General features: G+C 43.7%; 61 protein-coding genes and 1 pseudogene (2 of these 62 running past the window's edge). 14 read left to right on the forward strand and 48 right to left on the reverse strand.

Annotation, left to right across the window (positions count from 1 at the left end; genetic code table 11):
- The 6 genes and pseudogenes from LU361_RS20445 to LU361_RS15635 all read right to left on the reverse strand — a co-directional run.
- Nucleotides 1-35 (reverse strand): annotated as a pseudogene (locus LU361_RS20445) (alpha-amylase family glycosyl hydrolase); its annotated part reaches 186 nt to the left of the window's first position; the annotation flags it as partial.
- Between the two features lie 147 nt (nt 36-182).
- Nucleotides 183-1,391 (reverse strand): IS256 family transposase, encoded by a 1,209-nt coding sequence (locus LU361_RS15615; RefSeq protein WP_233089818.1) that lies wholly within the window; start codon nt 1,389-1,391, stop codon nt 183-185.
- A 67-nt stretch (nt 1,392-1,458) separates the two neighbouring features.
- The gene (locus tag LU361_RS15620; protein WP_233089819.1) at nt 1,459-1,617 is read right to left on the reverse strand and encodes a hypothetical protein; all 159 of its coding nucleotides are present in this window, start codon (nt 1,615-1,617) and stop codon (nt 1,459-1,461) included.
- 83 nt (nt 1,618-1,700) lie between these two features.
- The gene (locus tag LU361_RS15625; RefSeq protein WP_233089820.1) at nt 1,701-2,135 is read right to left on the reverse strand and encodes an SMI1/KNR4 family protein; all 435 of its coding nucleotides are present in this window, start codon (nt 2,133-2,135) and stop codon (nt 1,701-1,703) included.
- Nucleotides 2,136-2,137: 2 nt separating this feature from the next.
- Nucleotides 2,138-7,129 carry an RHS repeat-associated core domain-containing protein gene (locus tag LU361_RS15630; protein ID WP_233089821.1) on the reverse strand — a complete coding sequence of 1,664 codons (4,992 nt, stop codon included), beginning with the start codon at nt 7,127-7,129 and terminating at the stop codon, nt 2,138-2,140.
- Nucleotides 7,130-7,381: 252 nt separating this feature from the next.
- Nucleotides 7,382-8,557, reverse strand: a complete 1,176-nt coding sequence (locus LU361_RS15635; RefSeq protein ID WP_233089822.1) for an MFS transporter — start codon at nt 8,555-8,557, stop codon at nt 7,382-7,384.
- Between the two features lie 64 nt (nt 8,558-8,621).
- On the opposite strand from LU361_RS15635, the gene LU361_RS15640 reads away from it, so the two are divergent.
- Both LU361_RS15640 and LU361_RS15645 read left to right on the forward strand, forming a co-directional pair.
- Entirely contained in the window at nt 8,622-9,638 is a 1,017-nt protein-coding gene (locus LU361_RS15640; RefSeq protein ID WP_233089823.1) for a LysR family transcriptional regulator, read from the forward strand.
- Nucleotides 9,639-9,692: 54 nt separating this feature from the next.
- Nucleotides 9,693-10,148, forward strand: coding sequence for a hypothetical protein (locus LU361_RS15645; protein WP_233089824.1), 456 nt, complete (start codon nt 9,693-9,695; stop codon nt 10,146-10,148).
- An 82-nt stretch (nt 10,149-10,230) separates the two neighbouring features.
- Here the strand turns inward: LU361_RS15645 and LU361_RS15650 are convergent, their stop codons facing one another.
- The 6 genes from LU361_RS15650 to LU361_RS15675 all read right to left on the reverse strand — a co-directional run bounded on the left by LU361_RS15650 (nt 10,231) and on the right by LU361_RS15675 (nt 17,247).
- On the reverse strand, nt 10,231-11,181 hold the full coding sequence (locus LU361_RS15650; protein ID WP_233089825.1) for a carbohydrate kinase family protein: 951 nt from the start codon (nt 11,179-11,181) through the stop codon (nt 10,231-10,233).
- A complete protein-coding gene (locus LU361_RS15655) occupies nt 11,178-12,698 on the reverse strand; it encodes a mannitol dehydrogenase family protein (protein ID WP_233089826.1) in 1,521 nt (506 codons plus the stop codon). The genes LU361_RS15650 and LU361_RS15655 overlap by 4 nt, the downstream gene beginning before the upstream one ends.
- Before the next feature lie 184 nt (nt 12,699-12,882).
- Nucleotides 12,883-13,986: an ABC transporter ATP-binding protein gene (locus LU361_RS15660; RefSeq protein WP_233089827.1), complete on the reverse strand. Its 1,104-nt coding sequence runs from the start codon at nt 13,984-13,986 to the stop codon at nt 12,883-12,885.
- 15 nt (nt 13,987-14,001) lie between these two features.
- Nucleotides 14,002-14,835: a carbohydrate ABC transporter permease gene (locus LU361_RS15665; RefSeq protein ID WP_233089828.1), complete on the reverse strand. Its 834-nt coding sequence runs from the start codon at nt 14,833-14,835 to the stop codon at nt 14,002-14,004.
- A gap of 13 nt (nt 14,836-14,848) precedes the next feature.
- Nucleotides 14,849-15,793: a carbohydrate ABC transporter permease gene (locus tag LU361_RS15670; protein ID WP_233089829.1), complete on the reverse strand. Its 945-nt coding sequence runs from the start codon at nt 15,791-15,793 to the stop codon at nt 14,849-14,851.
- A 140-nt stretch (nt 15,794-15,933) separates the two neighbouring features.
- The gene (locus tag LU361_RS15675; protein ID WP_233089830.1) at nt 15,934-17,247 is read right to left on the reverse strand and encodes an ABC transporter substrate-binding protein; all 1,314 of its coding nucleotides are present in this window, start codon (nt 17,245-17,247) and stop codon (nt 15,934-15,936) included.
- Nucleotides 17,248-17,693: 446 nt separating this feature from the next.
- On the opposite strand from LU361_RS15675, the gene LU361_RS15680 reads away from it, so the two are divergent.
- Complete coding sequence (locus LU361_RS15680; RefSeq protein ID WP_233089831.1) at nt 17,694-18,635, forward strand: AraC family transcriptional regulator; 942 nt, start codon at nt 17,694-17,696, stop codon at nt 18,633-18,635.
- Nucleotides 18,636-18,657: 22 nt separating this feature from the next.
- Here LU361_RS15680 and LU361_RS15685 read toward each other — a convergent pair whose 3' ends face one another.
- Entirely contained in the window at nt 18,658-19,986 is a 1,329-nt protein-coding gene (locus tag LU361_RS15685) for a carbohydrate porin (RefSeq protein WP_233089832.1), read from the reverse strand.
- 268 nt (nt 19,987-20,254) lie between these two features.
- Between LU361_RS15685 and LU361_RS15690 the strand changes: the two genes are divergently transcribed.
- Nucleotides 20,255-20,419 carry a hypothetical protein gene (locus LU361_RS15690; RefSeq protein ID WP_233089833.1) on the forward strand — a complete coding sequence of 55 codons (165 nt, stop codon included), beginning with the start codon at nt 20,255-20,257 and terminating at the stop codon, nt 20,417-20,419.
- 271 nt (nt 20,420-20,690) lie between these two features.
- Here the strand turns inward: LU361_RS15690 and pgi are convergent, their stop codons facing one another.
- From pgi to zwf, 8 genes are all read right to left on the reverse strand, one after another.
- Nucleotides 20,691-22,325 carry a glucose-6-phosphate isomerase gene (gene pgi / locus LU361_RS15695; protein ID WP_233089834.1) on the reverse strand — a complete coding sequence of 545 codons (1,635 nt, stop codon included), beginning with the start codon at nt 22,323-22,325 and terminating at the stop codon, nt 20,691-20,693.
- A 128-nt stretch (nt 22,326-22,453) separates the two neighbouring features.
- Nucleotides 22,454-23,887: a pyruvate kinase gene (pyk, locus tag LU361_RS15700; RefSeq protein ID WP_233089835.1), complete on the reverse strand. Its 1,434-nt coding sequence runs from the start codon at nt 23,885-23,887 to the stop codon at nt 22,454-22,456.
- Between the two features lie 36 nt (nt 23,888-23,923).
- Nucleotides 23,924-24,931, reverse strand: coding sequence for a type I glyceraldehyde-3-phosphate dehydrogenase (gene gap / locus LU361_RS15705; protein WP_233089836.1), 1,008 nt, complete (start codon nt 24,929-24,931; stop codon nt 23,924-23,926).
- 55 nt (nt 24,932-24,986) lie between these two features.
- Nucleotides 24,987-25,616 (reverse strand): bifunctional 4-hydroxy-2-oxoglutarate aldolase/2-dehydro-3-deoxy-phosphogluconate aldolase, encoded by a 630-nt coding sequence (locus LU361_RS15710; protein WP_286206506.1) that lies wholly within the window; start codon nt 25,614-25,616, stop codon nt 24,987-24,989.
- A gap of 13 nt (nt 25,617-25,629) precedes the next feature.
- The gene (gene glk / locus LU361_RS15715) at nt 25,630-26,634 is read right to left on the reverse strand and encodes a glucokinase (RefSeq protein ID WP_233089837.1); all 1,005 of its coding nucleotides are present in this window, start codon (nt 26,632-26,634) and stop codon (nt 25,630-25,632) included.
- A gap of 2 nt (nt 26,635-26,636) precedes the next feature.
- Nucleotides 26,637-28,460: a phosphogluconate dehydratase gene (edd, locus tag LU361_RS15720; protein WP_233089838.1), complete on the reverse strand. Its 1,824-nt coding sequence runs from the start codon at nt 28,458-28,460 to the stop codon at nt 26,637-26,639.
- Between the two features lie 16 nt (nt 28,461-28,476).
- The gene (gene pgl, locus LU361_RS15725; RefSeq protein ID WP_233089839.1) at nt 28,477-29,193 is read right to left on the reverse strand and encodes a 6-phosphogluconolactonase; all 717 of its coding nucleotides are present in this window, start codon (nt 29,191-29,193) and stop codon (nt 28,477-28,479) included.
- 17 nt (nt 29,194-29,210) lie between these two features.
- Entirely contained in the window at nt 29,211-30,644 is a 1,434-nt protein-coding gene (gene zwf, locus LU361_RS15730; protein ID WP_233089840.1) for a glucose-6-phosphate dehydrogenase, read from the reverse strand.
- A gap of 151 nt (nt 30,645-30,795) precedes the next feature.
- Here zwf and LU361_RS15735 point away from each other — a divergent pair, with 151 nt between their 5' ends.
- A complete protein-coding gene (locus tag LU361_RS15735) occupies nt 30,796-31,833 on the forward strand; it encodes a LacI family DNA-binding transcriptional regulator (protein ID WP_233089841.1) in 1,038 nt (345 codons plus the stop codon).
- A 15-nt stretch (nt 31,834-31,848) separates the two neighbouring features.
- A complete protein-coding gene (locus LU361_RS15740; RefSeq protein WP_233089842.1) occupies nt 31,849-32,220 on the forward strand; it encodes a methylglyoxal synthase in 372 nt (123 codons plus the stop codon).
- A 209-nt stretch (nt 32,221-32,429) separates the two neighbouring features.
- Here the strand turns inward: LU361_RS15740 and LU361_RS15745 are convergent, their stop codons facing one another.
- The 5 genes from LU361_RS15745 to LU361_RS15765 all read right to left on the reverse strand — a co-directional run bounded on the left by LU361_RS15745 (nt 32,430) and on the right by LU361_RS15765 (nt 42,261).
- The gene (locus LU361_RS15745) at nt 32,430-34,610 is read right to left on the reverse strand and encodes a TIM-barrel domain-containing protein (RefSeq protein WP_233089843.1); all 2,181 of its coding nucleotides are present in this window, start codon (nt 34,608-34,610) and stop codon (nt 32,430-32,432) included.
- Nucleotides 34,611-34,722: 112 nt separating this feature from the next.
- Nucleotides 34,723-36,180, reverse strand: coding sequence for a sugar porter family MFS transporter (locus tag LU361_RS15750; protein WP_233089844.1), 1,458 nt, complete (start codon nt 36,178-36,180; stop codon nt 34,723-34,725).
- A gap of 119 nt (nt 36,181-36,299) precedes the next feature.
- Nucleotides 36,300-37,832, reverse strand: coding sequence for a tryptophan halogenase family protein (locus LU361_RS15755; RefSeq protein WP_233089845.1), 1,533 nt, complete (start codon nt 37,830-37,832; stop codon nt 36,300-36,302).
- Nucleotides 37,829-39,334, reverse strand: coding sequence for a tryptophan halogenase family protein (locus LU361_RS15760; RefSeq protein ID WP_233089846.1), 1,506 nt, complete (start codon nt 39,332-39,334; stop codon nt 37,829-37,831). The genes LU361_RS15755 and LU361_RS15760 overlap by 4 nt, the downstream gene beginning before the upstream one ends.
- Before the next feature lie 98 nt (nt 39,335-39,432).
- Nucleotides 39,433-42,261: a TonB-dependent receptor gene (locus LU361_RS15765; protein ID WP_233089847.1), complete on the reverse strand. Its 2,829-nt coding sequence runs from the start codon at nt 42,259-42,261 to the stop codon at nt 39,433-39,435.
- Between the two features lie 786 nt (nt 42,262-43,047).
- On the opposite strand from LU361_RS15765, the gene gloA2 reads away from it, so the two are divergent.
- Entirely contained in the window at nt 43,048-43,431 is a 384-nt protein-coding gene (gene gloA2 / locus LU361_RS15770; protein WP_233089848.1) for an SMU1112c/YaeR family gloxylase I-like metalloprotein, read from the forward strand.
- Between the two features lie 139 nt (nt 43,432-43,570).
- Here the strand turns inward: gloA2 and LU361_RS15775 are convergent, their stop codons facing one another.
- Entirely contained in the window at nt 43,571-45,970 is a 2,400-nt protein-coding gene (locus LU361_RS15775; protein ID WP_233089849.1) for a penicillin acylase family protein, read from the reverse strand.
- Between the two features lie 949 nt (nt 45,971-46,919).
- On the opposite strand from LU361_RS15775, the gene LU361_RS15780 reads away from it, so the two are divergent.
- Nucleotides 46,920-48,266, forward strand: a complete 1,347-nt coding sequence (locus LU361_RS15780) for a choice-of-anchor Q domain-containing protein (RefSeq protein ID WP_233089850.1) — start codon at nt 46,920-46,922, stop codon at nt 48,264-48,266.
- Nucleotides 48,267-48,372: 106 nt separating this feature from the next.
- On the opposite strand, the gene LU361_RS15785 is transcribed toward LU361_RS15780, so the two are convergent.
- Nucleotides 48,373-48,765: a ribbon-helix-helix domain-containing protein gene (locus LU361_RS15785; protein ID WP_233089851.1), complete on the reverse strand. Its 393-nt coding sequence runs from the start codon at nt 48,763-48,765 to the stop codon at nt 48,373-48,375.
- 28 nt (nt 48,766-48,793) lie between these two features.
- Nucleotides 48,794-49,357, reverse strand: coding sequence for a DJ-1/PfpI family protein (locus LU361_RS15790; protein ID WP_233089852.1), 564 nt, complete (start codon nt 49,355-49,357; stop codon nt 48,794-48,796).
- Nucleotides 49,358-49,723: 366 nt separating this feature from the next.
- On the opposite strand from LU361_RS15790, the gene LU361_RS15795 reads away from it, so the two are divergent.
- Nucleotides 49,724-50,062 carry a hypothetical protein gene (locus tag LU361_RS15795; protein WP_233089853.1) on the forward strand — a complete coding sequence of 113 codons (339 nt, stop codon included), beginning with the start codon at nt 49,724-49,726 and terminating at the stop codon, nt 50,060-50,062.
- Between the two features lie 132 nt (nt 50,063-50,194).
- Here the strand turns inward: LU361_RS15795 and LU361_RS15800 are convergent, their stop codons facing one another.
- From LU361_RS15800 to LU361_RS15810, 3 genes are read right to left on the reverse strand one after another with little or no spacing between them, the layout of a single operon-like run.
- Complete coding sequence (locus LU361_RS15800) at nt 50,195-50,461, reverse strand: DUF3325 domain-containing protein (RefSeq protein WP_233089854.1); 267 nt, start codon at nt 50,459-50,461, stop codon at nt 50,195-50,197.
- A 2-nt stretch (nt 50,462-50,463) separates the two neighbouring features.
- Nucleotides 50,464-52,068, reverse strand: a complete 1,605-nt coding sequence (locus tag LU361_RS15805; protein ID WP_233089855.1) for a PepSY-associated TM helix domain-containing protein — start codon at nt 52,066-52,068, stop codon at nt 50,464-50,466.
- A complete protein-coding gene (locus tag LU361_RS15810) occupies nt 52,065-52,343 on the reverse strand; it encodes a DUF3649 domain-containing protein (protein WP_233089856.1) in 279 nt (92 codons plus the stop codon). Before LU361_RS15810 ends, LU361_RS15805 begins: the two co-directional genes overlap by 4 nt.
- Nucleotides 52,344-52,690: 347 nt before the next feature.
- Here LU361_RS15810 and LU361_RS15815 point away from each other — a divergent pair, with 347 nt between their 5' ends.
- Nucleotides 52,691-54,997, forward strand: a complete 2,307-nt coding sequence (locus LU361_RS15815) for a TonB-dependent siderophore receptor (RefSeq protein ID WP_233089857.1) — start codon at nt 52,691-52,693, stop codon at nt 54,995-54,997.
- 318 nt (nt 54,998-55,315) lie between these two features.
- Here LU361_RS15815 and LU361_RS15820 read toward each other — a convergent pair whose 3' ends face one another.
- From LU361_RS15820 to LU361_RS15860, 9 genes are all read right to left on the reverse strand, one after another.
- Nucleotides 55,316-56,980, reverse strand: a complete 1,665-nt coding sequence (locus LU361_RS15820; protein WP_233089858.1) for a cyclic peptide export ABC transporter — start codon at nt 56,978-56,980, stop codon at nt 55,316-55,318.
- A 142-nt stretch (nt 56,981-57,122) separates the two neighbouring features.
- On the reverse strand, nt 57,123-66,542 hold the full coding sequence (locus tag LU361_RS15825; RefSeq protein WP_233089859.1) for a non-ribosomal peptide synthetase: 9,420 nt from the start codon (nt 66,540-66,542) through the stop codon (nt 57,123-57,125).
- A gap of 84 nt (nt 66,543-66,626) precedes the next feature.
- The gene (locus tag LU361_RS15830; protein ID WP_233089860.1) at nt 66,627-75,272 is read right to left on the reverse strand and encodes a non-ribosomal peptide synthetase; all 8,646 of its coding nucleotides are present in this window, start codon (nt 75,270-75,272) and stop codon (nt 66,627-66,629) included.
- A gap of 63 nt (nt 75,273-75,335) precedes the next feature.
- A complete protein-coding gene (locus LU361_RS15835; RefSeq protein ID WP_233089861.1) occupies nt 75,336-82,331 on the reverse strand; it encodes a non-ribosomal peptide synthetase in 6,996 nt (2,331 codons plus the stop codon).
- Nucleotides 82,328-90,601, reverse strand: a complete 8,274-nt coding sequence (locus LU361_RS15840; protein WP_233089862.1) for a non-ribosomal peptide synthetase — start codon at nt 90,599-90,601, stop codon at nt 82,328-82,330. The genes LU361_RS15835 and LU361_RS15840 overlap by 4 nt, the downstream gene beginning before the upstream one ends.
- Nucleotides 90,602-90,608: 7 nt before the next feature.
- Complete coding sequence (locus LU361_RS15845; RefSeq protein WP_233089863.1) at nt 90,609-97,193, reverse strand: non-ribosomal peptide synthetase; 6,585 nt, start codon at nt 97,191-97,193, stop codon at nt 90,609-90,611.
- Nucleotides 97,193-101,014 (reverse strand): AMP-binding protein, encoded by a 3,822-nt coding sequence (locus LU361_RS15850; protein ID WP_233089864.1) that lies wholly within the window; start codon nt 101,012-101,014, stop codon nt 97,193-97,195. Before LU361_RS15850 ends, LU361_RS15845 begins: the two co-directional genes overlap by 1 nt.
- Before the next feature lie 259 nt (nt 101,015-101,273).
- Nucleotides 101,274-102,278 (reverse strand): TauD/TfdA family dioxygenase, encoded by a 1,005-nt coding sequence (locus tag LU361_RS15855; RefSeq protein ID WP_233089865.1) that lies wholly within the window; start codon nt 102,276-102,278, stop codon nt 101,274-101,276.
- 448 nt (nt 102,279-102,726) lie between these two features.
- Entirely contained in the window at nt 102,727-103,479 is a 753-nt protein-coding gene (locus LU361_RS15860) for a thioesterase II family protein (protein WP_233089866.1), read from the reverse strand.
- A 509-nt stretch (nt 103,480-103,988) separates the two neighbouring features.
- On the opposite strand from LU361_RS15860, the gene LU361_RS15865 reads away from it, so the two are divergent.
- Nucleotides 103,989-105,437: a diaminobutyrate--2-oxoglutarate transaminase family protein gene (locus LU361_RS15865; protein WP_233089867.1), complete on the forward strand. Its 1,449-nt coding sequence runs from the start codon at nt 103,989-103,991 to the stop codon at nt 105,435-105,437.
- A 97-nt stretch (nt 105,438-105,534) separates the two neighbouring features.
- Here the strand turns inward: LU361_RS15865 and LU361_RS15870 are convergent, their stop codons facing one another.
- A complete protein-coding gene (locus LU361_RS15870; RefSeq protein ID WP_233089868.1) occupies nt 105,535-105,987 on the reverse strand; it encodes a BLUF domain-containing protein in 453 nt (150 codons plus the stop codon).
- Nucleotides 105,988-106,251: 264 nt separating this feature from the next.
- Nucleotides 106,252-107,196 (reverse strand): helix-turn-helix domain-containing protein, encoded by a 945-nt coding sequence (locus LU361_RS15875; protein ID WP_233089869.1) that lies wholly within the window; start codon nt 107,194-107,196, stop codon nt 106,252-106,254.
- 58 nt (nt 107,197-107,254) lie between these two features.
- On the opposite strand from LU361_RS15875, the gene LU361_RS15880 reads away from it, so the two are divergent.
- Entirely contained in the window at nt 107,255-107,716 is a 462-nt protein-coding gene (locus LU361_RS15880) for a rhodanese-like domain-containing protein (protein WP_233089870.1), read from the forward strand.
- Nucleotides 107,717-107,728: 12 nt separating this feature from the next.
- Here LU361_RS15880 and LU361_RS15885 read toward each other — a convergent pair whose 3' ends face one another.
- A complete protein-coding gene (locus LU361_RS15885) occupies nt 107,729-108,199 on the reverse strand; it encodes an SPFH domain-containing protein (RefSeq protein WP_233089871.1) in 471 nt (156 codons plus the stop codon).
- A gap of 89 nt (nt 108,200-108,288) precedes the next feature.
- A complete protein-coding gene (locus LU361_RS15890) occupies nt 108,289-109,362 on the reverse strand; it encodes an acyltransferase family protein (protein WP_233089872.1) in 1,074 nt (357 codons plus the stop codon).
- 487 nt (nt 109,363-109,849) lie between these two features.
- Here LU361_RS15890 and LU361_RS15895 point away from each other — a divergent pair, with 487 nt between their 5' ends.
- The gene (locus LU361_RS15895; RefSeq protein ID WP_233089873.1) at nt 109,850-110,515 is read left to right on the forward strand and encodes a tetratricopeptide repeat protein; all 666 of its coding nucleotides are present in this window, start codon (nt 109,850-109,852) and stop codon (nt 110,513-110,515) included.
- Nucleotides 110,516-110,546: 31 nt separating this feature from the next.
- Complete coding sequence (locus LU361_RS15900; protein WP_233089874.1) at nt 110,547-112,337, forward strand: caspase family protein; 1,791 nt, start codon at nt 110,547-110,549, stop codon at nt 112,335-112,337.
- A gap of 60 nt (nt 112,338-112,397) precedes the next feature.
- On the opposite strand, the gene LU361_RS15905 is transcribed toward LU361_RS15900, so the two are convergent.
- From LU361_RS15905 to LU361_RS15915, 3 genes are all read right to left on the reverse strand, one after another.
- Nucleotides 112,398-113,699, reverse strand: a complete 1,302-nt coding sequence (locus LU361_RS15905; protein WP_233089875.1) for an amidohydrolase — start codon at nt 113,697-113,699, stop codon at nt 112,398-112,400.
- Between the two features lie 228 nt (nt 113,700-113,927).
- Nucleotides 113,928-114,227, reverse strand: a complete 300-nt coding sequence (locus LU361_RS15910; protein WP_233089876.1) for a hypothetical protein — start codon at nt 114,225-114,227, stop codon at nt 113,928-113,930.
- Nucleotides 114,224-115,343 carry the end of an FdhF/YdeP family oxidoreductase gene (locus LU361_RS15915; protein WP_233089877.1) on the reverse strand. Its footprint extends 1,175 nt past the window's final position, so the window shows 1,120 of its 2,295 coding nt (coding positions 1,176-2,295); the start codon falls outside the window, past its right edge; it ends in the stop codon at nt 114,224-114,226. The genes LU361_RS15910 and LU361_RS15915 overlap by 4 nt, the downstream gene beginning before the upstream one ends.

Here is a 115,343-nt window from a genome sequence, read left to right on the forward strand (position 1 = left end):
ACCACACAAAAAGTACGGCGCGCGCAGTGAACCATGCAGTGGTAAGACGGCATATCGTTGATGGAGACTTATTCGGAGCGAGGTTTAGTCATGGTTTGGGACTATGGGGTAGATTTGAAGTAAAGTCAATTTTATGGATGTCCTATTAATTGAGACTGTAACCAATCCTGTGTAACCACCCCCTAAATATAGTCGTCCAATCGACCGTCAAATTCAATCATAAAATGATTTAAGGCTGCTTTCCAATTTCTAATCGGCATCGTCCATTTCTTCGAAGCATCTCGGATAGCCAGATAAATTACCTTCCTGGCAGCATCATCGGTCGGGAACAGTTTTCGCTTTTTAATGGCTTTTCTAATAACGCTATTGAGCGATTCAATCGCGTTGGTGATGTAGATCGCTTTGCGGATTTCCGGCGGATAATTAAATAACGTATTTAAATTATCCCAGTGAGATCGCCACGACCGGCTGATTTGCGGGTATTTGCTGTCCCAGATTTCAGAAAATTGCTCCAGCGCTAAGAACGCTTCTTCTTCCGTAGTTGATTGGTAAATACGTTTTAAATCAGCGGTCACCGCTTTATAATCTTTCCAAGGTACATAACGCACAGAGTTGCGAACCATGTGCACAATGCAGAGCTGAATTTGTGTGTTTGGATAAGCACTTCTAATCGCATCAGGAAACCCTTTTAAACCGTCAACGCAGGCAATTAAAATATCGTTTACGCCTCGATTTTGAAGTTCAGTAAGGACGCTTAACCAGAACTTAGCGCCTTCATTTTCCGATAACCACAGGCCCAGTAATTCCTTTTGCCCCTCCATGGTCACGCCTAATGCAAGATAAACGGATTTGTTAATGACCTGTTTATCTTGTCGAATTTTAACCACAATACAGTCGAGATAAACAATGGGATAGACAGAATCCAGTGGTCTTGACTGCCACTCAATCACTTGCTCAATAACCGCATCCGTCACTTTAGAAATTAAACTGGCAGAGACATCGGCACCGTACATTTCTTTAAACGTCGAGACAATCTCGCGAGTACTCATTCCCTTGGCATATAGGCTTAAAATCTTGTCATCCATTGAGGTAAAGCGGGTTTGATGTTTTTTGACGAGTTTGGGATCGAAAGAGCCTTCTCGATCACGCGGTGTGTTCAGCTCGAAGGAACCGTCTTCAGTGCGTAGGGTTTTGGATGTGGAGCCATTGCGACTGTTAGAGTTGTTTGACTGTGTGTTTTTCTCGTATCCCAAATGATCTTCCAGCTCAGCATTTAAGGCGGCCTCTACCGTTACCTTGGTGAATATCTGACGGATATCATTGAGATCGTCTTCGGTTTTAATATGCTTTGTGGCTTGACGGGCAAAGGCTTCCAGCTCTTTTTTGTTCAAAACTACTTATCCTCGTTTAGAGTTTAATGATAAGTAGTTACACAGAATGTTGTACAGTCTCTATTAATTAAAATGTCCTATTAATTACTATTTGACTGCCAGGACCATCAGCTTTTGCGGGGTTCTTCGCTTCGACGATTTCGTTGGTGGTATGATCGGCTAGGCTGTCTGAGTTGGATTTTCCGGCGTTTTCTTCGAGGATTTGTCGGCGTCGTTTTAAGATCAAATTTATGGATGTCCTATTAATTTCTGTAAAAGAGTATCCAATATTAAAGACTTGAACTTATATCCTTTGCTCCCTGACATTTATCAAACATCAAGGAATTCTGGTAGTTGCTTCAGCCAATCGCTAAAATTATCCGCATATTTTTCGGTCTTTTGCTTATCATGGTAATAATAATGCACGGCTAAGTCGTCACAACTAAAACAGAAGTAATCACCATTACCTATGTCTATGAATGGGATCAGTGTACTTGGCCACAAGCTGTTGTTTTGCTGCTCATAGTCATAAGCTACCTTAACAGTGTCATCACCCGTAGAATTATCACTATCGATAATATTAAGAACCATTAGAGGGATTTCATACTTCCCTAGAAGGCTTATGAATAACTTATATTCTTCTGAATACTGAATTTTTAAATTATTTTCCAATGAAGCCCAGTCTTGAGCGCTAGGCGTATCATAAGACTCCGAGTCACTTTCACATATCTGCTGTAAGATTTTTTCTATTTCATCTCTATTCATAATCAGTCTTCAAACAATGAATCCCACTCGTCATCACTAGGAATATTATATTCGCTCCCCCGATCTTTATAATGCTGCCTAATCTCTTTGGAACGTTGCTTCTCAGATAGCTCAGAATCTACTTTGTGTCTAGTGTGATTACCATCCAAGCGATGCACTCTAGCTTCCAATTCATCCATAACACCGTCATTATACTCTATTGATTTTTGCTGTCGGTGGTGCGCCTCAATATTTGCAGTACCATGCTCTTTTTTCGTTCTCGGACCTTTTCCTTTTCTCATCCGTTCGATTTCAACTATTGATTCAGGCGTATACCTGACCGGTGGAACGTCCATATCCGGGTCAGGATTAGGATAATTTGAAGGTGTATAGGGTGAATTATTCGGCCTATTATCGATCGCAACATTCGTGCTTGCTTTTACCTTTCCTGGATATGCCCTTTCAATAACTTGGGCTTGCCCTTGAGTAAGTACTGAAAACTCACCTTCATTCAGACGCTTTAATTTGGCATACGTGTCAATTTGAGAAATCTTTCCTGCCTCTTGAGCGGAAAGCCCTTCCGCACGTAACGCCTTATAGCGCTCGTACCGCTCTTTACACACCAACCCCAGCGGATCAATCCACCCAACCGGATTCGGCGCATACTGATAATTATTCAATCCCCCCAATAACCCAATGGGGTCTTGTTGGGTAAACTGACCAGTATTGGGATTGTAATACCGATGGCGATTGTAGTGTAACCCAGTTTCTTGGTCGAAGTATTGGCCTTGAAATCTTAGATTATTTTCTACTTCATCGACGTCTTTTAGCGCTAGATTACCGTAGGTTTTGTATCTGGCACTCCAAACAATACTGCCGTCATTTGCCGTCAGTTCTTTCGGGGTGCCTAGGTGATCAAGGTGGTAGTGGTAAATGTTGCTGTTTTGGATCTGAGCCAGCGGTTTAAAGCTGTATGGCTCAAAGACGTAGATTTTTGATTGATCGTTGTTTTGAGTTTCACTGAGTAATACGTCGTCATTCCACAGAAATTGGGTTTCTTGTTCTGCACTGATCTTTTTGGTTCTGCGGCCTAGAGCGTCGTATTGGTATTGGATTTTGTTACCACAGCTTTCCACTTCCACCAGTTGGTTTTGAGCGTTGTAACGGAATTCGGTGATGAGCTTGCCGTTTTTACCTCTCGCTTCTTTGATTAAATTACCGCGTTGGTCGTAGGTAAAGTGTCTGTCACCTTGGAAGGCCAAACGGTTGCCTTGGGCTTGTTTTTGTTCGCGGGCTTTGTCGAGTGATACGACGTTGCTGTCTGCAAATTCTTGAGTATTTTCTGTCGTGTTATTTGGCTCAGCGCTTTGCTGAATCAGATTATTGGCTGGGTCAAAGTCGAATTGTTCGTTTACAAAGCTTTCGACTTCTTTGAGGCGATCAATAGCGTCATAAAAATAACGAGTACTGCCTTTGTTGAGGTCGTCGATGCCTTCGAGGTTACCGGATTTGGTGTAGTGGTAGTTACGCTGGATGACGGCGTGTTTTTGGCTTTGGCTGAGTACGCGATGTTCCGATAAACGGCCCATGGCGTCGTAGTCGTATTCGGTTTTAAGCTGACCTTGTTGACGTTCACTGATCAACCCCAGTGGGTTATGTTTTAGCTCGGTGATTAGGTGTTCATTGCCGGTGATGTCGGTGTAGCACGCGGCTTGTAACTGGCCAATGGCGTTAAAGGCGTAATTGAGCGCTTCGCCAGATGGCAGTTGGGTTTGGGTGCGCAAACCTTGGCTGTTGTATTGGTGGCGAAGGGTTTGGTTGCCTTGTTGTTCTTCGATTAATCGCCCGAGAGAATCGTAATGAAAGCTGAGTGTTTGGCTCTGATTGTTGGCTTGGGTTAATCGGCCTGCGTTGTCGTAGGCGAAGGTGCTGATGTCGCCGTCGGGGCTGTGTTTTTCGTTGAGCCTTCCGAGTACATCACGGGTAAAACGGGTGGTGACTTGCTCTGCTTGATGAGAATTACTTGGGCTGCCGTCGATATGGGCAACCAGGAAACCAGCCTTGTCGTATTGGTAGCGTTGTTCGCGCCCATCAAATCCGATTTCTCGTACCAAACGTTCGTTGAGGTCGTATTCCAGTGTGTAGCGTTCACCGTTTTCGTTGATTAACCCGGTGAGGTTGCGTTCTTGGTCGTATTCATAGTGGACGGCTTGGCCGTTGGGTAACACTTTTTTCGTGACTTGAGCCAAACCTTCGTAGAAGTATTCGGTGGTGCGGCCGCCAACGTCGGTGTAACGCACCAGTTGGTCGTTTGCGTTATAGGTAAATCGGGTAACACCACCAGTGGGGTCTATGGCGAGGGTCACATTGCCATTGCCGTCGTAGCGGTATTGGTTGATACCTAGCGGCGTCGAAACTTCGGTGATGTTACCAAAATTGTCGTAGCGATATTGAGTGGATTGGCCATCGGGTTTGATTTCTTCAATGAGTTGACCGCGCTCGTCCCAGGTCAGCATTTGGCTGACATTAACGCCATCACTGCCCGCTCGCGTAATTTGAATTGGCAAACCTTGAGCATTGTATTGATACTCAATGGTGTTGCCTTCGGGATCGGTTTGGCGTTTTAACAGGCCAGCTTCGGTGTATTCCTGTTGCCATTGATTGCCCGAGGCATCGGTGATTTGGCTGAGTTGTTGGTGTTCGTTGTAGGTAAAGTTTTGGGTTTGATTCAGCGCGTTGGCAACTTGAATTAAATCGCCGTCATCGTTGTAGCGGTATTGAGTGACTTCGCCATTGGGATTACGCGTACTGAGCAGTCGGCCGTAGTCATCGTAGTTGTTAAGAGTTTCGCCGCCTTCGGCATCGGTCTCGCGGATGATTTGGCCGCGATTATTGTATTGGTAATTTAAAACCCCGCCGTTACTGTCGATGGCTTTCGAGCGTTTGTTTTTATCGTCCCACTCGAAGCGGTAATCGTATTGGTGTTTATCGCCCCATTGGCGAGTGCACTTAGCGTCTGGGGTAAATTTGTCCCATTCGAAGTAAAAACTGAAGCCGGTTTTTAGGGTACGCTTGGTAAAAATGTGGTTGGTGTATTCGAAGTTTTCGCTGTTGCCGTTAGTGTCGGTAATAGTGATTAAATCGCCGTGTTCATCGTAGCCGTATTTAACCAGAGTACGGGTTTCAGGCTGTGTAGTTTCCCTTTTTTCTGAATCAGTATGCTCGGTGTGCTCTGAGACCAATTCAATGGCAGCAATAAGACCTTGGCCATTGTAGCTAAACGCTAAGCCTTGGCCCCAGCTTGAGGTAATGCTGTCTAATCGACGCAAAAGATCATTGTCGTAATTAAACGCTAAAGCATTGCCGACGGAATCAACCCAATGGGTGATTTTTTTTCGGGCGCCGTAACCGCGGAAATATTTATCAGGCAAGCCTTTTTGCTGAAGAATATAACCGTCGTTGGCGGCCGTGAGTCGTAAACCTTCGGCTTTATTGTTGGTGGTTTCACCCAGTTTCGGCTGAGGAATTATGATGTAACGACCTTCAGCCGTAGTGAAACGAACCCGATCGTCATCGAGTACAAACAGGTTCTCACACGCAGGATGGCCCCAGCCGAAGCCCAGCGTACGATTGCGTGGGTTGGTGGTGCGATAGGTGCGCTTCCAAACCAATGGTAACGGGCCTTTGAAAATAAAGTCCTGCTGTTCTAGCAGTTCTTCACCCGTGACCATGCTGATGGGTTCACCGTTAGTGCAAGTTTTTTTGGTAGGAGGACATTTCTTACCTGTTTCTGTACCACCACCATTGTTGTCTTTTGTATTCGACTCTTTCGGATTCTGGTTACTGGTCCTACTATGCGAATCTCTAACAGGATCAACGTTGGTGACAACTACAGGCTCTCCAGTGACCCAATCTTCGACGCCAGCTTTGTTCGATTTGCCACTGTTTTCTTCTAGCAGCTTATTACGGCGTTTAAGAACTTTGACGTACTCAACCACCAGCTCGCCAACTTCAGCAAAGATCTTCGCGTATCGAGCTTTGGAAGCCGTTACGGCAACGGCGCCAACACCACCGGTAACGGCCGCTAAAATAACCGCTAGAATAATTTCAAAAGCAGCGCCACCGGCAAACTCCACAAGTTCTGTACTGTGTTGGGCTCGCACATAATCTTTGGCAAACTTTACAAAAACAGGTCGAATATCATTATCGCTGTATATAAGCTCAGTAAACTCAAATGCAGTAGCGAGTTGCCCCTCAGTAACCTTAGTTGGATCAAAACCTAAAACGTCGACCAACTCTTTTTTAGCCCCAGTAATAAATTCCTGGTTTGTTTTTTCAAGTTCTTCTGATGATAACCTACCCGACTCGATGGCGTTTCTGGTTGCAAGATAGGCATATCGAACCGGACTAGAATAAATCGCAGCTTCGCCAACATCTTTAACCCACACAGCCAATCCTTTGGCAAATTTGTATGAACCCATAAAGAAACCGCCAATCTGGACAATTGCTTTATCAAGGCGATCTAATTTTTGATATTCAGCATCAAAACGAGCCGCTTCCTGCTTCTCTTTGATGAGGATTTTATTCAGCGCGTGCCCGATTTTATTTTTTAGGTCACCACTCAGTTCTTCATTTTCGTAATTACTCAGTGGTGCAGGATCAACAACAATACGCTTACTGATAAAAGCTAAAAATAGAGGTTTACCAATGCCATCATCAAATTGATAGCGAATAGTGTAGAGATTAATGTCATCGTGTTTTGCAATGGGAGAAGCAGGCTCGCGAGAAACCCCATTGCCTTGAGGAAATTCTTTTTGTTCGACAAAAGGATCAATCGGACGACCAATACCGAAAAAATGACGATAGATTATGTGTTGAGTTTCGCGGTCAAATGAGTGCAGTAAACGTATAGCCTCAGCAGCGCTGGGTCCGCCAGAGGTTGGTGTGGAAGTACCGAATCCTGGTCTGAGCAGGTAACGCTCGCCATCTTTACCTTTTGCGTGCAGGTCAAACATACTGTCCTTAGTCTCTTGTGCGGGCCTAACTCCGAACCACCGATGAAAAGGAACCTCTGATTAACTCTTCCCGAATCCCGTTCAAACTACCTAACTCAAACGAACTGGTGTTGACGAGTTTATAACGCACAATCACTATTTTTCTGTAACTCTTTCACAGAATTTTTAGACGTAAGTAAGTTTTAGCCCCATAAATGATTTAAATTAATGACAAATATTTCCATTATTTCTCTTGGCTATTAAGCAAGGTATTTAATAAGCAACAAAATCAGCAGTAGCCGTGGTTTGCTCTTGTTTTCGCACTGGATTCAATAAAAACAAAAAGCTCAGTACAAAAATAATCGCGCACGCATAAAGCATATTTGAAAAATTATCGTCGTTTAAAAGGAATGACGCTAATAAAGGTCCGGTAGCAAATCCTAATGACGCGACAACAGACGCAATAGTTGATAAGCGGCCGCTGGTATCGAGTTCTGCGGTTACGGCTAATAAATACGATTGGACAGCAGTCCAAGAAAAGAACAGTAACGACATAGCCGTTATGTACAAGGTGACAATATGAGAGAAGTTCAACAGTACGGCCGATGCAGTTGATAACACCATGCCAGCGACAACCCAAAATAAGCGCCCCGCTCTGTTACCGTTGATGATGGGTAACATGGCGCCAGCGATACCGAGAAGTCCGGTTGCACCAATATATAAGTTAACATTTTCATTGCTGATTTCAGCTCGCAAGCCAATTAATCCAACGTAAGCCCAAATTGCGTTGGCAGCGATTTGATAAAAAGCGATGGCTAGAAGTAATAACAGGCTTCGTCCAAAGATATTTTTATTGGCTGCTACAGTGGGTGTTGCTGGTGCGATGTCGGTCGGTAATTTCGGTAAGCAAAACATAAAAATCAAGCTTAAAAAGACAAGCCCGGCCATGACAAAAAATACGGAATAACCACCGAGCACAGATTCTAAGCTCGGCAGCACAAACATAACCATCGGGCCGATGCTGAACTGAATAAACAGCAATAAACCAAAGGCACGATCAGGATCATCTTGTCGCGCTAAAATAGAAAAAGCGAAACCCACACACAAACCACCCAACACGCCAGACAGAAATCGCCAACCCAGCATTACGGAATAATCTGAAATCCACACAGTGCACACATCAACCGCCACCAACACCGCCATCGTGATCATCATGATGGTTTTCCACGGGAATCGGCGTACTAAGAATATGGCAATTGAGCTGCCTAATATGCCGCCGTAACCATTAAATGCCACGATCTGGCCCGCTTCTGAGTCGTTAAAACCAATGCTGCCTGCCAGCGCATTGACAACACCTGGCATAAAGTTAATGTACGACAACCCGGCCATTGCAATAAACGCGAGCAAAATATAGGTGAGTAGACTGTTCGAATCGGTCTTGTCAGGCATGGGTGCTTACACTCGTTTGAAACAACTGGAATATTAGTTTCGGATTCTACGGCGCAAACGCACTTTGAAAAACCGCACGTTATCCCAAAGAGTCGTGAAAATTGTTCATGAATATTCTTGTTATACTCGCCGCATGGATAAGCTCAGAACCCTAGAGATTTTTATCGCCACCTGCGATGGCGGTACCTTCGCGGCCGCGGCAAAACTGTGCTGCAGTGACCCTTCGACTGTAAGTAAAGCCATCAGTCGGTTGGAAGCCCAGCTCGGATTTACTTTGTTTCATCGTTCAACTCGGCAACTGCGCGTGACCAAAGCCGGTCGGCATTACGCCCGTGCCGTAAGGAAGATGATTCAAGATCTTTCGTCGTGCGAAAACGAGTTAAAGCACGTTAACGATACCTGCCAAGGCACGCTGCGTATTAATTGCGCCGTGTGTTACGGCCATCTTTATCTGCGCCCATTGCTAAAAGAATTTTGCCAGCAGTATCCAGAAATAAAATTAGAACTTGAAATTAACGATCTTCACGTTGATATCATTGAATCGGAAATAGATGTTGCCATACGTACCGGTTATATCGAAGACAGCCGCCTGGTTGCCAGACGTCTCAGCCCGATGGATTTTTTAATTTGTGCCGCACCGGATTATTTGGCTCAAAATGGCGTACCTAAAAATCGTGAAGATTTTCATCAGCATTCTTGGATTGGTTTTCGTATAAAAGAATCTCTGCAATTACAGCCCATTTTTTTACCCGATGAATACGGCGAATATTTACCGTACGAATTAGAACGTCATCATATTACCGATGATGGCGAAGCCATGGCGCATTTATGTATGGATGGTTTTGGCTTTGCTCAGTTACCACATTTTTTAGCAAAACACGGGTTAGATACCGGCGAGTTAATTTCTCCCTACCCGTATTTTAGGCCACCACAACCCGACAACGGCGTTTTTGCTATTTATCCAAAACGCGATTATTTACCCGCTAGAGTCCGTATTTTTGTCGAATTTATGACAAACGCCTTGGCAATCCGAGGTGAAAATGCAAATAATACTTGGGCAAGTGAATTAAAAGTAAGTTAAACGCGTGTATGTTAAATAAATAACAAGTACGCATGTTTTATTGAAAGAATGATTATGAAGAAAAATTGGAATTTTATTGCCAGTGCGTTTTTTACGTTTTTAGTCGCGGTTTATCACGTCGCTGTTGTTATTGGCGGAGCCGATTGGTACCGCGCTTCCGGTGCCGGTGAAGAACTAGCGGCTATGGCCGAAGCCGGATCTTTATACCCTCCTATTTTAGGTTCAATACTGGTATTAATCTTTTTAAGCTGGTCTTTTTATGCGCTATCTGGAGCGGGCATTATTTTAAGACTGCCATTTTTAAAGTTTGTATTAATTGCTATATCAACAGTATTTATCATAAGAGGCGTATACGGCTTTTTTGTCCCGGTTATTGTTCAAACGGAATACGTTGCCAGTATGGGAACTTCGTTTTGGGTGGGAACGTCGTTAATGTCACTTACCATCGGTTTAAGTTACTTAACCGGGCTTAGAAAGAATTGGGCCTATATTGCGAAAAAAAGTTGCTAAAAGCAGTTAATAAAGCGCTAAAAAAAGCCCGAATCATAGGAGTTAAACTATGTTCGGGCAAAAGGATACACCTAATTGCTAGTTAAGGGGAAACAGTATTTAAGAAGGTTATTAACTCTTCTTTTGTCGGTGGATTGCATCCCTGGCGCATAACGTTTAAGGCAGAGCACGCACAACCTTGGTGAAGTGCCTCTGCAATTTTAGATTCAGGTAGTGCTTGCAGAGCCGTCGGATTTAAACAGCCGCTTTCATAAAAAGACGTTAATATTCCAGCTTGAAAACAATCGCCTGCGCCAACAGTGTCGGTAACTTGATCAAGTTTAAATCCTGGGTGGCGTACAAACTCTGAACCATTAAAGGCAATAGCGCCTTCAGATCCCAAGGTAACAGCTGAAACCCCACCTTTCATTGCCGACATCAGTTGTTCACATAATTGTTCTGGGGATCCTTTGAGCCCGAGAAACTCAAGATCTTCATCGCTGGCTTTTATAATGTCACACAACGGAATAATGGATTTAACGGCGTTGATATAATTTTGAGTATTGTCAACCACACCTGGGCGTGTATTAATATCAACACTAACTGTAATTCCACGCTCACGAGCGTTTAAAAGAATTTGACGAATTTTTTCAATGTCGGCCGGAACGATAGCCAAAGAGCCAGTGTGAATTACTGTTAAATCATGCGGCATTTTAGCTAAAATAGCTTCTACCGAAAAATCTCGATCAGCAACGCCTTCGCGGTACAGGCTATACGCGGGTTGACCAGCTTTATTTTTGCTAACTACGGCCAATGATGTGGGCTTGGATGAGCGTGTAGACGAACTGATTTGAACATTGTCATTCGCGAGTGTTTCGCACAGTAAATCTCCGAACCTATCTTTCGATAACGGAGCAAGATAAACGCTAGGGCTTTGCAAACGGCCGACAGCTCGCGCCACATTAAAGGGAGAACCTCCCACTAACGGCTGCAATGTGCCGTTATCCAAAGGTATCATATCGATTAATGATTCGCCGATTATACCGATACTCACTCGAAAACCTCGTTTTTAGTTTGTTTTTCAAAAGTACTGAGTTGGCTCTTACGATGATAGGCATCCAACGTTTTGGCAACGCCCTCAGAACCCAATTGAATGTAATAACTGTTAAACAATTGAACAAAGCGATCGCTTTTTATTATTTCACGACCAAAAATATCGTTTAACTCTAAAAACTTATCGATCGATTGATTATCGTTTTTGATAATATTTTGTAATTTTATACTTGCAGGGTCAGATTCAATTTTTTCACATTTATTGTCATTTAGTAGGTAGCGTGCCCAACTGGCGACAATTAATGCGGTTCGATCTAACGATAAATTAGTTGAAATCAAGTCATTAATTATCGGAATTAAAAATTTCGGTATTTTGTTCTGTCCATCTAAGCATAATCGCTCTATTTGATCGCCAATTTTTTGATTCGAAAAACGAGATATCAATAAGCGTTTGTAATCTTCAATGTTTATTTCTTTTAGATCGCCCAGCGTTGGCGTCACATCTTGGTCCATAAAGTCTCGGATAAATCTTAATAAACTGTTATCTGCCATAACTTCATGAACAAATTGGTAACCTGATAAATACCCCAAATACGCCATTGCTGTATGGCTTGCATTCAACAAACGTATTTTAGCCAATTCGTAAGGTCTAACATCCGATGTAAACTGAACACCGACGCGTTCCCATTCTGGTCGCTCATTGCAAAAATTGTCTTCAATAACCCACTGGCTGAAAGGCTCACACACAACCGGCCAATAATCATCGAGTTGATAAGCGTTGCTCAACCACCGCTTATGCGTTTCACTGGTGGTTGGCGTTATTCTATCTACCATGCTATTTGGAAAAGTTACGTTGTCGGCAATCCAACGTTTTAGTGTCAAATCATACAATTCAACAAAGCTTAATAACGCTTTTTTAATAACATCGCCGTTGTGCGGAAGATTATCGCAAGAAACCACGGTAAAGGGCTTAATGCCAAGCTTTCTTCTACGATTTAATGCCATTGATAAGTAGCCAAAAACGGTTTTAGGTGTTCTTGGATTCAGTAAATCATAAGCAACGTCAGGGTGATGGGTATTAAATTGTCCGGTGCTATCGTCAATGTTATAGCCCCCTTCTGTTATCGTGAGTGATACTATTTTAATGGTTGGATCGCTCAGTTTTTCTAACACAGCTTCGGGGTTTTCTGGTGCAAATAAAAATTCATTAATCGCACCAATAATAGAAACATTGTTATCTTGGTTGTGACTTAGTTCTACCACCGAATAAAGATAATCCTGATTTTTTAATGCTTGCTGCATTTTTTTATCGGAATCTCTTAACCCTACACCACAAATTCCCCAAGTAGAATCGCACCCAGGCTGCATTAACAAATTGTTGGTATACACTGCTTGGTGGGCACGATGAAATCCACCCACCCCGATATGGACAATTCCTTGTGTTAAGGTAGTTTTATCGTAATTAGGTATTTTCAACTGACTGTCCAGCTGGTACAGAGTCGAATGCTGTAATTTCATAAGCTTCCTCGAAATTGAAAGTCAGCAGAAAATGGCAATATATAAGCGTGCTTGGAATGTACTCTGATCGTTTAAATAAATTTGCTACATGTTGTAGATCAGAGATTTAGAGCACAATCGTACCGGCCAATCCATTCTAAAATTGCTTTAGAACGGATGAATTGGCCGGAGTACTTGAAATTAATTAAGCAGCCGATCGATTTAATTTATACAGAGATTGGCCGTCGTTGTTAAAGACATGGCAATGGCGTAGATCCACTTGTAATCCAACAGTGTCTCCATACTTGCCCTGATAATAACCTGGGGTGCGTACCGTCAACTGTTCATTGGCATCGGTATTTACGTAACAATACGTATCGCTGCCTAGATGTTCGGAAACGTCTAAACGCCCGGTAAAATTACTGTTGTTCTTGTCGGTTATCTGAATATGTTCCGGGCGAATACCAACTGTGACTGTGCTGCCTTTTGCAATTCCATCACTAGATACCGGAATGCACATGTCGACGCCGGACGATAATTCTACGGTTAAACCCAATGAATTTGCCGATATTACTTTGGCTTGTAAAAAACTCATTTTCGGCATACCGAGAAAACCCGCTACAAAAATATTTGTCGGATTGTGGTAAAGCTCCATGGGTGAACCCACTTGCTCAATACGACCTTTATTAAGCACTACTACTTTGTCGGCTAAGGTCATCGCTTCCACTTGATCATGAGTTACATAAATCATGGTGGCTTTTAAATCATGGTGCAAACGTGCAAGCTCTATACGCATTTGAACTCTTAATGCGGCGTCTAGGTTCGATAACGGTTCGTCAAACAAAAATACTTTGGGGTGGCGAACAATGGACCGGCCTATAGCAACACGTTGACGTTGACCGCCGGAAAGTTCTTTCGGTTTCCGATCTAACAAGGCATCGAGTTCTAATATCTTTGCCGCGTCCATTATTTTTTTATCGATAATATGTTTGGGTTGTTTCGCAAGTTTAAGAGCAAACGCCATATTTTCTCGCACTGACATGTGCGGATACAAGGCGTAGCTCTGAAAAACCATCGCTAAATCGCGTTTTGCTGGAGCCGCATCGGTAATGTCTTTATCATCGATAAAAATATTACCGCCGCTCACTTCTTCTAATCCCGCAATGGAACGCAATAAGGTTGATTTACCACAACCTGATGGTCCCACAAACACAACAAATTCATTGTCGTATATATTGAGGTTGATGCCTTTTAGAATCTCAACATCGCCGTAAGACTTTTTTAGATCTTTTATTGTTAATTTAGCCATAGTCAGATACCTCTATTATTTAACCGCGCCAAATGAAAGGCCACGTACTAACTGTTTTTGGCTGATCCAACCGAATATTAATATAGGCGCACAGGCCAAGGTCGAAACTGCGGATAATTTTGCCCAGAACAATCCTTCAGGGCTTGAATACGATGCAATTAATGCGGTTAACGGGGCCGCTTGAGACGCGGTAAGGTTCAACGACCAAAACGCTTCATTCCAACTCAAAATAAGAGACAGTAACACCGTTGAAGCTAATCCCCCTTTACTCATGGGTAACAACACCTGCCAAATTTCTTGGAATAAGGTTGCGCCATCCATACGGGCAGCTTCGAGAACATCTTTAGGGATTTCTTTAAAATAGGTGTAAACCATCCAAATCATAATCGGTAAATTAATCAACGTATAAATAATGATTAATCCGGTGCGCGTATCGAGTAAACTCAGGTTTTTAAACAACAGATAAATGGGTACTAGCACGCCGACAGACGGCAACATTTTTGTTGATAGCATCCAAAGTAAAATAGATTTGGTGCGCTTGGTTTCGTAAAACACCATTGAATAAGCCGCAGGAATAGCCAACAGCATGCCAATAGCTGTAGAGCCAAATGACACCACGACAGAATTCCATGCAAATCGCAGATAATCACTACGTTCGTTTACCAATGTATAATTTTCTAAGGTTGGTGTGAAAAACAGTTGCGGTGGAGTTGCAAAGGCATCAATTTCTGTTTTAAAGCTGGTTAAAATCATCCAAAAAATAGGAAAGAAAATAACAAGCGCTACACCCCAAGCAAGTAGGCCGATTAAAACTGTATTAAGCTGTTTGCCCTGTTTGATACTAAGCATATCGCCCTCTCCTTTAATTCTTTTCAGTTAAACTTTTGCCGACTAATCTGACTAAGAAAAAAGCGGCTATATTGGCGAGTATTACGGCGATTAATCCGCCAGCAGATGCAAGACCGACATCAAATTGCAGCAAGGCTTGGCTGTAAATCAAATACGCTAAATTTGTTGTCTCGTATCCTGGGCCGCCGCTGGTGGTGGTAAAGATTTCAGCAAAAATCGATAACAAGAAAATTGTCTCGATCATGACCACCACCGAAATGGGCCGTGCCAAATGTGGTAACGTTAAATGAAAGAATATGTCAACCGGGCCTGCGCCATCGAGCCGGGCCGCTTCTTGCTGTTCTTGATCTAACGATTGTAACGCCGTCATTAATAGCAGTATGGCAAATGGCAGCCACTGCCAAGAAACAATCATAATGATGGAAAACAGCGGGTATTCGGTGAACCAGTCAACGGGTTCGGCGCCAAAAAATGTCCACATGGCTGCAAACACACCCGAGACAGGATGTAACAATAAGTTTTTCCACACCAATGCATTCACTGTCGGCATAATAAAAAATGGGGATATCAGCATCACCCGAACAATGCCTCGTCCCCAAAAAGCCTGATTAACGACAACGGATATTAATACACCCAATACGACGGTAATCAGTAATACCGAGCCGACTAACAACAGTGTGTTGCTCATTCCCGCAGCAAAGCTCTCGTCAGTGACGAAAAACTCAAAATTTTCTAACCCAACAAATTCGTTTTCTCCGGGATACAAAAGATTGAATCGAATCAACGAAAAATAGATGGTCATCGACAGTGGTATCAGCATCCAAGCCAATAACAATAAAACAGAGGGTGACACTAAGTAGCGGCTGATTTTTGCGTTTTGTTTTGCAATTCCCATGACACCACTCTCGCCTTTCTTGCCCGATTTAATATCACTCACTTTTAGGGTAGTTGTATTCATAGTACTTCTCATTGAACCGGTGCAATGTAATTAAATAAAAGAATCAATTTTTACAGAGAGTTGCTTTGGAGGAATGCAATTCCATCGACTAGAATTGCATTCCTTTCTTTAAATAGATATTTCCAGAGTGTGTTTAAAAACTAGCGGTAATAACGAGCCCGTTTCATTTCACGAGTGGTGATTTTTTGAGAACTTTTTAACGCCTGCTCCACAGTCATTGATCCTGCCAAGGCACCCGACATTAACTTACCAACCTGCGTAGCAATGGCTTGAAATTCTGGAATTGCCGCAAACTGAACGCCAATGTAAGGCTTTGGCTTTAGCGTTGAATTATTAGGATCCGCAAGGCTCATGGCCTCTAGAGTTTTTGCTGCAAACGGAGCCGCTTGCATGTATTGTTGATTCGCGTATGTCGATTGACGTGAGCCCGGAGGAATCGCAGCGATGCCATTGCGCTGTGCAATTAATTCACTGTACTCTTTTGACGTTGCCCAATAAATGAAGGTTTTGGCAGCCTCTTTTGCGTTCGAGCTGTCCGGTATGGCTAACGCCCAAGACCACAACCAACCCGCACCTTTGTCGGTGACTTGAGTCGGAGCTAACGCAAATCCTACTTTATCGGTCACTTCACTTTGCGTGGCGTCGGTGACAAACGATCCGGCAACCGTAGAGTCCATCCACATAGCGCATTTGCCACTGCTGAATAACGCTAGGTTTTCGTTAAATCCATTTGAAGAGGCACCCGGCGGGCCATAGTTACTGAGCAAGTCTACGTAAAAATTAACGGCAGAAGTCCACTCTTTTCCGGTAAATTCAGGTTTCCAGTTTTCATCAAACCAACGTCCGCCAAATGTGTTAACCATTGTGGTGAGAAACGCCATGTTCTCTCCCCACCCTGCCTTACCACGCAAACAAATACCGTATTGCCCCTGCTCGGGTTCGTGCAACACTTTTGCGAACGATCTAATTTGCGTCCAGGTCGGTTGTTCTGGCATCTCCAGCCCGGCCTGCTCAAATAAATCAGTACGGTAATAAGTCATTGAGCTTTCGGCATAAAACGGCAACGCGTAAAGAGTACCGTCTACAGACAATCCGTTGCGCACGGAGGGAAAAATATCGTCGACATCGTAACTTTCTGGGACCGAACTCATGGGTTCTAACCAGCCTTTCTCACCCCAGATGGGTGCTTCGTACATTCCTATTGTCATTACATCGAACTGACCGCCTTTGGTGGCAATATCGGTGGTTAAGCGCTGGCGCAGCACGTTCTCTTCTAGAACGACCCATTCTAGGTCGATGTCTGGATACGCTTTTTCAAACTCTTTGGTTAACCCTTGCATACGCACCATGTCACCGTTATTGACCGTGCCGATAGTTACCTTGGTGGCCGCGTGGGTTAAGGGAATGGATGCAGCAAGACCTGCTGCAATTACTGCAGAAATAATACGATTCATACTGTTGTTTGCCTCTAATTATTATTATTGATTCTTAAATTATTATTAGCTGATAAAAACGATCTTTAATACTGATATTTCCATCATCAGTTGTTCACTTAACAGTTCAACTTTTGACAGATCATGTAATGACTAGAGCAACCATTACAACGTTATTCGTCAAAACAAACAAATACCCTTCGAATTTATTTTATGTACTATTTTGCCTCCTTTACCACATCAAGAATGAACATTTTTTACACACATAACGGTAAGGCATTGATTTATCTATAAATAATTATCTGTAGTAAAAGTCGATAAAGTATCTATAATAATGCTCTTGTTGGTTAATTAAGACTTAAAACAAAAGCCCTAAACTGACGTTCGCACTTTTAAATAAAGATAATAACGACTTAGTTAAACCATAAAAATTCTGGCCAATCTTACGATGACTCAGGCACACGGCTATGCTGTTACAAGAACTCGATAAAAAAATAATGCACAGCGAAAACTTACGAATTAAACCTGAATTTGAAGTTGTTACTCAGCAAGATGACGAGTCAATTCGTTATTTAAAACACGGTGCTCCCAGTCCTCTAATTCGCTGGCATTATCATAAAGAATACGAGCTACACCTGGTTAAAGCGACTTCTGGAAAAATGTTTGTTGGTGATTACATTGGTAATTTTAGCCCAGGAAATTTAGTCTTAGCCGGCCCAGAATTACCTCATAATTGGATTAGCCATTTAGAAGATGGTGAATCTGTTCAAACGCGTGATCTAGTCATTCAATTTAGTCCTGCGTTTATAAAGTCCTGCCAACAAGTCATTCCGGAATTTAGTATTGTTGAATCTCTGTTGGAAAAATCCAAACTGGGCGTTGAATTTTTGGACCCAAGTACGGTGGATCGTGCGGCCCAGCTGTTTGAACGCATTGCCGATACCAATGGCATGAAACGAATCGTTGTCTTTTTTCAGCTGCTTGAACTCTTAGCAACTAGCAGTGATATTCGAATATTGTCGAGTAATGATCACAAGCCGTTAATAGATGACAAAAACATCGCCTGGGTTGATCACGCGGTAAAATTTATCGTAGAGAACTTTGATAAGAATCTAACGCTTGAAGAAACGGCCCAACACATGGGCATGGCGGAAACTCATTTTTCTAAATACTTTAAAAAAGCATCCGGCCACCGATTTATTGACTTTGTTAATCATCTGCGAATTCACAAAGCCTGCGAATTACTGACCCATACCGACACGCCAATTACCGATATTTGCTTCTCTGTGGGATTTAATAATATCTCTAATTTTAATCGACGTTTTTTTAAACTAAAATTAATGTCCCCGAGAGAGTACCGAAAATCGTCCCAAGCCGGGCTTTATCATCATAAAAAAGAGCCCGATTAAACAATCAGGCTCCGCAGTTAGTCTAGAAATTAAGACTAAATTGCAAACCAAGAATGACAGCGTCCTCTTCGTCATTAACCCCATTTGGGCTAACAATGTACTGAATGCTTGGCATAACTTCTATCGCCGGAGTAATAACAAAATTGTAATTCAGCTCAATGGGATATTCATCGCTTTGCACGTCGATAGATTCTACGCCTTCAAGGGCGTTAAACCGTTCCTGAGCATTAGTAATGCGGCTGCTAACGCTGTTGCGCCCCACCGCAAGGCCAACTCGGTCGTTCGGTCTCGATTTAAAAGGTCCAACGTAGAAGCCACCCAACGCAGCAACACTGCCAATTTGACTGACCTGATCGTCCGGGTTAATCAAACTTGCGAACATCCGTAAGCCACCACCCCAGGCGTTACGAGTGATTTGTTGCTCAAAATTTAAGAACCACGCGTTGTCGGTGTCTTCAATTTCTGTGATATCGCTGGTTAAACCCGACGGTAAACCAGCCGAATTGATGACATTGTTTTTATCGATACTGCTACGGGCAATACCAATGCGGTAATTACCGTCGAGGCCGTTAGCAAATTTTGCCTGGTACTCTACTTCGCTAACCAACAATGTTCCACTTTCACCGCCCGATGTTGATAATCTCAACCCTTGGCTGGTATCGGCATTTTGTGGGTTTGCGTCGTATGCGCCAACCTTAAAGTGCCAGCGCTTATCAGGCGTAAATGTTACCTGACCACCTAGCGCGCTGAGCGGATCGCCATACCAGTTACTGCTGATAAAATTCGAAGAACCGCCGCTACAGAAGGTTAAATGTTGAAAAGCACAACTTTGAGCGAAGAAATCGGAACTTGGGAAAATGCGCCCTACTTTAAACCGTAAATGATCTTTAAACAGGCGTTGGTTTAACGAAAACTGCGTTAATCGGGTAACATTACCACGGCCAAATATCTGTTGAGATTGTAATAAAAAAGGCAATTCTGCTTTATTATTAATTAATTCACCATTTCTGTTGGTGATTTCAACGATGAAGTCAGCACCCGGCCAACCCACTAATTTTTCCAAATCAAAATATGCACCTAGGAATATTTGTGCCGCATTGGCCGTCGTATTATTCTCTCCACCAGAAAAATTATGCGCCGTTTGACTGAAATAACCGACCTTATAATTAAAACCACCATTCGATAAATGTGCTCTTGGCCCACCCCAATCACCACCAATATGATTTGCTGGGCTAAAATCGTTACCGTGTGCAGAACCCGCGACAAATAGCGCAGACATTCCCAAAGAACACGTCGATAAAAACATTTTTCTTAATTTTGTTGGAAGGTATTGCTGGCATTGAACATTCATAAATATATCTCTGTTATAGTTATTTTGGTTTTTTGAATAAAGATGAAATAGAGAAAATTTCACGGCGATTAACTTTTTTTATAGTTTTTACGAAGCTTTAAAAGCCTGAATAAATACATACACCAAAGCAGTAAAGCTCAGAATCAAATCAGTCATCCATGGAATAATTGGCGCGAGATTAGATTGGCTCGGTATTTATTTTTAGTATAAGAACCCTCTTCTTGAATGCTATACAACACAAAGAGCACAACTATATGCGGGTAAAGCAATGGAAAAGTTATTAGAGTTGGGTTATTACACGTCGAATCGCGTATTGGAACAAATACTGAACGTTTTCGGTTTATGTACTTTTTTGCCAATTTTTGGAGTTAATCAGAAGTTACTTAAAGCCAGAGAGATATACGGGCAGGAATCAGTGGGTGTGATAGGTTGAAAAGTGAAAAGACGCTTTGCGTTTAAGAATAAAAAAAGCCATGACTATCGTAAATTACCCCCTCAATAGTCATGGCTAAAGGCACAGAAATGCTCGTTTTAAGGTTCCTTGTAAAAGGAAACTAGGTTTAAAATTGGCTCACCGTCTATTATCGTAATCCCGCCGAAAACAGATAATAGACGGCTGCCAAAACCTATTGCTTTTTATCTCTTGATTTTAAAAGTTTAAAAAGCACCTAATATTAAAAATAGTACGCCGTTTTTAATGTAAATTATAAATCGTCAAGCTTAAGCGAATTTTGATAACGCTTTATTAAGCTTTGTGTAGAGGCATCAAAGGTACTGCCATCAATTTCATTGTTAATAACACCAGAAATTAATGTACTGATTTTTTTGCCCAGTTCTACGCCCCACTGGTCGAATGGGTTAATATCCCAAATAACACTTTGAACAAATACTTTATGTTCATACAAGGCAATTAATGCACCCAGATTTTTTGGTGTTAGCTGGTCCATTAAAATCGTGTTGGTTGGTCGATTTCCTTCCATCACTTTATGGTGTGCAAGCTGTTCGGATTCTTCGTCACTGTAACCAATGTCTATAAATTCCTGTTTGGCTTGCTCCAAGGTTTTTCCAACCATTAAGGCATAACTTTGGCTCAAACAATTGGCAAACAAATGCGTTTGATGGTCACTGTGTTCGTGGTGCGATTTTAACGGCGCAATAAAATCCACGGGTACCAAACGCGTGCCTTGGTGCAACAATTGGTGGAAGCTGTGTTGACCATTGGTGCCTGCTTCACCCCAAATAATTGGGCCAGTTGCTTGTTTGACTTGGCCTTTGTGTGCAGCGGATTTACCGTTGCTTTCCATATCTAATTGCTGAAGATACTTTGGAAATAACCGCAAATCGTGCGCGTAAGGAATAATCGCGTGGGTATCTGCTCCCCAATAATTGGTGTACCACACACCCAATAAAGCCAAAATTACGGGCATGTTTTTCTCAAGCGGTTGCTCGGAAAAATGGCTGTCCATTTCGGCGGCACCGGCCAGTAATGCTTTGAAATTTTCCATGCCTAATCCCAAAGCGATGGGTAAACCGATGGACGACCACAGTGAATAACGTCCTCCCACCCAATCCCACATGGGAAATACATTGCGCGCATCAATACCGAATTTTACGGCGTTTTCAACGTTAGATGTTGTAGCAACAAAATGTTTTGAGACATCAACATCAGCACCCAATGCTCGGGTTAACCAATCTCTTGCGGTGGTTGCGTTGGTTAATGTTTCTAACGTCGTGAATGTTTTTGAAGCCACAACAAACAGTGTAGATTCAGGGTTCGCATATGCTAGCTTGGCTAACAAATCTGCGGCATCAACATTAGACACAAAATGACAACGGATGTTCTTTTGCTGATAAGGCTTTAATGCCTCTGTCACCATTAACGGCCCGAGGTCAGAACCCCCAATACCAATGTTAACAATATCGGTAATGGTTTTTCCGGTGGAACCGCGCCAACGACAGCTATGAATTGAATCAACAAACTCGGCCATTTTTACGTGTACGTCGTCGACTAATGCTTTTTTATCTGCCGGAGTGTTCGGCGCACCTCGTAACGCGGTGTGTAATGCTGGGCGTTTTTCGGTGTAGTTAATGGCTACACCACCGAGTAACGCTTGAATTTTTTGTTCTAAGTTTTTTTCGCGTGCGGCGTTAAATAACAAGGCCATTGCACGACTATTTACTCGATTCTTTGAGTAATCTAAATAAAGTCCAGACGCTTCGCAGGAATAATCCTCGGTACGATTAGCGTCTTCTACAAACAAACTGATTAACGACTGCGATGCTAAAACATTTTGTAATGCGAGCAGCTCGTCGTTATGGCTTAACGAGGGAATAGACATAGTTTTAGCCCGAATGAATAACCGACACAAATAGTTTTCGATACTGTTCGTAGAAATTATTATTTTTAGAAATTATCGCAGTAATCACGGTAACTGCTGAGATACACCCCCAACAGTTACCGTTGACGTTACGATACCGACAATATTTTCAAAGTATTGGTACCGCCTTGAACGTGGGCTTTATCGCCCTGAGATACCAACACATAATCACCGGTCGAAACAATTCCCCTGGCTTTTAGCAATGCAACTACAGATTCACCCGTGGTTTGCTGGCCGTCAGCGTCGTCGTACGACATGCTGTAAACACCGCGATACAACGCGACTCGACTCAACGTATCCGCTTGATTAGAGCACGCAAAAATAGGTAAGCCCGAGCTGATTCTGGACATTAACAACGGCGTGTTGCCAGATTCAGTTAAACACACAATCGCTTTCACGTTTTTCAAGTGGTTTGCTGTGTACATTGCCGCCATCGCGATGGATTCACCGGCGTGGGAAAATTCCTGATGAATTCGGTGCGCGGATTTTTGAATGCTTCGCTCACGCTCTGCACCTAAAATCACCCGCGACATTGCTTCAACCGTTTTCACCGGGTATTTACCCGCGGCAGTTTCGGCGGAACACATAACTGCGTCGGTGCCGTCGAGAACCGCATTGGCTACGTCCATAACTTCTGCACGCGTTGGCAGTGGATTGGTAATCATCGACTCCATCATTTGTGTTGCCGTAATTACCGCGCGGTTGAGCTTGCGTGAACGGCTGATAATGCGCTTTTGCACACCAACAAGCGCCGCATCGCCAATTTCAACACCCAAATCACCACGCGCTACCATGACCGCGTTCGATGCCAAAATAATACCGTCTAAGGTTTCGGCATCGGCGACGGCTTCTGCGCGCTCAATTTTAGCGACCAAATGCGCACTGGAACCGGCAGCTTCCAACAGACGACGTGCTTCATTCATGTCGTCGGCACTGCGCGGGAATGAGACAGCAACATAGTCGGCTTTAATTTCGGCCGCTAATTTGATGTCTGATTTATCTTTCTCGGTCAGTGCTGGAGCCGTCAGCCCACCGCCTTGGCGGTTGATGCCTTTGTTGTTAGACAAAGGACCACCGTTGACGACGATGCACTCCAAACGCGTTCCGGCAATGCTCTCCACTCGTAAGACAACGCGACCATCATCAAGCAGCAGAAGATCATCGACGCTACAGTCGTTGGGCAGTTCGGCGTAATCAATACCCACTTGGGTCGAATCGCCCTCTTCACGGCCTAAAGAAGCATCTAAGGCAAAAGCATCGCCTTCAGAAAGCTCAATAGGTCCGTCACTGAATCGAGCGATACGAATTTTGGGTCCTTGTAAATCACCCAAGATCGCTACCGAACGATTGCATTCGGCGGCAAGCTTGCGCACTAACTCAGCGCGCTTTTGGTGATCTTCTGGATTGCCGTGGGAGAAGTTTAATCGTACGGTATCGGCGCCCGCTTGAATCAGCTCGCGCAGAACCTCTTCAGAATCGGTTGCTGGCCCAAGCGTCGTTACGATTTTTGTTCTACGTATCATTGTGAAATTCACCTATGTTGAAACCGAAAGTCGATATCAAAAAGTACTGGCAAGTGCCAATGTGTTATCGAGCATTCGGTTGGCGAATCCCCATTCGTTGTCGTACCACGCTAAAACTTTTACAAGGTTACCTTGTACGCGAGTGTGGCTGGCATCGAAGTTACAGGACGCTAAGCTGTGGTTGTAATCAACCGAGACAAGCGGCTCTTCGCTGTAATTTAATACGCAGCCTAATTCACCGTTGGCAGCCTCTGCCATCAGGCTATTGACTTCTTCAACGGTGGTATCGCGAGACGCATCAAAACTAAAATCGACAAGACTCACGTTAATGGTGGGTACACGCACGGCCAAACCGTCTAAGCGACCCGCCAATTCCGGCAACACCAAACCAATGGCTTGGGCAGCACCGGTTTTGGTCGGAATCATTGAATGGGTCGCACTGCGTGCGCGATACAAATCTGAGTGATACACATCGCTAAGTTTTTGATCGTTGGTGTACGCGTGGATGGTGGTCATTAAACCGCGTTCGATACCAATAGACTGATTAAGAACAGACGCCAAAGGCGCTAAACAGTTGGTGGTACACGATGCGTTTGAAATGATTTGGTGTTCACCGGTCAACTCTTTGTGGTTGATACCGTGTACTACCGTTGCATCCATGTTTTTACCGGGTGCAGAAACAATGACTTTTTTTGCACCGGCTTCAATGTGGCCAATGGCCTTTGCCCGGTCGGTAAATAAACCGGTACATTCGAGTACAACGTCAATTTGTAATTCTTTCCAAGGGAGATCCGCTGGAGAGCGTTCTTGCACACATTTAATTCGATCACCGTTAACAATCAAATGATCTTCTTCTACCGAAACTTCGCCGGCAAAACGGCCGTGAACGGTATCGTACTGGGTTAGATGTGCGTTGATTTTGGCATCACCGAGATCGTTGATGGCAACGATCTCGATTTTGTCTTTGTAACTACCTTCGTAACAGGCCCGTAAAACATTTCTACCGATTCGGCCGAAGCCGTTAATCGCAACACGTATGGACATTGTTCACCTCAATGGATTAGGTTTCTTTATTATTCTTATTATTTTCGTTGGTTGGTTATGTTGTAATTTCTGCGGCCTCCTTGGCCAACTTAGTAATAGCGTCCCAGTCACCTGCATTAACTAAGTTTTTAGGTACCATCCATGAACCACCCACACACGCTACGTTCGGTAATTTTAAGTATTCTGGAGCGAGTGCAGGAGTAATCCCGCCGGTTGGGCAAAAGATTAAATCGGACAAAGGCCCTGCCAATGATTTCAACATTGGCGCGCCACCTGCGGCTTCGGCAGGGAAAAATTTCAGACGCGTGATACCGCGTTCTCTTAATCGCATGGCTTCACTTGCAGTGGCGACACCCGGTAAAATTTCGATGGGTGATGCCAGAGCAGCGTCGATCAATGCGTCGGTTGAACCCGGGCTCACCATAAATTGAGCGCCGGCATTCACCACATCGCTAACCTGCTGCGGTGTGGTTACGGTTCCCGCACCAACAATGGCATCGGGAATGTTTTTCGCGATTAATTCCATCGCTTCAAGTGCGCAATCAGTGCGCAGAGTGACTTCTAATACTTTTAAACCACCAGCAACAAGAGCTTCGGCTAAAGGGCACGCCTGTGAGATATCGTCGATCACAATGACGGGAATTACGGGTGATGTGGACATGATTTGATCAATAGAAGCTTTCAATGTGTGTCTCCCATTAGCAATAAGAATGTGTATTAAGACCGAGTCGGTCGATTAACAGATGAGCGGCTCCGGCCAGTGCCGGTGTGGGACCAGTAACCAAATAAACAGGGTTATCGGCCAGTAAGGACTGCATGGGTCCTTTATCTTCGAATGTACTTACCAAATCGCTGCTATCAATTAAGGCATCGATTTTGGGAAGAATGCCGCCGGTTAAATAAACTCCACCAAAAGCGCCTAGGGTCAACGCAGCATTACCTGCGGCTGATCCTAAAACGCTGAGAAATACGTTTACGGCTTCTGCCGCAACAGGATTATTTTTTTCGAGCGCAGAAGACGTAATTTCTGCGGCTTTAAGCGGTGCAACCTCTTCGCCTCGAACTTGGCCAATGGCGGTATAAAGCCGCTCTAAGCCGGAACCAGACACTAAGTTTTCCACCGAAATGTAATTGTTATCTGTGGTTAGCACGCGCAAAATTTCACGCTGTAACGCGTTTACCGGAGAAAAGTTGGCGTGGCCGCCCTCTCCCGGCTGTGGCATCCAGCTTTTGCCAAACGGCGTTAAGGTTGCAACGCCTAAACCGGTGCCAGGGCCTAACACCAAGCGCGGTGTTTCAGGTACGGGTGTGCCGGGTCGTAAACAGCGCAGATGTTCAGACGGTAAATACAAGGTGGCGTATGCCTGGGTGACAAAATCGTTGATTAAAAACAGCTCACTGAAATCAAAGGTGTTTTTCAGATTTTTGAAATCCACCTGCCAATCCAAATTCGTGAACCTAACCTGATCACCCAGCACCGGACCGGCTACGGCGATACAAGCTAATCTGGGCCATTCGCCCAGCACTTGTTCGCGGTAGGCGTGGATTGCCGCTTCCAACGATGGATAATCGGCGCAGGGAAAACTGCGTGATTCGTAAATGTTGACTTCACCAGAGCCCGGATGCGTAGACGCAATTCCGAATTTGGCATTGGTTCCACCAATATCTGCCACCAACAAAGGTTCTATAGCATCGATCGCCACGTTTAATACTCACCCAATTGAAGAACACTTGCGCCCTGATCTGCATCAGTGGCGTTGGCTCGAAAGAGCCCAAAGAGTTCACGACCGGTGCCGGTTTGACGTGAACTTAAATCTGGTACAACTGGAATTCGATTCGCCAATACGGCTTCATCAACCAGTAATTCGAGCGTGCATTTTTCGGCGTCTAAACGAATTAAATCGCCGTTGTGCACCTTCGCCAGTGGACCACCGGCAACGCATTCAGGCGTGACCTGAATTGCCGCCGGAACTTTGCCGGACGCGCCGGACATACGGCCGTCGGTAACTAACGCCACTTTAAAACCGCGCGATTGCAACGAACCCAACACCGGCGTGAGCTTATGCAGCTCCGGCATACCGTTAGCGCGCGGGCCTTGGAAGCGAATTACCGCCACAAAATCTTTTTCTAATTCACCGCGTTTAAACGCGCTTTCGAGATCATTTTGATCGTCGAACACCACCGCTGGCGCTTCAACAATAAAGTGCTCTGGTTTTACCGCCGAGGTTTTAATAATTGCTCGACCGACATTACCGGTAAGCAATTTAAGGCCGCCATCGTCTGAAAACGGTTCGCTGGCGGGGCGAATAACGTCGGTATCCAAAGATTTCTTTGGACCTTCTCGCCACTCGACTTTATCGCCGACCAAGAACGGTTCGGTGCGGTAACTTTCAAGACCTGGGGTTTTATCTACACCCAAAATATCTGTGTGCAATAAGCCCGCGTCCATCAAGCTCGCCATTAAAAAGCCCATGCCACCGGCTGCTTGGAAGTGATTAATATCCGCCGAGCCGTTTGGATAAACCCGCGTCATTAACGGAATGACTTTCGATAAATCCGAGAAATCATCCCACTCCAACTGAATACCAGCGGCTTTGGCGATGGCAACCAAGTGCATGGTGTGGTTGGTCGAACCACCGGTTGCCAACAAACCAATAACGCCGTTGATAATTGCGCGCTCGTCAATGGCTTTACCGATTGGGCGATAATCGTCGCCTAAGGCAGTCAGGTTTAAAACCTGTTGTGCCGCGGCAATTGTTAACGCCTCGCGCAACGGTGTGTTCGGATTAACGAACGAAGAACCCGGTAAATGCAGACCCATAATTTCCACCAACATTTGGTTGGAATTGGCCGTACCGTAAAACGTACAAGTGCCAGGTCCGTGATAGGATTTCGATTCCATTTTCAGAAGTTCTTCGCGCCCTACTTTACCTTCGGCGTAGAGTTGACGAACTTGGTGTTTCTCTTCGTTAGAAGCACCGGTTGTCATTGGCCCGCTGGGAATAAAAATACACGGCAGGTGGCCAAACGACAGCGCACCCATCAATAACCCCGGCACAATCTTGTCGCAAATACCCAAACAAACCATGGCATCGAACATATCGTGCGATAAAGACACCGCAGTCGACATTGCGATCACATCGCGGCTAAACAGCGATAATTCCATGCCGCTTTGACCTTGGGTAACTCCGTCGCACATGGCGGGAACACCACCGGCAACTTGAGCAACACCACCGGCGTCGCGAACTGCTTTGCGAATTAATTTGGGGGTGTCTTCATAAGGTTGGTGCGCTGACAACATATCGTTGTATGACGTCACAATGGCGACGTTGGGTTTTTGCTCGCCGGTTAAACCGTCTTTGTCGGTTTCAGAGCAAGCCGCAAAACCGTGCGCTAAATTACCGCATGAGAGACGTTTACGGCTCGGACCTGATCCCGCCGCTTTTTCGATTCTTTCTAAGTAACGAGCGCGCGTTGGTTGACTGCGTTCTCGTAATTTTTCAGTGATTTCTGTGATTACATTATGCATTGTTAGGATTCCTACATCAGGGCGCCCAATAGACAGACACGGTTAAGTCTTCGTCTCTAAGCAAAGCACTTACCGGGCAATCAGCAACATTGCTTTTATCTTCTTTAGCGGCGTTATAAACCGCTAATTTTTCAGCCCCGGTAATGATTAAGATCAATTCGTGTGATTGCCGAAGTGCCGACAGCGTTAAACTCATACGCTCGGTGTAATCCCCTGTCACTTCAGACTTTGTCGCCTGTATTGCGCAACACACGTTGGGGTTATCAATAGCCAACCCCTGCTCCAGTCCTTCGGCGCGTGGAAATAACGACGCCGTATGCCCGTCTGGCCCCATTCCCAAGATGACCAAATCAGCCGGCCAACTCAGTTTTGATTGATACAACGCCGATACTCTATCAACCGCCGTTTTTGCGCACACATCCGGTTGTTTCATAGGGTACAAGGTTGCTGAAATTGCTTGATTGCGCAACAGTGTCTCGCGCACCAAGCGTTCGTTGCTGGCTTTCATATCAGGGTCGACCCAGCGATCATCGACCAAACCGACACCCACCGACGACCAATCAAGCTCGCTGTTGGATAACGCCTCATACAACGGTGCCGGTGTTGAGCCACCTGAAACAAAAAACGAAGCGTTGCCGCGTTGACTGATTGCGCGCATTAATTGCATTTCACAACGCGACGCCAACGCTTGAAACAGTTGCGCGTGGTTTTCAAAAAAATGTTCTTCTACCATCGCTTTACCCCTCGCTCTTAGTGGTGACCAAACCAATCAACGCTTTTTTCCGGCCCCCAACTGCCCGCGGCGTATTCCACTGGATCGTATTTTTCACTTTTCCAAGCCGCAATAATGGGATCGATCCAAGCCCACGCTTGATCCACTTCGTCGCGGTGCGTAAATAAAGCAGGGTCGCCGCGTACTGCATCTAAAATCAAACGTTGGTAAGCATCACTTTTGGTGTATTTAAAGGTATCGGCAAAATTTAAATTTAACGTTGCGGGTTTTAAACGAATGCCTTGTCGATTTAATTCTTTCGACATTAACGTTAATTGAATTCGCTCGTCTGGCTGTAAGCGAATCACTAATCGATTCGGTTGCAAAGGCCCGGCGTCTTCATCAAAAACACAGTGAGTAACCGGCTTATAATTAATGACGATTTCAGCAAAACGTTCGGCCAATCGCTTACCGGTGCGCAAATAAAATGGCACCCCAGCCCAGCGCCAATTATCAATGTGGGCACGAATAGCAACGAATGTTTCAGTGCAACTGCTGCCGCCTAATTCTTCTTGATAACCCGGAACCACCTTACCGCCAACAACGCCTGCTCCGTACTGACCGCGAACGGTATCGTCGGCAATATTAGAAGCATCAATACGACGCAATGATTTCAAAACTTTTAATTTTTCTGCGCGAATATTATCGGCATTTAATTTTGTTGGTGGCTCCATGGTTAATAAACACATCATTTGCAATAAATGATTTTGCACCATGTCTCGCAACGCGCCTGCGCGATCGTAAAAAGAAATTCGACCTTCCAGACCTACCGTTTCTGCAATGGTAATTTGAACGTTGTCGATGCGTTTGCAATCCCACAGCGGTTCAAATAAAACATTACCAAAACGCAGCGCCATTAAGTTTTGAACGGTTTCTTTACCGAGGTAATGATCGATGCGATAAATAGATTCTTCTGGTAAATATTCTGCAATGCGTGAATTAATGGAGTCGGCTGATTCGCGGTCGTAACCTAATGGCTTTTCAACGACTACGCGTGTGTTTTTGTTCAGTAATTCAGTATTAGAAAGATTCTCACAGGTATCGCCGTACAAACCTGGTGGAATCGCAAAGTAAAAAACGCGGGTGCGACTTTCGTCATCACTGACAAGCTCTTTGAGCATATTCCAGCGTTCGTCACAGGTGGCCAAATCGAGATAACAATAATGCAGCCGATTTGAAAATGCGCTCCAGTGACCGGGTTCCAATTCGTCGGTGTGCAAGTGCGAGCGAAGCGCTTTTTCAGCGCGTTGCAAACACTGCTTTTGGCTTATGTCTTCACGGGAAACTAGGATGATTCGGCTCGTTGGCGAAAGTTGATTCTCTACAACGCTGCGGTATAGAGACGGAATCAACTTGCGTAACGATAAATCCCCCAGACCTCCGAATACGACGATATCGGCTTCACTACTCATAATTTTTTCCGCTTGATTATGCAAGTTATGGTTATTTTTGTTATTACCCAAACTGCAACTATTGACAACGCTGTCATGCTATTTCAAATTGACAACGCTGTCAATAGAAAGTAATTTGTCTCGCAAGTCACTAGTGAAAGTCGAAAATTAAATGGATAACGAATCGAAAAAAATCACAATAAACGATGTTGCCCGCTTGGCTGAAGTTTCAATCAAAACTGTATCACGCGTTATTAATAATGAGCCCAATGTCCGTGCTTCTACGGTCAAAAAAGTACTCGCCGCTGTTGATTCATTGAATTATCAACCCAGCAGTTTTGCCCGCAGTCTCGCAGGCACCATGACCTTTAACATCGCATTGGTGTATTCAAACGCAACGCCGAGCTACATCTATGAAGTTCAATCAGGCGCGTTAGAAGCCTGCAAAAAATGGGGCTACGAATTAATTATTCACCCCTGCGATCACACCCGCCCTGACCTGCCCACTGAGTTTGTCTCAATGTACGATACTCGCAAGGTAGACGGTATTTTATTAACGCCGCCGATGTGTGATTCCCTAGAGCTTACTCAGGCGTTAGAAAACCAGGGCTTACAATTTGCCCGCCTACAACCCGGTGATCCAACGGCGTCAAATTCTCCGTTTACCGGCATTGACGAGCGCGCTGCAGCACGTGAATTAGTCCGGCATTTGATTGATTTCGGCCACGAGAATATCGCCATTATCAACGGTGATCCCGCTCACGGCGCGGCATTTTTGCGGATGCAAGGCTACATCGATGCGATGGATGAAGCCGGTTTACCGCGCCCGGACGAATACGTTCAGCAAGGCATGTTTGATTTTGAATCGGGCCGAAAATGCAGTGAAACCCTGTTAACCCTGGATAAACCACCAACGGCCATATTTGCCTGTAACGACGCAATGGCTGCGGGCACCATGCAGTATGCGTTGAAAAAAGGGCTAAAATTACCGCAAGATTTATCCATTGTTGGGTTCGATGATAGCCCCACCGCTGAGCGACTTTGGCCGGCATTAACCACGGTAAGATTGCCCGCACAAGAATTAGCAAAACATTGTACGGATTCATTAATTGCGGGCATCCGCAAACAAAAACCGGAAAAACTGATGGGTTCGTGCAGCTACGAAATTATTCTTCGAGATTCTGTGGCACAAAACGCTCAACACGTATAAACCGGGAATAACACTATGACCATTAAGACCATCGGATTTGTGGCTCACGACGAGAAAAAGTCTGAGCTAGTAGGCTGGGTAGAAAAAAATCAGGCGAAATTAGAGCAATTATCGATTCTTTCAACGGGCACAACTGGTGGTCTTATTCTGGAAAAATGCCCACAGTTATCCATTCAACGTTTAAAAAGTGGGCCACTCGGCGGCGATCAGCAATTAGGGGCAGCAATCTGTGAAGACAGATTAGATGCAATGGTCTTTTTTATTGATCCACTGTCGCCCCACCCTCACGACGTTGATGTTAAAGCATTATTGCGCTTGGCAATTCTTTATAACGTACCTTTTGCGTGTAATCTCGCCAGTGCAGACGCTTTATTGAATTTGTTGTAGTCATTACTACTGCGCACTAAAAGCCAATCTTATCGGGTTGGCTCTTATAAATACTTTTCTCACTTACGCCCTACTCCTGCTCGTTTTCCCCTTCTTTTTTCCGTTAATATTTTTTAAAAAACAGTACTTGTACGTAATCCGAATGACCAACAAAAAAAGCCACCTTTCTCATAAGAAAAAGGTGGCCAAAAAGTTACCTATTTAACAAATTACAACTTAATACGAATCGCTTTTTTAGCGGAACCGGTTGCGGTTTTAACACCGTCTTCGGTCATCAATTTTACTTCTACTGTTTTAATGCCCAATGGGTAATTACCTTCGGTGTCAGCAATTTTCACTGTTACGGTTTTGCCTTTTTTCTTCGCAGTGAAGTTTGCAAAGACAAATTCACCGTTTTGATAACCGTAGCCGTCGCCAGCATCGTGGTACAGTTTACCGCTCGCCTTGCCTTTTTCGTCCAGCGATACAAACAAGGTGAGTTTTTCAAGTGAGTAATCTTCAGTACTTTGAATTACTTCACCTGCTGGAACAATAGCGCCATCACGAATTTTTACTTGCGGTTGATATTCGTCGTCTGCGGTTTCGCCCACTAACGAAATAGTATGCCAGTTACCTTTTGGTAGCGTTGGCTTATCTGCCCACTGAGGAACAATCAACAAATCTGGACCAAACAAGAAGGTTTGCTCTTCACTGCGTAAGTTGCCATCTGTTGGATCGGCGAAAAATGTCGGTTGCATGACAGGCATTCCGTTAACCGATGCCGCTTGGAATTGCGTGTACAAGTACGGCATTAATCGATAGCGACGCTCCAGCGCAGTACGGCTTACATCTTCAATGGATTTACCAAATTCCCACGGCTCTTGGTCATCACTCTTAACCGTTGTGTGTGCGCGCGCGAATGGATAGAACGCACCCAAAGCCATCCAGTGTCCGAACAATTCAGGGGTGGCATTACCTTCAAAGCCACCGATGTCTGGACCGTTAAACGGCTGACCGGAAAGACCCAAATTCAAGCTCATAGGAATAGACGCACGCAAATGTTCCCACGTGGAATCGTTATCGCCAGTCCAGGTGGCTGCGTAACGATGGCCGCCTAAGAAATTTGAGCGAGTAAGAATAAACGGTCTTTTCTCTGGGTTTGCGTTTTTAATGCCATCGAGTGACGCTTTTACCATCAACATGCCGTACACGTTGTGATAGCGTTTGTGAGAATCCGCCGGTAACGCTTTACCGTTTTCTTCAAACTTAATACCACCGGCATGCACGTTATCTTCTGGCATGGTCCAATCCGGGCGACTGAAATCCGCCGGCTCGTTCATGTCATTCCAAACACCGTCGATGCCCATTGCCATAAAGTCGGTGTATAAATCTGCCCACCAGCTTGCGGTTTTTGGCTGAGTGTAATCAGGGAATGCAACCTTGCCCGGCCAAACTTCACCTTCGTAGGTTTTGCCTTTCGCGTCTTTTACCCAAACATCTTCTTCGGTGCCAGAATCAAAAACGGAGTAGCCTTCGGTCCAACCCACACCTGGGTCGATCATCCAAACGCCTTTCATTTTATGATCGTGTAAATAATCATTCATGCGTTTTGGATCAGGGAAAAGCTCAGAATCAAACGTGAAAACTTTGTATTTATCCATGTAATGGATATCAAACCAAATCACATCGATTGGCAGTTTTTTCTTTCGATAAGTATCGGCCAGTTCTTTGGCACGGCTTTCTGGGTAGTAAGAGTAACGACTTTGTTGGAAACCAAGACTCCACAATGGTGGCAACGCCATGTGACCGGTAAGCTCGGCAAGAGACGTCATTACTTCTTGCGGTGTTTTACCTTCAATCACAAGCACTCGGAATGCCGGACCTTCTGAGGTAAAGGTAATGGCGGTATCGAGCGCTAACGTTTGCTTCCAAGTATTGTCGGCAAAAACACCAAACGCGGTGCCATCTTCACGTACGCCCAATACCCACGGGTGAGATTGATACAGACGTTGGCCGTTATCTTTTTTGTACGTGTAGTTGTCGGTATTCCAAAGTGAACGTGTATAACCCTTACGAGTTAACGTACCGTACACCTCGCCCGTGCCGTACAAATTAGTACTGGGTTTTACCTGTACGCGAGCCGTAGGTTGACCAAATGCGGAAGAAAATTCCACACGGGTTTTCCAACTTTTTGGCAACGGACCAATTTTTTTCGGTTCTTTAACTAACGCAAATGACGGCAAATTACCCTTGGCATCAAAATTGTCAGGATAGAACATCGCCACATTCTCGCGAATGAGCACAGCCTTTTCCGCTGAATGCGCCCCAGAGGAAAATAAATAACTCAAGATGAAAAGGATTAAGACTTGGTGCCAGATTGGATTTGGCCCCGAGAATACTCGTTTTTTCATTATAAAATCCCAGTTTAATTATTATATCAGTTTGTAAATGCAACCTGCCGAGGTGTAGCACCTCGACACAGTTTGTGAGGTTGGTGATTGGTTAATTAATTATTTATTGTTATTAGGAGTTTTTAGTTGTCCATAAGGCTTCCATTTCTTCGAGGGTTTTACCTTTGGTTTCAGGTACAAATCGCCAAACAAAGAAAAACGCTACCAGACAAAAACAGGCAAATATAAAGTACGGTAATGCGCCATTAAAACTCGCTTGGTTTACCGCACTGTTATTAATAATGGGAAAACTGTTGGCAACAAAGGCGTTGAACAACCACTGCGCGGCCACAGCAATCGACATGGCAACACCACGAACGCTGTTTGGAAAAATCTCGGACAACATAACCCAAACCACCGGTCCCATTGACATGGCAAATGAACCGATAAAAGCAAGAATGGCAATTAAAGAGACGATGCCAATTTGCTCGTTGAACAGTGTCCAAGAAAATACCGCCAAGCCGATAAACATGCCTGAAGTACCGACTAAATACAGCGGTTTGCGGCCCCAACGGTCAATCGTAAAGATGGCAACAAAGGTAAAGACCAAATTAACGCCACCCAGCCAGAGCTGTTGTTTTAACGCATCTTCTGGTCCGTAACCTAGGGCATTGGCAAAAATCTCGGCACCGTAATATAGAATCGCGTTAATACCAGTGACCTGTTGAAACACCGATAACAAAATTCCGATCAATAAAACAAAGGCGATTCCTTTGGTAAACAAAGACACACGACTGTGTTTGCTGTTATCGGCAAAAGATTGCTTGATGTCATCGAATTCATGCTGCGCTTCTTGTTCGCTGCTGGTGATGCGCGCTAATACTGTACGAGCTTCTTCTTCGCGACCTTTCATAATTAACCAACGCGGTGAATGAGGCACAAAAAACAACAGCAAGAAGAATGTAATTGAAGGCAATAGCTCGGACCAAAGCATGGTTCGCCAGCCGCTATCGACATTGTGTTGGTGCAACTGCGCAATTTCTTCGGGTGTTTTACCGACTGAATCACCACCACCAATTAAGTAAGTAGCAAGAAACACCACAAAGAAACCAATAACCACAGCCAATTGATAATAAGACACCATCTGGCCACGAATTTTTGGCGGGGCTATTTCGGCAATATAAATAGGTGCAGCCATAGACGCCATACCTACACCCAGACCACCGATAATTCGGAAGATCACCAATTCATCTAAGGTAGACGCAGCACCAGAACCCCAAGCAGAAATGGTAAAGAGAAACGCCGATAAAATTAACGTGTATTTTCGACTGATACGATTGGTGAGATAACCACTGACTAATGCACCAAATAAACACCCGTAAATGGCACTGCTTACCGCCCAGCCCTGCTCTGCCGGAGTTAAGTTAAAATACTTGGTAAAATAAAGCTGGCTTGCGCCAATAACACCGGTATCGTAACCAAATAACAAACCGCCTAATGCCGCTACAGCGGTGATCATTAATACGGTTGCGGTATTTTTTGATGTTTGGCTGGATTGAATCTGTTCGTGTAAAAGTGTTTGTTCTGACATCAGTTTATTCTCAAATGTAAAACATCTTTTTAAAATTAAATGGATTTATTTTAATAAAAATCCGAAATAGATAACTAAAAATGAAAAGCTCGTTATAGCTAACAATAGAAAGCTCGTTGTTATAGCGCGTGACTGTATTGTTGTTCGCCAGTGTTAGTTGAAAACGCCAAACAATGTTGGTGCGATTTAAAGTTCAAACTACAACCGTTAATAAACGATTCAACATTTTGTTCAAGATACAAATCGCCTTTGTTGGGTTGTTCAGGTGCAAGGCCGGGAAAAGCACCGTAACCTGCCAACAAACAATGCCAAGATAAACTGCTAAAATGCGATTCGATTTTTTGGCGTTGGAATTCTGCATCGAGATCACCTCGGCGATACCAAACATCTAAAATGCGTTTTAACGATTCTGATAAATGTGTGTTTTCGCGATTGGCAATCCAGTACTCAGAATCATTACGAGTATTCAGTTTGTAGTGAGCCACAATATAATCTCTCACTCGCTCAAAACGCTCGCTGATTTTAGTATTAAATTCGCCTTGGTATTTATCCGAAAGATTACCTTCTAAATATTTTGTGACAAAAGATTCAATGGCAACCAATACCAAGTGCAATCCAGTAGCTTCCAAGGGTTCGATAAACCCTTGCGATAAACCGAGTGCCAAACAGTTTTTGTGCCAGTGATGCTCAGCTTGACCAACATTCATTTTTAAATGCCGTGCCGGAACATCGCTGTCGAGAAGACCCAGAGATTCTCTCAACTCTGTTTCGGCGTCATTGGGCGAGATAAAATCCGAACTAAATACGTAACCGTTGCCATAGCGATTGGTCAGAGGAATTTTCCAACACCAACCATTTTTCATTGCGTACGAAACGGTTTCTGCAGGTTTGTGGCGATCTATCGCGGTTGGAATAACCACAGCAGAGTCATTAAATAAATTGGCGTTAAACGTTTTAAAGGCCACGCCTAAGGTTTTTTGCAGCAGTAGCGAAGAAAACCCCGAACAATCAACAAACAAATCCCCCGATATTTGAGTGCCATCGCTTGTAACGAGATAGTCAATGTCACCGTTGTCGTTGAGTTCAGCTCCGGTAATTTTTAGTTGCTTGTAGTTAACGCCTCGGCGTTGACCAACCTCAGAGAGAAATTTACCCAGTAATCTAGAATCAAAGTGGTAACCATATTCCATTCGAAAAGGAAAATTATCAGGCGTAACCGGTCCTTTGTGTTGGTGACTGAGCACACTGTTGAGAAAGAATAAATCCGGCTGCGTGGTCACATCCAAACCCAGTCTTCGCGTCATGCAATTTACGATAAACGCACGCTGGCTAAACATATCGGTTTGCGAAATAAAAGGATGACTGTAATTATTGATTCCAGAATTAGGGCTCCAGCCATCAAAACGAATGTTTAATTTATAGGTTGCGTTGCAACGTGTCATCCACTCGCTTTCATCGATATTGATCATTTCAAAGAATTTTTTCAATGCCGGTGTCGAGCCTTCACCAACGCCGACAATATCAATGTCTGGCGCTTCAATAACCGTAATTTGAATCTGTTCTTTGTCGCTGAATAAATGCGCCATCAAATTCGCCGTCAACCAACCCGCCGTGCCGCCGCCAAGAATGACAATTTCGTGTAATTGATTCATTGTTGGCCCTCGCAGAGTGTGCTGAGAAACGTATCGTGTTCAGGTAACCGATCCAAAGGCGCTCTCTTGTGAGCAATTATTTTTGTTAACATTTCAACAAGCTGCTGATCGCTCGGCGCGTTAGCCAGTGGATGATGATCTTTAGGTGTTATACCTTGGCCCAACATCACTTGTAACCACGAGGGATCTTTAAAAATATCGATCTGATCTTGAACCAGTTGACCGTTGGCTTTAAATAGCTGGAGTTTGTTTTGCAAATGCTCAGGCACCTCCATACTCCGTCTGTCTCGCCAAAACTGAGAATCGGTTCTTTCATTCACGTGATAATGAAGAATAATAAAATCCCGAATTAACTCAAATTCGTTTTTCGATTGCGCATTGTATTCGTCGACTAATTCGTCGGTGACTCCCTCGTGTGGGAATAATTTAATTAACCGAACAATGGCAGACTGAATAAGATAAATACTGGTGGATTCTAGCGGTTCAAGAAATCCGCTCGATAAACCCACGGAACACACGTTTCGATGCCATTGTTTGCGCGCTCTGCCCGTTCGAAAAGGAATAATTTTCGGATCGCCCAACGCTGGGGTTTCTAAATTATCGAGCAATAATTGTGTGGCTTGATCATCTCTGTAATGATTGCTGCTAAACACAAGTCCGTTGCCGTTGCGATGTTGCAGAGGAATACACCACTGCCATCCCGCCTGATGAGCAATCGAACGCGTATAAGGGTGTGTTTTTTCATGCCTTTTTGATGGAACAAAAATGGCTTTATTGCAAGGTAACCAATGGCTCCAATCATCAAAACCAACACCCAATTTTTTCTGAATGAGTAACCCTTTCATTCCAGAGCAATCAATAAAGAAATCGCCGTTAACGTCGGTGCCGTCTTGCAGTTTTAATTGACTGACAAAGCCTGTATCTGAATCGATAACAACGTGTTCAATCAACCCTTCTGTGCGTTTTACGCCTCGGGTTTCACTGATTTTTCTGAGAAACTGACCGTAAAGCGCGGAATCAAAATGGTAGGCGTAAGGTAAATCCCAGGAAGGATCTTTGGCACGCTGATTGGAAAAAACACCGCGAACACTGGCTAAATAATTTAGATCGTAATCCCAATAGTTGGTATTAAAACCGAGTTTTTCAGCGCGCAACCAATAGTGGTGAAACTGACAAAACGCGTGGTTTTGGCCCGATTCACCAAAGGTGTGGTAATAGCTATCGCCGAGGTTTTTCCAGTTTTCAAACCGAATGCCTAATTTAATCGTGGCTTTGGTTTCCCGAATAAATTCAGCTTCGTTGACACCAAGTACAGCATTCACGTGACGAATGGGCGGTATGGTTGCCTCTCCCACGCCGACCGTGCCTATATCTTCGGATTCAACCAGCTCAATTTCAATTTGAGTGCCCAGTACGCGTTGCATTAAAGCGGCAGACATCCAGCCCGCCGTGCCGCCGCCGACAACCACCACTTTCTTGATTCTTTGACTTATTTTATCCATTTTAAATTTATTCTTATTAGGAGACTTTGACTGTTAAAGTTTAACGCTAAAACTGCCGAAAAAAAGCCAGCAGTTTTAGCAATAACAGCAAGTTAAATTTAAAACGAGTAATTAAAGTTTAGAATATAATTGGTGCCGAAACGTTGTGCGCGGAAAACTTGTCGAGCGTCTGCTTCGTCGGCGTTGACATCATCTTCTTCCGTCAAGTTTTGAGCTTGAAGAGAAACTCGTAATCCATGCAACGAACTGATGCTAGATTCGCTAAAGTCATAACTGACTTGCGCATCCCAAAGTTCAACGGGCTGGCGATCAACAACCTCTAACGAGTTACTACCGCCGCGCTGTTCGGATTCAAACTCGCTGCGCTTGGTACCGGCAATTCGGAATTCAAAACCGTTGCGCTCGTAGTACGCCGTTAATTGATAGACTTTTTCAGACAAACCCGGAACCGCCGATCCGTCGTCTAGCTCTCCGTTACTGAAAGCACTGCTAAACACAATACCAAAGCCGTCGAGTGCTTCTGAGAAGGTGTATAAAGGAACATTGGCAACCAATTCAATACCGTCCACTTGGCCGGTCAAACCGTCTTCTCTGAAAGTATTAACGCCTTCAAAGGTTGCTGGTCCAACTTCTTCGCCGGTTGCAGGATCAACAACAAAGTGCACATCGGGTAAGAAAAATGGCGTGAAATCGACGATTTCGGTACCGTTTCTGTGCCAGTTAACGAGATCTTTGTAAAAGAAGCCCGCAGAGAGATAACCGTCAGCGGCAAAATACCAATCGTAGGTTAAATCAAATTGATCCGCTTCTAATGGACGCAGTTCTGGGTTACCGGAGTTAGAGAACCAAGGCCCATTTTCAGGTGTTGATTGACTCACTTCGTTTAAATTGAATCGGAATCCTATCGCGCCGCCGGGTCTTAAATCGTCAAAGCGTGGGCGTGTAATAACTTTCGATACCGCAGCACGAACAATATGGCTCGGTGTAATTTCGAAATTCATATTTAGGCTTGGCAACACGTTGCTGTAGCTTGCACCACCGTTGGCCGGTGATAACTGAATCAAGCCAGATTCATCACGCACACCGGAAAAACCCGTGGCATTTTGATCGGTGAAAATGGCTTGGACGCCGACATTACCAAACACGTTGATACCAAATAATTGGGTATCAAAATCCAGTTTTACAAAACCTGTCGTGATTTCTTCTTCAATTGTGTAAGTATCAGCAACGCGGCTGGCTTCTAATAAATCTGCGGAAATCGTATCGTAAAAACCGCTTTCAATAAGACCCAAAGCATCATAAGCAACTACGCTACCCAAACCCGCAAAACTTAAATCGGTTAAGCCTTCACGAAATTCTTCTGGAATCGGCGCATCGAATGGGAAAGTTGGCGCTGTTAAGAACGCACCAAAATTCACTTTCGATTTTGAGCGATCGGAGTACTGAACACCGAAATTCACGGCAGTAATTAACCCGTCTTCAAAAAAGCGTGTGGCTTCTAATCGAACACTGTCGAGTTCTTCTTCGAATGTAGCTTCGTTAATAAAACCGTCTTGGGCGTTAAAGTAATTGACGCCGTCAACACCGTGACCGGTAAATTGATCTTGGAACGCAACTAAACCGCCGCCCCAGGCTTGCGGTCCTGCCAATCGAACCAGATCAAAATCAGAAAAGTCTGTGGATGAACCAGAGAATTCAACGCCGTTTTCGGTAACTAAAAAATCACGTGTGGTTTGGTTGGCTTCGGCCAAACCTGAACGGCCCGTGCCTGCATAAGATTCTGCTCGCTGATCAACTTTATCGGCTTCACTGTGCGCAACATCGAGTTTCATTGACCAACGATCATTAAATTCATAATCCAAATTAAAACCAAAAGTTTTTAATTCACCGGTATTGGTCAATGGATCAGTACGAATAACGGGATCAAATCCCGAGGTTGTGCCGGAGCGACCGAAATCGCCATCGGCACTAGTTAAGGTGCCAAACGGTAATTGCTCAATAAAACCGCGGGTAATACCGCTGTTGGCAAAATCGATGTACAGAGCATCAACCGTAAGGTCTAATTTGTGATTGGGTCGGTATTGAAAAACACCCGAGAACGTATCGCGCTCTAATACCTGAGAAATTGCAAAGGTGTTGGCTCCGGTGGGAACCAATTCGCCGTTAGGTCCGTTGGGTTCATAGCCCCAAGTTTCGAATTGTTCGCGGTGTAATGGTGATTCTGTACTCGCTACCGCCAAGGCGATTCCGATGGTGTCGTCGGCAAATTTATCGACGAAATTAATGGCGTAGCGATGACCGTCGTCATCAAAATCTGGGTTGGGAGATTTCAGTCTGTTGGTTTCTAACGAGGCATTAACCGAAAGCGTGGGATCGACATCCAAAGGCCGCGCCGTGCGCAAATCCACCGTGCCGCCAACACCCACTGCCGCTAACGAGGCATCCGGTGTTTTATAAATAACGGCACCCGTTAAAATTTCAGACGGATAAAGGTCGAATTCAACTCCACGGTTATCGCCAATTCCCAGCAATTCACGGCCATTTAATGTGGTTCCGACAAAATCTTCTTTAAACCCGCGCACGGATAAACCACTGGTACGACCGTTTCGTCGTTCACCGGCCAATCCGGGTAGTCGTGCCAGAGATTCTGCAATACTAGAATCGGGTAATTTACCGATATCTTCGGCAGAGAGCGCTTCGACAATGGAACTGCTGCCACTTTTAATTTCTTGAGCGCGTATTAGCGACCCACGAATACCAGTGACAACGACTTCCTCAAGCGGCGCACCTTCAGCATCGACAGCATCGACTTCTTGTTCCTGAGCAGAAACATGAGCTCCACAGTACAAGGCTGAACATACGGCAACGCTGAGTGCCGATCGTTTAAAAGATTTTTGGACGAACCCATAGTTGTTATCGAGAGGCATTAGGTGATCCTTTTTATTTTTTTGGTTTTTATATTTTTTGTACGCCGTCCACCGCAGACGTTCGCCACCAATAATGTCCTGAAAAATAAACAAGTTACCGTCAAGATATATCGCTTTGAACTTTGCCCTTCACGCGTTAAAGCGCGAAATTACAGTGTTTTTAAAATTATGTTCTGCAGTAAATGACAGCGCTGTCATTTTAACTTTTAAAAACAGCGCCATCATTTACTTCTTTATGACAACGCTGTCATTTCTTTTTCTATGAGCAGGTTGTGTTTGATTTTGACAGCGCTGTCATTTTGCTTAGGTGTGACAACGCTGTCACCTTATTAAATGCTGACAACGCTGTCAACGATATTTAGTGGTTTTTAAGAAATTTTAAAACTTAGCTTAGCAAGCAATAATGTTGGTAAAAAATTTGAAAGCAAATAAGAAAACCAGCGCTCGTAATAAAAAGTTTTCTGGTGTGAAAAACTTACTCGCGTAATTAAGCAATGGTATTTATTTTGCCTAGCCCGATTATGAATAATTTATTATTTGAATTGACTTACCTGTTAGAAATACTGCTCATAAAATTTAATTTGTTATTTTTAAACAGTAAACGTATAACTCCCCTACTCACTCATACTGTCATAAAAAATTAAAAATAGAATGAGAATTTGGTCAGGAAAAATCTCATTGCGTATAGAACCCGTCACGTTTGTCTTATCAGACAAACTGGGTATACGCTTGTAGGGTAAATTAAAAACACACATCAATAGCATATAAATACAGGCATTAACAAGAATGTTTAATAAGATACATCACGTCGCAATCATTTGTTCAAACTACGAATTATCAAAACATTTTTATACGGATATTATTGGATGCCAGATTATTGCTGAAACTTATCGTGAAGATCGACAATCGTGGAAACTTGATTTAGCGCTAAGCAATGACGATAGGATTGAATTATTTTCATTCCCTAATACACCAGAAAGAGCCAGCCGACCGGAAGCGAGAGGATTAAGGCATCTAGCCTTTGAAGTAGATAATGTTGCTAATACAGTGAATTATTTAAACTCTAAAAATATCGATACCGAAGCCATTCGAGTTGATTCAATCACCGGCAAGAAATTTACTTTTTTTCAAGACCCAGATAACTTACCGTTAGAAATATATGAGCGGTAAATTTCTATTGCGAAAAATTTCCGACAAACTCTCTTTGATTAAATCAAGATCGAATCAAAGAGAGAACCCTAATTAATCTAGGGTTCTCTCTATTAGAGAAACTGTCCTATCAAGAATTCCCCCTTCAGAGAAATGTTCGTTACTTTAATACAAACGATTTTACTTTGTGTTCTTCGATGTCTTTCTGATGAAAGCGCACAGGTCGCCATTTTTTATCGGAGTATAAATAGGTTTGATCTGAATAGAATTCACTGTCTGCCCTACCCGATTGCGAATAAGTCATTATAGCCTCTGCTACTGGACCGTCGTCTTTGTATTCTAACGCCAGAATAAAACTGCCACCCTTCGCGATCAAATAACCTTTGTCCGTTAAGATTGACCACTTTTCAGTGGTTTTGCCGATTTCGTGCGGTTCGGTACTGTCAACAATACCCGTACTCACAAAATTCGCCACGCCTTCAATTTCAGTACCGCCGTGTATGGGCACTCTTTTGTCGTTTTTATACAGAATTTGCGCTTGTTCGAGCGTGGCATTCAAAGGTAAATCTACCTTTTTAAGCTGGCGCTCTGCCAAGGCAAGCGCAACTAATGCTGCGTTTTTATCGCCCAATCCAGACGGCGTGTACACAGGGTCTTTTACGTCAAACGGCTTCGCGAATAATTGTAATTTATCTCGTTTAATCAACATATGGTAAGCCTGCAACCATTCCCGAAATAAAACGGCACCTTGGCTGTTGTTATTAAATAAACCATTAAATTTTGAAATTTCTTGGCAAACATTTTTTATATCAATGGTTTGATTATCTAATTCAACTTGGCTTTTTGTTTTGCAAGCGGCTACTAAGTCTTCTAAGAAAATATCTTTTGCGGTTGATTGATTGGTGTATAGCGCCTGTTGCATTTCAGCCAGTGAAAACTTATTGTCATTACCGCGAGCTTCCGATGACTCTAAATGTCGGATATTCATTCGGCTTCTTAAGCTAATAGACGCCTCAGTAGGTCCGTAAAGTGGCGAGTAGCCCGTTAGTGGCTGATTCGTATTCGGCAACCAATAACTGTCGTTGGCATTAAACACGTAATCGTTGCGAATTACTTGTGGCCGCTGGTCAAAAGAAGTTGTTCCAGGTATTGAACTGCGTTTGCTTTCAAGCCAATCAAATAAGCTATTGCTGCCATCTAATAAGGTAAGGTTTTCTTTGTCGTAAAGCGTTTTAATAAGCGGATTGTCGTTATATTGTTTATTCCATTGCGCCCAGGCTTTATCGGAAAGATTTCCTACTGTTGAATTATCCAGATACGCAACCTCGCCATCGCGGCTGGTAACAAGGGTATTCACCCAAGGCATTGCATTCCATTTTTTATGAGCACCAATAAACGTTTTTAAACTGCGCGCTTTGGCCATATCAAACCATTGCTCAGGCGAGCGGAAATTATCGATATTTGCATCTCTTGCTACGTAGGCTTTTTTATTGCCCCACTGCAAATTGGGTAATTGCAATAACGGCCCTTGGTGACTGAACCAAACCGTTCTGCTCTGCTGGGAAAGCTCGCCCTTATCATTTAATACATCGACAGAAACCGTTTTTGACAGCATGTCTTTTGGTTTGCCATCGAATACATATTGTGTTGGTTTGCCATCAACTAATTGTAATTCGTAAAAAGCCACTCGTTGACTTTTAGAAACGGTATGAGACCAAGCAATATCTTTATTGAAACCAATCAATACCATTGGCACACCTAATAGGCTCGCACCGTAAACATCGAGTTTATCGGGAATGGTTAAATGTACTTCCCAAAATCGATTCGTACCAAACCACGGGTAATGAGGGTTTGCCAACAACATGCCTTTACCCGATTCGGTTAAATCTTTGCCAATGGCCCAGGCGTTAGACCCTAAATCGTTAATTTGAAAGGTATGGTTTTCTTGCGCCCAAAAATGATTAGTGAGTTGCGCGGTTTTCTTTGCGTCAGTGTCTTTTGCGGGCGGTTGAGCTAGGTAGATTGCACCGGCAAATACACTAATAGTTTGCGAAAGATGATAAGAACGAGCAAACAGTTCTGTCGCAGTTATCGACTTAACCCAAGACTTGCCTTCGCACCAGGTATTTTTGGTGCCCTGTTCCGACAAATATCGATTAAATCCGTCGGCATAGCCAACGTAAGCTTTTTGGGTATCTTTTCTAAGAGATTTAAATGCTTCTGCGGCGCGGTCTGGATAACCCATCGCTTTTACGACGGTATCGCTAATAACATAACGGTTGCCTTTACCAGCGCCTAAATAACTCGCGCTGTTTCCTTGAGCGACCATAATCGCGTAAGCAATATTACACGCGTGATCGGCCGCCGATGTATAGCCCATTGCATAGCCTAAACTGCCATAGTCATCGGCAATAATATGCGGTATTCCGTGTTCGGTATAGGTGACTTTTGCTTGGTATTGATTACCGTTGGTGGTTAACGGTTTTGCTACAACAGAGGTACTCAGTTCGGCTGCTAAAAGAAATATTAACGCTACATAAAAATTTTTTTTGAGTTTCATTATGTTAACTGTCACTGGTTTAAAATTAAATAATTGAGAGTGAAGTTGAGCAAACAACGGGCTCAAAGCAAGTTCAAAGAAGAAAGTAAGTTTTTTGAATTTTTTAATTTGATTGGAAAAACATCAAAGCGAACGTAATTTTCTGGAGGGGCTGTCACTATAACTGCGGCGTATTGAATATTTTAGCACGGTAACAAACTCCTTCATCAATCCTGAAAAGTTCTGTACATCAATCGCAAAAACGCCATCCTAGCATGCTTTAGCCCAATTGAGAATGGTAAGCATTTGCATATTTTGATTTATCGATGCTAAAATAAACAAACCTGTCACTATTATTGTAAATTTATGGAAGTTGGGCTGAGCTGTACTCACTACTTCACAAAAAATCGATCTATTAAAGGCATTGTTGCTGCGCTTATAATTTTATTTTTCTGATTTATTTTATTACTCATTAAAAGACAAACAACAATTTAATTTATAAAAGATAGGATAATGTACCAATCAGTTTTAATAGCTTACAGAGGCTATTGAACAGCCTGACTTTCCAGAAATCAATAAGTACTTCAAATTTACATACATTAGGCTTTAATTAAGTCAAAAATTTAGCAAGTTCGAATAATCGAATATTAATTTATAAGCATATTTAAACTCTAAACGTTAATTTAACGCCTCTCTTTTATAGATCAAATCAACTACTCCAAATAAATTCAAGCGGGTTGTAGCCGCCATTTTCATTTGTTATAAATTACAAGAGATTTAAATTCAAATTTCCCTAAGTCTCGCATACCTATTCCGACAATAATGTTCTAACGCCGGTAACAGCATAAAAAAACATTTTTTTATGCTGATTTCTGTGCGTCTTATTTTTAAAAACTGTGCCTAGTTAAATAGCTAACCACTTTTAAAATTTTATTCATTGATTGCTTTAACATTTATGGAGAGCCAATTCATGAGAGTTATTATTTTTACTTTTTTGTGCCTAATGTCGGCCAGCAGTTACAGTGCCACATTTTATATTGATCCGATAAACGGTTCGTCCAGCAACGACGGTTCTCAAGAATTACCTTGGCGAACATTACAAGAAGTTATTGAAAATCGCTTAATCGAATCGCAACGTTGGTCTGCGCCCTACTCAGCTGACTCTACGTTAGAAAACGTGAATGTTGGCGCACCGGTTAAAGCCGGAGATACACTCGTATTAATGTCAGGTTATCACGGCGACATTGCATTGGATCGCTATATCAATGCCGAAGACATTGTGATTCAAGCAGGATTGAATCAAACACCCACCGTCAGCAGTATTTTCATACGCTCATCAGCGCGCTGGGTAATTAGTGGCTTAAGTGTCAGCAACAGCCATTCTCCAATTGCTGATTTTCACACCGGAGTACTGGTTGATGTTGAGTCGCACAGTTTTAGAGGCCCAAGTTCAGAAATACGTATTATCGGCAATGATATTTTCAGTGCTCCCGATGTAAGTCATTGGAGTGTTGAAGATTGGGCGAATTTAGGCTCAAGCGGTATTGATATTGCTGCGGAGAATTCCACGGTTGCTAACAATACCATTTACAATATTCGCTTTGGCATAACCACCTTTGACGATCATGCGTACGTTTACGGTAATTCCATTATTAATTTTGCCGGCGATGGTATGAGAGGACTCGGCAATTACAGCGAATTCAGCAATAATTTCGTCGCCAATGCATTCGATATAAACGGCAACCACGACGATGGTTTTCAGAGCTGGAGCCGCAACGGACAACCGGTTGTTGGTGTTATTTTACGCAACAATCACTTTATTACCGACTTTAATCACCCAAACCCTGCCCTGTTATCTAACTTTCAAGGCATCGGTGCTTTCGATGGTTTCTACCACGATTGGATTGTTGAAAATAATGTTCTGCAAATCGAACATTGGCATGGAATTTCTTTATACGGAGCTAGAAATTGTACGGTAATTAATAATACCGTTATTGATTACAACGACGATCCACGAATGCGCCCTTGGATCAGAATTAATCCGCACAAAAACGGCACTCACGGTGAAGGTAATATCGTTCGTAATAATATCGGTAGAATTGTGATTGAAGATTCTGGAACGGTTTCTGACCACAATTTGAGCCCAAGCAATGCAGAATTTTCTAACTACTTTGTAGACAGAAATAATTTTGACTTACACCTCAACGCGCAATCACCTGCCATTGGTGCTGGTTCGTTTAAGAAAGCGCCGGTGCAAGACGCCGATGGAACTCCACGTGTAAAACGCATTGATGCGGGAGCTTATCAAGCAAGATAGCTCTTGTTTTAGTTTCAGGAGAGTTTACTTTTTGAGTAATCCGTTGTTGTGTATTACAACGGATTACTTGCAATTACACGGTTACTATTTTCACTCAATAAATTAATTAATGAGTCGGCCTGCGACGTTTGTCTATTTCTGTGTGGCGAGCTTTTGAATTTTCAGCCTCAAACTCAATCATTGATTTTCCGTCTAATGTAGCCAACGGAAGACGAGCGTCTCTTTCGAGTTGGCCGTCGGCAATCAGTGATAAATATCGAGAACAGCACACGCGTAAAAATGACGTGAAATTACCCAAATCATGGTCGGCATCCATTGCTTCTAGATACAATCGTGTAATTAATTGGCCAACGGATAAATCGTCGCGATCAGCAATTTCTTCCAGCATATTCCAGAAAAAATGTTCTAAACGGATGGAGGTAACCACGCCGTCGATTCGAATGGATCGAGTATTTGGTTTCCAAAGTTGACTGTCGGCTTCAATAAATAATTTACACATTGTGTTCTCGATATTACGTCGATTGAAATTATTGGGTTAATAATGCTACAAATTGCTTAAGAAATTCAGGATGCGCAGGCCACGCTGGCGCACTAACGAGGTTTTTATCGGTAATAGCATCGGTTATAGCGATATCAGCATAAATACCACCGCACGCTTGTACTTCAGGTTTGCACGCTGGGTACGCCGAAACTTTATAATCGTTTAAAACGTTGGCTGCGGCCAGCAATTGAAGACCGTGACAAATCGATGCAACCGGCTTATTCGCGTCAAAAAATGTGCGTACAATCGCCAATACATTTTCGTTTAAGCGCAGATATTCTGGCGCACGGCCTCCGGGAATGTAGAGAGCATCATAGTTTGAAGCATCGATTTCATCGAAGGTGGCATTTAATTCAAAATTATGACCGGGCTTTTCGGTGTAGGTTTGATGGCCTTCAAAATCGTGTATAGCCGTTGCAATGGTTTCACAGGATTTTTTACCCGGACAAACAGCATCTACCTGGTAACCAAATGCAATTAACGCCTGAAACGGCACCATGTTTTCGTAGTCTTCAACAAAGTCGCCGGTAATCATAAGAATCTTTTTCATAATGCCTACTCGTAGTTTTATAGAATTAATAAGAGGTTATTACTACGGGAATGATTACATCATGTAATTTCGGCGCCGGGGTAATATCATTATACTACGCAGTAACAAGCACTTAGATTTAAGCAGACTTTCTTTGACTGCTGGTTCTCTAATTATTTACTCTTTGATTACTTGTTCTACGATTATTTAATTTACGATCGCTTATTCTATAACAGGCAATGAGTCATCATTTCTCGACAGTGATTATCGGCAAGTTTCAGTGTTGCCGAAGTTTTATCGGTATCGAAGTGATTAGTGCTGAAATTGATCAAGCTATGGTCTATTATTTTTAGACGACCAACAATAATAAGTGGGAGGTAATAAACGATGAGTTGTTCAAATACCCATAAGCATGATCATGTGCACGGCCCAGGCTGCGGTCATACGGCAATCAAGCACGGTGATCATGTCGACTACGTTCACGACGGTCATTTGCATCATCCGCACGAAGATCATTACGACGAGCATGTAATTGAAGTAAGTGCCACCAATCCAGACGGCTGCCAACCTATTTCGAGTTGTGGGAATCACGTTCATGGTCCAGGTTGCGGCCACGAAGCCGTTCCCCACGGGGACCATATTGATTACATTGTTGATGGACGATTACATCATGTCCACGATGGCCACTGTGATGATCACGGACCGATTGAGATCTTAAATCAATAACTTTTTAAATCAACAAAAGTCGGTCGACGATTAAATAACAGAAACAAGCGCTTTTATCTCATTGATTGGCAATAAAGGCGCTTATTCTGCATATCTAATTTTTTAGCTCTTTTTTAGTTGCTGAGTTGCCGTTTATTGCTGATCAGTATAAACGGTGTAAAACATTGCCAGCGCAAATGAGAACAACGTTAATATTCCCAAATAATACAAACTGCCTAAACCTATACCAGAATGGTCAATGGAAATTTTGTAACTCAAAATTAACGTCGACCAGCCAAAGCTTTTAATTATAATCACCGTAAGTTGGCTCAACGCTTCGGGAAAAAAGACCTTTTGGTGTTTTCTCATCGATAAACTGATTAATACCAAGCCTATTGCCGCAGTTATAAATTCCAGCACGGTTATCCCTCCGCCAAGTTTTGCGTATCGGCAGGAGTATCTTCCGCTTCGGTAGCTGTAGAAGAATCAGCACTGTATTTTTTATACAAGTAAGCACACGCAATAAAGCCAATTCCAACTACGCCAGATAAAAAATCAAAGCTCACATACACCCAATCGAGATTGGCAAGAGAAGTAAATAAGCCACGATCTGTGGTGATGGAATTAACAATAGGCACCAGAATAAATAGGCATGCGGCAAACAGAAGTTGCTCCATCCAAGCGTAGTGTCGAGGTCGTAATAACGCATGAAACGTTAATAATAACCATGTAACAAATAAAACATCCAACTCAGCACTGACTCTGTTGGGCAAATCTAACGGCAAAATACGATTGGCGAGAAAGTAAGCGGCAATGGCAGCTGGCAAACCAACAATGGTCGCAATATTAAACTTTTCAATAAGCTGAATATTCATTGGAATCGGCAGCCCCAGGCGAAGATTTTTAATTCGTCTTTTTTGTATCCAAAGAATTAATCCCGAACCAATCATGGCCGTGCCGAATATCCCAGAAATAAAGTACAACCAGCGGAGGCTTATATCGGCAAATAAGCCTTCATGAATGCCTAAGAAATCTCGATAAAAAACGGTTCCTGCGGGTTGCTCACCATCGGCGATTAATTCGCCGGTAACGCCATCGAACAACCAATCTTGACTGTAAGTGAAATTATCCGTCAGGATTCGTACATTAATTCGAGCCGCACCGTTGTTGGGATGATCGATATTGATGGTTTCAACAACAGTGTTATCGCCTTTAATCTCACGAATTTTGTCGTAGAAAAAGCTCAATGGCATCATTTCGGCACTGTGTTCTGAACGCACAATTGGCGGAGGATACATTTTAGTATCACTCACCGCTTTTGATTCGTTGTTGCCATAAACGCCAAAATAAACCAACGGCATTAACGTTAGATAGAAAAACACCAAACCGCTGTAGGTGATCATAAAGTGGAACGGCAAGGCGAGCACACCAAAAATATTGTGAATATCTAACCAGGAGCGCTGCTTTTTAAAGGGACGAAAAGTGAATATTTCTTGAAAGATTTTTCGATGGGCGATTACGCTGGTGGTCAATGCAACCAGCATAAACATGGTACAAATTCCTACCAAAATATTACCAACCAGCTCCGGCACATAATGCAAATCGTAATGCATTTTATACAATTTTTGGCCGCCACCGGTTTCGCGGTAATTTACTACCTCACCATTGAGGTCTAATGTTTGAATAACGGTGCCGTGATAAATTTTTGCGCCGTTATGATCGATCTCTGGGTTGGGTTTCCAACGCACAATTAGGTCTGAGTGGTTGCGATTAACCGGCAAAGTCACACGCCACGATTTGGCCTCAGGCGCTTCATTATTAAGGTATTGTTCGGCTAAGGTGATGGCTTGCCTTGAGTCTATATTACCGTCAAAAACGGGTCTTTCTGGCTGCATCCAACGGTCAATTTCTGTATCGAAATAGCCTAATGTTCCCGTGAGAAATACAAAAAACAACACCCAACCGACAACTAAGCCTGCCCAAGTATGAAGCCACGTCATCGATTGCCTGAAATTACTGCCAATCATGACAAGCTCCTTACCAAGCCAATTAAGCAACCAAGCAGCACCGTCGGAATCAACAGCCCTAACCAAACGCGTTTTAAACTGCTGGCGTAAAAACTCCACATAATTGCCACAACCCATACGGCAAAAGTTGCCATGATGCCGAACACGAATGCTGAGCCGTCGTCAGTGGGTAAAATCAGGGACAAAAATATTCCGGAGGCGGTCGCTACAAGGTAGCCAATAAAAACAGCGGCGATAACACGAAAGGTTACCAATAATTTGGGGTGCATCTGCATAAATAGAATCAGAAGTTGAAAATAACAACCTTACAATCGAATGCCCTAATTTACTGTTTTCTCAATCAATTGGGAAATCGTAACCAGATTTAAATCAATCAAAATAATCAGTGGCGCGTTAATTTATTGCATTAGATAATGATAACAATTATCATTAATAATATCAATTCGCATATAAATCCATTAGAAACACCGACAACTCTAGGAATCTCAGGTTAACCCCAGATCACTCGGGCCTGTACGTTTGGCCTAATGTGTTTGGTCTGATTACGACGCTTTTAAGGTCAGATGGGTTAACCAGAAATTCCTATAGATTCTTTACGAATATAAGGGCTAGGACCTTACTTATGGCAACTAAGTTATTTTCAACTAATCTTTTGGTGCTCGGAATTTGCCACGCAATGGCGGCCAACAGTGCTGAAACGGTAATCGAAGAAATCACGGTTTACGGAACTGACTCCGATCGTTACAACGCGAAAGAAGCCGTATCTACCACAGGCTTCAAAAGCTCGCTGCTTGATACCGCGCGCTCAATTCAGGTCATTCCTGAGCAAATTATTTTGGATCAGCAATCGTTAGAATTGGACGACACCCTCAGAAATATCAGTGGTGTTCAGCCGTTTAAAGTGGTTGGTGGTACCGGCGACAGCTTTATTTTACGTGGATTCCGCGTTAACTCGATTTACCAGGACGGTTTCCGTTTGGCACAGGAAGGCCGACGCGTACAAACACCAAACGTTGACCACGTAGAAGTGGTTAAAGGTGCAACTGCCCTGCTTTACGGTCAAACCGAACCCGGCGGCGTTATTAACGTTGTGACTAAAAGGCCAGAAGCCGTGACTCGTAACTTCTTATCGACTAATTTCGATGACGAAGGCCAACAGTACACGTTTGCGGATTTCACTGGTTCGTTTAACGAAGACGAAACTCTGCTTTATCGTCTGGTAACTTCTTACGAAGACACCGATACCTTCCGCGAAGCCACCAGCGAATCCAACATTTTACGTAAGAGTTTCTCCCCTTCTCTTACTTGGATTATTTCAGACGTTGACCAAATTACCGCAGCGGTTGAAATTGTTTCCAGTGAAGCGCCGATCGATCGCGGTACTGTCGTAGTCCAAGACGCCAACGGTAATTTTGATCTCGCTAATATTCCTGAAGATCGTCGTTTGGGTGAAGACCTCGATGTACTCGACAGCCTTCAAAAAACCGCTCGTATCGAATACCAACACACTTTTGCTAACGATTGGAAATTCGAGTCTATTTTCAACTACGAAGAAAACGACGCGTTCAGTTATCAAAATAACCCATCGCTAGCTTCAAACGGCTTATTGCCAGGATTACCACCCATCAGTTCAATTCTTGCAACCGGTGGTGCTGGCTTGTCATTTAACAGTGTTCCTGAAGACGGTGTATTACTTCGTACCTCGTTTGAAAGTGATACCCTTGACGAAAACTTCTTCGTTGCTTTCCGTTTTACCGGCGAAATTGAAGCGTTTGGTAAACAACACGTTATTGCAACCGGTATTGATGCCTACCAACGCAACCAAGATTTCAAGAGCAATGTATCTCTAGTCACCTTGGCGGAAACTGGTTTAGCTGGTCAGATTCCTGTTCCTGATTTCACTTTGTTCACCGAATTTAATGCGCTGAATATTTTCGATCCAACCTTCGATGATTTCCGCCGCGATGTCACTCCGGTTTCTACAACCGATACTGAAGATGAGCAAATCGGTATTTATATTCAGGATCAGATTACACTTAACGATCAATGGATTGCTTCGCTAGGTTTACGTTTTGACCAATTCGAACGTGAAATCACCACACGATCCATTTTAAGTGCATTCCCGAATCCAGCATTGTCTGCGTTTGCATTTGTGCCAGACGGTACAACGACCCGTTTCCGTGGCGATTCAGAAACTGAGCTTTCACCTAACGCCGGTTTGGTATTTAAGCCGACTGAAACCGTTTCTCTATACACAAGCTACAGCGAATCATTCACACCAAACGTTGTGCAAAACACCATTACCGGTGAAGCACAAAACCAAGACCCAAGTGAAAGTAAGCAATTCGAAGTGGGTGTTAAAGGCTCTTTCTTTGATGAAGCGCTTAACTTCAACGTTGCTATTTACGACCTAGAACTAGAAAACGTTCTCAACGGAACTGACCCGCTAACGGGTGCCGGTGTATTTAACGGCGAGCAAGAATCTCGCGGTTTAGAAATTGATACCAGTATTCAATTCTTAAATGGCTTAAACGTGGTTGCCGCTTACGCTTACACCGATGCTGAAATTTCTGAAAGCCAATTCCTTGAAGGAAACGACCCGCAAGGTGTTGCAGAAAACAGCGCCAGCATTTGGGCAAGTTACGAATTTAAAGAAGGTAGCTTCCGTGGTTTGGGTTTGGGTGCCGGTGCATTCTACACGGGTGATCGTTACGCTGATGGCGCGAACACCATCGAGCTTGATGATTACACCTTGCTTGAAGCCACCGCTTGGTACTACTTCCCAATCGGTAGCGGCTCACAAGTGCGTGTTCAAGCAGGCGTGAAAAACCTAACCGACGAAGAATACTTCATTCCAGGCAGTAACAACTTCCGTATCGGTGTTGGTCAACCACGAACCGTCTTTGCCAGTGCTTCATTAGAATTCTAATGAACACCTAAAGCGTTTACACAGGGATGTTTCTTGAAGCACAAGGATGTGCTTACCAACCCCATCTTCTATCTATTCCACTCTATCCCAATTAATTTGTAGTCTTTTTATTTATTGTTAATAACTTCTAAATTGCAATAAATTAACTAATCGATTTAATTATAATCGGCACACATTAAAGACTGAATTTCAGCAATCTTGAGTTAAACAAGAAATTTAAAGATAAGAGCTTTGGAAGGGTTGTCTAAGACTTTTCGAAGGATTCAAACTCGCACATCCTTGTGCATAAGAATTCACAGTTATTTGTTTACGAACAAATTAAGCGGTTTCTTTATCCATAAATATCTCAGGCATATGCTCACTCAACTCTGCCTTACCGGAATCCATTTTGATGTATCGGTCGGCAATATCGAAGTATTGATCGTCATGGCTGATCACCAATACGGTTTTACCTTTAGCTTTAAGATCGGGCAAAATTTGCGTATAGAAAATACGCTTGAACAACGGGTCTTGATCGGCAGCCCACTCGTCAAATACATAAAAATCGCGATCTTCTAAATAAGCGGTTAACAGCGCTAAACGTTTCTTTTGCCCTTGCGACAATTGAACCGTGGATAGCTTGCCATCTTCTACTTTCACTTTATGGTTAAGTTGCAGTTTTTCAATGTAGCTCTCAGCTAAGGCATCGATTTCGGTGTCTTCAAAACCGAGCAGCTGCTCAAATAAGAAGAAGTCTACAAACACAACAGAAAATAATTGTCGATAACTTTCTAAATTGTTGGATTCAACAATAACATCGTCAACCTTAATGTTGCCGCTTTCAGGTTCGTACAAACCGAGCAACAATTTGGCGAATGTGGTTTTACCGCTACCGTTGCCGCCAATTAAGAAAATAAGCTCACCTCGGTTAATGCTCATATCAATGGGACCAAGTTGAAAATGCGTATCTTCCAACTCACGGTAATAGCTGTGAATCACACTGTCGAGACTGATGGTTTGCCATTGTTTGCTTTCGATAAGCTGCACATTATCGGGCGTCTCAAGTTTACCCTCTTCCTCTAAATTCAAATCTAAACCGAGCTTTTGAATTTTACGTAAGCCTACCGAGGTTTTCGCCAGTTCGGGAATGGCAGAAACGACCACTTCCATCGGACCTTGAATAAATAAAAACACCATAACGTAGCCAGTTAATGTGGCTGCATCTAGGTTTGCCCAACTCGGGAATAAATACACCAAAAAGCCAATGATCATAAAGAACATTAACAAGCCAAAACTTCCAGCAAATGAATAGTAGCGTGTACCACTGATGGTTTTATCGGCATAACCTTGTGCGGCTTCTTGCAGTGGACCATTAAAAAACATTTCGCGTCGTTTGCGATGGATTTTTAATTCCTTGGTGCCAGAACAAATTGCCTGAAAACCTTGATAAAGATTATCGGCAAATCCGCGGGCTTCATTTAATAAACCTAGCGCGCGTGACTCTGGTAAGCGGTAGACCATGACCCCAGCAAAAATAAAGAACAAGGCCAGTAAAAATAACCACCACGATAACCAAAGCATATACACCAAGCAGCCGCTGATGACGGCCAAATTAATGAATAGAAACGGCAATCGCATAATGCCGTTTGCCAACGCTGCTACGTCGTCGGTCAGTGTTGCCAATAATTTATGCGGGCCTTGGCGCTCAGTCACTTTCAGTGGCGCTGCAAGAATTTTTTTGCTCAAACGCATGCGCATTTCAGCGATACTTTTTTGGCTTAGCTTGGTCAGTAATACCGTTGAGTTCACTCGAAAGAACACCATTGCCGCTAGCAAAGCGGTAAACAGTCCCATCGATAACACAGTTACTTCGCCAATGTTGTGCAATGCCTGGTTGATCAACGCCAACAGCCCTACCATACAAAGGCCGGAACCAATTCCCGCAAGCACGGCAAGAATAAATGTTTGCCGCGATGAGGAAAAAATAAAACGCATTAATTCCATTGAATTTTCCACAGCTCTTAAATGAGCGTTATATTCTTATCAATATCCAATGCGCCGCTCTAAATCTTTCTTAAACTTACGTTCTAAATTTCACAAAGACAAAAGCGACGCGGTAATTATTTTTTACGTGTTAATTCATTCTTTAACTAGAACCTTTAATCAAACAAGTTGAAATTTTTTCATGCAATGACGCCGCGCTCATGATGTCGTAGTGAGAACCGTCAAAATAATCCACTTCCGCGACGTCATCACAATAACGATGCCAAGGCGTCGGCGCTTCACCGTCTTTCAGAGAATCTTGAGCCCACCAAATGTAAGGTACAGCTTTTACTTTCTCAGGATAGTGTTTCTTCATTAGGTTTCGATAATGAACCGAGGTGCGATAGCGTAATTTCAAGAATTCCGTATTGACAGTTTCATCGATGAGTTTTAATTCGCTCATTTTATCAATGGCGTACTGAAGCCCTTGTTCGTGATCCATTTGGTTTAACTCGGCTTCAAAATGGCTACGCAAATCTGGACTTACCGTTTCATAACGTTGACGCCCTTCTTCGCCAAACATTTGCAGCATATTGGCAACAACGTTGAGATCAGCGCTGGTATCCACGTGTTTTAATTCGGGATTATCGAGCACCGCGTTTAAATCGACGTTGTGTACCGAGTCAATCAAGCCAATAAAGCTGACTTGCTCGCCTTGATTTTCCAACACACGAGTCATTGCCATTGCCAGAACACCACCCAACGACCAACCCAATAATTGATACGGCCCTTGCGGTTGTATCTCTTGAATCATCGCGGTGTAAAGCTCTGCCATTTCTTCGATGGAATGCTCTTCGAAATTCGGCTCAATCAAACGCCGCGACTGAATACCATAAACGGGAATGGACGCATCCAAATTGGCGCTAATCAGCTGATACTCAAGCGTGTGGCCACCGCCGTGATGAATACAAAATAACGGTGATTGTACGTTTTCGCCGCTGGCATCGCGTAACATTCGCACTTGCGATTGCGCTTCACCCTGGCTGAGAGCAACCAATTGTCGAATGGTTGGTGTTTGGAATAGCGCCGCCAACGACACATCAGGTCCAAACTCGCGCTGCATTTGATGAACCATTTTAATCGCCAATAGCGAATGGCCACCCAGTTCAAAGAAGTTATCGTCGATACCAATGCGATCGAGCTTGAGTACTTTTTTCCAAATCTCAACCAACTTACGCTCATGCACGTTACGTGGCGCAACGTATTCGGTAGTCGATAATTTTTCCAAATCAGGATCGGGCAACTTGAGTCGATCAATTTTACCGTTTGCATTCAGTGGCAACGATGGCAGTACCACAAACACCGAAGGCACCATGTAATCCGGTAGCGTGTCTTTGATAAAACTGCGCCACTGTTCTTGTTCTTGTTCTTGCTCTTGCGCAATTGCATCGGATGACTCCAGCTCAGCGGTGTGCGCTTCTTTTTCAACGTACGCAACCAGCATGTTGTCACCATGCTGATTGGATTTCACCACCACCGCTGCCAAGCGAATGTCGTTGTGCTCAAGCACGCGGTTTTCAATTTCACCAAGCTCAATGCGGTAACCGCGAACTTTTACTTGGTGATCTTTACGACCACGATATTCAATAATGCCATCGCGGGTGAAGCTCGCTAAATCGCCACTGCGATACAATCGCTCGGCTTGGGTTTTTACCGCCTCGGTTAATGCTAATTGAGAATTTTTTATTTCCGAGGTTTTTATCTCAGAAGCTTTTATATCAGAGTCGGTCTCCGAAAAATCCAAGAATGGATTTTTAATAAATACTTCTTTGGTTCTCTCAGGATCATTCAGATACCCGCGGCCCACACCGGCACCACCAATATAAAGTTCGCCCGTAACACCGGCAGGAACGCATTGTTGGTTGTTATCTAAAATGTAGAGCCAGTTGTTGTCTGTCGCCAAACCGATTGGCATGTGCGAAACATTCGCTTCTTGCTCAGTTTTAACAGGCCAAAATGCCACGTCGTCAGAACACTCCGCTGGGCCGTACGCATTCATTAACGGAATCTGTGGGAATGCCTTCAACCAGTCGCGCGCCAATTCTGGCGGTAAAGCTTCACCCGTTGGCAGTAACCAACGCAGAGAATCCAAGGCAGCTTTAATCTCGTTTTGATCTTCAACAATGTCGAGCATGCTGCGAATCAATGAAGGCACACTTTCTAAAATAGTGACGGAATTTTCGCCAACGGCTTTCATTAATGATTTAGGATCATGAGCGATTTGATCGGGATAAATATCAACCCGCGCACCCAACATTAATGCCGTTAAGAACTGCCAAACCGAGATGTCAAAACACTGTGATGCGGTTTGTGCGATGACTTCATCCGAACCTAGATTCAAACTAGGAAGTTTACCTAACATGTTGTTTAACATACCTAAATGCTCAACCATCGCACCTTTTGGTACGCCGGTTGAACCCGAGGTAAAGATCACATAAGCGAGATCGTTAAACTCACTGATAACCTCTGGATTTTGATCGTTCAAGGTACCAGATGACGGTTGCTCAAGCAGTGTTGGTAAAGTGATGACGGTTTGTTTGTCTGCCAGTAACTCCCAGGTTTGCGTCAATAAGGTTTCAGTTTGCGCGTTACCTAGCACCAAACTTAAATCGGCCAGCTCAATGATTTTCGCCAATCGCTGCGGCGGATGTTTGGGATCCAGTGGCAAGTAAGCCGCGCCCGCTTTTAATACCGCAACAATCATCACCAATAAATCAATGCCGCGCTCATCCAACAAAGCTACCAAGTCATTTCGGCCAACGCCGCGAGCCGTTAACTCATTGGCAATTTGGTTGGCTTTTTGGTTTAGCTCGCCATAGCTCAGCGATTGATCCAAACAACGAACGGCAACTTTTTCTGGCTGATTATTCACTTGTTCAGCGAAACGTTGTGGCCAAAGTTTGCCTTGGTTTTCGTTAATTAACTGAGGCATTGGCGTTGCTCTGCTGAACCCGCTCCACTTGGTGAGTAATTTCTGCTGATCAGAGGCGCCCAACATATGGATGTCAGACAGCTTGCTGTTTGCACCTCGCGATAAATTACACAGCAGTTGTTTAAAGTGCTCGACCATATCCCCAACAGTATCGTGATCGAACAACTGCTTATCGTAGGTTAATTGCAGTCTCAATTTTTCGCTCGGACCAATCACTACGGTAATTGGATAGTTGGTGTGCGTTCGATCGGTACGCTCGTCAATTTCGAACTCAACTGTTCTATCCATCATCGCCTGATCAATAGGCGCGTTCTCGAACACAAACAAACTCTTAAACAAGCTCTCGCCGCGCGGCAGCTCGCTCCAAGATTGAATATCCACCAACGGCGCGAATTCGTATTCACGCATACCCACGTTTCGCTCGAACAATGCCTTCAACCATTCGCTCACAGAGGCTTGATTATTTACTTCAACTCTTAACGGTAAACTATTGATAAATAAACCAATTAAAGAGTCCGCACCTTCAAGTTCTGTGGGTCTGCCAGCAACGGTAACACCAAAGATAATGTCGTTATCGCCACTGTAACGGCTGAGCAATAATGCCCACGCACCTTGGACAATGGTGTTGATGGTAATTTGGCATTGCTGGGCAAGGTTTTGTAATTGCTGGGTTTCTTCAATCGATAAACTCACCGCAACATCGGCAACACCTTCTTGCGACTGCGGACGATCCACAGCCAAAGAATTCGGTGCATTAAATCCTTTCAGATAATCGCGCCAATATTTCTCGGCACCATCGATATCTTGCTTTTGCAACCAGGCAATGTAATCGCGATACGGACGCAAGCGTGGTCGCTCGATGGCTTTGTCTTCTACCAAACTTTGATAGAACATTAAAAAGTCCATCATCAGCAAAGAGAAACACCAAGCGTCCATAAGAATATGGTGGAAGCTGCGAATTAATTGATACTTGCTGTCACCAACGCGAATTAACGTAATCGCCAATTGCGTTGGCGTTGATAAATCAAAACCGGTAGTCAATTCCTCTGACATGTATTTCTGAACTTCAGCAACTTGCTGCTGCTCATCCATATGACGCCAATCGAGCAAGGTAACCGGCGTTTCGACTTTCTTGTGCACCACTTGCAGTAATTGATCTTCGTTTTTCCAATAAAAAGACGTTCTCAATACTTCGTGGCGATCCACCACGCGCGCCCAAGCTTCAACCACGGCGGCTTCATCTAACGGACGGTTAATTTGATACCGCTCCTGCATGAAGTAAATACCAGTGCCGGGTTTCATTAAGGTATGGAACAACAAACCTTCTTGCATTGGCGACAGCGGATACAAGGTTTCAATGTTGTGCCAATCAAACGGCATGTCTTCCAATTGCGGCTGAGTTACTTTTGCCAATGGGAAATCCGAAGGCGTAACACCACCGCTGCTTTCTTGCAGACAATGATGAATCAACTCACTCAACGCTTCGCAATAAGCACCGGCAAGATCTTCGACGGTTTGTTGGTCTTGCAGCGCTTTGCTGTAGTACCAGTTTAAGTGCAACTGACCGCCACTGACTTGAGCGGTTAAATCCAAAATATGACTGCGCTTAGAATCCAGCGCTCGGTCAACGCCACCGGTTTCTGGTGCGTCGCCAAATAAGGTATCAACCGCGTTGTCGTCTTTTTCTTCAATAGCGCCATCGAGCTGGCCGAGGTAATTGAAGTTTAAAATCGGCGCAGCGTGTTGGGCGAACTGTTCGCGAATTGCCGCCTCTGGATGCAGATAACGAATCAATCCGTAACCAATGCCTTTATTGGGGATTGCCCGCAACTGCTCTTTAACGGATTTAATTGAATGGGAAAATTCGCGATTGGCAGATTGCTCGTCACTGGCGAACGGTGTTAGCAACACCGGGAACCGGCTGGTAAACCAACCGATGCTTTGGCTTAAATCTTGTGCTTTAAGATCAACGTCTTTGGCAAACAATTCTTCGCGACCGTGACCTTCCATCTCAATGCAAATTTGATCGGACTGAGTTTTGTCACACAACATGCGCGACAGCGCCGTTAACAACACGTCGTTAATTTGCGTTCGGTAAACGCTTGGGATTTTTTGCAACAGCGCTTGAGTGTCTTCTTTCGACAAACGCTGAGTAACAATCGCTTGCGATGAGACGGTATTAATGGCTGTAACTTTTTCGGCGTCTTGCTCGGATAAGTTAAACCCAGATAAATCCGGCGATTCACTGCCAACCTGTTGCCAGTAATCTACTTCTTGATTGAGGCTGTCAGATTTCACGTAGGTAGCAAGATACTGCGACCAACTTTGGAAACTGCTCGATTTCTCTCCCAGATTCACCGGCTTATTTTGCGCCAATTGTTGATAAGCTTCGAGAAGATCATTCAACAGAATACGCCAAGAAACACCATCAACCACCAAGTGATGGATGGCAATCAGCAAGCGGTTTTCCGGCACAGTGCCATCAATGGTGACATCATTCAGTTCGAAATAACCCACGCGAATGAGCGGACCCTTGGCGAGATCCAAACTGGCTTGAACGTCGGTTGCGGCAGATTCAATCGCATCACTCAAGGCGTGTGTGTTCGATTGTGCATCCAGTTTTAAACGCTCTGCGCCAATGCTCGAACAGAGTTCTTGCACGGGTAGTTTTTCAATCGGTAAGTAACGTTGCTGCCACTGTCCGTTATTTTGTTCAAAGCTCATTCTGAGTGAATCGTGTTGCTTCACCAAAGCGACAACCGCTTGTTGCAAGAGCTTGAAATCCAACGGTTGTTTAACCGTGAAAATCGTCGACTGATTCCAGTGGTGTTTATTTGGGTGATCCGCCTCAAAAAACCACGACTGAATCGGTGTCAGCGGCACATCGCCTGACACCAACGCTTGGCTTTTGGATGTTTTGCTTTCGCTGTATTCGACCACCGCAGCAAGCTTGGCAACGGTTTGTTCATCAAACAATTGCTTTGGCGTGACTTTAAGCCCTGCTTTGCGCGCTTTTGCCACCACCTGCAAACTTAAAATTGAGTCACCGCCCAAGGCAAAGAAATTATCGTGACGATCAATGTCGTCGCGCTTCAAAATACCCGACCAGATTTCAATGAATTGTTGTTCGATATCACTCTGCGCCGTTACCGCCACTTGCGATAAACGGGCGATGGTTTGCTCGTCAAACAATTGCTTTGGCGTTAGCGTAATACCGGCTTTTTTCGCCTTCGCAATCACTTGCAAACTTAAAATGGAATCGCCACCAAGCTCAAAGAAATTGTCGTCAATGCTGATGCTGTCACGACGAAGAATATGACTCCAAATTTCCACCAACTGCTGTTCAAGTTGATCGCGCGGCTCGCGACCTTCAGCGGCATCGCTGTCTGGACCGGCATCGGCCAAGGCAATTAATTCTCGGCGATCGAGTTTACCGTTAATGGTCAGCGGTAAGCTGTCTAACCACAACCATTGTTGCGGCACCATGTACGGCGGTAATGTTTCTTCTAACGCACTTTGAACGCGTTGGTTATCGGCGCCGGTGCCCGCATCTTCTTTTACTGACTCTTCATTTATTAACTTTTCTTTTACTAAAAAGGCCACCAAGCGTTCGCTGACATCGCCACGAATCACTTGCACAACTGCATCACGCACACCGTCTTGTTCGCACAAGCAGGTTCGAATATCGCCAAGTTCTACGCGATAACCGCGCAGTTTCACTTGCTCGTCTAAGCGGCCTAAGAAATCAATGTCGCCATTGCTTAACCAACGCGCTTTATCACCAGTTCGGTACAAGCGTTGTGCCGGTTGGCTGGCGTGCAATTGACGCTCAATAAACCGTTCTTGTGTGAGTTCTGGCTGGCCGAGATAACCGCGGGCAACACTGTCACCACCGACAAACAATTCCCCCGCTACACCGGGTGGACATAAATGGCCACCGGCATCAAGAATGTAGGTTTGGCTGTTTGGTAACGGTTTGCCGACTGGGAAGCTGCCGGTGTATTCAGTTTGGAACGGAATTTCGTGGGTTAACACACCGACAGTGGTTTCGGTGGGCCCGTAGTGATTCACAATACGAAGCTCGGGCGCTAATTGTCGAACCTGCGCAATTAAACTGTTCGGACAAGCTTCACCACCTAAAATCAATAAGGTTTTTGGCAATAAACGCTGGGGCTCGTTAGCGGCCAATAAACCTTGAAGATGGCTTGGTACAATTTTAATGACATCAACCTGATGTTCGTCCATGTAAGACGCTACGGCATCCGGTGAGAAACTGCGCTCGGCATCGATTAAATGCAGGCAACCACCAAACGCCAAAGCACCGTAAATGGAGGTATTACCCAAATCGGCGGCAACAGTAGAAACACTGGCAAAGCTGTAATTTAATTCAGAACCGTGAATTTCAGAACCATGAATTTCAGAACCAAAGAAGCGCGTCATTACACCGCAGGCGTAATTAATTAATTGCTGATGTTCAATCATTACCCCTTTCGGTTTACCGGTAGAACCAGAGGTGTAAATCATGTACGCCAAATTATTGTTGGTAGCAACCGGCGTTGGATTATCCGTTGATTCGTTTGCCCATAAAACGGGTTCTGAGGTTTGATCTAAAATCAACGCATTAACCGACAAACTGTTCGCTGTGGTTTGCCAAGCGGTTTCGCTCAATAATAACTGCGCGCCGCAATCGTCAATAAGATTTTGCAAACGCGCGGCGGGCCATTGGGTATCTAACGGCACATAACAACCACCGGCTTTTAATACCGCCAATAATCCAACCACAAACGAGGCTGAGCGATTCATTAATAAAGCGACAGGAACGTCGGCGACAACGCCTTGGCTTCGTAAATAATGGGCAAGCTGATTGGCTTGATAGTTTAATTCGCGATAGCTCAAACGCGTGTCAGAGCAAACCAGCGCAATGGCATCGGGTGTATTTTCAGCAAAAGATTCGATACGCGCGTGAATCGTCGAAGATTCTTGTGAAATTAACGCGTTCGTTTGAGCCGTTTCTTCACTGTTTGTGCGTTGAACTTGGTAACGCTCTAACTGTTGGTCATCACTTAATAACGCGTAGTCATTGATATTACCGGCAGGATTAGCGGCAATTTGGGTGAATAATTCTTCGTAGTGAGCCAGTAAAGATTCCGCCGTCGACTGAGAAAATAAATCGGTATCGAATTCTAACTGGCAATACAGTGAACTCGCATCGCCGTTATCGGTAACACGTAAAGTTAATTCATAACGAGCAATTTCTTGATCGTCATTAAAAGACGAAACAGTGACACCCGGCAACTCAATAGACGACGCCTGGCCTGCGGTATTTAATACAAACAACACCTGGAACAATGGCGTTGTACTGTTATCACGCTCAACCCCCAATAAATCAATTAATTTATCGAACGGAAAATCTTGATTTACGTACGCCGAAGACGCTGTCTCATTAACTTGCTGTAGGAACGATAAAAAATCAGCGCTTCGATCAATTTGATTTCTCATCACCAACAAGTTAACAAAGAAACCTAACAGCGGTTGCGTTTCTTGTTTGGTACGGTTGGCAATGGAAGTACCAACACAAATATCGTCTTGGCGACTGTAATGGCTGAGCAATACATTAAACGTTGCCATTAACACCATGTACAAAGTAACGTTTTGTTGGCGAGCCAACTGACGCAATTGATCCGATAATTCTACGGGCAATTCAATGCTGCATTTTTTACCCAAGCAACGACGATTTTTAGAACGCGCAAAATCCGTGGGTAAATCGATGCGCTGGGGCGCGCCTTCAAGTTGATTTTGCCAAAATTCCTGTTGCTTCAAAAACTGCTTAGACTGACCCCACTGACGTTGCCACTGCGCAAAGTCAGAATACTGCACGCTGAGTTTAGGCAATGTTTTTGGTAGCGGCTTTTCAGACAAAGCATTGTCTGAATGTGAATTGGTATTGTCGGATTGGCAAAAGTGCGTGTACAAACTGACAAATTCTTGCACCAACAAATCCACCGACAAAGCATCGAAGGCAATATGATGAATGGTGAACAAGCCAACGGTGTTTTCGTTATCGACCTTAATTAATTTAAACCGAAACATTAAGTCTTGGCCTAAATTAAACGGCTTTTGTGCTTCTTCACGAGCCAGTTGGTTTAAAACGTCGGATTGATCACCGCTGTTGTTATCCAAGGTAATAATTTCAAGCGGTACGGCTTTAAAGGCATTAACACGCTGGCGCCCTTCCCCGTCTTCATTACCGGTATAGGTGGTTCGCAACACGCTGTGACGTTCAACAATCGCATTAATGCTTTGCTCAACCGCTTGCGTGTTTAGATTACCGTTAAATTGCAAACCGAACGACAAATTATACAGTGGGTTGCCAGGCTCGGTTTGTTCGATAAACCACAGCCTTTGCTGAGCAAATGACAACGCATAATCATTCGCTGGCGATTCTTGTTCAGGGACTAAAGGCAGCTTCCAAGGGTCAATGCCTTTTTCTTCCAAAGCGTTGCGAAACGTATTCTTTTTCTCTTCTGGCAACGCCGCGAGACGTTCCGCAATTTGTCGTAATTGCGCTTGTTTTGAGGGTTTGTTGTTCATGCTCATCTATTGCTTCAAGTTTTAGCAGGCAGCCAAATTAAATTTGACTGCCGAAAATAATGTAATTAATGAGTGCTATTGCTACTACTGCTCATCTTCCATTGAACTCATTAAATCGTCCATCCAATCGAGGTCGTCATCACTAAATTGCTGTTCATTTTCAGACACCAATTGTGCAAGCTCTTTTACGGTTGGATGTTTAAATAATTCAACTAAGGTAACTTCAATTTCGAATTGTGTTTCGATTTCAGATTTCAATTGAATTGCCATTAATGAATGGCCACCTAATTCAAAGAAATTATCCGTAATTCCCACACGCTCAACGTTTAATGCCGATTGCCAAATCTCACAGAGTTGCTCTTGAATCTCATTTTCGGGGGCAACGTATTCGGTGAGCGCTTGTGACCAATTGGGTTTTGGCAATGCTTTACGATCAACTTTACCGTTGGCATTTAACGGCATGGCCTCCAATACTTCAAAGGCCGCAGGGATCATGTAACGCGGCAATTGTTGTTGAAGCGTCTGTCTGATGTTTTCAACGATTGTTTGTGAGTTGTCCGATTCTTGCGGTTGACTTAACACAAGATACGACACCAAACGTTGTTGGTTGTTGGTATCAACATCGGCAACGACGACAGCATCATCAACGGCGTCATGATTATTCAGTAAGGCTTCGATTTCGCCCAACTCAATACGCAAGCCACGAATTTTTACTTGATAATCAACACGGCCACGATACTCAATCACACCGTCTTCTAAATAACACGCTAAATCACCGGTACGGTACAAACGATTTACATCAGCGCCTGGAATAGTCGGAATAATGTCTTTAAACGGATTATCAATAAACGCTGCGGCTGTTCGTTCCTCATCATTTAAATAACCGCGACCAACACCAATACCGGCAACGTACAGTTCCCCTTCCACACCCAAAGGCACGGGTCGTTGCGCGGCATCCAAAATAAATAACTGGTTGTTATCGGTTGGACGACCAATCGGAACATGATGACAGTGTTCTTCTGGCGCTTGATCAATGGGCCAGAACGCAACATCGTCGGCACACTCCGCTGGCCCGTAGGCATTCATTAACGGAATATTCGGGAACGTCAGCAACCAGTCTTTAGCCAATTGCGGCGGCAAAGCTTCACCCGTTGGCAATAACCAACGCAACGTATCACCAATGGCTTTGGAATCGTCTTCTTTTATTTTTGATGTTTCTAACATCATGCGAATAAACGAAGGCACGCTTTCCAAAATCGTGATGCCGTCTTTTACGATAGAGGCAAACAAGGCGTTCGGATCATGACTGACAGAGTCTGGATAAATCTCAACCCGAGCACCGATCATTAATGCCGTTAAGAATTGCCACACCGAAATGTCAAAACACTGAGACGCGGTTTGAGCAATGGCATCGTCAGAACTCAATGATAGCGCTGGAATTTTAGAGTACATGTTATTGAGCATGCCTCTGTGTTCCACCATGGCCCCTTTTGGCTCGCCGGTAGAACCGGAGGTAAAAATAACGTAAGCCAAATCAGACGGCGTTGATTGCCGAGTTAATTCGGTCGTATTTTTATCACCGCTAAGCGATTCGCTGTAACGCACAACTTTTGTTTTTAAAATCTGAGTGTTTGAAACCTGGGTATTTACAACCTGAGTATTTGCAACCGCATCCATCGAGGCGTCGCCATCTTGAGTGAAATCGGGTAACTCGTCGCCAATTAATACTAATGGCGAACCCGCTTTGACAACCACTTTATTTAAACGCGCAGGTGGATGTTCGGGGTCGAGTGGTAAATACGCGGCGCCCGATTTTAATACAGCCACAATCATGGTAAGCAAATTAATGCCACGTTGATCCAACAACGCAATCACTTGATCACGCGTATCGGGAACCATACTTTTAATAAAATGCGCAATTTGATTACTGCGATCATTCAATTCACGATAGCTTAATGATTCGTCCAAACACGCAACGGCAATTGCATCGGGTGTTTTAACCACTTGTTCGGCGAATAAATCCATCCAACATAAATGATGCGGATAATCCGTTGCTGTATTGTTCCAATCAACCAGTTGTTGTTGAATTTGACGTTCGTTTAATACCGCAACGTTACTGATGGGTGTATCGGCATCGACAGAAATCATCGAACCAATAATGGTTTCTAAACTCTCGGCAATACGTTCTACGTTGGTTTGCGTCACACCGGTAAAGGCAAATTGCAATTCGAGTTTGGGTTGCTTTGATTCACCTTGTGTTGATTTATCATCAAAACCCATAGGCACAACGGTTAACGTTAACGGGTAGTTTGTCGGTTCAAACGATTCATTAACAGCCAGTTCTAACGTTTGCTCAGATGTGTCTTGTTCTTCAACGGCGTAGTTTTCAAATACAAGAAGGTTATTGAATAACGGTTGATCACTGCCGATATCACTGAGTCGTTGCACTTGCGTTAACGGCGTATATTCGAACTCACGAACCTGCGCTTGGTTACTTTGAATATCGCGCAAAAATTCTTTAACGCTGAGTGCTTCATTAACATTCACTCGCACAGGCAAGGTATTAATGAAAACGCCAAGCATGGTTTCGATATCAGCAATAGGCGCTGAACGTCCGGCAGAGGTAACACCAAAAATAACGTCATTATTAAAACTGCGCGCGGATAAAATTGACCAAGCCGCGACCACCAAACTGTTCAGCGTGACTTGATAATTTTTCGTTGCCGATTGCAGCTTGGAACACAATTTCGGCGGTAATTCGAACGTCCAATAACGTTGTTCGGAATCAGTCTCATCCAGTTTTTGAGTAACACCCGGCACTGGGGTTGGTTGTTCTAACCCTTTTAAGTAGTCACCCCAAAAAGCATCGGATTTTTCAAGAGACTGACTGCGTAACCAGTGAATATAATCTTTAAACGGTTTTGGCGTTTGTGCAAGCAACTGCTTAGCGTGCTGCGCCGCAGGTGTTTGATTGCCAGAAACGTCGTTTTCAAAGTGATAATACAACGCCATCACTTCTTGAACTAAACGCGCCGAGCTCCAACCGTCTAATAATAAATGGTGGCGACTCCACAACACTTGCCAATGATCATCACTGATTCGCAACAGTGCAAGACGCATAAGAGGCGCTTGACTAAACTCGAATCCGCGCTGTTTATCTTGTTCGATATACGCATTACGCAACTGATCTTGCTCGGACTCGCTTTTTCCACGCCAATCGTGAGCATCAATGGGCAGTTCGCAGGTGTTAAACACAACCTGTAACGGTTCCGATAAATGATTTGAAAAGAAACCGCTGCGCAAAATATTGTGACGCTTAATCACCTCTTGCCAGGCTTTTTCCAAACAGGTGAGTTCTAACGGTCCTTTCAAATCCAGCAGTAACTGGTTGAAATAAGCTGCACCGGTAACTTGAGTTTCTGATTCGTCGTTATCCGTGGTTAATTCCGCATCCAATAAACTGTGGAACAACATACCTTGTTGTACGGGCGTTAATGGATAAATATCGGCAACATTGTCGTAACCAATATTTGCAACTAAGGTATCCAATTGCGTTTGAGAAACATGAGTTAACTCAAAATCGGACGGAGTATACGCTTTATTTTCCGGTTGCAAGCAGTGTTCAACAACAGCGTTTAATGCCTCGGCAAAATCGTCAGCCAAATGATTGACTTCAAATTGAGGCACCAGGGTTTGTGCAATTCGCCAGTGGCTTTGCAATACACCATCAACAACACTGACATTAATATCAATACCGTGATTCACAAAACTGTCTGGGTGGCGCTCCGTCATTGCAGACAGATTTGCCAAAGGCTCAAATAAAGCGTCGGATTCTAAACTTAATTGCCCCAGGTAATTGAATGAAATAACCGGTGTTGGGAATGAACCATTAGGGCCTTCGTTCTCAGACGATTCGTTTTGAGATAAGGATTTGGACAGGTAATTTAAAACACCAAAGCTCATGCCTTGAGCCGGTATTTTTCTCAACTGCTCTTTAACCGTTTTAATCAACTCACCAACAAATTCATTACTGTGTTCGTCGTTGCTCTGCGATTGAGGCCCACTCAATAAAACCGGGAATCGACTGGTAAACCAACCTACCGTTCGAGAGGTATCGAGTTCTTGTTCAAGAATTTCTCGACCGTGCCCTTCCAGTTCCAAGTAAACGCTGTTGGATAAGACAGAGTTACTGTCATCTTGATTAGTGTGGCATTGTTTAGCAATCGTCAACCAAAGCGCGCTTAACAACAAATCGTTAATGCGAGTTTTGTAAGCACTCGGTGCTTTATACAACAGCAGATCCGTTGCTTCTTTGCTCAGCTGACTTCTGAACTCTTGCGTTTCTTTTAATGTTGCCGTCAGGGTTGGTGATTTGACAGGAACCGATAGTTCGATGACAGAATCACGCGTTTGAGTCCAATAGTTGAAAGCATCCTTGTACCATCGACTATGGTCATTGTTCGCAACACTGTGCAATTGTTTTGCCCATTGCTGGAACGAAACTGATTTTTCAGGCAACGAACTTTTTGTTTGAGTTAATTGAGCTTCGTAACTCAGCTGTAGATCTTCTAAAAGAACACGCCATGAAACCCCATCAACCAATAAATGATGCGCAATAATTAATAGACGATCATTAATTTCATCATTACCTGGGAATAAAACTACCGCGAACAGAGTTTTATTTTCTGCTTCATTACCTGAACTAACAGGCTTACCACTGAGCGATAAATTCGCTTGCCATTGATTAGCGATCTCAACAAACTTTTTATCCAGTTTATCTTGTTCTGCTTTTGTTATTGGATGACTAGTTATTGAATGACTTAACGCTGAATCATCCAACCAATTTTCAACGTGCAAATAGTCGTTAGCGGTTCCGGCTTTGTATTCACGAACCGACTGCTGCCAATGATTACCAACAATCTTAAATTCACAACGCAATTGATCGTGTTGTGCAATAAGAGTCTCGATGGATTTTTCCAGCGCATTAACATCGAGTTTTTGCTTAACCGCAAACGCTAACGACTGATTCCAGTGATGTTTATTCGGGTGATCCGCCTCAAAAAACCAGGACTGAATCGGTGTCAGTGGCACATCGCCTGAGACCAACGCTTGGCTTTTGGATGTTTTGCTTTCGCTGTATTCAACCACCGCAGCCAGCTTGGCAACGGTTTGTTCATCAAATAATTGCTTCGGTGTCACTTTAAGCCCTGCTTTGCGCGCTTTCGCCACCACCTGCAAACTTAAAATCGAGTCACCGCCTAAGGCGAAGAAATTATCGTGACGATCAATGTCGTCACGTTTCAAAATCCCTGACCAAATTTCAATGAATTGTTGTTCGATATCACTCTGCGCCGTTACCGCCACTTGCGATAAACGAGCGATGGTTTGTTCATCAAACAATTGCTTTGGCGTTAAGGTAATACCGACTTTTTTCGCTTTCGCAATCACTTGCAAACTTAAAATAGAATCGCCGCCAAGTTCAAAGAAATTGTCGTCAATGCTGACACTGTCACGACGAAGAATTTGACTCCAAATATCCACCAACTGTTGTTCAAGTTGATCGCGCGGCTCGCGACCTTCAACGGCTTCGCTGTCTGGACCAGCATCGGCCAAGGCAATTAATTCTCGGCGATCGAGTTTACCGTTAATGGTCAGCGGTAAGCTGTCTAACCACAACCATTGTTGCGGCACCATGTACGGCGGTAATGTTTCTTCTAACGCACTTTGAACGCGTTGGGTATCGGCGCTGGTAGTTGAGCTATTTTCTAACTCGTCTTTTACTAAAAAGGCCACCAAGCGCTCGCTGACATCGCCACGAATCACTTGCACAACTGCATCACGCACACCGTCTTGTTCGCATAAGCAGGTTCGAATATCTCCAAGTTCCACGCGATAACCGCGCAGTTTCACTTGCTCGTCCAAGCGGCCTAAGAAATCAATGTCGCCGTTGCTTAACCAACGCGCTTTATCGCCGGTTCGGTACAAACGTTGTGTCGGTTGACTGGCGTGCAATTGACGACTAATAAACCGTTCTTGTGTGAGTTCTGGTTGGCCCAAATAACCGCGCGCTACACTGTCGCCACCAACAAACAATTCCCCCGCTACACCGGGTGGGCAAAGATGGCCACCGGCATCAAGAATGTAGGTTTGGCTGTTTGGTAACGGTTTGCCGACTGGGAAGCTGCCAGTGTATTCAGTTTGGAACGGAATTTCGTGGGTTAACACACCCACGGTGGTTTCGGTGGGCCCGTAGTGATTCACAATACGAAGCTCGGGCGCTAATTGTCGAACCTGCGCAATTAAACTGTTCGGACAAGCTTCACCACCTAAAATCAATAACGTTTTTGGCAACAAACGCTGGGGCTCGTTAGCGGCCAACAAACCTTGAAGATGGCTTGGTACAATTTTAATCACATCAACCTGATGTTCGTCCATGTAGGACGCTACGGCATCCGGTGAGAAACTGCGCTCAGCATCGATTAAATGCAGACAACCGCCAAACGCCAAGGCTCCGTAAATGGAGGTATTACCCAAGTCGGCGGCAACAGTAGAAACACTGGCAAAACTGTAATTCAATTCGGAACCGTGAATTTCAGAACCATGAATTTCAGAACCAAAGAAGCGCGTCATTACACCGCAGGCGTAATTAATTAATTGCTGATGTTCAATCATCACCCCTTTCGGTTTACCGGTAGAACCGGAGGTGTAAATCATGTACGCCAAATTATTTTTTGCGGCAACCGGCGTTGGATTATTCGTTGATTCGTTTGCCCATAAAACGGATTCTGAGGTTTGATCTAAAATCAACGCATTAACCGACAAACTGTTCGCTGTGGTTTGCCAAGCGGTTTCGCTCAACAATAACTGCGCACCGCAATCGTCAATAAGATTTTGCAAACGCGCGGCTGGCCATTGGATATCTAACGGTACGTAACAACCACCGGCTTTTAATACCGCCAATAAACCCACCACAAACGAGGCCGAGCGATCCATTAATAAGGCGACAGGAACGTCGGCAGCAACGCCTTGGCTTCGTAAATAATGAGCAAGTTGATTGGCTTGATGGTTTAATTCGCGATAGCTCAAACGCGTATCGGAGCAAACCAGCGCGTCGCTGTCAGCGTGCTTAACAACAGCGGCTTCAAATAATTCGTGAACTGTTTGCGGGTTAGCAAACGTTTTATGTTCAAAAACATTCAACCCAACATGTTCGGTAACGTCTTTTTTATTTAATAAGCTACACTCTGAAAGCGCTTGTTCGGGGGATGCGACTAATTGCGCGAGAATATTTTCGTAATGACCGAGCAATGCCGATACATCGTCTCGGGCGTACAATGTTGGATCGTACTCAAGGTCACAACGAATTGATCGGTTGGGTAATTCGGTAATTCTGAGCGTTAAATCAAAACGGGCGTGATCCAACGGTTTTTGGAAACCACCGACGGTTAAACCCGGTAATGTTAACTGAGCATTCGCATCGCCAACGGTTGCGTTATTCATCACAAATAACACTTGGAACAACGCAGAATGGCTATCATTGCGCTCAATATCTAAAATATCGAGCAGATGATCAAACGGTAAATCTTGATTTAAATAGGCATTACTCGCCGTTTGATTAACCGATGTGAGAAAATCTGAAAATGTTGTCGCTTCGTTAACTTGGTTACGCATAACCAAGGTATTCACGAAATAACCCAGTAATGGCTCGGTTTCAAGACGCGGACGGTTTGCGATGGAAGTACCAACACAAATGTCTTTTTCGCCACTGTAGCGGCTCAGCAAAACATTAAAAGCGGCCAACATAACCATGTACAAAGTCGCGCCCTGGCTCTTCGCAGCTTGGTACAATTGGGGCGATAAATCATCCGACAGTGCATAACTTAATTCACAGCCGCTCGCCTTATCTTCATCATTGGCATCGATCGCAATTTTAGAGCGTTGTATTGATAAGGTTAACGGCTCGGGTGGATTGGCTAATTGTTGTTGCCAATACGTTTTTTGATGGGCGTAAGCCTGGCTTTGTGTCCACTGGCGTTGCCACACCGAAAAATCTTTATACTGAATCGGTAATTCTGGCAAGCTTGGCGTTTGCTCGGTAGCGAACGCTTGATACAGCTGGCTAAATTCAATCATTAAATTTTCAGTAGACCAGGCATCAAACACCATATGATGAATGGTAAAAAAGCCAACGTGTTCTTCATTACTGATTTTTACCAACGTAAAACGGAACAATAAATCGCTGGTTAAATTAAATGGCTTGTCGGCTTCTTGTTTGGCAAGTTCAATAAGTTTGCTTTCTAAATCACCCGAATCAACATCAGTAAAATCAACCGTATCTAACGCCATTGGGTTAAAGGCATTCACACGCTGGTAACCCACACCTTCGTGGTCGACCACATTAGTGCGCAAAATTTCATGGCGTTCAATCAACGCGTTAATACTTGTCTCTAAAGCGAGAGCATTTAAACAGCCGTTAAAGCGTAAACCAAAAAACAAATTGTATTGTGGATTACCCGGATTAACCTGATCGATAAACCACAAGCGTTGTTGCGCAAAGGACAACTGCGACAAAGGCGGTTGTTTACCACTTAAATCTACCGGCACGATAGGCAATTGCCAAATATCAATGCCCTCTTGCTCTAAACGTTGTGTTAATGCTGCACGTTTTTCATTGGAAAGTGCCGACAAACGTTTAGCAATTGCTAATTTTTTTTGCTGATCTAAATCCATAATCGACTTTTAAGCCAGTCTTTTTAGTGAGTACATGAATAAATGAATGAATACGCCAAACGATTAATCTTCAAATTCGGCCAGTAAATCTTCGATGCGATCGAGCGCATCATCATCGATAGAAGAATTACCTTTTTCACTGAGTTTTTCTATTCCACCGCTCTCTTCTTTGATCAAATCCGCAACACCGGCAACGGTGGGCGCAGTGAACAACTGAGCAAGCGTTAAGTTAGTGGTGTACGCTTCTTTAATTCGCGACATTAAGCGCGTAGCCAATAACGAATGACCACCTAAATCGAAGAAATTATCGTGAATACCAATTTCATCAATTTTTAACAGCGATTGCCAAATAGATTGAATTTGAGTTTCGACTGAATCTCGCGGCGCAACGTAAGGCTGACGTTGGCTCGCGAAATCGACTTTCGGCAACGACTTACGATCCACTTTACCATTCGGCGTTAACGGTAATTTATTCAACACCATGAAGGCATTGGGAATCATATAATCGGGCAATGCTTGATTAAGATGTTCTTTAAATGCCGTAATAGTTTCTTGTTGTAGAGTAAGATGTTGTGGAGTCTGTTGTTGTGAAATATGTTGCGTAAGTGTTTCTTGAGATGACGAGAGTTGATCTGACTCTTGAGTACTCTCAACACCAGATTTTAATACCACATAAGCCACTAAATGGTTTTCGTCATCGGAACTGTCGCTGCCTTTCTGTGTGTCTACGACGGCTTCGTGCACAAGCTCGTGTGAAGCCAATTGCGTTTCGATTTCACCCAGCTCAATACGATAACCACGTACTTTCACTTGCTGATCAATACGGCCGAGACACTCTAAATTTCCGTCGGGTAAATACCGAGCAAGATCACCGGTTCGATAAATTGTTCCGAATTCAGAATCGACAAAACGTTCCTCGGTGAGATCCGATCGGTGTAAGTAGCCTCTCGCCAAACCATCACCGCCGATACACAATTCACCCATGACACCAATGGGCACAGGGTTTGAATTCTCATCCACAATTACAATTTGTGTGTTAGCGATGGGTTTGCCGATTAATACCGGCTGATCCTTTTGCAATTGATGCGCACTTGACCATACCGTCGTCTCGGTTGGGCCGTATAAATTCCAAACATCAACGGGCTGCGCTAATAGCTGTTGTGCTAACGAGCCTGGGAATGCTTCACCACCACAAAGAACGTTAAACGCTCCACGATCGGCATTGTGTTGCCAACCGGCGGCGAGCAACATTTTCCAACTCACAGGCGTTGCTTGCATAAAGGTGAATGGTTGAGAATCTAAAAGCGCTTTTAAACGTTCACCGTCAACTGCAAGAGTTTCATCACCAAGGGTGACCTCACCGCCAGAAATCAGCGGTAAAAATAATTCCAACACGGCAATATCAAACGACAGTGACGTAACCGCTAATAAACGATCACTCGATGTTGGTTTTAATAGCTGCTGCATCGCTAACACAAAATTAACCATGTTAGCGCGAGAAATCATAACCCCTTTTGGCTTGCCCGTAGAGCCCGACGTATAAATAACGTAAGCAAGATGATTTCCCGTTGCCGTGTGGTTGGGTTTTTCTGTATTGCCCGCATCACGAGCAGATTCGCTCAACAACGCATTAATATCGAGAACGTTGCGATCTTTGGCGTCCAGTGTGAAATCAACATCTGAACTTGCTATTACATTTGTGTCGGACAAAACAATAGCCACATTAGAATGCTCTAACATGTAAGCGACACGATCTTGAGGATAATTGGGGTCAATCGGAACGTAAGCGGCTCCCGCTTTTAATACCGCAATTAAACTCACCAACATCGGCAACGATCGGCGTTGACAAACGGCAACTAAATCGTCCGCTGCAACACCTAAGTCCAATAAATGGTTAGCGACGTTGTTGGCTTGATTATTGAGTTCTCGATAGGTTATCGACTCGTCATTAAATCGAGCGGCTATTTTGTCGGGATGCTGGTTCACCGCTTGTTCAAACAATTCAACAACGGAGGCATCTTTGTTGTATGCCATTTCAGTGTTATTCCAAAGAGACAATTGCGATTTCTCTTCGGGTAATAACAACGATAACTGGCCAACATGCGCGCTTGGATTGTTGACGATAGAATTCAACAAGGTGGTGAAATGCGCCCACAATCGTTCGACGGTTTCAACGTTGAATAAATCAGTTCTAAATGAAAGATTACCTGAAATTTCTTTCGAATATTCACGCAGCGATAAATCCAAATCGAATTTTGCGGTGCCGGTATCAATAGTTGCTTGATCACCTACCGCGCTTTCTAAAATAAGTTTACCAGCGGTTGTGTCGAGATGATTTAATTCCGTCAACGGGGTATTTTGCCACGTAAACATGACCTGGAATAATGGCGAATACGCCTGGGTTCGAGGCACATTAAGTTGTTCAACCAATTGCTCAAACGGTACATCTTGATGCATTTGCGCATCGACAATAACCTGTTTTATTTGCTGTAAGAAATCAGCAAATGTCGGTTGATTCGATAAATCGCCGCGCAATACCAAGGTATTGGCAAAAAAGCCGACTAACGCTTCGGTGTCTTGATGCTGACGATTCGCCACCGGAGAACCCACGCAAATATCATCTTGACCGCTGTAACGATGCAACAACACTTGCCAAGCAGCCATTAATACCATGTATAAGGTACAGCCGTGCTCGTTAGCCAACGATTGCAATGACGTCGCGAGGTCTTCGCCCAAAGAGACAGAAAGCGTTTCGCCGTCGTAATTTTGCTGGGCAGGTCTTGAGTGATCAGTCGGCAATGAAATCAACGACGGTGGCGACGCAAGTTGTTTTAGCCAATAATCCAATTGTTCCTGAAAACGCTCGGCGCCTGAATTATGTTGCCAATAAGAATAATCACTGTATTCAATCGGTAAAGGATTGAAACTAAATTCATTGACTTGATTGGCGCTTTGATCAAATTGCTGATAGCTGTAGGCAAACTCTTCAATTAATACACCCACCGACCAACCATCACCAATCATGTGATGACAATTAACTAACAACCAATGTTGTTGATCGTCGAGTTTAAGAATTGTGACCGCAAACAACCAATCATTTTCAACATTCATTGCCGCAGTTGCAAATACAACGGCTTTTTCTTTTGCTGTTTGCTGTTTGTTCTCTACGGATTCTATCGCCGATAGGTCTTCAAACCCGATGGTAAAACGGTTTAGATCATGCAAACGCTGTTGTGGACCGGCATCATCGGACGGGAAATAGGTTCTCAAACTTGATTGACGCGCGACAATGGCAGAAAAACTTTTTTCCACCAGTGATCGATCTAACGGCCCAGAAATAGAAATAGCAACGGGCATGTTGTACGTGCTGTTCGGCCCTTCCAATTGATGCAAGAACCACAACCGTTGCTGAGAAAAAGACAACGGGATGATGGCATCTGCAGGTGCTTTCTCAATAGCAACAACACGGGTTGAACTGAAACCTAGTTCTTTCTCAATGGCAACGGCTAACAGCGCGATGGTTGGCTGTAAAAATACGGTGCGCAGTGGAATTTCTCGAGCAAGCTCTTCACTTAATCTGGCAACAACGCGAGTTGCCGAAAGCGAATTACCGCCGATGCTGAAAAAATTACTGTCGGTACTGACTTTTTCTAATCCTAATACCTCACACCAAACCGACTCAATGGTTTGTTCAAGGTCTGTTGCGGGCGCAATAATTTCGTTGTTAGTGTGCTGGCGGACATTGGGTTTTGGCAATGCTTTGCGATCAACTTTACCGTTGCTGTTTAGCGGGAATGACTCCAACTCAACATAAACACTCGGCACCATGTAATCGGGTAATTTAACCGCTAAAAATTCTCTCAACTGATCCGAATCAGCAGCAATATCGGGCTGAACCAGCAAATACCCAACCAAGTGTTTCACCTGGTTTTCATCTTCGTAGGCAGTAACGACTGCATCGCGAACGCCGTCGTGATTTCGCAACTGACGCTCAATTTCACCAAGCTCGATTCTAAAGCCACGAATTTTAACCTGGAAATCTCGACGGCCGTTGTATTCGAGTAATCCGTCGTGACGATAACTCACTAAATCGCCGGTTCGATACAAACGCTGCCCAGGCGTGTTAGCCAATGGGTTGGTAATAAATGCAGTGTCGGTTAAATCTTGCCGATGCAAATAACCCTCAGCTAAACCATCACCACCGATAAATAATTCACCTAACGCACCGACCGGCACTGGCGATAAATTTTCATCGAGTACGTAACATTGGTTGTTGCCAATCGGACGGCCAATCGGAGCTACCTTATCGAGTACTTTATTGAGAACTTTATCGAGAGAATTCGAAATTTCCAAACACGTAGACCAAACGGTGGTTTCGGTTGGGCCGTAAACATTGAGTAAACGAACCTTTCGCGCAAGCAACTGATTCGCCAGTTTCGCATTTAAGGCTTCACCACCACAAAGAACGTGTAACTCGGCAAGGGCTGAATCCAATTTTTTATAATTGACATGCTCGACTACCATCTGCCAGGTTGCCGGTGTTGCTTGCATAATGGTGATGGATTGTTGCTTCAACAACGCGATAATTTCGGCTGGATCACGAGCTTGATTTGCACTGGCAACAACGGTTGCCGCGCCGGTAATTAAGGGCAAAAATAATTCTAAGCCAGCAATATCAAATGAAATTGTGGTAACAGCAAGCCATTTATCGTCTGTTTTTAACTGAATTTCTTTCTGCATGGCGCAGAGGAAATTAACAAACGCCCCTCGACTGATGGCAACGCCTTTTGGTTTACCGGTAGAGCCAGAGGTATAAAGTACATAACCCAATTGACCCCGCTCAACTGATAACGATAAATTATCCGCAGATAAATCACCGGTTTGAACGGATTCATCTGCGCTTGTTAGCCAGTCGTTTGTGTTTTCAAAACACAACCACGGCAGCGATAACGACGGGTGTTCTTCATCACCGGCAAGGGTCTCTTTTACGAGCGGCAATAAAGATTGCTCGGTCACCATAAGAACCGGTTTTGCGTGCTCTAAAATGTAGTGACGACGCTGCTTTGGATAAATAGGATCAATCGGTAAATAAGCACCGCCCGCCTTTTGGATTCCGATTAATGTCGCCAGCAAATCAGAATTACGCTCTAAACAAACCGCAACCAAACTGTTGGTGGTTACGCCGTGGGCTTTTAAATAATGAGCAATTTTGTTGGCTTTGGTATTTAATTCAGCGTAGCTAACCGCTACCGTTGAATTGGCATCATTTTTATCAGCGACACTAATAACAGCATTGGCATTGGGTGTGCGTTCAACTTGTTGTTCGAATCGTTGAACCACGTCTTGATCGAAATCCACATCAAGATGACTGTCGTTCCAATCAAACAATTGTTGCTGAATGTCTTCAGGCGTTAACGCGCTAACACGTTGAATTGGAGTGTGTGGCTTCTCATTTAAGCAGGTAACCAATTGCTGCAATAAATACTGATACTGACGAGCGAATTGGCTAATACGCTGTTCGCTGTATAAATCTGTGTTGTACTCAAAAATACAGGTGTATTTTTCAGCACTGGCTTCAACCGTTAAGGTAAGATCAAATTTAGCGTGATTCTGATCGAAGGCTAATGGCGCAATGGTTAAATCATCCAATGCGAGCTCACCGCTTTGCTCTTGCTGCAAAAAGTTGAACATCACCTGAAATAGCGGGCTGTGACTCATGTCTCGCTCAGAGACAAGTTCATCTACCAACATTTCAAACGGCATGTCTTGATGGTCTTGCGCTTCTAAATTGCGTTGTTTTACGTGATTAAAATAATCTGCAACTGTTTGCTCGCCATTAAAGTTGGCTTGCATGACCAAAGTATTGACAAAAAAACCAACCAAGCTTTGGGTTTCAATGCGAGGTCGGTTGGCGTTGGGCACACCAACACGAATGTCTTGCTGACCGCTGTATTGCTGAAGCAATTTTTGATACGTACCAAGCAATACAACAAAAGGTGAAACAGACTCTCCCGCAAGCGCGTGAATGGCTTGAGTCAACTCGGTATTTAATTCGATTGACACCCGCGCGCCATTAAATGTTTGGATAGCAGGTCGCGGAAACTCCGTAGGAAATTCCAATACCGGCGGCTCGTCACCGAGCGTGTTGCGCCAATAATTAATGTGCTTTTCTAAATTGGCACCGGATAAATATTCTCTTTGCCACGCGGAAAAATCCGTGTATTGAATCGACAATGGCGATAAATTTTGTGCAAGCGATTCAACCGATGCCGACTGATCAGCACACGCTGAATTATACAAAATAGCAAATTCTTTAACGATGACGTCCAGCGACCAAGCATCGATAGCAATGTGATGAACAACCCACTGCAATACATGCTGTTGCTCATTTAGTGTGACTAATTGAACTCTCAGTACCGAATCATTCGCTAAATCAAACGGTTGATTCGATTGCTTGGCTAGCCATTGCTTAACTGACGGCGGCAGTTGCTCAGCGCAGGTATAGTTTTCTTCAGCGCATGTTTTTTCGTCATCTTTTTTTCCATGAGAGACATCGTCGAAATTAAAATGAGCAATATCGACGTTTTTATGGGGAAGAATACTTTGTGCAGGTTCACCCGATGCATTTTGCACATCGGCGGTATTAGAAGTATTGACTGTATATACCGTACGCAACACTTCGTGGCGAAACTGAAGTGTATTTAACGCAAGTTGCAACGCATCTAAGTTTAATTGGCCGTTGAGCAATAACGCCGCCGACATATTGTAAGCAGAGCTTTGCGGATCTAGCTGGTGTAATAACCATAAACGCTGCTGAGCAAAAGACAGCGGTAAAGGCTGCTCCCGTGATACCGGCTTAATTTCATTTGCCTGAGCCTGTTGCGATTGCTGATTTCGAGTTAATAGCTCCAATAACTCAGATTTTCGTTCCTTGAGTTTTATTTTTAAATCGTTGGTGAGCGCCCCTGGAGGCGCTTTAATACCGAGCTTGCCTTCACCGTTTAGGTTCAGCTGAATATTTTTGCTCTGTAATTCTTTAATCAGCTCGATAACACTCATATCTCGAACTCCTCCATGTCATCATCGGAATCGATCGTTGCTGAGTTTTCCAAAGATTTTGCCGCAAGCGCGAGTTCAACTTGCTCCGCCACTTGTGCAACGCTGTTGTGCTCAAATAAGGTTCGCAATGGCAGATCAATCGCAAACGTTTGACCAACACGAGCGTGTAATTGGGCAGCCAACAACGAATGTCCGCCCAACTCAAAGAAGCTTGCGTGAATATCTACGTCTTCTATTTTCAGAACCTGTTGCCACAAACCAACTAATGTTTTTTCCGTCTCATTGCGAGGTTGTGCTATTTCTTTGTCGGAATTGGCCGCACCACCTTGAGAGAAATCAGCAGCAGGTAACGATCGTCGATCAATTTTACCGTTGTTATTTAGCGGCATTTTCGCCAAACCAATAAGAAGGTTCGGTTGCATATAAACCGGTAAGGCTTCTTTTAATGTGACAACGAGTGAAGCTTCTAACGTTGAACGGCATTCATCAGTGAGCGCTTCATCGTTGTCGAGTTGAGCCTCGTAGAAAGCAACCAGACTATCATCTCCGCGAAGGTCTTTCTGAACAACGACCGTCGCATGGCGAATATCGTTATGACTTTCTAAACACGATTCAATCTCGCCCAATTCAATTCGGAAACCACGAATTTTAACCTGGTGATCGGTTCGGCCTAGGTATTCCAAAACGCCGTCTTCGCGCCAACGCGCTAAATCGCCAGTGCGATAGAAACGTTCTGAGTTATCCAGAGAATCGACAAATTCAGGGTTGTCTCGATAAACCGGATGCGCTAACAACGGGTTTTTAATAAATGCAGCGGTCGTGCGTTCTTCGTCGTGAAGATAGCCGCGCCCTACCCCAGCACCGGCAACGTACAATTCACCAGGAACACCAATGGGCTGTAGTTTTTGTTGATCATTTAACACGTACAGATAATTGTTATCGGTCGGCTGACCGATGGGCATTGGGTCGTTGGTGTCTTTCTCAGTAGCCACAGGCCACAGAGCAACGTCGTCAGCACATTCCGCTGGCCCGTAGGCATTGAGTAACGGAATGGTTGGATATTGCTGTAACCAGCGTTTTGCTAGATCTTGGCTCAAAGCTTCGCCGGTAGGCATTAACCATCGTAATGTTGACAAGGGTTTCGGGAAATCTAAAAAGCCTTGAATCAAACTTGGCACACTTTCTAAAACGGTAACACCGTCTTTTTCGACAGCTTCCAGCAAACCCATTGGGTGGCGAGCAATTTCATCTGGGTAAATTTCAACTTTCGCACCGCACAATAACGCGGTTAAGAATTGCCAAACTGAAATGTCAAAACACTGTGATGCAGTTTGAGCAATCACATCGTTTTCGGTTAACGATAAGGTTGGAATTTTGCTGTATTGGTTATTGAGCATCCCCAAATGTTCAACCATTGCGCCTTTCGGAACGCCGGTAGAACCCGATGTGTAAATCACGTACGCCAAATCGTTTGGACGGTACGTGAGATTAAATTGCGCGGCGATTGGGTAATTATCGCTGTCGGCTTTTAATGTATCTTCAATTGATAATAAGACCGGTGGTGTTTTCTCACCATTTTTAATCAACGTTAAGCTGGAATCTAGCGTCGGTAAAAATGCTTGCGTAGAAACAATCGCTTTTGGTCGACTCAATTCAAGAATCGAGGCAAGACGTTTTTCGGGGTGTGCTGGGTCTAATGGTAAATACGCTGCACCAGAACTCAACACCGCGACAATCATGGTTAATAGATCGATACCACGCTCATCCAAAATAGCGACAATGTCGTTGGCTTCAACGCCGGATTTAATCAATTTTCGGCCAAGACTTTGGCTGCGATTAAACAAATCTTGATAGCTAATTTGCTCATCGCCGCAAGACGCGGCAATTGCGTTGGGCGTCTTTTCTACTTGTTCGACAAAAAGCTCAGGCCAGCAACGTTCGCGCGGATAATCCGTGTAGGTTTGGTTCCAATCCAACAATTGCTTTTGCTGTTCGGCTTTCGGCAGTATTTCAACGTTATTGAGCGCAAAAGATTGCTGGGCTAATTCCGCCTCTACAGCGTCGCCTAAATTCAGAAGTCCCAATTTGAACTGAGACATCATACGCTCAATGCTGTTGTGATCGAATAAAGATCGATCGTAGGTTAATTGCAAACCTAATTTTTCACCTGGGAAAATCACCACTGTAATAGGGTAATTGGTGTGAGTACGGTTATCGCTCTCTTCCACCTCAAAGATAGACATTTTATTGAGCATTTCTGGATCAACCGGTGCATTTTCGTAAACGAAAAGGCTTCTGAATAAGGTTTCTCCAGGCGGTAAATCACTCCAACGGTGAATATCAACGAGCGGGGCAAATTCATGCTCACGCATATTGATATTACTTTCGAAGATTGAAGTTAAGTAATCTGAAACCGAGCGATCGGACGTTGCCTGAATTCGTAGTGGCAAACTGTTAATAAACAAACCGACAACGCTTTCTGCCCCTTCAAGTTCGGTTGGACGACCGGCAACCGTAACACCAAAAATAATATCTTCATTGCCACTGTAACGGCTTAATAAAAGCCCCCAGGCACCTTGCACAAACGTGTTTAAGGTAATGTGCAATTTCTGCGCGAGAGAATTCAATCGATCAGTTTCTTGCGGTGTTAAACTGTCAATGACATCTTTTACGCCGCTTACTGATTGTGGTTTATCGACAGCCAGAGGTGTTGGTGCTTCAAATCCTGACAAGCTTTCACGCCAGAATTGTTCGGCTTTATTAATATCCTGCTGTTGCAACCATGCGATGTAATCTCTAAACGGACGCGGCGGCGAGATTTCTACGGTTTTGTCAGCCACAATAGCGCGATAATAGGTAATGAAATCCATCATCAACAATGAGAAGCACCAGGCATCCATCAAGATGTGATGGAAACTACGAACCAGATTGTATTTATCGTCACCAACGCGAATTAAGGTTACTGCCATTTGCGTTGGGGTTGATAAATCAAAACCCTGCTCGACTTGTTTAGCCATCCATTGCTGAAGCTTGTCTGATTGCTCTTGCTCTGAAAATTCTCGCCAATCAAAAATTTGAACCGGTGGCGGCACTTTTTTATAAACAACCTGAAGCATGCGTTCGTCTTGACGCAAGAACGCTGTGCGCAATACTTCATGTCGTTCAACAACGCGTGCCCAGGCTTCAACAAACGCGTCTTGATCGATTTGCGCATTAACTTCATAACGATATTGCATAAAGTAAATACCCGTACCCGGATTCATTAAGGTATGGAACAACAAACCTTCTTGCATTTGAGTCAACGGATACACAGATTCAACTTCGCGCCAAGGCAGCGATAATTGATTGATTTGGGGTTGAGTCAAATTAGCCAACGGGAAATCTGACGGCGTGGCACCGCCAACCTCGTCGTTCACACAATCGGTGATGAGTGCGGTTAACGTTTCTAGATAATTATCAGCAAGTTCAGACATCCATTGTTGTTCGTGAATATCGCTGCTGTATAACCATTCTAAGCATAATTTACCGTCGTGAATAAACGCATTTAAATCAAGGTAAAAACCACGTTTACTCTGCTCAGAACGCTCAATGCCCGAACTGATGTCACTGACCGACAACAACGACTGCTCGTTCAACTCCAAGTCAAACTGGCCGAGGTAGTTAAAACACACGGGTGCTTTTTGACGCTCAGCCAAAGCTTGTTCTAACTCTGCGCTTTTATCATTTTTTTGGTAGCGCAACAGACCAAAGCCAATACCATTGGCCGGTACTTCTCTGAGTTGTTCTTTAACCGCCAACAACGAACCAACATTGCTATAAGCGTTAGCGTTTAAATAAACGGGGAAACGACTGGTAAACCAACCCAATGTTTGTGAAAGATCGGGGGATTCACCAATATCTTCCCGACCGTGGCCTTCTACTTCAACTAGCACCCAATCCGATTGGCAGGCAGTAGAAATGACTTTAGTCAACGCAGTCAGTAAAACGTCGTTAATTTGGGTGCGATAAATCGCGGGAACGGATTTCACCAAATCTTCGGTTAACTCGGGCGATAATTCTCTGGATACCTTGCTAACGGTCGCTAAAGTATTGTCACCATCAGCTTTGTTTACCGGGAAATCACCAGTGTTTTCTGTTTTTTGCCAGTAATCAATCTGTTGTTCAACAGCAGAACTGTTCGCGTATTCCGAAAGGTGTGATGCCCACTGCTTGTAACTTGCCGATTTCTCACCAAGGGTGATATTAACGTTGTCTTTATTTGCCGCAGTCGTTTCTGAGCCCGACAATTGCGCAACCGCTTGACCGTAAGCTTGTTGGAAATCAGACAATAAAATTCGCCAAGATACACCATCAATAACCAGGTGGTGGATTACGATTAATAACTGGCTGTTAATTCCGTCTTGGCCTTTTGCGTCAAAGTAACAAACGTTAATTAACGGGCCTTGGTGTATATTGAGACTTTTTTGAATTTCAGTAGCTTTACTTTCAACCCATCCTTTCCAATCATCCATGGCAGGAATATCAATACATTGGCACACGCCTTTATCAATTTCAGGATGATAGTATTGATTAACGGTTTTTTGGTCGGCCGTATTATTTTCAACAAAACGCAAACGCAACGCATCGTGATGTTCAATCAAAGCACTTACGGCAGCGTCAAGCGCGGCAACGTTTAGGCTGGATTCAACATTAAATATTGCCGACTGATTCCAATGACTGGGTTCTGGATGATTCGCATCAAAGAACCATTGCTGAATCGGTAACAACGGGAATTCGCTGGTATCAAGTACTTTGGCGTTTGTTTTATTCTGAGACGCAGCTTCAGCAGGTTTGGATTTTTGCTCAGCAACCGCAGCAACACCGGCAATGGTTTTGTGCTCGAACAATTGCTTAGGTGTAATTTTCAATCCAGCTTTTTTCGCACGCGCAATAATCTGTAGGCTTAAAATAGAATCGCCACCTAACTCAAAAAAGTTAGCGTCGATGCTGACGTTTTCTATTCTTAAAACATCGCACCAGATTTTGGCCAGCAATACTTCTTTTTCATCGCGAGGTGCTTGGAAAGCATCTTCACAGGAGGATTGAGCAGAAAATTCTTTCGGATCGGGTAGATTTTTACGATCGACCTTACCATTGGTGGTTAATGGTAATTCTTCTAACTCGACAAACCACTGCGGCACCATATAGTCAGGTACTTTATCTTCTAGTCGAGCTTTAACGTCGTCGAGTGTTGCACTGTCTTCAACAACAACATAAGCCGACAACTGATTCTGATCGTCTTCGTTTTTAACAGCAATAACCGCAGATTGCTTAACACCTTCAACAGATTGAAGCAGCGTTTCTACTTCACCGATTTCGACACGATAACCACGAACTTTAATTTGTTCGTCCAATCGACCGAGGAATTCAATGTCGCCAGTAGGCAATTGTCTGACCTTATCGCCTGTACGGTAGCAACGAGAATAAATATCAGACGAATTTTCTGAATTAAGGTAAACGTTATCAATAAAACGTTCTTGATTTAATTCGGGACGATTTAAGTAGCCACGTGCAACACTCGCACCACTGATCAACAACTCGCCGGAAACACCGACAGGGCAAAGTTGGCCACTGGTATCAACGACGTAAATTTTATTACCTGGAATCGGCAATCCGACCGGCAAAGCATTGCTCAGAGATTCTTTCGTAGAATAGGTATTTTTATCGAATTCAAACGTCAACGCACCAACGGTTGTTTCGGTCGGACCGTAGTGGTTTACGATTCTACAGTCAGGCGCAATAGCGCTCACCTGATTAACCAATTCTAAGGTACACGCCTCACCACCAAGGATTAAACACTGCTTAGGGAGTACATCAAATTTCGATAAAGTATTGGCGTCACTTGAATCGTCGAGTGCAGCTAATAAACCGCGAATGTGGCTCGGTACAATTTTGAGTACATCCACCGGATGCGCTTTTAAATGAGTCGCTAATTCAGTGGCGTCATTCGCTCGATCATTGGAAATTACATGAAGTGCGCCCCCGTAACAGAACGCTCCGTAAATGGAGGTATTACCCAAATCTGCCGCAATTGTCGAAATAAGTCCGAAGCTTTTCCCGGCAAGATTTAAGCGTTCAACAACATTGCTGACATAATTCAACAAATGACCGTGCTCAATAACAACACCTTTCGGTTCACCGGTAGAACCTGAGGTATAAATCAGGTAGGCACCATTAGAGGAGTCATTGATGATTTCAGGATTGTTATTGCTGCATTCACGGAATTCGCTTTCCGTGCTGTCCAACAATATTAGATTACCTTGATAATTAGGTAATAAATTTTGCCATTGAGATTCGGACAACATCACCGACAAATCAGCGTCTACCACGATTCGATTAATTCGCTCCGCCGGCCAATGATTGTCTAACGGTACATAGGAACCGCCTGCCTTTAAGACCGCCAGTACAGAAATAATAAAGCCTGCAGAACGATCTAACAAAATACCGACTCTTCTTTCAGCCGCAACACCTTTTTCACGAAGATAATGCGCAAGCTGGTTTGCTTGCGCATTTAATTCTGCGTAACTCAGCGTTTGATCTTCAAAAACCAATGCCGGAGCGTCAGGTGTTTTATGGGCCCAATATTCAAATTGCGATTGAATGGTGTCAACATTACTTGGCAGGTTATCAGCGTTACCGAATTTTTCAGGTAGGCTGGACAAATCTTTTGATTCGGCTTGCGTTAGCACGCTGAGTTGATTTAACGGTATGTCTGGATTGTTAACGATTTGCGTTAACACCTGCTCGTAGTGACGCAACAATCGATCAACCATCGCTTTCGAATAAAGCGCGGTGTTAAATTCCATTTCTAAACGAATACCATCTGCCTTCGAAATGGCAGATTTTTCGGTAACTCGCAACGTTAAATCGAAGCGCGAATAATACAGAGGCGTCGGATACACCGATAAATCCACGCCGCCGAGTTGTAATTTCAAATCGTCTAAGGCGTTATTTAGAACAAAAAGCACCTGAAAAATAGGCGCGCTGTTTTGTTCACGCTCTACATTGAGCAGTTCCAATAATTGATCGAACGGCAAATCTTGATTGCTGTAGGCGTTCGTTGCAACCTCAGAAACCGTGCTTAAAAATTCTTTAAAGGTACTTTTAGGTTTGACTCGATTACGCATCACTAGCGTATTCACGAAAAACCCGAGAAGACTTTCTAATTCTGGTTTGGGTCTGTTTGCCACGGAAGTACCGACGCAAACATCGTCATTTTGGCTGTATCGGCTCAATAAAATATTAAAACCGGCCAACAACACCATATATAAAGTAGCATCTTCGTTTTGAGCCAGCTTTAACAATTCATCAGACAGCGTTGAAGACAACGTAATACCAGTGACATCACCATCGTAGGTGATAACTTCAGGGCGTTTGTACTGAGTGGCTTGACCGAGTTTTGACGGCGCATCAGCCAGCTGGTTTTGCCAATAATCGGCCTGATTTTGACAAGACTGAGAATCGCCCCAATCTCGCTGCCATTGAGCAAAATCGGCGTATTGAATGGGAGCTTGCTCTTGAATGTCTTTTTGGTATTGCGCAACAAATTCTGCGTCGCTCGGGTTGGCACCACCGGACTTGAGATACTCGGCGTAGAATTCGTTGATTTCACGCATAAACACAACAGTCGATAGCGCGTCAAACGCGATGTGGTGGAACGTAAACAAACCAATGGATTCACTCTTTCCATCAACGTCAGATTGCTGGCGCACCACTAATTTGGCGCGCAACATGTGCTTATCGTTAACTAGGTCAAAAGGCGTTTTTGCCTCTTGCTGCATAAGATCATTCAGGTTTTTATCGTCTGAGTCTGATGATGCAGGCAGCGATAACACGTCGATTTCTAGCGGGGTAAATTCACGCAGAACCTGACGGCCCTCGCCGTTCACACTGATATAATTCGTTCTTAGTGTTTCGTGACGCAACACGACCTTGTTAATTGCGTATTCCAATACAGCGGTATTTAAATCGCCTTCAAATCGCAACGCAAAAAATAGGTTGTACATTGGGTTGCCGGGTTCCATCTGCTCGATAAACCACAAGCGTTGCTGACTGAATGAGAGCGGACGACCGTCGGGATTATTTTGTTCAGCAATAATGGGCAGATGCCAAGGATCGATCCCTTCTTTTTCTAGCGTGGATCGAAATAATTTTTTCTTGTCATCAGACAAAAGAGCCAACCGTTCGGCTAGCTTCTTTTTTTGAGCGTCGGTAATTTTATTTGCGTTCATTCGAATTTTATACTCCCAACTCGTCTAACAAATCGTCCATTCGATTAAATGCCTCTTCGGTAATAGCAGGCTGTTGCTGTTCAATTAATGCAGCAAGTTCAGATAGTGACGACAGGCCAAACAAATTGTGTAACGGTAGGTCTACGTGGAAACGTTCTTTAAATTTTGCAACCATACGAGCGGCCAGCAGTGAATTACCACCCAACTTGAAGAAGTTGTCATTAACACCAACTTTCTCTACATCGAGTAATTCTTGCCAAATTGCACAAAGCTCTTTTTCAACATCGGTGGTTGGTGCAACGTATTCGGTTTGGTTAAGAGATACATCCGGTGCCGGTAATGCTTTCCTGTCGACTTTGCCATTGGGGGTTAAAGGCAATTCTTCCAGGAACATAATAATGTTCGGCACCATATAATCAGGTAAAAATTCATTTAAGTATGTTCTCAGTAACATACTGAATTCGGCTTGTTCGATTAAAGAGTGCTCGGCAATAACGTAAGCAATTAATGTGGCTTCGCCTTGCATTTCTTGCACATGAACAACCGCATCTTTAACTGCTTCATGAGCAACAATAGCCGTTTCAATTTCACCAAGCTCAATACGGAAACCCCTCACTTTTACTTGATGATCCAGTCGACCCAAGCATTCAAGTGTGCCGTCACTGTGGCGACGGGCCAAATCTCCAGTGCGGTAAATTCGACCAAAATCCGATTGAATAAATCGGTCTTCGGTTAAATCTGGACGGCCAAGATAACCGCGCGAAAGACCATCACCGCCAATGCATAATTCACCGGCGACACCTGAGGGCACTAATTTGTTGTGCTTGTCGAGAATGTAGATTTGGGTATTGGCAATCGGCTGGCCAATTGGAATTGAAAAATAGTCGTCACGCTTATTTGAATCAAGCTTATAAGCGCTAGACCATACGGTGGTTTCCGTAGGACCGTAAACATTCCACACGGTCAATCCAGACTGATCGAGCAGTTGTTTCGCCAACTCACCAGGGAATGCCTCACCACCGCACAGTGCGGTAAACGCGTTAGTTTGCTGCCAATCGGCCGCGAGTAACATTTTCCAACTCACCGGGGTGGCTTGCATAAAGGTAATGTCATGAGCATCGATCGCATCTTTTAACCCGTGACCGTCACTGGACAAGGTTTCGTCAGCAATCACCACTTCGGCGCCGCATATTAGCGGTAAATACAATTCCAGCACTGCGATATCAAACGATAGCGACGTAACAGCCAGTAATCTGTCGTTCTCAGTCGGTGTCAACAAATCACGCATCGCGCACAAGAAATTCAACATGTTTGCGCGACTGATTTGCACTGCCTTGGGCTTACCGGTTGAACCTGAGGTATAAATTAAATACGCTAAATTATCTGGAGAAGCCCTATTTTCTAACGAGACACTGTTTTCGATAGAAGCAGAATGCAAGGATTGTTCTGTGGACAAAACCCCGTCGGCGGAAATTAATTCATCGATATTAACGATGGTTTTATCGCTATCAGCACCGGCTGTGAAGTTCGAAAATAATCCCGTTGAGATTACGTTTGTATCCGAAAGAATAATGTCGGTATCAGAATCGGTAAGCATATACTCGACTCGATCTGCTGGATAACTTGGATCAACCGGAACGTAAGCTACCCCGGCTTTTAATATTCCCAACAAGCTTACCAGCATGGATAACGAACGGCGTTGACAGACAACAATGCGCTGATCGGGTTGCACGCCCTCTTCCAATAAATAACGGGCTAAAGCGTTGGATTTTTCATCCAAGGCTTTGTAGGTCATTGTTTGATTGTTAAAACGAGCAGCAACTTTATTTGGATTGGATGCAACCTGACGAGCCAACAAATTTTCAAAAGAATGATCTTTCGAATAATCGGCGTCGGTTTGATTAAACTGTGCTAATTGCTGTTTTGATTCATTTGCATCGAGCAGATCAACCGCAGCAATTTGCTTGTTTGGCTCGTTTAATAAACCAGCCAACAAACACTCAAAGTGTTTCGCCAATTGCGAAATAGTTTCTGGTTTAAATAAAGCCGTGCTGTAGAGCCAACGCAGAGTCAGTTCATCACCTGAATCAAGAATTTCGAGCGTTAAATCGTACTGAACTTTTTCGACCGGTAAATCTTGCAGCGATAAGGTAAGACCAGGCAGTTCCAAAGCTTCTTGCTCGTTATTTTGCAAGATTAACATTACTTGGAACAATGGGCTGTGGCTGGTGCTGCGCTCGGGTTTGAGTGAATCGACAAGCTGTTCAAACGGCACTTGCTGATGGGCGTATGCGTCCAATAATGTCGAACGACTCTGAGACAATAAATCTTGGTAATTGATATCGTCTGCCACATCGCTGCGCAACACCAACATATTAATGAACAAACCCACTAAATCGGCCACTTCGGCTTGTTCGCGATTGGCAATCGGAGTTCCAATAACAATGTCTGATTCGTTACTGTAGCGAGAGATTAACGCACTGAATGCCGCGTGTAGGCCCATGAACAAGGTAACGTTCTGCTGATTACAATAACTACGTAAACGCGAGGCAAGTTCAGAATTAAATTGGCTGGTGTGAATATCACCAACAAAGCTTTGCGTCGGTGGGCGCGAATAATCTAACGGAATATTATGAACAATGGGCAGGCTCGCCAATTTGGAAGACCAGTAATCCAACTGATTGTCTAGCAGTTCGCCGTTCAATTGGCTTTGTTGCCACTGCGCGTAATCTGCGTATTGAATGGCAAGTTGTGGCAATTCAGACGTTCGTTGTTCAATAAACGCTTGATAAAACTCTTTAAAGTCACGAATAAATACCGCCAATGACCAGCCATCTGCTGCGATGTGATGCATAACAACAATCATTAAATGATTGTTCTCGCTCACTTTCAGTAATTTAACACGCACCATTAAATCACTGCTTAAATCAAACGGTCTAGCAATAAACTCACGCGTTTTATGGTCGATTTCAGACGCTTGATTAGACGACGTTAAATCAGACAAATCATCAATCGAAATATCATCAATGGATTTTTCTTGAACCACTTGGAATAGCGATTCGTTTTCCTGACGGAAATACGTTCGCAAGCTTTCATGACGCAATAAAATCTGATTCAGCGCGTATTTTAAAGCCTCGGTGTTTAGGTCACCTTCTAAGCGCAATAAACCAGAAATATGATGTTGCTCACTACCCTGCTCAATCTGATCCAACAACCACAATCGTTGTTGGCCAAAGGATGGCAATAATTTCTCTTCTCTCGAAACAGGTAATATTTTAATACCGCTCGATTGAACGCTATTAAGTTGATTTACCAAATCTGCGGGTGTTTGTGCAGTGAAAAATAACTTGAGCGGTACATCTAATTCTAGCTGCTGTTTAATTTGGGTGATGACACGCGTTGCTTTCAGTGAATGGCCGCCAAGCTGGAAGAAATTGTCATTCATCCCAATCTGATCTACGTCGAGGACGTTTTGCCAAATTTCACAAATCGCTTTTTCAAGATCACTTTCTGGCACGACATATTCCGTAAGAGTAGAAACTGCATTAGGAATTGGCAACGCCTTGCGATCAACTTTTCCGTTCGGAGTTAACGGAAATGAATCCATCACAATAATGTTGGCAGGGACCATGTATTCCGGCAAAAATTGGCCAACGAATGACTTTAGCTGCGCCTGAGCGTTATTTGATGACACCAGTGGCTCGTTGGCAATAACGTAAGCAGCTAACTGGGTTTCATCATTTGCAGTGTAGTTGTGGACGACTGCGTCTTTAACGTGCTCGAAATCTGTTAAGCACGTTTCTATTTCGCCAAGCTCAATTCGGTAACCACGTACTTTAACTTGGTGATCTAAACGTCCTAAACATTCAATGATACCGTCGTGATTAAAATGAGCTAAATCACCCGTGCGGTACAAGCGGCCGTATTTTGTTTCAACGAATCTATCGGCTGTCAATTCAGGGCGCCCTAAATAGCCACGTGTAACACCATCACCGCCAATTAATAATTCCCCTGCAACGCCAACCGGTAACGGATTGAAATTCGCATCAAGAATGTACAATTGAGTGTTAGCAACCGGTTTTCCGATGGGCACATTGGTATAGGAGTTTTCTGCGTTTAAGCAATACGCACTGGACCAAACCGTGGTTTCGGTCGGGCCGTAAACGTTCCAAATTTCTACGCTTTCTTGACGCAACAATTGTTGTGCGATTTCAGATGGGAAAGCTTCCCCACCACAGAGAATTTTAAACGCAGAGGATTGTTGCCAGCCAACGGCCAGCAATATTTTCCAGCTAACCGGCGTTGCCTGCATGATGGTTACGTTATGCTTAGCAATATTTGCTTTTAATGCTTCACCATCACGCACTAAATCTTCATTGCCGATAATAACTTGAGCGCCCGACATCAACGGTAAAAATAACTCTAATACCGCAATGTCAAAAGAAAGCGAAGTTACCGCCAATAACCGATCTTGATCACTGAGATGAAAAAGCTCATCCATAGCCACCAAGAAATTCAACATATTGCGTCTGGTAACTTGTACCGCTTTGGGCTTGCCCGTAGAACCCGACGTATAAATCATATACGCCAGGTGCTGGGCAGAATTTTTTAGTAACGGTAAAGACGATGTGTCGAATTCACTGAAATTTTGCTCATCGACAATCACCAACTTGCTTTCATCAATTTTGCTAGCGTGCTCGGTGTTATAAATACGCTTGTCAGCAAGCACTAATTGCGCGTTGGCATCTTCCAACATAAACGCAACACGATCTTGCGGATACGCTGGGTCGACCGGCACATAGGCTGCTCCGGCTTTTAATACAGCCAACAAACTGACCAACATCGATAACGAGCGCTGCTGGCAAATAATGATTTTGTCTTCTGGGCCAATATCCTTAGCACGAATAAAATGCGCAAGTTGATTCGCTTTTTGATCTAACTCGGCGTAGGTTAACTGCTCGCCTTCAAATACAGCGGCTATTTGCTCTGGACTGTTATTAACCTGCTTTTCGAACTGAGAGATTACATCGGCAAATTCAGAAAGATCGACATTGGATTGATTCCATTGCACCAACATTTTTTCACGTAGGGCTTCTGGAACAATCTCGACGGTATCAACCGAGACATCAGGATTTGCACACACGGCATTGATGATTTCAAGATAGCTATCAATCATCATTTGTGCGGTTTCAGGTGTGTACAAGTCGCAATTGTAATGCCATTCGCCACGGAACTGTTTACGGTCGTCTAACAGCACTAAACTGATATCTAACGCAGCGCCGCGTTGTTCAGAGAGATAAGTAAATTCTGCGAGGTCTTTGTGCGCGTTTTCATGCACATGAGTTAAAGTAAACATGTGCTGGAACAGAGGATTCCTTGATGGATCTCTGGCAATGTTTAAATCTTGAAGAACTTGATTGTACGGGAATGTTTGCTGCTCTAACGCTGCGCGACTGTGATTTTTCACACCGTCAATAAACGAGCGGAACGTTGGGTTATCACCACAATTACACGCCAGTAAAATAGGGTTCACCAAATAACCAATGGTGCGCTGGTATTCTTGTTTTAATCGACCGGATGCTGGTGTACCAATCAAAAACTGACGTTGACCACTGTAGCGATACAACAATAACTGATAAACACTTAAACAAAATACGTAAGGTGTAACGCCAAGAGATTTTGCTTGTTCACGCAGAGCTTGGTTGATGTGCTCAGGAAACTCAAACGCAATCAATTCACCATTAAAAGTCTGCAATGCCGGACGTGAAAAATCCGTAGGTAAATCCAAAGATTGCTCACAACCTTTCACGGTATCTCGCCAGAAAGTTCTTGCTTTTTCGGCATCAGCGCTGGCTAGCCACTGTGACTGCTCCGCTGACCAAGAAAAGTAATCATGAACCACTTCTGCGTCGGTATTAAAAGCATTTGGATCAATCGATAATTTTTTGTAAATATTGAGCAGCTCATCAAATATTAGTTCGCACGACCAGAAATCTGCGGCAATATGATGAACGGTAATTTGCAAGACGGTTTCAGTTTCTGTTACGGTGCCTTTCTGATTAACGAGCAGTTGAGCGCGGCAAACCGCACCCTTTTCTAAAACAAGAGGTTTATCTGCCTCTTGTTCAGTCCACTGCTTTACTTCCGCTTCCGACCAATTTTGTACGTTCTCTATATAAAAAGGCAGCTCATTATCTGAGATAACTTTTTGTAAGCTAACACCATTTTCATCAAAGTAACCAGCACGAAGAATTGGATGGCGATCAAAAAGAATCTGGTAAGACTGTTTTAATACATCGATATTGATCGAGCTGTTTAAACGCTCTGCGTGCGTTAAGTTGTACGCAGCACTGGTCGGATCTAACTGGTAGGCCAACCAAAGCGATTTTTGGTTTTCACTTAGGGGCAGATGCGAAAAAAAGTTGGGGTTTTGCCCCAACCATTCGATTACTTTTGGCTTATTTTCTTTTAAAAAGCCAATTTGTTCTTTTGATAAAGGCGCATGCTGATAGGTTTTAAATTTTAGCGATTCACCCGACAACCAGAGCTTAACACCTTGCTGACGTAAGTCGTTAAAAAATTGCTCGATCACTAAATTTCCCCTTCTAGCCATTTTTCATCGTCAGTCTCTTGCACAGGAGACGGGTCTGTATTTTGTTCACCAATTAACGTTGCCAAGAAATTAGAAGCAGAATTGATGTTCGGATACACCCACGCTAAATCCGCTTTTACCTCAATTTTGAAGTGCGAACTTAAATCAGTAGTTAACTCAACTGCGTCAACGGAATCTAGGCCGAAGCCTGCAAAGTCTTGATGCACATCGATTTCACTGGCAGAAACTTCGAGTTTTTTAGCCACCCAAGATTGCATCCAAGCATTTAATGTTTCACAAGTGCCGGAACTGTTAGGCGCTGCGTTTTCAACCGACGCCACCGAAAAATCCGGAGTCGAAGACAAGGTAATAACAGCACGTTTTGCATCAGGGTCTTTTACTAAATAGTCATCGAGAGCGTGATCTTCACCCGATGCGTGTTGTTGAATGTCTCCAATTTGTTGATCGTATTTAGCAATACGCTCAAGCAAGATTGCAGTTTCAGACTTTAATCCCCGCGACAAATAGGATTTCGCATTATCTAAGGTTTTCTGAATCTGGCCGTCGATCCACTGATTGGTATCCGACTCTGGCTGGTTAAACGCTATCTTCAAGGCAGCCAACGCTGACACTATGCCACTACGCTCGTGCGCCCAACGATCTGCGTCTAGCGCTTTACTGAATACAGAGCTTTGTTTAGCTTGGGCTTGAAGATCAGTCAGTGTATATTTGAGTGTTTCTAGCTCAGATCCAGCGGAGAAATGATCATTAATGAAGCTAAAGAATTCGTCTGATGCTTTATGAATTCGCGCACCCAAAAACATGCTTAGGGTTTCTGTTGGACCTTCGAATATTCGCAATATTCTTGCATCGCGCAATAATTGCGGTGCGATATTGTTTTCGATATAACCGCGACCACCGAGCATTTGTATTAAGTGGTCAGCACCCTGCCAGAAATATTCTGGGCCAATAATTTTGCACGCTGCGTACATTTCGATGGGAACCTGAATGCCTTTATCAAGACACTGAGCGACAAAATTAACGAGATTTTCTACAGCATCAGTGGCGTGCTGCAATTGTTGTATGCGTTCAATAGAAATTGGATTATCCAATAATAATCCAGTACCAACCTGGCGACGCTGAGCGTAGCGCACCATTAATTGTACGCTCTTTTTCATTCCACCAATGGCGGCTGCGGTAATAACCAAACGTCCGAGCTTCATCGCATCTTGAGCGACTTCCATGCCGCCACCGATTTCACCCAATACCGCGTCGGGTTTCACGGTAACGCCGTTCAGATTCACTCGGCTCTGGCACGTACCGCGCATTCCCATGGTGAGAGCTTCGGGACCGATATCCAGCCCTTCTAAGCCCTGCTCTACGGCAAAACCGGTTACGCCTAATGCATTGCCATTAGCATCGTAGGTTTTGGCAAACACATGAATAACACTTGCCCAAGCCGCACTGCCGCTCCAAACCTTGGAGCCGGTAATGACAAAATTACCGTCTTTGTCTTGAACTGCTTGAGTGCTCATTGCCAGTGGATTTGAGCCTGCGCCCGGTTCTGTAATTGCGAACGCAGCAAGAACGCGACCTTGGGCCATGTCAGAAAGATACGTATCGCGAATACGCTGAGACGCAAATTTTTGTAACGGGCGAATACCCAACACGTTGCCCAAACCAACAAACAATGCCAACGACGGATCAATGGCACCAAGCTGTTGGTAAACCCGCATGGCTTGCTGAAAGCTGTATTGAGAACCACCGTCTTCTTTCGACACGTGCATTCCCATTAAACCTTTGTTGCCCATATCGAGGACAATGTAAGGCGGAATACTTCTACGCTCATCAATCAACCGCGAATTAATGCGTGTTTCTGCGTAGCGACGCAACCAATTCAGTGTTGAGTCAAGCTCACTATCTGAGATGGAACTGCCAATGCTTTCTAAGCTCTTGTCTTTTAAATTAAGGACTTCTGAATTAGTGTCTTTTGAATTAAGGACTTCTGAATTTACATCAACGATATTTGAATTGGCTGTTTCATTAACAGTGGAAGAATCTGGGACTTGTCTGTCGCTGGCTGACCACTGATAAACACTGTTGAGTTCGTTATTTATGAATGCGTCGCGCATGGCCACTCGACGGATTTTTCCGCTGGTGGTTCTCAACAGTGAAGCAGGTTTAATCAATACTAAATCGTGAATTTGTAACTGATGATTTTCAGCTACGGCTTTTCTGACGCTCGCAAGCACCGATGCGGAATCGAACTTGCGCATAAAGCTGCGATTAATTTCATGAATAATGACGAGCTTTTCGGCACCGTCAACATCGATTGCAAAACACGCACCCGGACAGGTATTTAATTCTTCACAACTGTTAGCAACAGAGCTTTCGATGTCTTGTGGATAATGGTTTTGTCCACGAATAATGATTAATTCTTTAATCCGCCCAGTAACAAACAACTCACCTTCATTCATCAAACCTAAATCACCCGTGCGCAGGTAATTCAAATCATCGCCGCCAATAATTTTGGCCGAAAAGGTTTCTTGCGTGAGTTCGTCTTGTTGCCAGTAACCTTGGGCAACGCTGTTACCGTGAACCCAAATTTCCCCGGTTTCGCCGTCTCTACATTCTATTTGAGTTTCGGGATTTACGATTTTGACGCTCAATTCAGGGTGAACTAAGCCCGATGAAACCAGCGAAGATTTATTCAAAGAATCCTGGGATTGAATTGCATTAAATTCTTGCGCTCTTACGCAACTGCTTACCATCAATGTGGTTTCTGCCATTCCGTAGCACGGGGTCATTGCCTCAGCATTAAAGCCACACGGCGCAAAGGTTTCTGCAAATCGTTTTAGCGTTCCGGCGTTAATAGGTTCGGCACCATTAAACGCGAGCTTCCACGAGCTTAAATCTAAACCTTCTAATTCTTCGGGTTTAATACGATTAATACAGTGCTCATAAATAAAATTCGGTCCGCCTGAGGCAGTAACTTTGTAGTCGCTGATGGTTTGTAACCAGCGAATGGGCTTTTGTAAGACATCCAGTGGCGACATCAAATAAATACTAACGCCCATTTCAAAAGGCTCTAATACCGAACCGATCAATCCCATATCGTGGTAAATAGGAAGCCAGCTTGCGCCTACATCTGCTTTCTGTAGAGAAAACCCGTCTGCAATGACTTTTAGGTTATGGCGAATATTGGCGTGGGTTACCATCACACCTTTTGGTGTGCCGGTTGAGCCAGAGCTGTACTGTAAGAACGCAACCGAATTCGAATGGGTTTCTGGTCGAACCCATGCGCTGGCATCGTCAGAATTATGGGTTGCGGTATCGTTAATAACGTCGGTTGAAACAACAGAGACTTGCTTGGCAGAGCTTTGCTCGCTTTGCCATTGAGTGATATTTTCTTCCAGGCTACTGGTCGTCAAAATAAGCGCTGGAGCGGCATTTTCAAAAATCGCATCGATTCTTCCCCAATCGCGTTTACGCGAATTTGGTGGAAAAGCGGGAACAGCAATTAAACCGGCGTAGATACAAGCAAAAAAGGCAATAATGTAATCAAGGCCCGAGGGGTAAAGTAAAATTGCCCGATCACCGAGAGAATAATTTTTTTGCAACAGTGCCGCTAAAGATTTTGATTTTTGAATAATCTCTAAATGGCTTAGTCGCAGCGGCTCGGAGCCATCATTTTGCAAATAAATGTATGCAGGTAAATCTTCTGATCGACTTGCAGCATCCGTTAAGCGCAAGTTCCTCTCTTCTAACCAATCAATTAAATCTTGACCGTTACTACATTTTGAATAATTTTCTAAAGCCATTGGACTAAACTCTCCAATGAGAAATAAGGGTTAATAAGAATTTAGCGAATAAAAATGTGAATTCGAGTGCGACAGACTCTGTAAAAACTTTCCCGACGACCATGTTGTCTCTCATTTGTCTGCTGTATTTTTCAATCAACGATTGAAAGTAAATGGCCAGTCTTGCTGCTGGTTAAATCGTTTTTCAGGAATACACAAACGCAACATCAATCAGTTGCCCGATCAATATTGCGTCAGAAATTTAAAGCAGGAAGAAAAACTAGTTTTCTTTTGTAGAATCGTAACCGTTTGCCATTGCTACTACGGTTTTTCGCTTGCCAGTAAAGGTAGATCGGCCGTGCGCGGCAAGCATGTTATCGAGCATCATAAAGTCCCCTTCTTGCCAGGGGAAAAACACGCTTTCTTCGTCAAGCACGCCGCGAACTTCGTCTAAAATAGAATCTTCAATGGTGCTGCCATCGCCGTAGTACACATTGCGAGGAAGATCTTCTATTTCAACAATATCCAGCAACACTTCGCGCGTCGCTTCTTCTAGGTTTGATACATGGAATAAATGCGCTTGGTTAAACCAAACTGATTCACCAGTGGTTAAATGTTTGGCGGTTGCCTGGCAAAGCTGTTTAGTGCGAAGCTCGCCATCGCCTTTCCACTCGGCTTCAATTTGATGATCGCGGCAGTATTTCTCAACTTCGTCTCGTGACTCAGTGTTAAATACTTTGCTCCACGGCAAATCCAAACCACCGCCGTAATTTCTTACGTAAAGCAATTTTTTCTGCTCAAAGCGCTCGCGAATTTGCGTTGGGATTTTATTGTAAATACGGCGGCTGTCAGCAATAGGCGTTTCACCGCCGGTTTCTGCGGCAGTAACACAGTGAAACCAAATATTTAACGGCCACTGCAAGGTATAAGCTTGCTCGTTATGCAGGGGAATAATTTGATGAGACGGGTATTCTGTTGCCGTGTAAACCCCTTCCCCCAAATCGGTTCGTGGTGTTGAACCAAATTCGTAAGTCAGTAATTCACTGCTGAATAAATTAGCAAATTCCTTACATGAAGAATCCTGACCAAAATTTTGAAAGCCTCGAAATAAAATTCCACCGTACTGATGCAGGTATTCTTTTACAACAGCTCTGATGTCGTCTTGATATTGTTTCCAAAGTACCGTCGATCCTGACAGAGCGTCGGCATTGTTGGGTGTTACCAAAAGCGGTAACCCTTTCTCACTAAATTCCGTTGATACAGAGAGATTTTCAGTGAAATTCATAAATCTTCTCGCTGAATATGCAATATTTTTAATAAGTTCATTGACGAACTTATATTTCAATTTTATTGCGGGTTATTCGTGGCTTGTATGCGTTGGATCACCTACGACGTGTCCATTGGCGTGAACAATATCAAACTTAAAAACAAATTCAAATAGTAATAATATTAATTCTCATTTATGAGTAATAAACAACCTTTTTATCACTTAAAATGATCAAACTGTGGTTTGATATGAGTAATGCGGATTAAAACTGTACGATTTACAGCCAAAATAATTATATTCATAGAGGAACATAATTGAAGTGAATACCAAATTGATTGGTTTTTAACTGCAACGGAAATCGATTCGCTGGTACAGGCAGAAAATCTGCCGATAAATTAAAACCACCATTGATTTCGATCAATCAATGACAGCCTCCTGCCCTCAAAAACTATTCATAAACTAAAAACTATTCAGAAGCTTCGATAATGGAAACCAAAGTCTTTACAACCTCAGGTTGCGACTGCTCAATAAACATGTGACCGCCTGAAAAAGTTTCCATGTGTGTATTCGACCCAAAAAATCGAAACCACTTTTCAGCAGCCTGCTCTTCCACCCATTCGTCATCGACACCTCGAAAAACGGTAATGGGACAATCAATTGGATCTGTTGGTGCGCATTTGTAGGTTTCTGCCAATTCAAAATCTTTTCTCAGCGCTGGCAGTAATAACGCCATCAGTTCACTGTTTTGCAAGATCTCTTCGGGAGTACCGTTTAAATTTCTGAGTCGATCAATAAATTCGGCATCGTCCGATAAATGCATTGGCGATTCTTTCATTTTGTGATCTGGCGCAGGTGACCCAGAAGCTACAAAATGCACGGGAGGTGTTACACCGGCAGTGATGATTTTTTTCACTAACTCGTAGCTCATTCTCGCGCCCATACTGTGACCGAATAAGAGATACGGTTTTTCTTCGAGGTATTTTTTTATTTCTGGGAATAAATCGTTTACTAATTCTGTGACAGAATTGTAACCTGGCTCTAGCAAACGACTACCCCTACCCGGAGGTTGAACAAAAACCAGCTCGACCTGTTTGGGTAAAAAATCTAACCAAGGCGTGTAAGTTGTGGCATTCCCACCTGCGTAAGGGAAACAAAATATCCGCAACTGCGCATTAGGATTACGCTGCGGAAACACTAACCAATTGCTCGGCTTACACACACTCACTGATCCTACGCACAAAATAAAGCAACTTAAAAACCTACTAACTTATTGATTTAAATAGCGTTTAAATATTGTTAGACGTTAACTGGTACACAATCAGATCTGCAAATTGCCAACTAACAACTTGTAATGATAATAATTTGCATTACTATTATTGTCAATTGAGAGAATATGGTGCATCATTATCGACTCAAGCTCATCAGAACATTTACGCGCCGTCATCCCCAAACGACAAATACCGAATCGTTATTTATTTCAGGAGTTATTTCAGAACTCATTTTAAATAAGTAACGGCAAGGATAAATAATTAAAAATAGAACAGTGACACAACACAACTATTTTAGTTAGCGTTGTCGTTTGTATTGCGTTTAAACATTCTGATTATTTTCAAAAAATTAGTAATACCCAAAAGCCAATAGATTACCCTTCTATTTGGCTTTTGGGTGTTTGTGTCAACACACTTAAATTCAGTTGACCCATCGAACATATCTCTAATGGTGAATAATGTGATTAATACAGAAAATACCCGCTCTACTTTATCTGCGGACAATGAACTATTTTCGGCACATAGCAACATTCATGAAAGCGGTATTTCAATCGATCAGTTTATCAATCAGCCAGCTATTCAGTTGGCAGAAAATCAGTTCTTAAAAACTCAGTCGCACACAGAATCTAACGCTCGAAGCTACCCAAGAAGTTTTCCAATCGCCATAAAAAAAGCACAGGGTGTGTTTGTGCAAGATACGGAAGATCAAATTTTTATTGATTGCCTTGCAGGCGCAGGCACTTTTGCACTGGGCCATAATCACCCTGACGTCGTTAACGCGGTGACAGAATACATTTCTACCGGCGGTCCTTGGCAGACATTAGACATTACTTCACCGGCAAAAAATAATTTTGTCAGCGAAGTGTACAAAATATTACCGGATGAGTTTTCGCAATCAGCGAAGTTGCAGTTTTGTGGCCCTGCAGGTACCGATGCTATGGAAGCGGCCATTAAATTGGCAAAAATTACCACCGGACGCAGCGGTATTTGGTCTTTTTCGGGCGCCTATCACGGAATGACAAATGGCACGCTTGCCCTTATGGGTAACATCAACACTAAATCACCTGTGCCCGGTTTGATGGCCGATGTGCAGTTTATGCCCTTCCCTTATGAATACCGCTGCCCATTTGGTTTAACGGGTGCAGAGAGTATCAAAGCGAATTTAAATTATTTAGAACATCAATTAAGCGATCAACACAGCGGCACACCCTTACCAGCGGCTATTGTTGTTGAAGCCATTCAGGGCGAAGGCGGCGTTATTCCTGCGCCGAAGGAATGGCTACAAGGATTGCGCGAGATTACCGAACGCCACGGTGTGTTATTAATTTTAGATGAAATTCAATGTGGCATTGGTCGCAGCGGCGATATGTTTGCATTCGAAATTGCCGACATTAATCCTGATGTTATTGCTATGTCGAAAGCCGTTGGCGGCGGTTTACCGATGGCATTGATTGCCTATCACGAAAAACTCGATCAATGGAAACCGGGTGCACACACAGGTACTTTCCGCGGTAATCAGCTCGCGATGATTTCGGGTGCTAAAACATTAAAGATTCTTCGTGAAACCAATTTGATTGAATCCGTGAAGGAAAAAGGTCAATTTTTACTGGAATCACTGCATAATTTAAAAAGTGACTGTGACTTTATTGGTGATATTCGCGGTCGCGGATTAATGATTGGAATTGAAATTGTTGATACGCAATCGGCAGGAAAATCAAAAGCACCTAATCCAGAATTGGCTACAAAAATACAACAACAATGTCTACAACAAGGGCTTATTCTTGAAACCGGCGGAAGAAGCGGAGCAACCATTCGATTCTTGCCACCGCTTAATATCAGCCAAGAAGAGCTAAAAACAGTGACCAACATTTTTATTTCGTCAGTCGCTGAAGTGATGCGCAAGATGTAATTGTTCTGTTGCGCGCAGCCAATAATCAAGCCGGTTTTTACCGGCTTTTTTATTTTTAACGCATTAATTGCTCGTTGCTAATAATGGGAGCCTCCAATTAATGCAATGTTGATCGCCATTTACCAGATTTAAAAGCAGCCAATAAAGTTTTGGCTCTATTTTCATCCAATTCGGTATAGCATTTTTGGCTGGAAAAGAAATCGTTTAACCCGTCTATTTCTTTAAGTTCTTTACCCGTCACGCCCGCGTATCCCATAGTCCAATCGGAAAAGCTGCGTTCATCAATAGGCTCTTCAATAATTTTTACAACGGTATCATGGCGTTTGTCACGATCAATTTTCGCGTATAACGCTTTAACAACATTCGCCGGACCTTCAAGCACTTGAAAGAAAGAGCGTTTTTCGTACAACAACATACCAGTAATATTTAATTTAGAATTTATTGCTCTAGCGGTATCTAATAAAGTGTTTAGTTCTTGATTGGAAAGCTCCACTGTAGCTGCACTGGAATACACACAGTGGATTAGATCGGTATTTTTAGAGCGCCTCATAGCGTTATCCTCATGCCCCATTCTTTTTATTTTAGACAACTTTTATTGAATGGACCTGTTATGCAGGAATAATTATGTTTAATTTCTGAATAAAATTAAGACATAAATTATCTAAGGCTCTAATTTTAAATTTAATATACTCAATAATATTAATTCAAGGTTTAAATCCAACAATTGGATATAGTAATTCGTAAGAAAAGTAAACCTAGAAGCCTCTGATATATTGATCTTAAAAATACTGTTCCGATTATTACAATAATCAGCTTAATTCGTTTTATTAAACTGCACTCGATAATGCGTTGGCGATATATTTACTAAACGTTTAAAGTGATGCCGAAGTGTTACTGCGTTTTCAAATCCAGATTTTAGGGCAACGGTATCTATAGTATCTGTCGAGGATTCCAACAAGCGCTTTGCGGCATCTACTTGCTGAATAATTAGCCATTGCTTTGGGCTCATATTCAGTTTTTCGCGAAATTTTCGATCAAAAGAGCGTCTGCTCATTAGGGATTTGTCCGCGAGCATATCCACACTTAAACCCAATTCAATGTTTTTCGCAGCCCAATCTAACGTTGACGAGAACACATCTGGGGTTTTCTGAACCGGATTTTCGATGTATTGCTTTTGTCCGCCTTGGCGATGAGCAGGTAGCACCAGTCGTCTGGCAACGGTATTAGCGACATCATGACCAAAATCCCGACGGATAACTTCAATGCCCAAATCCAATCCCGCGGCACTGCCAGCGGAGCAACCGATGTTTCCGTCATAAACGTAGAGTACGTCGTCCATATAGTGGACGTTTGGGAATCTCTCCTTAAAGGTTTGCGCGTATCGCCAGTGGGTGGTTGCTTGCCGATTTTCAAGCAGCCCAGCTTGAGCTAACAAAAATGCACCGGAACAAAAACTGATGATGCGCCCTCCTCGCTCCTGGTAGCGAATAAGCGCATCACAGAATGTTTCGGAGATTGCAGAATTGGCAGTGTTCCAGCTTGGTACCACCAACAGATCGAATTCTTCCAGTCGGTTTATCGGAACGCATTCCACCTTTATTCCACACAAGGTGTCATAGGGCCCGGATTCCCAGGCAACGATTTTGGTGTTGTACCATTGCGATTGCGAAAGCTCGGGTCTGGGTAAGGCAAACAGTTCGAGTGCGCAACTGAACTCAAAAATAGCAAAACCTGGGTAAATCAAAATGCCGACGTTCATAATAAGCCCATCAAATGGTTTTGGCTTATAATTAACGTATATTGGCTTTTAAGACAATATGAAATGGCGCATTTTCGGTACAAAATATCATCCAACGTCTACTTCAATTTCTTTAATGGGTATCGATATGTCGTCAATGGTCGCTAAACCACACGCTGCTGCAAGTAACGAAGCACTTCAACATTTTCAAAAACTTCTTGAATTCGAAACCGACTGTTGGGATGTACACTACGCCACCAATAACAACTTGCAGGATTTTGTTCTGGTTGATGTGCGCGGTGAAGAGCTGTTTAATCGCAGCCATATACCCCACGCGATTAACATTCCGCACCGAAAAATCGATGAAGCTCGATTGCAAGAATATCCGAAGAATACGTTGTTTGTTGTCTACTGCGCCGGTCCACATTGCAACGCAACGGAACGGGCAGCCATTCGACTGGCACGTCTGAACCGGCCGGTAAAAAAGATGATTGGCGGTATTACCGGCTGGTTAGATGAAGGATTTGAATTGACTAATTAGAAGAGTCGGTTACTAACGACTGGCTTTACCGGCTTCTAAAATCGGTAAACCAGCTTCGGTAGGAATATAAATGCGCTCGCCGTTGCCTTCTTGCAAACCTTTAATCCAAATATAACGTAGGTATTCTTCGTTATTTTTTAAAGATTCACCGATAATTCGGTTGGCTTCGGCAGCGGCTTTAGCACGCTCAATATCCGCTTGTCCTTCTGCCTTTGCTCTGACCAACATAGCCTTCCCTTCGGCCTCGGCAAGTGTGACTCTGGCATTGGCTTGCATCAAAGAAGCTTGCTCACGAGCACGAGCTTCTTCAATTAAAATTTGCTTTGTCCACTCTGCTTCTTTTAATGCCGCTCGGCCATCGGCCTCAAGTTTATACACTTTGTATTTAGGCCAAACGGCAAAAGCCATAACAATGAGAGCAACAAAACCTAAAAATAAAAAGACAATGGTTCCCAATGCCAGAGCTTGCTTATTCTGATACATACAACTTCCTTTTATGTTAACTTTGTTTGAATATTAACACAGAAAACTCATATCTAAACATTGAATAACACAACTGAGTTGCAAGAGCGTTAACGCTTCTGAATACCTAAAAATGGGTGCAAAAACCCCACATAAGTAACAATAAGCCGAATAACGCACAAACATAAAAGTACCGACACTACTACAATCAAACCGTACAACAATGCACCAGAAACCACTTTTGACAAGATAAAAGCCGTTACCAGTATTACGATTTGGTGCAACAAATAAAACGGGAAAATTACTTGATTAAAACTTTGCACCCAATCAATGGGTTGATTAAAGTAACGGAACGCGCAACCGACTAAAGTAAGAATAAAAAAGTAGGCAAATAAAGAGATAAACAACAAGTAATAACTGTTTTCTAACAAACCCGACAACCCGTAAAATACGAGTGCCAACACCAAATTCAGCCAAATATGATCCGCCAGCACATTAAGAACTGAATAATTTCTAAACAAAGTGGCGCCGCCGGTAAAAATAATAAAAAAGCTAATTAATGAGGCAATATCATCAAAGAAGTTACGTTGAATCGGAAAAATTGGTCTTAATAAAATTTCGTTAGCGGCAATCATTAAGGCAATAACACAAAGCCAACAATAAACAGACAATACGTTGTGCCACTGCTTTTTTTGTATTTTTACCATCCACGAATGGGCAAACAACCAAACAATACTAACCACCGCGCAAAAAGCCAATAAATAGCCCAAATACCACAAATGCAACCATCGAAAATCACGATTGATAAAATTATCGACGTAAACACTATACGATTCAGCCAGCCCAATTGAATTTTCGGTGTGCAAAGTTTCTATGTAGTAAACCGGAGGAATAACGACAAACATACCAAATACAAGAGGTGGTAATAATCGCTTTAAACTGCTGATACCAAAATCAAACCAGCCTCTGCGCTCAAACGAATAAGATAACGCAACACCGGACACCAGAAAAATCAACATCATACGCCACGGCCGGGAAAATTCGACCAAATCATTCAGGAACGAAATTTCTCCTAGTTTTAAGTGCCAACCGTAAGAGGTAAACAAAAGCGCCGAGTGAAATCCTATCAGCAATAAAAACGCAATACTTCGCAACCAATCAAAAGCGTATATTCGTTGAGTCATCGGCCATATCACAATAAAAAATAGTTTAAAAAGAAATGGTTTTTTAAATTGTAATAATGTGCCCAATAAAAATATATTAACGAGTTTCGTGAAAATTCATGATTTTACACAAGACTTATACGCATATTGAATGAGAAGTGATTTAGAACTGAGGAGTTGGGTAATATATTGTGTATTTGCCTAACAACAATAAATGAATCGCTGTTAGATATTTAGAAAGCTGTCTTCGAATAATCCTGCACTAATCCCTAATAATCAAACACTGACCCACTTTCATCTACCCTCCACCACTAAATCTTTTAAGTATCGAATCGAACTACACTTATAGTCGTCATATGCAACCTATTAAATAAAAAGTGTTTTTATTACCGACATAATATCCATAAGCTAATTTTTTAACTTGTTTTGATAAAACCGTTACTTATATCCTATTACCCTTATATAGTTCGTCTACTGAATACACGCTTTGGCTTTATTTGGAATATTTATGAGTTTTCTTGCCTACGCCGCTCTATACCACATTGTATTAATGCTCATTGGTCTTGCGACCATTGTTATGGGGTATCGATTATTTGTCTTGGGCGTCATGCCCCAGCAAGGCAGCGATGTGGACGCGCAAGCGGGTAAAGTTCGTCTGAACATCAAAAACGCCGCGCCTGGGACAATATTTTGCGTGTTAGGCTCGGCATTAATCCTTTACATGATTCATCAAGGGCCACCAAAACAGGAAATCAACGTAAAAACTCCCAATGGCACCGAGTACACAACCACAACCCGTGGTAATAACGAATCTTTAGAACGCACGCTTGTGCAAGCGAAGGATTTATTAGTATCCGGTGACACCGATGATGCATTTGTTGCTTTGCTTGATGTGTTTACAGACAGCGAACTCACGCTGCATCAAGCACTGCCGGTGTTTACCGCAATGGCTCAAGCCCAATTTCAAGCAGGCCGATTTAATCAAGCTGCAACTTATGCGCAATTAGCGGTGGAAATTGATGATTCCTACGTCGAAGCATTAGTGATTTACGCAAAAACCTTGAAAGCGTTGAATGAAACTGAGCAGGCGATGGATATTATGCAAAACGCAGCCGATATCGATGGGCAATATCATTCGATACTGCGCGATTGGAACAACGAACTGAATCGTTAACAAGAGTATTTGTCAGAACGACTGGAGGGAATTGATCGGTATTATGGCGATGTACACCATTAAAAACGCACGTTTTATGCTTGCATGTTGTTTTGTTTTGTTTTCACCGTGGTTAAAAGCCCAACCTTTGCAGGTGGGTGAATTCCACGCATTATTGATTGCCAATCAAAACTATGAGTATTGGGATAATTTAAATACGCCTTTTAAAGACGTAGATAAAATTTCATCCATACTCAGAAATCGTTACGGCTTTAACACCAAAATTATTAAAGACGCCTCCAGCGCTGATATTATTGATGCCATAGACGAATACCGCAGTACGCTTTCGAGCAGAGATAATTTTTTGTTGTACTACGCAGGCCACGGTGAGGTTCGAGCAGACTCCAGTTATTGGGTGGGCGTTAACGGCCGAAGGAATACATCGGGCAATTGGGTTGATTTAAATCGGATTAATTCCTTGATTGATAGTGATTCAGGCATGCGTGCACGCCACGTATTAGTGATAGCAGACAGTTGTTTTTCGGGTCATTTCTTTCGCGGTAACGAACAATTTTTCGCACCACTGAATACCGACTCTCTTGCCTGGCACCAAGCCCAAATTAGAACCACCTCTCGCACGGCATTTACCTCCGGCGCCAACGAACCAGTGTTAGATCGTGCATCAAACCAATCTACACATTCGGTATTTGCACAAGAATTAATTCGCCGACTGAACAATCAACACAGCGTGATTTCAGCCGGTAAACTGCATAATTTAATCGAAAAAGATGTATTCGCAAGAGCCCGACGAGCAAACCAAGTGCAATCACCACAATATGGCTCAATCAGCGGTACCGGCCATTCTGGCGGTGATTTTGTTTTTATCCCTCAAAACCAGAGAACCGCGTTTATTCATCATAACACCGCGACCCAATCCAATAATCGTAATAATACCCGTGGAAATAATTCAAGCACCACAAATGACCGAGCGAATGCGATAAGAATTTCTGGGTTGAACGCGGAAAAACAAACGCTTTTGGATAATTGTAACAATGGCAATACAAGTGACTGTGTTAGCTTGGGTTACGATTTCGATATTGGGGATGGCGTTCCGCAAAACTATACCAAGGCGAGCGAGCTGTATTTAAAAGGCTGCGAAGGTGGAGAAGCACGCGGTTGTACCAATTTAGGGGTTTTGTATGAAAAAGGGCGTGGCGTCACGCAAAACTACACCAAAGCCCGTGATCTGTATTTAAAAGGCTGCGAAGGTGGAGAAGCACGCGGTTGTACCAATTTAGGGGTTTTGTATGAAAAAGGGCGTGGCGTCACGCAAAACTACACCAAAGCCCGTGATCTGTATTTAAAAGGCTGCGAAGGCGGAAATGCATACGGGTGTACCAATTTAGGGGTTTTGTATGAAAAAGGGCGTGGCGTCACGCAAAACTACACCAAAGCCCGTGAGCTGTATTTAAAAGGCTGCGAAGGCGGAAATGTAAACGGGTGTACCAATTTAGGGTATTTATATGACGAAGGGCGTGGCGTCACGCAAAACTACACCAAAGCCCGTGATCTGTATTTAAAAGGCTGCGAAGGTGGAGAAGCACGCGGTTGTACCAATTTAGGTTTTTTATATTACGAAGGGCTCGGCGTTACGCAAAACTACACTAAAGCGGGTGAACTCTATTTAAAAGGCTGCGAAGGTGGTAGTAGTATAGGCTGTAATAATTTAGGTATTAATTACGAGTTTGGCAATGGTGTTGATAAAGATCTTGTTAAATCCCTTAGTTTTTACCAAAAGGCGTGTAATTTGGGGCATGAAAAAGCTTGTAATAAACTGAATTAATTATTGCTTGCTGATAAGTGGGTGAAATTTTCTATTAATCTCACCCACTTTTAAATCATATTATTGATTCTGCTCCATATAGTCTAAGGTTAAATTCGCGAGTAATCTCACCCCTAATTTCATACCGGAGTCATCCACGTAAAATTCTGGCGTATGATGCGCGGGCGCGGCTTCAACGGGTACATCGACCGGTTTACCGCCTACCCATAAATACAAACCCGGAACCTCTTCTTGGAAAAACGAGAAATCTTCGGCACCGGTTACGGGTTTGCTATAAACCACATTTTTCTCACCAGCGGTGCGGTTTAATGTTGGCAACATTTGTTTAGTGAGGTCGTGGTCATTGTAGGTAATTGGGTAGTTATCGCCATTGGGTAAGGCAATTTCTACTTCTGCACGCATACTTTCGGCAATGGCGTTTACTTTGCGCGGCAAGGCTTCGTAAATATGCTCGCGAGCTTTGGGGTTTAATGTTCGAATGGTACCAACCAATTCGACTTCGTTGGGAATAATATTGGATCGATTACCACCGTGAATGGAGCCAACGGTAATTACGGCGGCATCATCAATCAGTGACAATTCGCGGCTAACAATGGTTTGCAGCCCCATAATCACTTGCGCCGAGGTTGTTATAGGATCAACACTTAACCAAGGATAAGCACCGTGGGCTTGTTTGCCTTTAATAACGACTTTAAAGGGATCAACGGCGGCCATAGCGCCGCCGTCACGGTAACGAATGGTGCCGACATCGGTTTGGGAATTAATGTGTAAACCAAAAATAACGTCGACATCAGGGTTTTTTAATACGCCCTCTTTTACCATTAATTTTGCGCCGCCCTCTTCACCTACTGGTGCGCCTTCTTCTGCGGGCTGGAAAATAAATTTCACTTTACCGCGTAAATCGCCTTTCATATCGGTAAGTATTTTTGCCGCCCCCATCAACATGGCCATGTGAGTATCGTGACCACAGGCGTGCATTACTGGTGTTTTTTTACCGTTTAATTCGCCAAATTGCAGTGACCGCCAAGCGAGGTCGTTTTGCTCTTGAACGGGCAAGCCGTCCATGTCGGCACGCAAACCAATGGTTGGGCCAGGTTTGCCACTGTCTAAGATTGCAACTACACCGGTTTTAGCAACGCCGGTTTGCACTTCAAGACCTAATTCGCGCAGGTGTTTTTCAACGTATTTTGCTGTTTGAAATTCACGGTTCGATAATTCCGGGTGTTGGTGCAATTGGTGGCGCCAAGAAATAACATCGGATTCTATTTCGTTCGCTTTCTGATCCACCCAACTACTGGTGTCTGCTAAGGCAATACACGAATACAGTACGGAACAACACAGTGGTAACGCGGCTTTTATCATAGTGGCTTCTCTATTTTCGAATATTGTTATCGATTAATATAAGCAACGAATAAACCGGGTTTTTCTGGAATCTTCACCGTAATTTTTGCGCAGCAAGAATGGATTCAGGATTAGATTGCTAGCAAAGAGTCAGCATTACTATTTATTTATAATCGTTTATAACGCCATATTAAACGGCAAGACACTCAATTGGGGTGGGTTCTAGTACTATATAAGTACGAGTCTCGGCTAAATGTCTCTCGGGATGATCGACCAGCCCTGTTCGGTGATGTCGTAAAACAAGCGCTGGGATTTATCCGCGCGCTTGTAGGGTTCAATTAAATGAAGTTCTTCGCTGAGGCTGACGCATTCGCGAATCACTAAGGCGTGAGCAATGCCAAAGATTCGTGCGAAACTGCGGCTGTCGGAGGCAATTTCCAACGCCGCTGCCGCAAGGATTAAAGGACCCATCGGAGACAGAAATTTGATCTCAGACTGCGCAATCATTGCGACGGCGTATTCGAGATCTTTCTCCAACGGGTGCGTCATTGCTTGTGGGCGTCCAAACGCACAACCACAGATTTCGAGGTCGGCGTGAAGCTCTTTTCACCTACCGTGTGATGAGGCACTAATTCATTCATTTCTGGGTAGTAGCCCGCTATGCAACCGCGCGGAATATCGTACGAGACGATACGAAAACCTTTGCACTCTCGGTGATGGCCGTCGTCGTAGGTACCAACAACGTCTACTAAGTCGCCGTCTTTAAAACCGATTTCTTCGACGTCGTCTTTATTGATAAACACCACATTACGCACACCATAAACGCCGCGATAGCGATCATCCATACCGTAAATTGTCGTGTTGTATTGATCGTGGGATCGAAATGTTTGCAACACAAAAGTACGTTCCTGACCTTGCACCGATTGCCATTCCGTTTGCGAACGCAGCTCAGAAATACCGAAATTTGCCAGTTTGGTTGGCGTATTCCACTCTCTGCAGGAAGCGGAATTGCGCAGCCAAAAACCTCGCGGCCTACGCACGTTTTTATTGAATTCGCCGTAGATTGGCAGCACCCGAGCAATCATGTCGCGAATCAAATCGTTGTTCTCACTCAACTCGTCCCAATTGACCACGTCGCTGCCTAAAGTTGCTTTGGCAATACCGGCGATAATGCGAACTTCAGAGCGTAACTCTTTCGATGCCGGTACATTAATTCCTGCCGAACCGTGCACCATCGACATGGAATCCTCAACGGTGATCATTTGTCGTTCGCCTTTGGAGTTAGCATCAATTTCGGTTCGTCCCAAGCAAGGCAATACATAAGACACTTTTCCGGTCATCAAATGGCCGTGATTGAGCTTCGTAGCAATATTGACGGTGAGATCCATTTTGGTGAATGCCTCAGCGACCAAAGAGCTATCCGGTACGGCGCGCGCGAAATTACCGCCGAGGGCGATAAACGCTTTGGCCGAGCCTTGAAGCATGGCACCGATTGCTTCAGCAACGTTGTGACCACGCTCTCGCGGAATCTCAACGCCCAATTCTTTTTCCAAGGCATCGATCAACGGCTTGGGAGCTTTCTCGTTTATGCCCACTGTGCGATCGCCCTGAACATTGGAGTGCCCACGCACCGGACATAGACCAGCACCTTCGCGTCCGATATTG

Origin of the sequence: Sessilibacter corallicola, from assembly GCF_021290925.1 — a bacterium.
In the GTDB taxonomy this organism is placed as follows: Bacteria; Pseudomonadota; Gammaproteobacteria; order Pseudomonadales; family Cellvibrionaceae; genus Sessilibacter; species Sessilibacter corallicola.

Coding starts and splice junctions, on each gene's coding strand:
- LU361_RS15740 (WP_233089842.1), top strand. CDS start 31,849: ATGACCATTAAGACCATCGGATTTGTGGCTCACGACGAGAAAAAGTCT.
- LU361_RS15815 (WP_233089857.1), top strand. CDS start 52,691: ATGGCAACTAAGTTATTTTCAACTAATCTTTTGGTGCTCGGAATTTGC.
- gloA2 (WP_233089848.1), top strand. CDS start 43,048: ATGTTTAATAAGATACATCACGTCGCAATCATTTGTTCAAACTACGAA.
- LU361_RS15795 (WP_233089853.1), top strand. CDS start 49,724: ATGAGTTGTTCAAATACCCATAAGCATGATCATGTGCACGGCCCAGGC.
- edd (WP_233089838.1), bottom strand. CDS start 28,460: ATGCATAATGTAATCACAGAAATCACTGAAAAATTACGAGAACGCAGT.
- LU361_RS15645 (WP_233089824.1), top strand. CDS start 9,693: ATGAAGAAAAATTGGAATTTTATTGCCAGTGCGTTTTTTACGTTTTTA.
- LU361_RS15630 (WP_233089821.1), bottom strand. CDS start 7,129: ATGTTTGACCTGCACGCAAAAGGTAAAGATGGCGAGCGTTACCTGCTC.
- LU361_RS15885 (WP_233089871.1), bottom strand. CDS start 108,199: ATGTATCAGAATAAGCAAGCTCTGGCATTGGGAACCATTGTCTTTTTA.
- LU361_RS15635 (WP_233089822.1), bottom strand. CDS start 8,557: ATGCCTGACAAGACCGATTCGAACAGTCTACTCACCTATATTTTGCTC.
- gap (WP_233089836.1), bottom strand. CDS start 24,931: ATGTCCATACGTGTTGCGATTAACGGCTTCGGCCGAATCGGTAGAAAT.
- pyk (WP_233089835.1), bottom strand. CDS start 23,887: ATGATACGTAGAACAAAAATCGTAACGACGCTTGGGCCAGCAACCGAT.
- zwf (WP_233089840.1), bottom strand. CDS start 30,644: ATGAGTAGTGAAGCCGATATCGTCGTATTCGGAGGTCTGGGGGATTTA.
- LU361_RS15765 (WP_233089847.1), bottom strand. CDS start 42,261: ATGCCTCTCGATAACAACTATGGGTTCGTCCAAAAATCTTTTAAACGA.
- LU361_RS15875 (WP_233089869.1), bottom strand. CDS start 107,196: ATGAACGTCGGCATTTTGATTTACCCAGGTTTTGCTATTTTTGAGTTC.
- LU361_RS15825 (WP_233089859.1), bottom strand. CDS start 66,542: ATGAACAACAAACCCTCAAAACAAGCGCAATTACGACAAATTGCGGAA.
- LU361_RS15810 (WP_233089856.1), bottom strand. CDS start 52,343: ATGCAGATGCACCCCAAATTATTGGTAACCTTTCGTGTTATCGCCGCT.
- LU361_RS15675 (WP_233089830.1), bottom strand. CDS start 17,247: ATGAATCGTATTATTTCTGCAGTAATTGCAGCAGGTCTTGCTGCATCC.
- LU361_RS15820 (WP_233089858.1), bottom strand. CDS start 56,980: ATGGAATTAATGCGTTTTATTTTTTCCTCATCGCGGCAAACATTTATT.
- LU361_RS15760 (WP_233089846.1), bottom strand. CDS start 39,334: ATGGATAAAATAAGTCAAAGAATCAAGAAAGTGGTGGTTGTCGGCGGC.
- pgi (WP_233089834.1), bottom strand. CDS start 22,325: ATGTCTATTCCCTCGTTAAGCCATAACGACGAGCTGCTCGCATTACAA.
- LU361_RS15680 (WP_233089831.1), top strand. CDS start 17,694: ATGCTGTTACAAGAACTCGATAAAAAAATAATGCACAGCGAAAACTTA.
- LU361_RS15625 (WP_233089820.1), bottom strand. CDS start 2,135: ATGAATAGAGATGAAATAGAAAAAATCTTACAGCAGATATGTGAAAGT.
- LU361_RS15750 (WP_233089844.1), bottom strand. CDS start 36,180: ATGTCAGAACAAACACTTTTACACGAACAGATTCAATCCAGCCAAACA.
- LU361_RS15665 (WP_233089828.1), bottom strand. CDS start 14,835: ATGCTTAGTATCAAACAGGGCAAACAGCTTAATACAGTTTTAATCGGC.
- LU361_RS15735 (WP_233089841.1), top strand. CDS start 30,796: ATGGATAACGAATCGAAAAAAATCACAATAAACGATGTTGCCCGCTTG.
- LU361_RS15835 (WP_233089861.1), bottom strand. CDS start 82,331: ATGAGTGTTATCGAGCTGATTAAAGAATTACAGAGCAAAAATATTCAG.
- LU361_RS15870 (WP_233089868.1), bottom strand. CDS start 105,987: ATGAGGCGCTCTAAAAATACCGATCTAATCCACTGTGTGTATTCCAGT.
- LU361_RS15850 (WP_233089864.1), bottom strand. CDS start 101,014: ATGGCTTTAGAAAATTATTCAAAATGTAGTAACGGTCAAGATTTAATT.
- LU361_RS15690 (WP_233089833.1), top strand. CDS start 20,255: ATGGAAAAGTTATTAGAGTTGGGTTATTACACGTCGAATCGCGTATTG.
- LU361_RS15670 (WP_233089829.1), bottom strand. CDS start 15,793: ATGAATACAACTACCCTAAAAGTGAGTGATATTAAATCGGGCAAGAAA.
- LU361_RS15775 (WP_233089849.1), bottom strand. CDS start 45,970: ATGAAACTCAAAAAAAATTTTTATGTAGCGTTAATATTTCTTTTAGCA.
- LU361_RS15910 (WP_233089876.1), bottom strand. CDS start 114,227: ATGACGCACCCGTTGGAGAAAGATCTCGAATACGCCGTCGCAATGATT.
- LU361_RS15755 (WP_233089845.1), bottom strand. CDS start 37,832: ATGAATCAATTACACGAAATTGTCATTCTTGGCGGCGGCACGGCGGGT.
- LU361_RS15655 (WP_233089826.1), bottom strand. CDS start 12,698: ATGAAATTACAGCATTCGACTCTGTACCAGCTGGACAGTCAGTTGAAA.
- LU361_RS15840 (WP_233089862.1), bottom strand. CDS start 90,601: ATGAACGCAAATAAAATTACCGACGCTCAAAAAAAGAAGCTAGCCGAA.
- LU361_RS15830 (WP_233089860.1), bottom strand. CDS start 75,272: ATGGATTTAGATCAGCAAAAAAAATTAGCAATTGCTAAACGTTTGTCG.
- LU361_RS15905 (WP_233089875.1), bottom strand. CDS start 113,699: ATGATAAAAGCCGCGTTACCACTGTGTTGTTCCGTACTGTATTCGTGT.
- LU361_RS15785 (WP_233089851.1), bottom strand. CDS start 48,765: ATGTGTAAATTATTTATTGAAGCCGACAGTCAACTTTGGAAACCAAAT.
- LU361_RS15855 (WP_233089865.1), bottom strand. CDS start 102,278: ATGAATTTCACTGAAAATCTCTCTGTATCAACGGAATTTAGTGAGAAA.
- LU361_RS15745 (WP_233089843.1), bottom strand. CDS start 34,610: ATGAAAAAACGAGTATTCTCGGGGCCAAATCCAATCTGGCACCAAGTC.
- pgl (WP_233089839.1), bottom strand. CDS start 29,193: ATGGTAGAAGAACATTTTTTTGAAAACCACGCGCAACTGTTTCAAGCG.
- LU361_RS15660 (WP_233089827.1), bottom strand. CDS start 13,986: ATGGCTAAATTAACAATAAAAGATCTAAAAAAGTCTTACGGCGATGTT.
- LU361_RS15790 (WP_233089852.1), bottom strand. CDS start 49,357: ATGAAAAAGATTCTTATGATTACCGGCGACTTTGTTGAAGACTACGAA.
- LU361_RS15805 (WP_233089855.1), bottom strand. CDS start 52,068: ATGATTGGCAGTAATTTCAGGCAATCGATGACGTGGCTTCATACTTGG.
- LU361_RS15880 (WP_233089870.1), top strand. CDS start 107,255: ATGAAATGGCGCATTTTCGGTACAAAATATCATCCAACGTCTACTTCA.
- LU361_RS15685 (WP_233089832.1), bottom strand. CDS start 19,986: ATGAATGTTCAATGCCAGCAATACCTTCCAACAAAATTAAGAAAAATG.
- LU361_RS15890 (WP_233089872.1), bottom strand. CDS start 109,362: ATGACTCAACGAATATACGCTTTTGATTGGTTGCGAAGTATTGCGTTT.
- LU361_RS15780 (WP_233089850.1), top strand. CDS start 46,920: ATGAGAGTTATTATTTTTACTTTTTTGTGCCTAATGTCGGCCAGCAGT.
- LU361_RS15895 (WP_233089873.1), top strand. CDS start 109,850: ATGAGTTTTCTTGCCTACGCCGCTCTATACCACATTGTATTAATGCTC.